This is a genomic window from Phyllobacterium calauticae, assembly GCF_019991125.1.
Classification (GTDB): Bacteria; Pseudomonadota; Alphaproteobacteria; order Rhizobiales; family Rhizobiaceae; genus Phyllobacterium; species Phyllobacterium calauticae.
This window is the reverse complement of record NZ_JAGENB010000001.1, coordinates 218471-331446: the sequence shown is the minus strand read 5'-3', so window position 1 is coordinate 331446 and position 112976 is coordinate 218471. Positions and strand designations below refer to the sequence as shown.

Genomic DNA, 112976 nt, shown 5'->3' with positions numbered 1-112976 from the left:
GAAGCCTGATCTTGTCGCCATCGATGGTCCCGCCGGAACGGACAAGGATTTCACCGATCTGCATGCCTGGTGCGAAGTCTATCTGCCGGGGGCGGGCTGGATCGGCCTCGACCCCACCTCCGGGCTTCTGACCGGCGAAAGCCACGTACCGCTTGCCGCCACCCCGCATTACCGCAATGCCGCACCGATTTCCGGCATGGCGGAATTCGCCAATGTGGAATTCGGTTTCGATATGCGCGTGACGCGCGTATCCGAGCACCCCCGCATCACAAAACCGTTTTCCGACGAATCCTGGAATGCGCTCGATGCGCTCGGCGAAAAGGTGGACGCGATCCTGAACGAACGCGATGTGCGCCTGACCATGGGCGGCGAGCCCACATTCGTGTCCATCGATGATTTCGAATCGGGCGAATGGAACACCGATGCGGTCGGGCCGACCAAGCGCGAAAAGGCCGACAAGCTGATCCGGCGGCTGCGCGAGCGTTTTGCGCCGGGTGGTTTTCTGCACTACGGGCAGGGCAAGTGGTATCCGGGCGAGAGCCTGCCGCGCTGGACGTTCTCGCTTTACTGGCGCAAGGACGGCAAGCCGATCTGGGTCAATCCCGACCTGATCGCGCCGGAGAACGGCAAGGCTGACGTCAAGCCGGAAGATGCCGGAAAACTCCTCGTCGCGTTGGCGCAGGAGCTTGGCGTTGAAGAAGAGATGGTGGCACCCGCCTACGAAGATCCGGCGGAATGGATCATCAAGGAGGGCAATCTTCCCGACAATGTCGATCCGTCCAACTCCAGGCTCAAGGATCCGGAAGAGCGCAGCCGCATCGCCCGGGTTTTCGAGCGGGGCCTGACCGAGCCGAGCGGTTTTGTCCTGCCGGTGCAGCGCTGGAACAGCCAGGCCTCCGGCCCGCGCTGGCGTAGCGAAAAATGGAAGACGCGGCGCGGCAAGCTGTTCCTGGTGCCGGGGGATTCACCCGTCGGATACCGCCTGCCGCTCGGCGCCCTGCCGCATGTTCCGGCCTCGGAATATCCCTATATCGTGCCGGTCGATCCGTCGGTGGATCGCGGGGCGCTGCCGGACCCGGCACCGCAGGCGCGTGAGAACATCCTGGCGGTTGCCTCTTTCACCGCGGACGAAGGCAACCAGCAGGAGCGGGTCGAGCAGGAACTGGGGGAAATCGGCGGGGCCGTGCGCACCGCCATATCGGTCGAGCCGCGGGACGGGCGCCTCAGCGTGTTCATGCCGCCGGTGGAGGCGCTCGAGGACTATCTGGAACTGGTTGCGGCGGCGGAAGCTGCGGCACACAAGCTTGGGCTGCCGGTTCACATCGAAGGTTACAGCCCGCCGCAGGATCATCGCATCAACGTTATCCGCGTTGCACCCGATCCCGGTGTGATCGAGGTGAATATCCATCCGGCGGCCAATTGGCGCGACTGCGTGGCAACGACAACGGCAATCTACGAAGAAGCCCGCCAGACGCGGCTCGGTGCCGACAAGTTCATGATCGATGGCCGCCATACCGGTACCGGCGGCGGCAACCATGTGGTGGTCGGTGGCGAAACACCCGCCAACAGCCCGTTCCTGCGCCGTCCTGATCTGTTGAAAAGCCTTGTCCTGCACTGGCAGCGGCATCCGTCGCTGTCCTACCTGTTCTCCGGCCTGTTCATCGGGCCGACCAGCCAGGCACCGCGCATCGACGAGGCGCGGCATGACAGTCTCTACGAGCTGGAGATTGCCCTCTCGCAGGTGCCCCGGCCGGGCGAGGGCACGCCGCCTTTGCCCTGGCTGGTCGACCGGCTGTTCCGCAATCTGCTGGTGGATGTCACCGGCAACACGCATCGCTCGGAAATCTGCATCGACAAGCTGTTCTCGCCCGATGGTCCGACCGGCAGGCTCGGGCTGGTCGAGTTCCGCGGTTTCGAGATGCCGCCCAATGCGCGCATGAGCCTTGCCCAGCAATTGCTGATCCGCGCGCTGATTGCCCGGTTCTGGAACAATCCGATTCAGGGCAGTTTCGTCCGCTGGGGCACGGCGCTGCATGACCGTTTCATGCTGCCGGCCTATGTCTGGCAGGATTTCCTCGATGTTCTCGCCGATTTGCGCGAGAACGGCTTTGATTTCCGCCCGGAATGGTTCGAGGCCCAGCTGGAATTCCGCTTCCCCTTCTGCGGAGAAATCGAGAATGAGGGTGTGAAACTGGAAATCCGGCAGGCGCTGGAGCCATGGCATGTGATGGGTGAGCAGGGTGCCATCGGCGGCACGGTGCGCTTCGTCGATTCCTCGGTGGAACGGCTGCAGGTCAAGGTCGACGGCTTCAATCCGGCCCGCTACAGCGTGGCCTGCAACGGGCGCGAGGTGCCGCTGAAGATGACCGACAGACAGGGCACGGCGGTTGCCGGCGTGCGCTACAAGGCGTGGCAGCCGCGCTCCGGCCTGCATCCGATGATCCCGGTCAACACGCCGCTGGTTTTTGACATTTACGACCAGTGGTCGCAACGGGCGATCGGCGGTTGCGTCTATCATGTCGCACACCCCGGCGGGCGCAGCTATGATACGTTCCCGGTCAATTCGAACGAGGCCGAGGCGCGCCGGCTGGCGCGTTTCGAGCCGCGCGGCCATACGGCCGGCGGATATGAATTGCGCAGGGAACAGCCATCGGGGGAATTTCCGATGACCCTTGATCTGAGAAGGCCGAGGCATTGAGATTGTGGGATTGATGCAAAGAGAGATTTCGCCCCCCTCTGGGCTACCGGGCTCCGGGGCGAGACCCGTGGCTCGCCCCGGAGCACGGCAGGGCAGAGGGGGGTATTGAAACCAATGTCCCAGGTAAGCAAATCACGGCCACTCCCCGGTCTCCTCGCGGGCTACAAGCCCCTGCAGGGCGTGGCGGACGAGATGATCGATCCCAACGGGGCTGTGCGTCCCGGCTGGGAAAAGCTGCTGCGTTCGCTTGACACCCTCGGCCCGGACAAGCTCGCAACCCGCTTTGCTCGTGCCAACCAGTATCTGCACGATGCGGGGGTCTTCTACCGGGTCTATGACGAGACGGGTACGCAGGAGCGCGAATGGCCGCTCGCCCATGTTCCACTTCTGATCAACGAGGATGACTGGCGCTCCATCACGTCAGGGCTGACCCAGCGCGCCGATCTCCTGGAGGATATCGTTGCCGATATCTATGGCGACAACCGGCTGGTGCGCGATGGCCTGCTGCCGCCGGATCTGATTGCCTCGAACCCCGAGTTCCTGCATCCCGTCGCCGGTATCAAGCCGGCCAGCGGGCATTTCCTGCATTTCTGCGCTTTCGAGCTGGGGCGCGCACCCAATGGCCAGTGGTGGGTGCTGGGCGACCGCACGCAGGCGCCTTCGGGTGCCGGGTTTGCCCTGGAAAACCGCGTTGCCACCACCCGCGCCCTTTCGGATATTTCCGGCGCGATGAACGTTCACCGTCTTGCCGGTTTCTTCAAGGATTTCCGCGATTCCCTGCAGAGCCTGATCCACGATCCCGCAGGGCGCGCGGCCATTCTCACGCCCGGCCCGAACAATGAAACCTATTTCGAACACGCCTATATCGCCCGCTATCTCGGCATCATGCTGCTGGAAGGCGACGACCTGACCGTGAGCAAGGGCCGGGTCATGGTGCGCACCGTGTCCGGTCTCAAGCCCATCGATGTTCTGTGGCGGCGCATGGATGCCGCCTATATGGACCCGCTGGAGCTGAAGTCGGATTCGTGGATCGGCACCCCCGGCATGGTCGGCGCGCTGCGCCAGCGTTCCGTCTCGCTGGTCAATGCGCTGGGATCGGGCATTCTCGAAACCCGGGCGCTGCTGGCCTTCCTTCCTGCGATCTCGAAGGCCCTGCACGACCGTGATCTCGCCTTGCCGAGCATCGCCACCTGGTGGTGCGGCCAGGAGAAGGAACGCCAGCACGTCATGAACCGGCTCGACCAGATGATGGTCGGCCCGGCGCTGTCGACCCGGTTGCCGTTCGAAGACGTGCAGGCCACGGTTCTGGGGTCCGCCCTTGACGATGCGGCGCGCCAGGCCCTGTTGCACAAGCTCAAAACCGACGGCCGTGGACTGGTCGGTCAGGAAGCCGTCAAACTGTCGACGACGCCGGTCTATGTGGACGGCAGGCTGGAGCCGAGGCCCTTTGTCCTGCGCGTCTTTGCGGCGCGTCACGGCGATGGCTGGAGTTTCATGCCGGGCGGTTTTGCCCGCGTCGGGTTCACGCTCGACACGGCGGCGATTGCCATGCAGCGCGGCGGGCAGGCAGCGGATGTGTGGATCACCAGTTCGGCGCCCGTGCGCAAGGATACGCTGCTGCCGCGCGAGGACGATGCGTTCCGCCGCAATGTGCCGGGCACGCTGCCGAGCCGTGCGGCGGAAAACCTGATGTGGATGGGGCGCTATATCGAACGTGCCGAAGCCACGGCGCGTATCCTGCGGGCGTGCCATGCCCGCTATGCCGAGACGGCCAATGCGGAATTGCCGCTTCTGACGGAAATGCGCGATCAGCTCAAGCCCCTCGGCATTGATCTCGATGAAGCCATACCCAAGGGCCTCCTGCGTTCCATCGACGGCGCAATGCTCAGTGCCGGACGTATCCGCGACCGTTTTTCGCCCGATGGCTGGCTGGCGCTGCGCGATCTGTCGAAGACCGTGCACCGGTTCCAGGGGGTGGTGTCGCAGGGCGATGACGGCACCCGCGCCATGACAATCATCCTGCGCAAGCTGGCCGGGTTCTCCGGTCTGGTGCACGAGAACATGTATCGTTTCACCGGCTGGCGTTTTCTTGAAATCGGCCGCCGGCTGGAGCGCGGCATCCAGATGGCGCGCATCCTGGCAAACCTGTCGCGGCATGAAGCGCCGGAAGGTGGGCTGGAAATGCTGCTGGAAATCGGCGACAGCGTCATGACGCACCGGCGGCAGTACAGCGTCTATTCCGGCCGCCTGAGCGTGCTCGATCTTCTGGCGCTCGATCCGCTCAATCCGCGCTCGATCATTTTCCAGCTGGACGCGCTCAAAACCGAGTTCAATCTTTTGCCGCAGCGCGAGGCGGGTGCGCATATGTCCGCCTTTTCCAAGGATGTGCTGCGCCTGCATACGCAGCTTGCCATCATGGAATCCAGCGAACTGACAGCCGACAAGCTGCATGAACTCGCCCATGAAATCGGCGCGCTGTCCGACACCATCTCCGATACGTATTTTGCCTGAGGGGGTGAGGAATGCTCTATAACATCCGCCTCCACCTGCATTATGACTATGAGCGTTCCGCGGCGGGCGGGCGCCACCACATCCGGGTGATGCCGCAAACTCTGCCGGGTATCCAGCGCGTGGTCGCCTCGAGTCTCTCCTTTGATCCTGCAGCGGCGGAACGCTCCGATTTTACCGATTTCTTCGCCAATACGGTGACCTCCATCGTCTACCGCAATCCGCACGAGACGCTCGATGTAACGATGACAGCCCGCATCAACGTGGCGCGGCCGCAGACCATGCTCGATGTTTCGCCCGATCTTGCCGGCCTGATCCGGGAAATACGCGGCGTCTGGTCGGTGGCATCCGATGCACCGCACCACTTTCTGACATCCAGCGCCCACGCGGCCATCGACCCTGACATATCGGCCTACGCCGCGACAAGCCTCGGCAGGACGCGCACGGTCATGGAGGCGGCGGGCGATCTGTGCAACCGCATCCATGCGGATTTCGCCTATGATTCCGACGCCACCAATGTGCGCACCACGGCGCGGGAGGCGTTCGACCTGCGGGCCGGTGTCTGCCAGGATTTCAGCCACATCATGATTGCCGGCCTGCGCGGCATCGGCATTCCGGCGGGCTATGTCAGCGGTTTCCTGCGCACCATCCCGCCACCCGGCAAGGAGCGGCTGGAAGGTGCCGACGCCATGCATGCCTGGGTGCGTGTCTGGTGCGGGCGCGAGGCGGGCTGGCAGGAATTCGATCCCACCAATGCGATGATGGCCGGCAATGACCATATCACCGTCGGTTACGGTCGGGATTATGCCGATGTCTCGCCCATCGTCGGCGTGCTGAAAACCAGCGGTTCGCAGGAAGCAAAGCAATCGGTGGATGTGATCCCGCTGGAGTAAAGGGATAGACAGCGCTTTTGTCCTTCGCGTTGCCATTATTGGAATAGTTTTTCTTGGTTTCCGCCAGCGGCGAGAATATGGTCTGCTTCAAGTGCCATTTGCGCCGGTGAATGGGATGAAATTTCGAAGTGCGATCCATGCTCCCCATTCCACCGCTGATGCTGACCACAGGTCCGGTTCCCGCCTATCCGCAAGTGCTTGCCGCGCTCGGAAAGCCTGTTCTTTATGACTATCATCCCGCCTTCCAGGCCTTCTATGCCGAAGTGATCGAAAAGCTGCGGCTGGCGCTGCGGCAGGACACGGCGCCCGTCATCATGCAGGGCGAGGCCATTCTCGGCATCGAAGCGGCTGCTGCCGCGCTGATTGCCCGTGACGATGTGGTTCTGAACCTTGTCTCCGGTGTCTATGGCAAGGGGTTTGCCGGCTGGGCCGCGCGCTATGGCAGGGAAGTCATCGAGCTTGCCGTGCCCTATGACGACATCATCGACCCGCAGGCGGTGCGTGCGGCGCTGCGCCAGCGCCCGGATATCAAAATTGTCTCGCTCTGCCATCACGACACCCCGTCCGGCACGCTCAATCCGCTGCGGGACATCGGCGCTGTCGTTGCCGAGCACGGGGCCTATCTCATTGTCGATGCCGTGTCGTCCTTTGGCGGGTTGGATGCCCATCCGCTTGAGGCGCATGCCGACATTTTCATCACCTCGCCATCGAAATGCCTGGGCAGCACGCCGGGCCTCAGCCTCGTCGGCGTGAGCGAGCGGGCCTGGGCCAAGATCGAGGCCAACCCGGATGCGCCGCGCGGCTCGTTCCTCAGCCTTCTCGGCTGGAAAGGCGCCTCGGAGCCCGGCAAGCCCTTTCCGGTGACGCCGTCCATTGCGGAAATCTATGCGCTGGATGCGGCGCTGGATCTCTATGCCGCGGAGGGTGCCGAAAACGTCTGGGCCCGCCATGCGGAAACGGCTGAAATCACCCGCAACGGCCTGCTTGAGCTTGGCCTGAAGCTGTGGCCGAAAAAGCTGGAATTCTGCGCGCCGACGGCGACCGCTTTCAAGCTGCCCGATGGTTTCAGCGACACGGCCTTGCGCGACCGGTTGCGCGATGAGCACGGCATCCTCCTGTCCCTCGGCCGCGCCGACACATCGGGCAAGCTGCTGCGCATCGGCCATATGGGCGCATCCGCCAAACCCGATTTCGCCCGCGCCACCATCAGGGCTCTCAGCCAGATTCTGTCCCGCCCACTCGGCCAAACCTATGCATAAGAGGATCGCAAGCATGTCCCGTATCCTGTTGAACCGACGCTCTTTTCTCCATCTGACCGCCAGCGCCGCCGCGCTCACCGCCATGCCGGGTCTTGGCTGGGCGCAGGGGGAAACGCCTGTCAAAGGCGGGCGTCTGATCGTCGCCGGGGACAGCGAACCGGCCAATCTCAATCCCGCCATCGTCGCCTCCAACGGCGTGTTCTTTGTCGCCAGCAAGATTGTCGAGCCGCTGGCCGAACAGTCCTATGACGGCAAGGACGGCTTGTCGCCGCGCCTGGCCACCGCCTGGGAGGGCTCGGCCGATGGCCTGACTGCAACCTTCAAACTGCGCGAAGGCGTGACCTGGCACGACGGCAAGCCGTTCACCTCGGCTGACGTTGCCTTCTCCGCGCTGGAAGTGTGGAAGAAGCTGCAGAACCTCGGCCGCGTGGTCTTCAAGAACCTCGAGAGTGTCGAAACACCGGATGACCACACGGCCATCTTCAAATTCTCCCAGCCGACGCCGTTCCAGCTCATCCGCAATGCGCTGCCGGTGGTCACCTCAGTCGTGCCGAAACATCTCTATGAAGGCACGGATATCGCCAAGAATCCGGCCAACCAAGCATTGGTCGGCACCGGCCCGTTCAAATTCGGCGAACACAAGCCGGGCGAATATTATCTGCTGAAGCGCAACGAGGCCTACTGGCAGAAGGACCAGCCGCTGCTGGATGAGATTGTCTACCAGATCCTGCCGGACCGTTCATCCGCCGGCAATGCGCTGGAGGCCGAACAGATCCAGCTGGCTGCTTTCTCCGCCGTGCCGCTTGCCGATCTCGCCCGCATCTCCAAGGTGCCGGGCCTGAAGGTTTACGCCAATGGCTATGAAGGGTTGACCTATCAGCTCATTGTCGAAATCAACCATCGCCGCAAGGAACTGGCCGATCCGAAGGTTCGTCAGGCGCTTGCCCATGCCATCGACCGGGATTTTGTCGTCAAGACGATCTTCCTCGGCTATGCAAAGCCGTCCACGGGGCCGGTTCCTGCCTATGACAAGGCGTTTTATGAGCCAGATGTGGCCGCCCATGCTTTCGATCCGGCCAAGGCCGAAGCGCTGCTCGACGCGGCGGGCTACAAGCGCGGCGCCGACGGCAACCGCTTCACGCTCAAGCTCCTGCCCGCACCATTCTTCAATGAAACCAAGCAGTTCGGCGACTATCTGCGCCAGGCGCTGGCCAAGGTGGGCATCGATGCGCAGGTGGTCAGCAACGATACACCCGCCCATCTGAAGGCGGTCTATACGGACCACGATTTCGATATCACCGTGGCAACGCCGGTCTACCGTTCCGATCCGGCGATCTCCACCACCATCCTGTTCGAAAGCGGGCTGCCCGCCGGTGTGCCGTTCTCCAACCAGTACGGCTATGCCAATGCGGATGTGGACAAGCTGATCAAGGATGCCGCTTCCACCGTGGATAGCGAAAAGCGCGCCGGTCTCTACAAGAAGTTGCAGAAGGTGGTGGCTGAGGATTTGCCGCTGATCAATGTGGCGGAATTCTCCTTCATCACCGTTGCCCGCGATACCGTGCAGAATGTGTCCGACAATCCGCGCTGGGCGGTGTCGAACTGGTCCAACGTCTGGCTGAAAGGGTAGGGGTTGAGGGTATGGTTTTATCGTGACACCGCATCTTCCCTCCTGAACACAAACCCGTTTGTCTTCCGGCATTATTGGCTCTAGTGTCCCCCTCCATTCGCATGACCTGTCGGAGCCCTTCTTGCCGCCACTCGCATCCTTTTTCCTGAAACGCCTTTTGGGTGCGATTCCGGTTCTGGCCGTTGTGCTCATCGGCAGTTTTCTGCTGCTGGAGGCGGCATCCGGTGACGCGGTGGATTCCTATGTCGCGCGTTCCGGCGGCATGGATGCCGACCAGCTGGCGCAATTGCGCCAGGCATGGGGTCTTGATCAGGGCCCATTCCATCGTTTCATCGCCTATGTCTCGGCGCTTGGCCATGGCGATCTCGGCTGGTCGACGGCGTTTCAACGTCCGGTGCTTTCGGTGATCGTCGAACGCCTGCCGGTGACGCTGCTGCTGATGGGCATTGCCACCGCACTCGCCTTCTTCCTTGGTTCGCTGCTCGGCGTCATCGCCGGCGCAAAGCCCGGCTCCCTGCGCGACCGTTTCCTGTCGATCGGTTCGCTGGCGCTCTATGCCGTTCCCGGCTTCTGGCTGGGGCTGGTGCTGATCGTGGTCTTCGCCGTCGATCTGCGCTGGCTGCCGGTCGGTGGCATCGAGACTATCGCGTCCGGCAAGAGCGGATGGGCGCGCATGGCGGATATCGCCGCGCATCTGGTCCTGCCGGTCGCCTCGCTTGCCATGGTTTACCTCGCGCTGTATCTGCGCCTGATGCGCGACCGCATGAGCGAGGTCTGGCGCGATCCCTTCGTCACCGGCCTGAAGGCGCGCGGCCTCAGCCGTGGCCGTATCGTCTGGCGGCACGTGGCGCGCAATGCGGTCCTGCCTGTCATTACCATGCTCGGCCTGCAGGCGGCGGTCATGCTGGGCGGCAGCGTCGTGGTGGAAAGCGTTTTCGCCATTCCGGGATTCGGACGGCTGGCGGCGGAGGCTGTCTCGCGGCGCGACACGCCGCTGCTGCTGGGTGTCATCCTGTGCAGCGCCATAACGGTGATTATCGCCAATCTGCTGGTCGATCTCGCCTATGGCAGGCTCGATCCGCGCGTGAGGATCGGCCGATGACGATCTGGCGGCGTCTCAACCTTGAAGGCCGTGCCGGACTGGTGCTGCTGCTTGCGCTGGTTCTCATGGCCTTGCTCGCCCCGTGGATCGTAGCGGGCGATCCGCTCGCCATCGTCGGTGAACCCTTGGCTCGGCCTTTTGCATCGCAGGCGCATTGGCTGGGCACAGACCGTCTTGGCCGCGATGTGCTGTCGGAGCTTCTCTACGGCACGCGCACGACGCTGCTGGTGGCGTTCTTCTCGGCTGCGGCATCGCTTGTCGTCGGCAGTCTGGTCGGCACGCTGGCGGGCTTTCTCGGCGGTATTGCCGATGCGGTACTGATGCGGATCACCGAGGCATTCCAGACGGTTCCAGGCTTTTTGCTGGCGTTGGCAACAATCAGCGTGACCGGGCCGAGCGTCCCGACCCTCATTCTGGCCATCAGTCTCGGCACATGGACGCAGGCCGCGCGGGTGACACGGGCAGAGGTTTTGTCGCTGCGCGAGCGCGATTTCGTGGCCGCCGCCCGCACATTGGGTATGCGGCCGCTGGAGATTGCCTTCCGGGAAATATTGCCGAATGCCTTTGGTCCGGCCGCCTCGCTCGCCGCCATTTCCGTGGCCGCGGCCATCCTCATCGAAGCTGCCCTGTCGTTTCTCGGCTTCGGCGATCCGAACCGGATCACCTGGGGCAGCATGATTGCCGAAGGGCGCACGGTGCTGCGCGCGGCGCCTTATCTTTCCATCGTGCCGGGTCTGGCGCTGGTGGTAACGGTTCTCAGCGTGCATCTGATCGGGCGCGGCCTGTCGCGCAGTGAAAGGTTCCTCCAGCCATGAGCGAACCATTGCTGCGCGTGGAAAATGTCGGCGTGACCTACGGCAAGACCGTTGCGCTGGCGGATGTCTCGCTCGACCTCGATCGGGGCGGGCGGCTGGCTTTGATCGGCGAAAGCGGCTCCGGAAAATCCACTCTCGCCATGGCCGTTGCGGGGCTTCTGCCAAAACAGGCGCGCCAGACGGGTTCGATTGTCTTTCCCGGCCCGTCGGGCCGCCCGCGTCTCGGCCGGGATATCGGTGTGGTGTTCCAGGACCCGGGCGGCAGTCTCGATCCGGTCATGAGGGTCGGCGACCAGATTGCCGAGGTCATCCGGGCGCATGAGGACACCAGCTGGATCGCCGCGCGGGTGCGTGCCGCCGACCTGATGGACCGGGTGCGTATCCCGAAAGCCCTGTCGCGCCTCAACAGCTATCCGCATGAATTCTCCGGCGGGCAGCGCCAGCGCATCGCCCTCGCATTGGCGCTGGCGGCCAATCCGTCGCTTGTCATCGCCGATGAGTTGACCAGCGCGCTCGACACGGTGGTGCAGCGCCATATCGTCAACCTGCTGGACGAGCTGGTGCGCGAGGACGGGCTGACGCTATTGTTCGTCACCCATGATATCGCGCTGGCGTCCGAACGCGCCGACCAGATCGCTGTTCTCTACAGGGGACAACTGGTCGAACAGGGCACCGCAGCCGATGTTCTCGGCCAACCCGCGCATCCCTATACCAAGGCGCTGATCGGCGCGCACCTGTCACTGGACACGCCGCGGCAAAGGCGGCTTGTTGAAATCAACCCTGACAGCCTGAACCTGCCATGAGTGAAACCGACAATTCCATTGTTCTCGAACTGAAGGATGTTGCCAAGCGCTTTGGCGAGCGCAATGCATCGGGCCTGAAGAATATCGGATTTACCTTGCAGCGCGGTGAAACGCTGGCGCTGGTCGGGGCATCGGGTTCGGGCAAGACGACGCTCGCCCGCCTCGTCATGCGGCTGGGCAATCCGGATGCCGGATCAATCCACCTGTGCGGCCACGATATCACGGCCCTGCGGGGCGAAGCCTTGCGGCTGCTGCGCCCGAGATTCCAGATGGTGTTCCAGGATCCGCTGGCGGCATTCAATCCGCGGGCCACGGTCCGGCGTATCCTGGAAGACCCGCTGCGCCTGCACGATCTGGCGCCGAGGGACAACTATGGCCAGCTTATCGCCGCCGCGCTCGAACGGGTGGGGCTGAGCCCTGATCTGATGCAGCGCAGCCCGCTGGAACTATCCGGCGGCCAGCGCCAGCGCATTGCCATTGCCCGGGCGATTGCCACCCGGCCCGACCTGATCGTGCTGGACGAGCCGGTATCGGCACTGGATGTTTCCGTGCGGGCGCAGATCCTCAATCTCCTGCTCGATCTGCAGGAGGAAACCGGTGTGTCCTATCTCTTCATTTCTCACGATCTTGCCGTGGTTCGGGCCGTGGCCGACCGCATGATCGTGCTGGATGAGGGGCGGATTGTCGAAAGCGGCGAGACCGAACGGGTTCTCGCCGCCCCGCAGGCCGAAGCAACGCGGGTTCTGATCGATGCCGTGCCCAGACTGCGGGTTCCCGCCGGTTGAGAACCTGGCGATCCCCGCTCCGGGAATAAAAATCCGCTCTCATGCTTTTCAAGCAATCGATTGGTAAAATTTGTTTCAAAGGTCGTCAGTCAATACAACCTGTGGTAGAAGATTCGCGTGGTATCGCCCAATAGTTCAATTTTTAAGGATGTCCTTCGCACGAAATTAGCCCGCAAACGCTAGTGTCGCGTGAAGTGGAATTGAGGTTGATAATTGTACGCTGAATATTTCCCTGTCTTTGCCGATCTCGTCCATCGTCTTGGGTTGGTTGCCCTGATCAGCATGGCCTATGGCTCCATTATCCGCGCTTTCAATCTGCCCTGGACGCGCGGCCTGATGGTTGGGCTTCTGTTCGGCGGTGCCGCCATCATTTCCATGCTCGACCCCGTCATCGTCGACGAGGGCATCATTGTCGACGCGCGTTCCATCCTGCTGGCGCTCAGCGCACCGTTCGGCGGCGTTGTGGCGGTGCTGGTGTCGACAGCTCTAACGATCCTGTCCCGCGTCCTGATCGGAGGGGTTGGTGTGCAGGCCGGTGTCGTCGGCATTGTCATCATCGGCCTGATCAGCCTGATCTTCACGCTGGTCTACCGGCCCCAGACCTATTCCTGGAAACATTTCCTCATTCTCGGCCTCACGGTTCCGCTCTACACGCTGAGCATCTTCATCCTGCCGTTCGAGCAGGCGCTGCCGATTTTCCAGCGCATTGCCTTGCCGATACTGACCTTGAGCGTTGCCGGAATTTTTCTCATCTCCATGTTCCTGCATCGCGAACGCCTGCGTGTCGACCGGGTAAAAACGCTGGAGGTGGACGCCCATACGGATCCGTTGACCAACCTTGCCAACCGGCGCCTGTTTGACCGGGTCGCGCGGCGCACCTTCCGCAAGGCGGCATCGACCGGCGGCGACGTCTTTTCGCTTGTCATGATCGACATCGATTCATTCAAGAGCATCAACGATCGTTGGGGCCACTCCAATGGCGATCTGGTGCTGGTGGAAATTTCCACCATCATTCGCTCGCTGGTGCGCAAATCCGATCTGGTCGCCCGCTATGGTGGGGAGGAGATAGCGATCCTGATGCCGTCCGCAGCCGCCGGCGAAGCCATGGCGATGGCCGAAGCGATCCGGCGGCGCGTCAACGAGACCTTTTTCGATCTCGGGCGCACGCGGGCCCATGTCACCGTCAGCGCCGGTGTCGCCACTTTTACAGCGCAGCATCAGTCAATGACGGAACTGATCGAGGAGGCGGACGTGGCGCTCTACCGGGCCAAGCGTCTCGGCCGAAACCGCATCGAGCTGGCGGCCATGGCTGCCTAGGGTCCGGATCCTACGCTGCCCTCAGTAGGCTGTCGATGGCGCGGCAGCGTTGCAGCGCCCAATGCATGTCGTCGAGTGCCCCGTCGACGGCGCTCTCATGGACCTGTTGCAGCCCGATGCGCAGCTGATAACATGCGAGTACGGTTTTGTCCTGGACGAGATCCGGCCGGTGAACCTCGAAGTAGCGGGCCTGCTGCTCCATGCAGTCCAGCCACGGCCGCCAGAACAGGATATTGGCGATATCGTAGAGCGGGTCACCGTACATGGCTTCCGACCAGTCGATAACACCTGTGATCCTGCGGCCATCGGTCAATACATTGTTCGAACCGAAATCCGCATGCACAAGCGCCCGCACATCGGGGCAGTGCCTGGCCAGTTCGGCACAGCGTCCGGCCATATCCGCGACCTGGTTATCGCCGGTCACGCTACCCCAGTCACAGGCTGACACGGCGGACAGGAATTCCTGCCAGCTTGCATTGCGTCCGTTTCCCGACGCATCGAACGGGCCGTAGTCGTGCGCTGAGCCAATGTCTGAGACAGCAATGGCCTGGAGGACATTGGCGACCGGTGCAAGAACTGGCGGCAGATCCTGCGGCGGCAAACCCTGCAGGGTGACACCTTCTACCATGTGCGAGATACAAAACCCGTTGCCGTCATCGAGAACGCCGTGAGCGGCAACGGCCGGAATGGGCAGCGCGGGCGCGGAAAAATGCCGGCTCGCATAGGCGTCCTTGGCAAATCCAGCAGCGGACCGGTTGATGCGCAGGACAAAGCGCTCGTTGCCCAGATTGTAACGGAAGGCACGCGAATCCTCGCCTTCCGTGATTGGAACGAGCCGGACGGTCTCGCCCGTCAGTTGCCGGAGCTTGCCTGCGGCGGCGGCCAGTGAAATGTCAGGTTTTTGCATGGCGGGGAAGGCGGTCAGGCGCCGCCGGCTTTTCCCCGTTCATGCACGATCCGCGCCATGGCCTGCGCTTCGGGGCCTTCCCTCTGCAGGCCCTCGGCAACGCCGGTCCTGTCGGCTTCAGCCCGGTTCTGGCTGACTTTCCATTTGCCTTCGATGCGCGCGATCGGGATTTCAACGCCGATAATGCCTTTCACCTGTCCGGCAATGAATGGCTCGGGCGCATCTTCCACCGCCCATGGCTGGGCGCGGCCGCCTTCCTGCGTGCGGGTGAGGCTGCCGATCTGCCGGCGCAGCCATTCCGGATCGTCCTGTATCTGCGGTGTACCCCAGGCCTGGACAACCACGTAGTTCCAGGTTGGTACAACCTTGCCGTGTTCGCGCTTGGCCGCATACCAGGACGGCGTGATATAGGTGTTGGGGCCCTGGAAAATGACCAGCGCCTCGGCACCCGCCTGCAACGCCGCCACCTGCTCGTTGGCCCTGGCCAGATGCGCGCGAAGGGTTCCGTTCGGCCCCGCATCCGCATCGAGCTCGAAGGGAATGAGGTTCGCCATCAACCCGTGTTCGCCGCTCGTCACCAGCATGGCCAGCGGATGCTTGCGGATCAATGCGTGCATCACGTCAAGGCGATCTTCACGAAACGCGGGTGGTCTGTACATGGATTGCTCCGGTCGATCTGGGGTGGTCATGGCTTCATGCCATGCATGGAACTTGGACTGGAATAATAGTGGATTGGTACGGCGGCGCAAGGCGCATGCAAGACCGTGCCGGCCCGCACGGATGAATCTGGATTTTCCCGCTTGCTATTTCCCGACGCGTCGTAAGATGATGAAGCGAGAAACAAGGAATGTCCCGAGGGCTGATGATGGACGAAGAACCCGAACTGGTTGTGTCGCGTTTGTCGAAGGAGTTCACGCGCGATGGAATCACCGTCAGCGTTGAGATTTACCGCCTTGCCGAGCAGAACGAATGGACGCTCGAAGTGGTGACCGAAGACAAGGATTCGATTGTCTGGGACGATCCGTTCGAAACGGACCAGGCTGCATTTGACGAATTTCTGCGTGCGGTCGAGGAGGAGGGGCTGGCCGGCCTGATCGATCCCGACGGCGGCGATACGCTGCACTGACATGCGCGTGACATGTCCACAGATCGGACATCGAATGGGAAAGCTGTTGAAAACACTGGTCGGAGTGAGAGGATTCGAACCTCCGACCCCGTCGTCCCGAACGACGTGCGCTACCAGGCTGCGCTACACTCCGTGACCAGCGATGCGGGGTATATACCGCCGAGTTTTTATGCCTGCAAGTCGTTTCATAAGCACTTCTTCAATTATACCCGTGCAAACATAAACCTTGTTCCGGAAATGGTTGAACCGGCCTTGTGATCGCTGCTGAAAGTCTTGTATCGGTAAAATACGGATGATGCGATGTATCGCAAAGTCTGCCGGAAGAGAGCGAATTGTATATCGGACGAGATATCGACTGAAACAATGGGGTTGCATGCAATGACATCGGGAATGAAGCGGATTATCAGCTTTGTGATGAGTGGCGGTGTTGGTTCGAGGCTCTGGCCTTTGTCGCGCGAAGACTTTCCCAAGCAGTTTCATAATCTTTCCGGTCAAGGTTCTATGCTGCTGCGCACCGTCAAGCGCATGGGCGCGCGCGGCGGCGAAATGCCTGTTCCGGTCTATCTGCTTGCCTCCGAACGGCATGCCGACCGCATCAGCCAGGATCTTTCCGGCGTCGATCTGGCGGGCGGGCGGGCGATTCTCGAACCCATGGGGCGCAACACCGCGGCCGCCGTCGTGCTGGCAACCGAGATCACGTTGCGCGAACATGGCGATGATCTGGTGCTGGTCGTGCCCTCCGACCATGAAATCACCACGGATCGCGATTTCTGGAACACCGTTGAAGCGGGCACCGATGCGGCCATGGCCGGCCGGATCGTCGTCTTCGGCATCCAGCCGGACCGGCCGGAGACGGGCTACGGCTATATCGAGGTCGGACCGCAGAACGAAAACACGCGCGACGTCATCCGTTTCGTGGAAAAGCCGAACGAGGAAACCGCGATCCAGTATCTCGAATCGAAGAACTTCCTCTGGAATTCCGGTATCTTTCTGTTCCGCGCCAGCACCATGCGCGATGCCTTCCGTGCCCATGCACCGCAGATCTGGGATGGTGCCGTCACGGCGCTCGACGAGGCGACAAGCAATGTCTCCGGCACCTACCTGCCGCACGATCTCTATGCGGAGGTGCCATCCATTTCCGTCGACTATGCCATCATGGAACATGCGCAGGACATTGCGCTGGTCCCGGCGCGCTTCCGCTGGAACGATCTCGGATCGTGGCAATCCCTGCTCGAAGTCAGCTCGAGCGACGGCAGCGGCAATGTGATTGTCGGCGATGTCGTCGCCATCGATTGCGAGAACAGTTATCTGCGCAGCAATGGCCGCCTTTTGTCCGCCATTGGCCTGCGCGATCTTGCCGTCGTGTCGACCTCGGACGCGACATTCGTGGCTCCCGTTACCGAAAGCCAGAATGTCCGCAAGATCGTCGAACAGCTGGAAAAGACGGGACGGCTTGAAACCAAGTTTACCCCGGCGCAGGACCGGCTGCCGCAGGTCGGCGCCTATGAAAAGCGTGTACGCCATTGGCTGTTCGAGGAAACGCTGCCGCTCTGGTCGACGGTCGGCGTCGACCGGCGCTATGGCGGTTTCCATGAAGCGCTGACCTTCGACGCCACCCCCATCATCAAGACCAAGCGGATGCGCACCACGGCGCGGCAGATCTATGCCTTCGCGGTGGCGCACGAAATGGGCTGGGATGGCCCGGCCCATGATCTGATCGACCACGGTATCCGCTTCATCACGGCCAATGGCCGGACGAAGCGCGGCGGCTGGGTGAAGACGTTCAACCCCGACGGTACGGTGCTTGACGGGGCAGAAGACGCCTATGACCAGTCCTTCGTGCTGCTGGCACTGGCGCATGCCCATCGGGCGGGCCATCCGCAGGCGCTTGGTCTTGCCACGGAAACCTTTGCCTTCATCGATGAGTATCTCGCCGATTCCAAATTGCGCGGTTTTCTAGAAATGCCGGGTGATACCGGTTTGCGCCGGTCCAACCCGCATATGCACCTGCTGGAATCATTCCTTGCCTGGTACGATGTGACGGGCAACCGCGATTATCTGCAGCGTGCCGCGCGGATTGTCGATCTGTTCCGGCATCACCTCTTCGATGCGGAGACATGGACGCTCGGCGAATATTTTACCGATGACTGGGAGCGGGCACCGGGCGAAAAAGGCGAATGGACGGAACCGGGGCACCATTTCGAATGGGCCTACCTCCTGTCCAATTTTGCCAAGGCATCGGGCCAGAAAGACATCATCCGCCACGCGCGCAAGCTCTATGCCTCGGCCATTGCCAACGGGCTGAACCGCACCACGGAACTCGCCTATGGCGCTGTATCCCGGCACGGCCTGCCGCTCGACACCAATTCACGCAGCTGGCCGCAGACCGAGGCAGTGAAGGCCGCTATTGCGCTGGACGGCAATGGCGGGCCGGACCTCAAGCCGGAAGTCGAGGCACGCGTGGGCCGTCTGTTCCGCTGGCATATCGAGCAGGCGCCGAAGGGCCTGTGGATCGACCTGATCGATGAAAAGGGCAGGGCGCGGGCCGAAGACGTGCCGGCCTCGATCTTCTATCATCTCGTCTGCGCCCTGACACAGTATGTGGATTACATCGGCAAGGCCTAGTCAGTTCTGACAGGCCAGGCGCACATCGCCGTTTCGGCAATTCCGGTCAATTCCTCGATGGTCGCGCCATCGCGCGCCTGCACCGACATGCCTTGAATGATGGTGCCATAAAAACGGGCGAGCTGGCGCGTATTGGTGGTCTCCGGCAGTTCGCCCGTGCCGATGCCCTTGCGGATATAGTTCTCAATCATATCCAGACTGCCGCTGCGCATGGCGGCCAGACTATCGGCGACCCCTTTCACTTCCGATGCACAGGAGAGGACCGCCGTCGAGATCATGCAACCGCCCGGACCTGCGGTGAACGATTCCGCCGCCCCGTGCAACAGCCGGCTGATTCCCGCATGGACGGTCTTTTCCCCGGCAAGCGCTGCGGGGAAATAGGCGCCGAAACTGCTGCGGTAGAGGTCGAGGACTTCCGCATAGAGCGCTTCCTTCGAACCGAAGGCCGTGTAGAGGCTGGGCGGGGTAATGCCCATCGCCGCCGTCAGGTCGTTGATCGACGTGCCCTCGTAGCCATGCTCCCAGAAAAGTTGCAGTGCTTTCTCCCGCGCCGCCTCCCGGTCAAAGCTGCGTGGACGGCCGCGCTTGCGGGCGGGTTCTTCAACGGTGCTGACAGATGGCTCATTTATTTTCATAGTGACCACTAATAAATTTGTTGACGCGAAGCAGGCTTGTGTTAATCCTTATTATATAGCGACCACTATTAAAAAGGAACAGGCCGATGAACATACCAGTTGCTACCGCCCTGACAACACTTGCCTTGACCGCTCCGGCACTGGCTACACAGGCCAGTTTCAAGGACCGGCTCGACGCCGTGATTGATCGCGCCATCGCCGATCAGACCATCGTGGGTACCGTCATCCTGGTCGCCGAGGATGGCGAGATCGTCTATCGGCGTGCTGCCGGATTTGCCGATCGCGAGGCCAGGGTTTCGATCAGGGAGAATGCCATCTTCCGCTTTGCGTCGATGACCAAGCCGATTGTCGCGGTTACTGCCCTGCGGCTGGTGGAAGAGGGGAAGCTGAAGCTCGATGATCCCGTCACGCAATATCTGCCGGATTTCCAGCCAAAACTGGCCGACGGCCGCGAACCTGTCATCACCATCCGGCAGCTGATGGACCACACGTCAGGCCTGAGCTATGGCTTCCTTCAGCCCGCCAATGGCCCCTATCGCAAGGCCAACATATCCGACGGTCTTGACCAGCCGGGGCTCTCCATCGAAGAAAATCTGCGCCGCATCGCCACGGTTCCCCTGTCGTTTGAACCCGGAACCGCCTGGGAATATTCGGTTGGCATCGACGTGTTGGGTGCAGTGCTCGCCAAGGCCACGGGCAAGACACTACCCGAGCTGGTGAGCGAAAATGTCACCGGAAAGCTGGGTCTCAAGGATACGGCATTCAGCGTGAGTGACCGGACAAGACTGGCGGTAGCCTATGGCGATGCCCAGCCGCCGGCGCGGATGGACGGACCGCATGTCGTGCCGTTTTTCGACGGCGTCGTCAGCTTTGCGCCGGACCGCATCTTCGATCCCGCTTCCTACGCGTCCGGCGGTGCGGGCATGGCCGGAACCGCCGATGATTACATCAGCTTCCTCGAAACCCTGCGCAAGGGCGGCTCGCCCCTGCTGAAGGCCGACAGCGTCAAGCTGCTGTCTGACAACCAGATTGGCGATATTGTCGTGACGGCCACGCCGCCGGGTTGGGGTTTCAGTCTCGGGTTTTCCGTTCTGAAAGATCCTGCGGCGGCGGGCTCGCCGCAATCGGCAGGCACGTGGCAATGGGGCGGGGTCTACGGCCAGTCGTGGTTTGTCGACCCTAAGCAAAAGCTCACCGTTGTCGTAATGACCAACACGGCCTATGCCGGCATGATCGGGGCATTTCCCGATGGTGTGCGCGACGCCATCTACGGCAAATGATGGACATGGCGGGACAGGCAAATGTCCCGCCATGATCAATTCTAGTAGGGGCTCTCGACCTTGCCCGTTTCCACATAGACCGACTTGATCTGGCTGTAGTGGTAAAGCGCAGCCAGACCGTTTTCACGGCCGACACCGGACTGCTTGAAGCCGCCGAACGGCATTTCAACCGGGGCGAGGTTGTAGGTGTTGATCCAGCATGTGCCGGCCTTGAGCTGGCTGATGACCCGGTGCGCACGGGACAGATCCTTGGTGAAGACACCCGCTGACAGGCCGAACTCCGTATCGTTGGCGCGGGCGACAACCTCGTCCTCGTCGTTGAAATCGAGAACAGCCATGACGGGGCCGAAAATTTCCTCCTGCGCGATGGTCATGCCATCGGTCACACCGGTGAAAATCGTCGGCTCGACATAGCAGCCGCCTTCAAAGCCCTGCATCTTCGGCACGCCGCCGCCAAAGGCGAGCGTCGCCCCCTCGGCCTTGCCCTTTTCGATATAGGCAACAACCTTGTCGCGCTGCGCCGCGTTGATCAGCGGTCCCAGATGGATCTCCGGATCGAGCGGATCGCCGAGGCGGATTGCCTTGGTGCGCGTCACCAGCCGGTCGAGGAACCTGTCCTTGATGCCCTTCTGGACAAAAACGCGGGTGCCGTTCGAGCAGACCTGCCCGGTGGAATAGAAATTGCCGAGCAGCGCACCGCCAACGGCGTTCTCCACATCCGCATCGTCGAAAATGATCAGCGGCGACTTGCCGCCGAGTTCCATTGTGGCATGTTTCATGTGCGAACCGGCCTGCGCCAGCACCTTCTTGCCGGTGGGCACCGAGCCTGTCAGCGAAACCTTGGCCACGAGCGGATGATCGACGAGCTGTGAACCGACATCGCCAAACCCCTGCACCACATTGAACAGGCCATCGGGCAGGCCGGCTTCCTTGTAGATCTCTGCCAGTGCAAGGGCGGACAACGGGGTGTTTTCCGAAGGCTTGAAGATCATGGCATTGCCTGCGGCGAGCGCCGGGGCCGACTTCCAGCCCGCACCCTGGATCGGATAGTTCCATGCGCCGATGCCGACGCAGACGCCCAGCGCCTCGCGGCGCGTATAGGCATAGGAGCCGCCAAGCTCGATCATCTCGCCGTTGAACCCGGCGATGATGCCGCCATAGAATTCCAGCGCATCGGCCGCCGATGCCGGATCGGCAACCAGCGTTTCCTGAATGGCCTTGCCGGTATCGAGCGTTTCCAACTCGGCGATCTCGGCATTGCGGGCACGCAGAAGGTCCGCCGCCCGGCGCAGGATGCGGCCGCGTTCCACCGGCTTGAGCGCCGCCCAGGCGGGCTGCGCAGCCGCCGCTGCCTGCACGGCCTGTTCGATCAGGGCCGGCGTTGCGCCAAACAGTTTTGCGATGATTTCGCCGGTCGCCGGATAGATCACATCGAGCGGCTTGCCGGCCTTGTCCTCGACGAAGCGGCCATTGATGAAATGCGATGCCTTCGGCTGCGCGCGCATGGTGTTCTCCTGGAGTTGTAATTTCAGCATAGGCTTTGTGCGTGGTTCGACAAGCTCACCGGTTGCGCAAAGTAAAATCCGATACCATCACCGGTCGCTCACTTCCCAGCGCGGATTGATCCACGGCTCCTGATTGGACCTCGGCAGGGGATCGCGGCCAAGAATATGGTCGGACGCCTTTTCGCCGGTCATGATCGAGGGACCATTCAGATTGCCGTTGGTGACGCGCGGAAAAATCGAGGAATCGGCGACACGCAGGCCCCCGACACCGATCACCCGGCATTGCGGATCGACCACGGCCATGGGATCGCTTGCCGCGCCCATCTTGCAGGTGCCGCAGGGATGGAACGCGCTTTCCGCATGTTCGCGCAGGAAGTCGTCGATGGCCTCATCGGATTGCACATGCGCGCCCGGCGAAATCTCGCGGCCGCGATAGGGATCAAGCGCTGCCTGGCCGAAAATCTCGCGGGTCAGCCGCACCGCATGGCGGAAGTCCGCCCAGTCATCCGGATGCGACATGTAGTTGAAGACGATCTTCGGCTTTTCGAATGGGTCGGACGAGCGCAGGCTCACGCTGCCGCGCGACTTCGAGCGCATCGGACCCACATGCGCCTGGAATCCGTGGCCCTTGGCTGCCGCCTTGCCGTCATAGCGGATGGCAGCTGGCAGGAAATGGTACTGGATATCAGGGTAGTCGACACCGGGTTTTGAGCGCACGAACGCGGCGGATTCAAAATGGTTGGTGGCGCCGTCGCCGGTCTTGAAGAACAGCCATTGCGCACCGATCATCGCCTTGGAGAACAGTCCGAGCTTGGAATTGAGCGTGATCGGCTTCAGGCTCTCCTGCTGGATATAGACTTCCATGTGGTCCTGCAGGTTCTGGCCGACACCGGCGCGATCGGCCACCACGGCAATGCCATGCTCTTTCAGGTGCTGTGCCGGGCCGACGCCCGATAGCATCAGGAGTTTTGGCGAATTGATCGATGATGCCGCAACGATCACCTCACGCCGCGCGCGCACGATTTCCGTCTTGCCGCGCCGGGTGATTTCCACCCCCGTCGCCCTTTGATTCTCGATGACCACACGCCGCGCGAAGCCGTTGACGAGACTCACATTCCGCCGCTTCAGCGCCGGGCGCAGATAGGCATTGGCCGTCGACCAGCGGCGGCCATTGTGAATGGTCTGCTCCATGGCACCGAAGCCTTCCTGCTTGGCGCCGTTATAATCTTCGGTGACTTCGAAACCCGCCTGCTTGCCTGCATCGACGAAGGCATGGAACAGGGGATTGTCGCGCCGTCCGCGTTGCACATGCAGCGGGCCGTTGGTGCCGCGCCATCCGGCCTCGCCGCCATGGGAATGTTCCATGCGCTTGAAATAGGGCAGCACATCCGCATAGGACCAGCCAGCCGCGCCGCTCTCCGCCCAATGGTCGAAATCATGGGCGTGGCCGCGCACATAGACCATGCCGTTGATGGAGGAGGAGCCGCCGATCACCTTGCCGCGCGGGGTCACCAGCGTGCGCCCGCCCAGGTGCGGTTCCGGCTCGGATGAGAACCCCCAGTCATAGGTGCTCATGTTCATCGGGAAGGAGAGGGCGGCGGGCATCTGGATGAATGGCCCCATATCCGTGCCGCCGAATTCGATGACGATGACCGAATGCCTGCCGTCCTCCGACAGGCGGTAGGCCATGGCGGAACCGGCCGAACCCGAACCGATGATGACGAAATCTGCTTCCATAGATGGCCCCATTATTCGCCGCGCGGAAAGCGCGCGTTTTCTTCCAGAACATTCAGATTCATGTGATTGCGCATGTAGCGCTCCGAGGCCTTCTGCAGCGGCTGGTAATCCCAGGGATAATAGGAGCCGTTGCGCAGCGCCTCATAGACCACCCAGCGCCGCGCCTGGCTCTCACGCACGGCGGCGTCATAGGCCGCCATGTCCCAGCGCGCCCTGGCGGCAGCCGTGAACTGGGCAAGCAGCGCGGCATGGGCAGGATCACCGGCAAGATTGGTCAACTCCTGCGGATCCGATTCAAGATCAAACAGTTGCGGCGGATCGATCTCGCAATGCACGAACTTGTACTGGCCGTCGCGCATGCAGACGAGCGGGGCATTGGAACCTTCCGCCGCATATTCCATCAGCACCGGGCCCTGCCGCTTGCCGCCAGCGATGACGCTGGTCAGATCTTCGCCATCGGTCCATGGTTTGACAGCTGCAATGTCGATACCGGCAAACGCCGCAAGGGTCGGGTTGATATCGAGCGTCGACACCGGCTGGGTGACCAACTGCGGCGCGATGCCCTTGCCTGCAATCATCAGCGGCACGCGGGCCGAGCCCTCGAAAAAGTTCATCTTGAACCACAGGCCACGCTCGCCCAGCATATCGCCATGGTCCGACGTGAAGACAATGATCGTGTTGTCGAGCATCCGCGTTGCCCGCAGCACCTCCAGAATTTCGCCGACCTTGTCATCGACATAGGAAATATTGGCGAGATAACCCTGACGCGCCCTGCGGACGTTTTCGGGGGTAATATCAAATTGCGTGTAGTCGCAGGCCCGCATCAGGCGCTGCGCATGCGGGTCCTGTGCTTCAAACGGGATGGCGGCAACGGCAGGTTCAAGTGCAGGTGAATTGTCGTAGAGATCCCAGTATTTGCGGCGGGCTACATAGGGATCATGCGGATGGGTAAAGGAGACGGTGAGGCACCACGGGCGGCCCGCCGCATCGTCTGACGTGCGCGACAGCTGATAGAGCTTTTGTGTGGCATGAAACGCCACCTCGTCGTCATACTCCATCTGGTTGCTGGTTTCGGCGACGCCAGCGCCGGTGACGGAACCAAGATTATGATACCACCAGTCGATGCGCTCGCCCGGCTTGCGGTAATCGGGCGTCCAGCCGAAATCGGCGGGATAGATATCCGTGGTCAGGCGTTCTTCAAGACCGTGCAACTGGTCAGGTCCGACAAAGTGCATCTTGCCGGAAAGCCCAGTGTAATAGCCTGCGCGGCGCAGATGATGCGCATAGGTCGGAATATCCGAGGCGAATTCGGCGGCATTGTCATAGACGCGGGTGCGGGAGGGCAATTGTCCCGACATGAACGAAGCACGAGCCGGGGCGCAGAGCGGCGATGCGGTATAGGTATTGGCAAAACGGGCTGAACGATCCGCCAGAGCGCGCAGATGCGGGGCATGGATGAAATCGGCCGGGCCGTCCGGAAACAGGGTTCCGTTCAGCTGATCGACCATCAGGATGAGGATATTCGGCCTTGTCATAGGGATGCTCCGGCGGCGGCTAATTTCGTCGTCACGTAATCTTCCACGAGCACGATTGCGGAGGCTGCCTCAGGCGCGCCATTGCGCAGCGCATGGCGGATATAAAGCCCATCGATCATCGCGCCGGTACCCTCGGCGATCTGCAGGGCGGTGGCGCGGTCGGTCATGCTGCTCAGCGCAAAGACGAGGTTGGAATGCATGCGGCGGGCGTAGACACGCAACAGGCGGCGGGTCTCGATCGACTGCTGGGCGTGCACGTAAAAGGTCAGCCATGCGGCCACGGTCTGCGGTGCAAATTGCGAGGCGGAGAAGTTGACGGCGATGATGGCTGCAATGCGTTCCGCCGGCGTGTGGGCTGTCGCCAGTGCTGCCAGAAGATCCTGCCCGAGTTCTTTCAGCAGATGGCGCATGGTGGCGAGGATCAGCTGTTCCTTGCCGCCGAAATAATGGTGCGCCAGCGCTGGCGAAACACCCGCTTCGTGGGCGATCTCCGCGACAGTCACGTCAAGCGAACCGCGTTGGCCGATGGTGCGGATGGCCGCATCAATCAACTCCCGCTTGCGCAGTGGTTCCATTCCGACTTTGGGCATGCTGAAAAACCTCGTTCGGAGAAATTATTATTCTTGATTGACTGGCCAATCAATAAAAATTGCGACGTTTTGGAGCGGTATTTGACGGGAGGGGCTTTGGATTGGCGCACCCGCACCGCTTTCTCCGTCATCGTCAGTCCTCGGGTTTAACCCGAGGACTGACGATGACGGAAAGGAAGATGCTTTGTGAAAATAATCGTAAAACTGTTATACGTGGTTCACCCACCAGCAAGCAATAAACGACTCTCCAGACAACCCTTTTCAGCACGATAATTGCCAAACCACAGGCTCCGGTATTGCACTGCAACAAAGCCCTTTACCTTGAAACGATGCGGGTTCATGGTTACCTCAACAAGAATGACATTTTGGAGGAATGACATGACAGCCTGTATCGTTGGATGGTCGCATCTGCCTTTCGGAAAACTGGAAGGCGAGAGCGTGGAAAGCCTGATCGTCAAGGCGGCCGTCGCTGCGCTCGATCATGCAGGCATCGGCCCGCAGGATGTCGACGAGATTGTCCTCGGCCACTTCAATGCCGGGTTCTCGCCGCAGGATTTTACCGCCAGCCTCGTCCTGCAGGCCAGCGATGCCTTCCGCTTCAAGCCCGCCACCCGGGTGGAAAATGCCTGCGCCACCGGTTCGGCGGCCGTGCACCAGGGCATCAAGACCATTCGCGCCGGCGCTGCCCGTGTTGTACTGGTGGTGGGTGTCGAGAAGATGACATCGACGCCGGGACCCGAAATCGGCAAGAACCTTCTCAAAGCCTCCTACCTGCCGGAAGAGGGCGATATCCCCGCCGGTTTTGCCGGGGTGTTCGGCCAGATCGCGGCGGCCTATTTCCAGAAATATGGCGACCAGTCCGATGCGCTGGCGACAATCGCCGCGAAGAACCACAAGAACGGTGTGGGCAATCCCTATGCGCAGATGCGCAAGGATCTGGGCTATGAATTCTGCCGGCATGAAAGCGAGAAGAACCCCTTCGTTGCCGGTCCGTTGAAGCGGACCGACTGCTCGCTGGTGTCGGACGGCGCAGCGGCACTGGTTCTCACCGACACGCAGACCGCGCTGAAGATGAAGCGCGCCGTGGCCTTCCGTGGCGCTGCCCATGTGCAGGATTTCCTGCCGATCTCCAAGCGCGACATCCTGCTGTTCGAAGGCTGCGCCGAAGGTTGGAAGCGCGCCCTCGATCAGGCCGGTGTCACCATCGACGATCTGTCTTTTGTCGAAACCCATGATTGCTTCACCATCGCCGAACTCATCGAATATGAGGCGATGGGTCTGGCCAAGCCGGGCGAGGGTGCCAAGGTTGCCCTGGAAGGCCAGACGGCCATGGGCGGGCGCCTGCCGGTCAATCCATCCGGCGGTCTCAAGGCCAAGGGTCATCCGATCGGCGCCAGCGGCGTCTCCATGCATGTGCTCTCGTCCATGCAACTGACGGGCGAAGCCGGCGGCATTCAGGTGCCGGATGCCAAGCTTGCCGGCATTTTCAACATGGGCGGCGCTGCCGTCGCCAACTATGTGTCGATCCTCGAACGCATCAAATAAACCGTCCAATAGCGTTCTTTTCGAATCCGGGGCTTCAAGTCCCGGATTCGCCGTGTCAAAAGCATCCGGCAAATCCATGAATTGAATCATCTTTTCCGGCAGAGGAAAAAGACATGTCGAACGGATGGAAGGAATCGGCATCCGCCTGGATTGCCGAACAGGCGGAAGATGGTGACTACGGCCGCGTTTATGTTCTCGACAAGCCGATGCTGGAACGCGTCAGTGGCCGCGGCTTTAAAAACGCGCTCGATGTCGGCTGCGGCGAAGGCCGCTTCTGCCGCATCCTCAAGGGCCTTGGAATCAAGCCGGTCGGTATTGACCCGACCGAGGAATTGCTGGCGCAGGCGCAGGCCCGGGACCCCGAAGGAGACTATCGTTTCGGGTATGCGGAGGCGCTGGAATTTCCGGATGCTTCCTTCGATCTGGTCGTAAGCTACCTCTCGCTCATCGATATTCCCTATCTGCGCAAGGCCATCACTGAGATGGTCAGGGTGCTGGCGCCGGGTGGGACCCTGCTGATTGCCAATCTCAACAGTTTCAATACGGCGGGACAACCGGGGGGCTGGCAGCCCGATATCAACGGCGATCCGCGTTTCTACGTGGATCATTATCTTGAGGAGCGTGTAGACTGGGTGGAGTGGCGCGGCATCCGCATCCAGAACTGGCATCGGCCGCTGAGCACCTACATGTCGCTTCTCCTTGGCCATGGTCTCACCCTGCGCCATTTTGCCGAACCGGCACCCTATGGCGGCGATCCCGACAAGGCCGATCGCTATCGCCGCGTGCCCTATTTCCTTGTCATGGAGTGGCAGAAGGGCGGCTGAGCGCAATTGTGCGGTTTTCGCCATTGGAAAGGCAAACGGGGCATCCTATAAGACCATCAATTCCGGCGGACGCCGGTCGATTTCCCGAGCAAAGTAGGGCGTTATGAGCAATCCGGTTCTGGTTGAAGTTTTTCGCGGCGAAACAGTGGAGAGCCGCCATCGCGGCGCGGTTGTTGTCACAGACGGCGACGGCAGGATTGTCTATTCGGCCGGCGATATCGAACGGCCGACCTTTCCCCGTTCGGCGATCAAGGCAATCCAGGCGCTGCCGCTGGTGGAAAGCGGCGCTGCCGATGCCTATGGCTTCGGCAATGAGGAACTGGCCATGGCCTGCGCGTCGCATTCGGGCGAACCGTTGCATGTGAGCAAGGCCGCCGATATGCTCGGCCGTGCGGGTCTCGACGTCTCGGCGCTGGAATGCGGTGCGCATTGGTCATCCGATCAGTCCGTGCTGATCGCCCAGGCGCGAAGCATGCAGGAGCCGACGGCGCTGCACAACAACTGCTCCGGCAAGCATTCGGGCTTCCTGTGCACCTGCGTGCATCTCGGCATCGAGACCGCAGGCTATTCGACCCTGGGATCGCCGACGCAGACCATGGTATGCGAAGCCATGGAGAGCGTGACCGGCGCGGTTCATTCGCTGGATCATTGCGGCACGGACGGTTGCTCGATCCCGACCTATGCCATCCCATTGAAAAGCCTTGCCCATGGCTTTGCCCGCATGGCGACCGGCACCGGCCTGCCGCCGGTACGGGCCAAGGCAGCAAAGCGTCTGCTCGATGCCACCATGGCGGCCCCATATTATGTTGCAGGCACCAACCGCGCCTGCACGCGGCTGATGGAAATGGCGCCGGGGCGCATCTTCGTCAAGACCGGTGCGGAAGGCGTTTTTGTGGCGGCTTTGCCGGAGTTCGGTCTCGGCATCGCGCTTAAATGCGATGATGGCGCGACCCGCGCCTCCGAAGCGATGATCGGCGCGGTTCTCGCGCGGATTTTCCGTGGCGATGCGGAGCTGGAATCGAAGCTCGACCGGTTTGCCGACCGCGAAATGCGCAACTGGAACGGCATCACCTACGGTGTTGTCAGCCCGGCCGATATCCTGACCGAAGCCGACATCAACTGAGAATATTGCGCGCGACGATCAGCTTGTCATAACCGCTGGCATTCTGCCGGGCGAGATCCTTGGTCACCGCATCCATCCAGCGATGGCCGAGAATGCCGCCCCGGGCCGCCTTCTCGATGATATTGTCGGTGATGACAGCGGAGCCGACACCGTCGACGACGCTGACATAAATGCCGGTGCCCGCCTGCCGGATCACGTTGCCCGTGGCGGTGAGGTTGCGCATATAGGGACCCCAGCCCAGCTTGATGCCGTAGAGGGCCGCAGTCTCGATGACGTTGCCCGTCACGGCAATATCCGCTTCGACGCTGATGCCGATGCCGAATCCCGGCGCATCGGCGGGATAGGGCCCGATGGCGGTGAGGTTGCGCACCACATTGCCGCTGCAGGTGCCCATGCGACCGCCGCCATCGAAATTGACCATGGAAATACCGCTGGCCGCGCCATCGACGATGTTGTTGGCGATCACCGCGCCTTCGAAGGCGAATTCGGAATAAAGCGCCATCTCGCCGCTGCCGGTGCAATTGTTGCCGATGATCTGCACATTGTTCCCGGCATTGGCGCGGACGGCGGAGAAGGCGCACCCCACCAGCACATTGTTGGAAACAAGCACGTTGCCAGCACGGAACACATTGATGCCATTGCCGTTCTGGCCGGTGCCGCCGCCATCGGCGCGGATATTCTCGACGCGGTTGCCGCTGACGATGGTCCCGTCCGGCCCCTGCGCATCGCGAAAGACCAGGATGCCGCCATTGCCGCAATCGCCGACATGGTTGGCAGTGATGTCGAGCCCGGTGGATTGCGATGCAAAAATACCCGCATCGCGGGCGCCGCTGATACGGTTGTTGCGGATACTGCCGCCGCATTGAGAAAGCGCGATGGCGTTTTTGCCCGATGCCGCGAAATCGCAATCTTCGATGACGATCCGGGTGACATCGGCAGCATCGACCAGCGCCTTGGCACCGCCGGCAAGCGGCTGGTTCGCGCCGTCGATGACAAGCCCGCTGAGGCGGATCTGCGCGCCGCTGCTGGCCCTCAGAAAGGAACCGCCGCCGCCATAAACGAGGCGGGTTGCGCCGGGAATGCCGGCGAGATTGGTCCGTGCGGGCAAATCCACGCCGGAAACAATATAGGTTCCGGGTTGCAGGAAAATCTGGTCGCCGGTCGCGCTCGCCTTCTGCAGGAGGGCATTGAGCGCCTTGCCCTGATCGTCAGGCGATCCCGGGTTCAGCGCTGCGGATGCCGCCGCAAAAGTCCGGGCGGGCAGGAGTGCCCCGGCACCAAGCCCGGCCATTCCACCGAGAACAAGACGTCTGTCGATCACGGGCTTTACCTCAGGTTCAGCGTTTGGACAGGCCGAGGATTGTGTGTCTTTTGGCCAATCGATTGATGGCACTTGCAGCTTGGTCAGGCAAGGCATACCTTCACCGGATGAGCAGAGCTTTCACCAAGGAAGACGACAGCAATTCATCGATTGATCTGGGCGAGCGCCCCGTCAGTCCGCACCGGAATCTGGTGACCGAAAACGGTCTTGCCATGATCGATGGTGAAATCGCTGCCTCGCGTGAGGATCTCGCCAAAGGCAACGCCGAGGCTGACCGCGATCTGATTGCGCGGGCGTCGCGCGACCTGCGCTACTGGACGGCGCGGCGGGAGACGGCGGAGGTTTCACATCCCGATCCAACAAGCACCATTGTGCGCTTCGGCATGACGGTGACCATTGCCGACGAGCATGATACCCGCCACAGCTGGGCCATTGTCGGCGAAGATGAGGCCGATGCCAGCCACGGCAAGATTTCGCACGTCTCGCCCATGGCGCAACTGATGTTCGGCAAATCGCTCGGCGATATTTTCGAACTCAACGGCCGCGAATGGGAAATCATCGCGATCGGACTGCCGCAGGTTGAATCAGAATAGCCAGAGAAAGCCTTAAACCATTCGCTTACAAGGGTTTTTTGGCTAGTTGCCCCAATTGGGCTGGAAAAGGCAGGCTCAGCTTTGCGGGTGCATCATAAACCATTTCTATCTGCCCCAGAAGCAATAGCAGACGGTATTAGGGTCAATCCCTTGTCCGTTTCTAAAACCTCAAGTTCGTCGCCAATTTTAAGATTGTAGCGATCAAGAATTTCATCTGGAATAATGAAACCAACTCCGTCTCCGATCTCGATCAAAGTGACCACATACATGATCTGCGCCCCAGTGTTGCGAATAAATTACAACACCTGCAGTCAAGTGAAACGAGGTCGCTGATCTCATCACTTCGTCTTACAGCCAGCCCTTCTTGCGGAAGATCAGCAGCGGGATGACGGCCGAGGCAATCATCATGCCGATGGCCATGGGATAGCCCCACATCGTCTTGAGTTCCGGCATGAACTCGAAATTCATGCCGTAGATCGAGGCCACCAGCGTCGGCGGCATGAAAGCGACGGCCGCCACCGAGAAGATCTTGATGATGGCATTCTGTTCGATGGAGATGAGGCCAACCACCGTATCGAGCAGGAAGGTGATCTTGTTGGAGAGGAAGTCGACATAGGTGCTCAACGACTGGGTGTCGCGCTCCAGCGACTTGATCCACGCCTTCGTCTCTTTCTTGTAGCTGTTCTGCTCGGTAATGGCGGCGAGGTAGACCAGCAGGCGGCTCACCCCGGCAATGCTTTCCCGCACCTTCGACAGAAACGCACCCTGGCCGCCGATCCGCGTGAGGCTGTCGCGGAAATTCTTCGTCGTCATCGGCTTGTCATTGTCGGAACGGCGGAAGATCGTGTGGGAATTCTGGTCGATGTCCGAGGCGACGCCTTCGAGAATATCGGCAATGCGATCCGTCACGGCTTCGATGATCCCAAGCAGAATGGTCACGCCGCTGCATTTGTCGTTGATCAGCCCGTTGCCGGGCTTCGACGCCCGGCTGACATAGAGGCTGAAGGCGCGCGGCTCGGCATAGCGCACCGTAACCAGGAACGAACCCGTCAGGATGAACGAGATCGGGCTGATGGCGTGATGCTTGTCCTGCGTGAAATAGAGGATCGGCGCCGTCAGGTACTGTCCGCCATTTTCCGTGTAGAAGCGGCTGGACTCCTCGATCTCCACCATGTCTTCGCGGGTAGGGATGGCGGTCTTGGTCCAGGTCTCGGTCTGCACATCCTCGTCATGGGTGGGATTGAGCAGGTCGATCCAGACCGTATTGTCAGGCAGGGCATCGCCGGCCTTGGCCGGGCGTGCGGCCAGATGATCTGCTTCAAGCGTATAAACAACGATCATTTCACAATGAACCCAGCAAGGTATCAATCAGCTTTTCCGCCGCTTCGCCGATCACGGTCCCCGGCGGGAAGATAGCGGTCGCGCCGGCCTTGAGCACGGCATCGAAATCCTGGGGCGGGATGACGCCGCCGACAATGATCAGGATATCGTCGTGCTCGCGCCGCTTCAGCGCCTCTTTCAGTTCGGGAACGAGGGTGAGATGCCCGGCTGCCAGGGAGGACACGCCGACAATGTCGACATTGCTCTCAATGGCAAGCTCCGCCACTTCATCCGGTGTCTGGAACATGGCGCCGACGATCACGTCGAAGCCGAGATCGCCGAATGCCGTTGCAATCACCTTCTGGCCGCGGTCGTGGCCGTCCTGGCCCATCTTGGCGACGAGGATGCGCGGCTTTTCGCCCGTGCGCTTTTCATAGGCGGCGGCCTTGGCCTGCACCCGGTCGATCACCGCGCTCTTGCCGACTTCCTTGCGGTAGACGCCGGAAATGGTGCGGATATCGGCGACATGGCGGCCATAGGCTTTTTCCAGTGCCAGCGATATTTCGCCGACCGTTGCCCGGGCCCGTGCGGCCTTGATGGCGAAATCGAGGAGGTTTCCCGTCCCGGATTTGGCGGCGCTGGTCAAGGCGGTCAAGGCGCTGTCCACGGCGGTCACATCGCGCGTGCCCTTGAGCTGCTGCAGCTTCGACAGCTGGCGGGCCCGCACCTCGGCATTGTCGATCTTGAGCACATCGATTTTGACGTCATCGACCGGCCGGTAGGAATTGACCCCGATCACCGGCTGCTGGCCGCTGTCGATGCGTGCCTGGGTTCGTGCCGCTGCCGCCTCGATGCGCAGTTTGGGAATGCCCTGTTCGATGGCTTTCGCCATGCCGCCGAGCGTCTCGATTTCCTCGATATGGGCGAGCGCCCGCGTCGCCAGATCGTGGGTCAGGCGCTCCACATAGGCCGAGCCGCCCCATGGATCGATGATGCGCGTTGTGCCGGATTCCTTTTGCAGGATCAGCTGGGTGTTGCGGGCGATGCGGGCCGAATGGTCGGTCGGCAGCGCCAGCGCCTCGTCAAAGGAGTTGGTGTGCAGCGACTGAGTGTGTCCCTGGGTGGACGCCATCGCCTCGATCATGGTGCGCATGATGTTGTTGTAGGGGTCCTGCGCGGTCAGCGACCAGCCGGAGGTCTGCGAATGGGTGCGCAGGGAGAGCGAGCGTTCGTCTTTCGGGTTGAAGTTCTTCTTCAGCAGCACCGCCCAGAGCAGGCGCGCGGCGCGCATCTTGGCGACTTCCATGAAGAAATTCATGCCGATGGCCCAGAAGAACGACAGACGCGGCGCGAAGGTGTCGATGTCGAGCCCGGCGGCGACACCGGCCCGGACATATTCGATGCCGTCGGCAATGGTGTAGGCAAGCTCGAGATCGGCGGTCGCTCCCGCTTCCTGCATGTGATAGCCGGAAATCGAGATCGAGTTGAATTTCGGCATATTCTGCGAGGTATAGGAGAAAATGTCCGAAATGATCCGCATCGAAGGCTGCGGCGGGTAGATGTAGGTGTTGCGCACCATGAACTCTTTCAGAATGTCGTTCTGAATGGTTCCGGCGAGCAGTTTCTGGTCGACGCCCTGTTCTTCGGCGGCAACGATATAAAGCGCCAGAATCGGCAGGACCGCGCCGTTCATGGTCATCGACACGGTCATTTCGCCGAGGGGAATACCGTCGAACAATTGCTGCATGTCGAGAATGGAATCGATGGCCACGCCCGCCATGCCGACGTCACCGGCCACGCGCGGATGATCGCTGTCATAGCCGCGGTGCGTGGCAAGATCGAAGGCGACGGAAAGGCCCTTTTGGCCGGCCGCCAGATTGCGCCGGTAAAACGCGTTGGATTCTTCGGCGGTCGAAAATCCCGCATACTGCCGGATCGTCCAGGGCTGCTGGACATACATTGTGGGGTAGGGCCCGCGGATGAACGGGGCCGATCCCGGAAACGTGTCGAGGTGGGACAGGCCCTTCAGCGCCGCATCGCCATAGGCACGCTTGACGCGGATACCTTCCGGGGTTTTCCACACCGCTGCTTCGGGCTTGCGGGCAGACGCTTTGGGCTCTTGCCAGTCGATCTGGGTAAAGTCAGGAACTCTCATTCTGCGGAAGCCTGCAATGTTTCATCGATGCGCGGGAAGGTCAGCGGCTCGCAGTGAACCACACCATCCGTCGGCAGCGGCATATGGGGGGCATCAAGCACGGTCACTGGCCGCTCCTCCTTCACAGGGAAAAGTGTCGTTCCGATGATTGCACGCGTGCCGGACCGGTATTCTTCGTTGCGCGCCGCCCGCGCCGCGATGACGCGCTGCTGGAAGCGGTCTTCGACCAGGCTTTGCAGGATGCCGCCTTCCTTTTCCAGCATCTGGAATTCCTTCCATGCAGCCTCGCACAGGGCGTCGGTCAATGCCTCGATCGCACCCGAACCGGCTCCCGGATCGGCGACGAAGGCAAGGTTGCTCTCGTCGGCAAGCACCAGCTGGGTGTTGCGGGCAAGCCGCCGGGCAAACGGGTCGGGCAGGCCGTGGGTGATGGTGTGCGGCAGGACGGCGAGGCTGTCGGCACCGCCCACTGCCGCCGCAAAAGCCGCAATCGTGGTGCGCAGCGTATTGGTCTCGCAGTCCTTTTTCGTCATCATCCGCATGGAGGTTTCCGCATGGATGGTTGCGGCAGACGGGGGAATGCCGCAGGCCTCCTGCAGACGAGCCCAGAGGCGGCGCAACGCCCGCAGCTTGGCGATGGACAGGAACTGATCCTGATCGACGGCGATGGAAAAACCGATATGCGGGGCGGCGTAGACAATCGGCTGGCGCGCTTCCTCGAACAGGCGGAAATGGCCCGATGCGATGGACAGCATGGCGCCCAGCTCCTGCGCCTCCGTTGCACCGGCATTGTGGTAGACGCGGCCATCGGCTTCCAGCACGATCCCCGGCAGGTCGGTGGAGAAGAAGCCGGCCAGCGACTGCGGCAGGGACGCCTTGAGCGCCGCCAGCGTCATGCGCAGGCGGCCGGTTCCGGCCAGCGTTGCCGCTGGATCGATCCCCAGGGAGAAGCTCAGTGTCTTCGGGTTGATGTTGCGCGGGCGCATGTAATCGACGAACCAGTCGGCACAGGCACGGCTTTTCGGATGCACGTCCATGCGCAGGTGGATCATCTCCAGATGCACGCCGCGCAGCACCTGATCGACCGCCTCGCGCGTTGACGGCAAACCGTAGCCAAACGCATTGGGCGCGCCTTCGAAAACCAGCGAAATACCGGTCGCGCCGTTTTCCAGATCTTCCAGAAGCTGCCTGTTGGCGCGAACCGGGTCCGGATCGTCGATGCGCTGGACGATATGCCATGGCTGCGCCGGATTGCGGCGCGGGGTCAGTTTGGCATTCTTGCGGCGTTCATACAGCGGCTCGATGGGAATATTGTCGTCGGTCCGCGAGACGAGGGCCTCATGGAAATCCGCACCCTTCAGGGCCTTTTGCGCCAGTTTGACCCAGCCCTCGCGGTTTGCCGCGGCAAACGCCGTGTCCTTTAGGATAGACGCGTCCATGCTCACTCCCGGTCGAATCAAACCGGCTTTCCGCCGAATGAGATCATTTCGGCCGGAAACCGGCGTTACTGTTGGTTTTCGGCACGCAAAAACGCAATTTGCGTCAGGCCCGATATTTCCTGCCAACTTTAGGGGGTGTTATGCTGCTTCGCAATAAAACAAAACATGTGGCCCTGAGATATTGGGCCCGGAAAACCCGATTCAGCTGGTCAAGATGGTCCAGCTGTCGGCACCGTCGACGTGACGGACCGGTAAATCCCTGCTTTCCGCAGGATCGACGAGGCCGGCAGCAGCCTCGATCCGGTTATTGATGTGACCGGCCGGGACCGCCGTCATTGCTGGTCCGGTAGCGGGGAATGAAGACCCGGTGGCCGTCTGACCGTGCCATTCCGGAACGCCCATTCCAACCCGGACGATTCCCGCGGTAGTCCCAGTGGCGCCTGCCATAATCGCGGCGGTAATAGTTCCGCCCGTAGTAGTTGCGCCCGTAATAGCTGCGTCCATAGCGCGGACCGCCAAAATAGACCGAATCATAGTAGCCGCCATAGCCGCCATAATAACCGCCATAGCCGCTATATCCCTGGTAATAGGTGCCTTCGACGCACCCGGACAGCGCCAGGCCCGAAAAGCCGATCACGGCTGCGACGATAAGAGACTTGATAGACATCGGATGTACTCCCGAACATCGTACTTGTTTACTCAAACAAGTTCAGCCGTGAATGGTTCCTTAAATTCTTCTTCTGTTCCAGTAGATTTTATACGGCCAAGCCGGATGAACAGTCACAATTCAGCTGTTCCGGTAATCTATTGTGTTGTCTACAGAAAGTCGGCGTAAGGCCACTGCGTGAAAATCAACGCGCCGCGCGCAGGAAAACATATTCGATCCCGTCAATCTCATCCATTTCCTCGCCGACCTTGGCAAAGCCCAGGCGCTGTACGATGCGAAGGGAGGGCGGGTTGTCCGGCGATACGGAGGCGGCAAAATGCTGGACGCCATGGACATCGCGCGCCCACTCCATGACGGCTTTGGCCGCTTCGGAAGCGTAGCCGTGGCCCCTGTCATTTCTGAAGACGAGATAGCCGAATTCGACGGCATTGCGCGCATGGGACTGCAGATAATCGGGATCGGGCCGGGTGTGAAACCGGATGTGCCCGATCATGCGCCGTTCCGCGGTCAATATGATCGCACGCACGGACCACGGCAGATAATCCGGGTCTTCGTCCAGACGCATCTTGCCAGCTTCAAGAGCACCGGGGTCCTCAAGCAATTCGTGCGGTATGGATGTTCCGGTCATGCGGCTGGCGTGGGCGAGATCACCAGCCAGGCAGGCGGTGACCGCATCGGCGGGCATGAGCCGAAGGGTGAGGCGGGGGGTGACGATGTCGTCGATGGCGGGTGCGGTGCGGTCTGTGATCATGCGCAGCAACCTATCCGCCCGATTGAAGCTCATCAAGCGGGCTGCGGCCGGTCAGGATCGGATGGCCGATCCCTTGTCGAGTACGGCGCACAGCTGCACGAACTCGGTCGCCTCGATGGGCGTATCGCCGTTGATGTAAATTCTCGACACGTCCCGAAGCTGGGGAATGGCCATGCACGCCTGATCGACACTTGGATATTTGTGCTCTGTCGAAGCCAGATTGTTGTCGAGGGTGAGTACGATTGTTTCTGCGTCGCGATTGACATCAGATGGATCGATCACGGTCTGCTCCTGGTGCTCATTGACTTGCGAGCACCGATTTTACGGCAAACGGCAGCAATGCCAAGCGGCGAAAAACCGGCGCTGTGGATAACCTGTTAATCGCGCGCGCGGTCAGGGGATACCGGTACCCCATGGCAGGCAGGCTGGCTATCGCCCTATTTCTTCCCCGGAAGGGGGCCAAAATCCGGAAAATTCAGGGCTACGCGATGAGCGCTTCCGGCTTCTTGATCTCGATCTCGACAAAGGCAATCGCATGCGGGGAACCGTTCATGACATCGTGCTTGATGCCGGACGGCCGCTGATAGGACTGGCCGGCGGCCAGCGGCACGTCTGTGATATCGGTTCCGTTGTGAATGCGCAGGGTTCCATCCACCAGCATGACGACGAAATAGGGCCATCCATGCTCATGCCAGCCCGTGACGGCGCCCGGCTGAAAATCCCAGCGGGTTATGCGCACGGCATCATCGTCTTGCTGAACGGTCGGTATTGCGGGCAGATCGCACTGGAAGGCCAATTGTCATATTCCCGATTGATGGTGCAGTTTTCGTTGCCGATCCAATCCTGCCCGCGGCGGGAATGCAAGTGGCTTGACCTGTTGTCACAGTCCGGGGCTGCAGGTTTCCGCCGTGCGGTCCTGCTGCCGTTGCTCGCGCAGTGCCGCTGCCGCATTCAGTCCGGCGAACAGGCACAGGGCGGCGCACATCAGCGCGACGGCCAGACTGAACGGCTTTCGCAGCGTTCTGGCATGCAGCGCAAGGCCGGTGCCATACACCAGCAGGGCCGGCACGGCATAGAAAAGCACCTGAAGCGGACCGTCGCAATCCACGCCGTCGATGCCCTGCGCCTTGTATTCGTTGACGGGTAGTCCGCCCGCCAGAAGCGCCAGCGGCAATGCTGCAGCCAGTATGAAATATCCCAGCCATTTCAGACGGATGCTTGCCATGAACACGATGATCTCAGGGAGCGCGAAGGGGATCCTGCAGGGAATGGGGCGGTATCTGGCCGGGCCCGGCTTGTTTCTTTGAGAACAGCGCAAGGGCTCCCAGAAGGGCAAACATAAGAACAAGCACGCCGATCACAAGGCATTTGTGTCTCATCAGGCATCTCCATTGTGACGTCGATGTGACTGTGGAACAGTTTTTTGGCAGCAATCGGGTCGCAGGTCAAATTCGGTCCGCCGGCGCGTGCCGAATGGGCGATGCAGACAAGAAAAAACCCGGCAGGACGGCCTTGCCGGGTTTTGGTTCAGATGGAAATCAGCGGCAGACGCGGACCTTTCTGACGATGATTCGGCCATGCACACGGTGCCGTTCCGTCCGGACGAAACAGTGGCGATTCCACCGGCGATAGTGACGCCGGTAGCCCGGCCGGTAATCGACGTTCTGGACAACGCTGCCCGTCGTGCCGGAAGGGCTGGTGGTCTGGACCAGCGGTACGGAGAGCGGGGCCGCTTCGGACGGCGCGTTGAACGCCATCAGGGATGTAACGGCAATCGCTGTGGCAAGTATCAGGCTTTTCATGTTGAACCTCTGAGCTGTTGACACGACAACAATACATTGGCTTTGCGCCCGGTTCCCACATGACAAAAATTTTAGGTTCGGCGGCGCCGGGAAGACACTGTTGCAATCCTAGGGCGAATCGCTGGCTTGCCACCCGGGCAGAGTGCTCTGTTCGTCCTCGGTCAGATCCATCGCAAAGATGCCAATGGTCCTGTTTCCCTTGGCAAAGGCCAGGACTGACAGGAGACTTGTCACCAGGGCCGGGTCTTCGGCTTTCGGATAGATGTGCAATGCAAGGGTGGCCATATCGACCCACGCCCGTTCATAGGCGTCCATCAGCCATTCCGGGATCGGGGGATTGCGGTCATTGTTCAGGCGGGCGGCTTCGATGGTGGCGACAAGGGCAAAGGCGTTCCAATCCCTGAGCTTGAGCTGCCAGGCGATCCGCACGATTTCCGGGACGGCGGCATAGGCAGCCGTGTCCACATCCCCGTGATGGTGCAGGTTTTCCCACAGTTCGTCCCAGGCGAGGGTGAAATCCCCCTGTTCGAGTGCCTGAAGCGCATCGGACGGGTTGTAGAGATCACGATAGCCGCTGCGAAGCGTGTACCAGCGCTCATCGGTCCAGGCCAACAAACTCATGACTGTCCCCTGCATGTTTTCACCGGGTCAATCAATCGCGTTGTTCCGGCGAAAGCAAGAACGTCTGCTAATCCTGATAAATATAGGATGCGCACATATCGCTGTTGCTGGCCGGCGCCTTGTCGCCGGTGAACACGGCAACCTCCGTCAGTCCTTCGCCAGCGCCCCAGGTGGCGACATAGGAAACATCGCCGGAGCCGCACAGCCTGTTGCCGTTTTCGAGTTCGGGATCCGCAGGGGTTTCGACCTTGTAGACCGATGCGTTGACACTCTTTCCGTCGACAATGAAGTGGTCGCCGAGCAACGACGAAAAAGCCAGCGCCTCGCCATTGGCAAAGGTAATGCTGAAATCGTCCATTTCTATATCGCCGGTGATGCTTTGGGCCGTGTTGCTGTAGGCTGTATAGGTGTCACCATCGGCCCATGATTGGCCGCCTTGGGCGGCGAGAATGAAAAAGCTGGCGGGCAGGAGATAAAGTAAGCGGTATTGCATGCGGGCCCTCCGGTCAAACCTGTCGGGATGGATCGCGATACTGCCGCACCCCTTCTGGACGATTTTGCAACGATCATCTTGGCATTGATCTCATGGGGCTTTTCCCGGCATCGCGCAAGCGCGAACGGCTGTCATCAAGCGCTTTAAAATTCCCTTTCGCGTCTTCCTGCACCGGGCCGGATTTGCTACGACCCCATGCCCGTATCGCACGGGAGAAACAGCCAGGCGCAAGGAAATGCCCGACATGAATGCAAACGTGGACACCAGCGACGCGACGCGCCCCGTTCAGGGGCAGCTCGAAGCCTACAATGCGCGCGATATCGATGCATTCATGCGGTTCTGGGCCGATGACTGCCAATACTACGCATTTCCCGATCAGTTGCTGGCCAATGGTGCGGCGGAAATCCGCGCGCGGCATATCGTGCGCTTCCAGGAACCCGATCTGCAGGGCAAGCTGCTGAAACGCATGGCGGTCGGAACGATGGTGATTGACCAGGAAACGGTCACGCGCACCTTTCCCGAGGGGCCGGGCGAGGTGGATGTCCTTGCCATCTATGAAATCAATAATGGCAAGATCGCCAAGGCGTGGTTCAAAATGGGCGAACCGAGGCTGTTTGTCTGATCCGTCCCGGCCGTTTCAACGCCTCACAGGTGGATTGTTTGCTACCCAAGATTGTGGCAAGCATTGGCACGCACGGGCCTCGACAGGCCGACACCCGAAGGCACAACGAAAACCGCCATTTGCCGGGTTATCGCTTCGGCAAACGGCTGAAATCGTCAAAACTGCCCGGTCACACGCAACCGGCCGGGCAGCGGATGTCAGCGGCGGATGGCTCGCCCGACACCGACCAGAATGCAGGCACCGATGAATCCGGCGATGAGATAGCCGATCCAGCCGGTCAGAACGATGCCGAACACCGATAGAATGGCATTGGCAAGAACCGCGCCGACGATACCCAGAATGATATTCATGACGATGCCTGTGTCGCTCTTCATGAACATCTCGGCCAGCCAGCCGGCCAGTCCGCCGATAATGATGGCTGCAATCCAGCCCACGCCTGCAGTTCCCATATCAATACCCTCCGTTGTGAACATTCTCGATCATTCAAACGGCGGATCGCGCCGTTTGTTCCGCGCTGCAAAATCTATTTCCACTGTTTGCCCGGCCGCCAGTCGTCCTCGTCGTCCTGTTCACGCAGCCAGCGCCTGATCTCGCGGCAGCTGCGCGGGCGACCATCGCTGATCCGGCCGTCGGTGCAGGGGTCGTAGCGCTCCCGCCGTTCCCGGTAGCGGTCACGGCGCTCGAGCATGCGCAGGAGTTCACGGCAGCTGCGCGGTTTGCCGTCGCTGTAGCGGCCATCGGTGCATGGGTCCGTGTCGTACTGGACGAAAAGGGCCGGCGGCTGGGCCGCCATGGCGGGAGCAAGGCTCATCACGAGAGTGGCCGAGAGCAGGGCATGGCAGAAACGTCGCATGGTGGTTCTCCGGAACCGATGCGATGGGAGTGGCGAGAAGCATCGGTCCGCAACAGCAATCGGCGTGTACCATTGCCACAGCATTGCAAAATTATGGGCCGAGGTAACTTATTTGCCCGTTTTGCGGCGGACGCGCCCGGCACGCTGCTGCCCGAAGATGCGGTCAGGGCACCAGATAGTGCTGACCCCATTCGTTCCTGGGGATTTTTTCACCGATGCGGTATTTGAAAGCGACGATTTCCATATTGTCGTCATTCGTCGCGCATTTGAATGCCAGGTGATACCATTCGCCCCGGCTGCGAAAGGCCGCGCCGCGCGATTTGATCGCGTGCTGGTCGACTTTCGGATCGGCAAAGGCGTAGGCCAGCACCTTGTCGGGATTGTAGCCGTTCTGGTCCTTGCGGATGCGCTCCATCGCCTCCACATCGCAGCGCTGTTCGAGCCGGGTCTGCGGATCGAGTTTCTCGAGGCCGGTTTCCATTCTCGTGTCCATGGCAGCTGCGGATTGCAGGGACACGGCAAGAATGGCGAACAGCAGCGTTGGCTTTTTCATGGATGGGATCAGCCTTCTCTATCTGCCGGCGGGCCGTGCCCTTGGCAGCGATGTTGAGGAATCAGGCGGTGGCCTGCTTGTCGAATCGCGGGGAGAGGAAATTTGCCCAAAGCGGCAGGAATGTCAAAAACTTATGCCCGCCGCGCCGTTACGATCCATGTGCCTGTGCCGATGAAGACGCCGTCCGGTGTCGCATAGGCGGCAAGTTCGCGCCGGATGGCCTCCCAGGCGGCCTCTGCCCCATCGGGAAACTGCCTGATATGCTCGCCGACAAAGCCGATCTTGAGGATGCTCAGCGCTTCGTCGATGTCGCCGCCGCCGGTCGTCAGATCAAGCGGCGCGACACCGATGTCCGAAAAACCGGCCGCTGTCAGGACAGAGCGAATACGCTCCGGCCTTGCCAGCGAAAATGCGCCCGGCCCCTGGCCCGGCAGATCGGGGGCGGGAAGGTGCCGGCTTGCAGCCCGGATCGGCATTTCGAACCATTCCACCTCACGCCGGTCGCGCCAGCAGGCGAAGGCAAGCCGCCCGCCCGGTTTCAGCGCCTTGGCCAGATTGGCAAAAGCCGCGACGGGATCGTCAAAGAACATCACGCCGAAGCGCGAGAACAAGCCGTCGAACCGGGCCGGGCCGAAGTCGTGGGTTTGCGCATTGGCCTCGATGAAACGCACATTGCCGAGGCGTTCGGCGGCCGCCTCGGCGCGGCCCGTGGCCAGCATCGACGGGGAGAGGTCGGCGCCCGTGACGCTGCCATCCGGCCCGGCGGCACGGGCCAGCGCCAGCGATGTGCGGCCGCAGCCGCAGCCCACATCCAGGAAGGCTTCGCCCTGCCGCGGTGCGAGCGCCTTGATCGCCGCATCGCCGATCGGGCCGAGCATCCGTTCCAGTGCATCCTGCAGGACGATCCAGTTGTGCGACCGGCTGTCGTCCCAAACACCCGGCGTCCCTGTCTCCGGTTTGCTCGCATGGGGATCTGACATGGGAATCCTTGCTGTTGGCGGGCGCGTCACTGCTCCGCGATCATTCTTCCGCGCCGAGATCGAGATCGGCAAGTTCCTTTTCGCCGGCGCTGCGGGCTTCCTGCTCGGTTCTGTAGGGGCCGATCTGCGGGCCGGCGTCACCATCGATCACCAGAACATAATACCAGCTTGTATCATTCTTCTGGCTGACGGCGACATGGCAGGTCTGTTCGTTGCTCATGGGGATTCTCCGGCCTTCGGCGCACGATCTTTCGCACGCCATTGGCGCAGTCGAAGCCGGGGAGTGTCTGGTTGCATGGCACAATTATGGGAGTGAAGTCATGAGCCGTCAAGGCGAGGGGGCGGAGCCTGCAGGTTTCGGGTGGCGCGGTGCGGGCGCGAAAGCCATTGATGGCCGCGCTGGTGTGGTCGTCATGCCGGCTTTGTTGAGATCCAAGAGGCGATGATATGCATAGTTTGAATGGAAAAACCGCCATTGTCACCGGTGCCAGCTCCGGCATCGGCTACGAAACGGCCAAGCTGTTGGCGCGGGAAGGCGCCCGTGTGGTCGTTGCCGCACGGCGCGGGAATGAACTGGACAAACTGGTGGCGGAGATTGCCGGCGAGGGCGGTGAGGCCGTGGCGCTCGCGGGCAGTGTCGGCGATGCCGCCTATGCCAGGGTGCTGGTGGAGCTGGCCGAAGAAAAATTCGGCGGATTGGACATCGCCTTCAACAATGCCGCGACCAATGGCGAAATGGGCCCGACGCCGGATGTTTCACTTGGCGGCTGGCAGGAGACCATCGACATCAATCTGACATCGGCTTTCCTGGCGGCAAAATATCAGTTGCCCGCCATGCAGAGGCGGGGCGGCGGGTCGCTGATCTTCACATCGACCTTTGTCGGATATACCGCCGGCATGCCCGGCACGGCCGCCTATGCGGCCAGCAAGGCGGGGCTTATCGGGTTGGTGCAGACGCTGGCGGTGGAATTCGGGCCGCAGGGTATTCGCGTCAATGCACTGCTGCCGGGCGGTACCGATACGGCTATGGCGGAAGCCTGGATCGACACGCCGGAAAAGCGTGCCTTTGTCGAAGGGATGCATGCGCTCAAGCGGCTGGCAAAACCAGCGGAAATAGCCCGTTCCGTGCTCTATCTTGCCTCGGATGCCTCCAGCTTCACCACGGGCACGGCCATGCTGGTCGATGGTGGCGTATCGATCAACCGGACATAGTGCCGGGCGTCGTTTGAGGTGACGGCGCGCACCTGGCTCACGGACATTTCTGGGTACATTTACCTATTCCATTGACACCCTGTTCCGTTCAATAAATGTAAGCATGCTGATGGTGAGTATGCGATCTGTCGAACTGGTCCCCCAAAGACGAAAGTGCCCAGGCCGCATATGGAACGACTGTTGGCAGAGGCTCGGTGCTCTCCATGGTAGTGACATGCAATGGCCGGTGTCGAGCCTCACAATCTCTCTGTTTTGTCTTCCATCATCTGGCCACTGCCGGTTCGGGCAGTGGCCGGCAGGCACGTTTTCTCCAGCCGCCGCACCACATTTACAGGTCGTTAAGCATGCAGGCTTATTCTTGAAGCCTTGGAGGGCGTATATTCCATGTTGGATGTGAAGGCTGATCCGATGATAAGCGACAATGACAACGACAGCATCTGGACCGATTTCGTCTGCCGCACCTGTGCTCTGGCAATCTTCATGGTTGGCGTTGCGATACCGGTTGCGTTCAAGCTGTTTATCTAACCCGACAGGTTTCATTGCCGATTTGTAATTTGACCCGCGCCGCGCCGGGGATCACCATGGCGGCGCTGGTTTGTCGTGGGGCCAGCATGGGGCTCGACGGCTGCCAGTCCTTCGAAATTAGCTGTTGTCGAGCCTCCTCCCATCTCTTGGGTCTATAGAGGCAGTATTGCCTGCACCGGCGCTGTTAACGTTACTCACAATAGAGCTATTCTAAAAATAACCGGAAAAGCGCATAACCAGCATCTCTCATACAATGTCATGAGACAATGTGAGGATAGTATGGTTGTGCGTGCCAGGATTACTTACGTCGATCCGCAAAACCACAGGAACAAGATATGTGTCCGGGCGCAGGGGTGCAGTGAAATGGCCCACGCCCATTTTCAGGCCGCCATGCGGCGATTGCGCCGGCGCATGCGGATGAAGATGCTTGTTGTCAACAGGTAGCCACTTCATCGAGTGCCGCCCGCAGGCGCGCCGTGGCAGGTTCCGCCTCACCGGATGTCAGCGCCGAAAAACCCAGGAGCAGACCCTGGCGCGGCATTGCTGAGATATGCATGGGCGAAACCGGCATCACCTTGACCCCTCGAGCGGCACAGGCCGCCGCAACTACTCGATCTGCCTGCCACGTTCCGGTGCTGCGGCCGACAAGATGAATGCCCTGGTGCGGGACCGCGACCGTCAGGTGATCGGCAACCTGCTCCTGCAGCAGTGCAACCAGCAGGTCGCGCGATTTGCGGTAGCTCTCCCGCAGCCGCCGCAGATGGCTGGAAAAATAGCCCTCCGCCAGGAAATCCGCCAGAACGCTCTGCTGGAACGGGGGCGGGAAGCGGTCCAAGAATGGACGTATGGCTGCAAACGCCGGCACGAGATCATGCGGCACAACGGCGTAGCCGACACGGAAACTCGGAAGAAGCGCCTTGCTGAACGTGCCGAGGTAGATGACGCGTTCGTTTTCATCCAGCCCCTGGAGCGAAGCCAGCGGCCTGCCATCATAGCGGAACTCGCTGTCGTAATCGTCCTCGATGATCCAGCTGTGATTGTCGCGCGCCCAATTGAGCAGCGCAAGGCGGCGCGACAGCGACATGGCTGCGCCTGCCGGATATTGATGTGACGGCGTCACATAGACTGCACGCACCTGGCCGGATAGCGGAGGCAGCAGCGCCGTCTGCAAGCCATTGTCATCGACTTCAACGCCGACAAGCTCGGCGCCGTGCAGCGCGAATGCGTGGCGGGCACCGGGATAACAGGGGTCTTCCATCAAAATCCGGTCACCCGGCGTGACCAAGGTCCGGGCCACCAGATCGATGGCCTGTTGTGTGCCTGAGGTGATGAAGATCTGGCTGGCGTCGCAACGGACGCTGCGCGAAGCGGTGAGGTAGGCCACGATGGCTTCGCGCAGCTCCTCCTGGCCCTGCACATGGCGGTAATGGTCGCGGCTGAAATTCAGATGACGGGCCGAAAGCCTGCGCAGCAGCGCGCTCGTCCGTTCGTCGTGCACCACGCGGCCGGTGACGAACGGCACCTGCGTGCTGGTATCGAAGCTGCCGGCACTGGCGAGGGCGCGGCGGGCGGCTGCGGAAATGGTGCGCTCCGCCGGTTTCTCCGTCTGGGGTGTTTTCGGCGGCTGCTGCCGGGCAGGAATGCTGGCCGCAACGAATGTGCCCGCACCGTGCACACCGCGCGCATACCCCTCGGTGATGAGGATATCATAGGCCTCCGCAACCACGCCGCGCGAAAGCCCCCATTCCATGCCGGCAAGGCGCGTCGACGGCAGGCGCGACGCGGGATGGATCTGGCCGGTCAGAATTGCCTTGCGCAGCGACAGGTAGAGTTGGCGCGCCACGGGCGAGGCGACGTCCCTGTCAATGAACGGCTGGAACGAATGCACGGGACTTTCACGCCGGCGCATTTTGCGTGGAACGGCCATTTCCTCTCCCAAGTGGTCCACGCGGGCGGCGTGAAGTGGACCTGTATTTTATACAGGATTGCAGATTTTATGAAGCCACTTATTCCTCCTCGTGCGAGTCAAGACCATGCGCTTCACCACTGCGATTTTTCTGTTCCTCGGCACCTTGCTGACCTCCGCCGGTTATGGCGCCACCTTCCTGCTCAACGATTATTTCCACACGCTCGGCGGCAATGAAGTCGATACGGGCCTGGCGCTGGCGGCGGCCATGGCCGGTACCTTCGTCGGCGTGCCGCTTGTCGGCTGGTTTTCCGGCCGGGCCGGTGCGGCAAATCTGGCGGCCTGCGGCGCCTTGAGCGTCGCGGCGGGTTTTGTTCTCCTTGCGATGCTGACGTCCATCACGCCGCTGATCGCGGTTGGCGGGTTTCTCATCGGCCTGGGCTGGGGCACTTTCTATCTCGCGGCGCCCATGGCGGTCATTGAAAGAACGGATGATGCGGATCGCGCACTCTGGTTCACCCGGTTCGGCGCGTTCCAGATGGCCGGCATCGGCGGCAGTCCGATTCTGGCGGATTTTGCCATTCGCACGCTGCATTTTGCGACAGTCACGACGTTCCTGATTGTCGGCGGCATTGCCCTTGCTGCCGCGGTCCTGCTTGCGGCCTTCCAGCGGGTGGCTGTGGCATTGCACCCGGCCAGCGGTTCACGCCGGTGGCTGCGCGATTTTCCTGCCATCAGCCGCACGGCGGCGATCTATCCCATTGTCATGGTTGCCCTTGGCGCCTGCGTCTTCTCCGGCATCCTGACATTCCAGACCGCGCTGGTCGCCGGTACCGCGGCACGGGCAACCACGTTCTTTGCCATTTATGCGGTTACGGTTGTCCTGTCGCGCTGGCTGCTGGCACCACTCGTCAACCGGGCACCCAAGGAAATCAGTGCGCAAGTCCTCCTGTTCATCATGGTTCTTGGCATCATTGCCATGTTTGCCGTTCCGGCGGGTGCCATGTTTCACGTGCTGGCCGCGCTGCTGCTCGGGATCGGCTATGGGCTCGTCTACTCGATCATCCAGACGCAGGCGGTCAACGACTCGCCCGCCGACCATCGCCCTGCCGCACTGACATGGTTCGTCCTGTCCTATTTTGTCGGGGTATTCGGCTTTCCGTCGGTCGGCGGCTGGATGCTGGTTCATGCGGGCAAGAACGGGCTTTTGCTGTTGATCCTGGCGTGTGGCCTGGCAGAGCTGGCGCTTGCCATGTGGACGGGCCAGATTGCCTACCGGCTCAACCAGGCTTCCATGCCCCGTGCTGCGGCGCGGCCGGTGGCAAAGCAGGCGGTCAGGAGGTAACCGCCGGTCGGTGCCTCCCAGTCCAGCATCTCCCCGGCGGCGAAAACGCCCGGCAGCGCCTTGAGCATGTATCCCTCATCGATGGCGTCCAGACGAATGCCGCCCGCCGAGGAAATGGCTTCGGCGATGGGGCGCGGGCGCAAGACCGCCAGCGGCGTGGCCTTGATCTGCCGCGCCAGCTTTTCCGGATCGGCGAGAGCCGCGGGAGGTGCGAATGCGCGCAGCAGGGCGATCTTCACGCCGTCGATGCCGGCGCCCTTGCGCAGGCGATTGGCGAAACTGGCCTTGCTGTCCTGCCGTGCCAGGTCCCTTGCCAGCCTTTCCACGCTCCGGCCCGGCGCAAGGTCGAGCATAAGGGCGGCCCTGCCTTCGCTTTGAAGCCGGTCGCGCAGACTGGCCGCATGGGTATAGACCAGACTGCCTTCGATCCCGTTCCGGGTGATGACGAACTCGCCGGGAAATGTACCGGCATCCGACGTCGCCGTGACGGATTTTACCGGCTGGCCGGCAAACCGCTGCGTGAACCCATCGTCCCATGCGACGTCAAAACCGCAATTGGCCGGGCGAAACGCGGTGATCTCAACACCTTTCCCGCTCAGCCAGGCCGTCCATCCGCCATCGGAACCGAGGCGGGGCCAGCTTGCACCGCCGAGTGCCAGCAGGGCGGCATCGCAATCGATGGTTTTTGGGCCTTCGGGCGTGTCGAAGGCGAAGCCGTTCTCGGCAAAGCCCGTCCAGCGATGCCGGGTCAGAATACGGACGCCGCGCGCCTCGAGCCGCCGCAGCCAGGCCCGCAGCAGCGGCGAGGCTTTCATCGCCGTCGGGAATACCCGGCCGGATGATCCGGTGAATGTTTCCGTGCCAAGATCTGCCGCCCAGCGCTGCACATCGGCCGGTGTGAACCCGTCCAGTGCCGGGCGCAACCGCGCCGATGCGGCGCCGTAACGGGTGACGAAGCGGTCATAATCTTCCGAATGGGTGATGTTGAGGCCGGATTTTCCCGCCAGCAGGAATTTGCGGCTGACGGTCGGCATGGCGTCGTAGACGGTCACGGCGTGCCCGGTGCCGGACAGCATTTCCGCCGCCATGAGCCCGGCGGGGCCGCCGCCGATAATCGCTATTTTCTTACCCTGCATATGTCTGTCCGACGCCCGAAACACTGCGCCCACTCATGGCGCGGACGCGCCGCAAGTGCAAGGCCATCCGGCCGGGGAAACTGGCCGCGGCGCGCCATTGTAGTAAAACAGTTGCAAGACACGTTAACACTTTCACGCATATGGGCTTTACGGCTTCTATAAAAAATCGCTACAAGGGTGCGTCGTGCGCTATGCGCGACACTCGATACATCTGCCCTACGGAGGTTCATTATGGCCACAGGCACAGTTAAATGGTTTAATTCTACAAAGGGCTTCGGCTTCATTCAGCCTGAAGATGGCGGTGCAGATGTATTCGTACACATCTCTGCAGTTGAACGCGCAGGTCTGCGTGATCTCAACGACGGCCAGAAAATCAATTACGAACTGGTGCGCGACAAGAAGTCGGGCAAAATGTCAGCGGATCAGCTGAGCGCCGCTTAAAGCGTCGCCAGCGGGACCGCCGTCATGGCGGTCCGCGATGACAGACCGGAATGAGACAGGTCGGACGAAAGTCCGGCCTGTTTTCGTTTGCATGGCTGGAAAAGCGCTGCCAAACCAAGAAAAACAACCGCACTCTGGCGCTTTTGGCCGTGTTGAGGCATCCTGTCAGGCGAGACTATGATCGTAGCAGGGGAGGACGCGAATGCGCTGCTTTACGGTACTTGGGCCCTCGCAGACCGGAAAATCCACGCTCGTGGAAAAACTCGGCGCGCTGGAGGGCGCGCCAAAGAAGTCGGTCTCGCCCTATGGGCTTAATCTGACGGAATTCACTTTCGGAAACGAGGCATGGTGCGCGCTGGACACGCCGGGCGGCAATGAAGCCCTGGCCCACGCGCAGGATGCTTTGATTGCCAGCGATGCCTGTATCCTTTGCGTCTCGCCCGTGCCGGAAGAGGCGGTGCTCGCCGCCCCCTACCTCAGGGCCATAGAAGCGTCGGGAACGCCCTGCATCGTCTTCGTCAACCGCATCGATGAACCGCGAGGGCGGATACGCGATGTCATTGCCTCGCTGCAGGGCTATTGCAGCCATTCCCTTGTCCTGCGGCAGATTCCGATCCGCGAAGGCGACAAGATCGTCGGCACCTGTGACCTGATCTCGGAACGGGCCTGGCGTTATCGCGAAGGCCAGACATCCGCCCTGATCGCCATACCGGAAAGCGAGCTTGAACGGGAACACGAGGCGCGCGCCGAGCTGCTCGAACATCTCTCAGAATTCGACGACTGGCTGCTGGAAGAGCTGATCGAAGACCGCGAGCCGCCCAGTGACGCCGTCTTTGCCATCTCGTCGCGCGTGTTGCGGGAGAACAAGATCATTCCGGTCCTGCTTGGCGCGGCCAGCCACAGCAACGGCATGCTGCGCCTGATGAAAGCCCTGCGCCATGAAGCGCCGCCGGTCGATGCCCTGCGCAAGCGCCTTGCCGCGGCCAACAGCACGCCGGAAAACGCACTGGCAGCCGTCAGTTTTCATGCCTATCACCGCCAGAACATCGGCAAGACCGTGCTGGTGCGCGCACTGAAGGAGGGTCTCAAGCAGGGGGCGCTTCTGGGCGGCGGGCGTCTTGGCCCTGTGCAGGACCCTGGAACCGGGCGCCCCACGGCGTCGGGAACCGCAGCGCCGGGCGATGTGTTCAGCACCGTCAAGTCGGATCATCTGCCGGTGCCGTCCCTGCTGACAGTGGATGCGGCCATAGCGGCGCCGGAATGGACGACACCGCCCACACCCATGCTGGAGCGTATTCTCGTTCCCGAAAGCGAGCGGGACGAAACAAAGCTCTCCGAAACTTTGGCGAAACTGGTGGAAACGGACCGCGGGCTCAAGGTGGCGCAGGAAGAGGGCACCGGTGCCCAGCTTGTCAGCGTGCAGGGGCCGGTGCATCTGCGCGACCTGTGCAAAACCCTGGCGGAGGTCTTCCACGTCAATGTCACCGACCGCATGCCAAGTCCGGTCTACCGGGAGACGATCTCCAAACCCGCCGATGTTCACTACCGCCATCGCAAGCAGACCGGTGGTGCCGGCCAGTTTGCCGACGTGAAACTGAGCGTGCATCCCAACGGGCGCGGCGAGGGCTTTTCCTTTGGCGAAACGGTCAAGGGCGGGGCGGTGCCGCGCAACTACATCCCCGCGGTGGAAGCGGGCTCGCGCGAAGCGATGGAGCGGGGACCCTTGGGTCTTCCCGTCATCGATGTCGGCGTGATGCTGACCGATGGCCAGCACCATTCGGTCGACAGTTCGGAATTTGCCTTCCGCGCGGCGGCAAAAATGGGTGTCCGGCAGGCGTTGTCGGAAGCCTCGGCCGTGCTCATGCAGCCGGTCTTCCGCATCGAAATTCACATACCATCGGTCTACTCAGGCAATCTCGTGCCCATTGTATCCGCCTTCAAGGGACAGGTTCTGGGTTTTGACCGGGACGACAACACCAAGGGCTGGGACGTTTTCCGGGCGATGATCCCCGGCAGTTCGCTGGATGAACTGGGGCGGGCCTTGCGCTCCGCCACGCAGGGCATCGGCAGCTTTTCCAAGGCCTTCGATCATTTCGAGGAGCTTTACGGCAAGGAGGCCGACGCCATCGTCACGGCGCAGGCCGCGCACGCCCATTGAACCGGCACCGGGCCGCCTCGGCGAGACGGCCCGGTATCGCATCAGTCTTGATGGCCGCTGGCGGAAGCGAAGAACGCTTCCGGGCTTTCCACCTCGACGAGGCGCCGTTTCTCGATCAGCCAGAACCGGTTGCCGACGGCCCGGACGAAGCTGCGGTCGTGCGAGACCAGCAGGCAGCTGGCCTCATGCGCCATCAGTTCGGATTCCAGCGCTTCCTGCCCGTCAATATCCAGATGGTTGGTCGGTTCATCCAGCAGAAAGAAGTTCGGATTGGCCAGCCGCAGCACCAGCATGCCCAGCCGTGCCTTCTGCCCGCCCGACAGCACGCTGTTGGGCTTGTTCTGGATATCGATGCCAAGTCCGGCCCCGGCCAGAAGGGTGCGCGTGCGCTGGTCGCCGATATCGAACCGCCGGCTGATCGTGTCGAATGGCGTGTCGCGGTCCGGCAGGTCGGCCAGCGCCTGGTCGCCATAGCCAAGCACCAGCGAGGGTGTCGCCTTGACGGTGTCCGGCGAGCTCAGTGGATCGGTGATGGCGCGCCGGATCATGCCGACGAGGCGTGACTTGCCCGTGCCGTTGGCACCAAGAAGCACGATCCGGTCGCCCTGGCATATCCATTTCCTGCCGGTTTTGAACAGCAGCGTACCATCCGGCGTCTCGACGGAGGCATCGTCGAGCGTCACCAGCACCTTGGCGTGCGTGCCGCTGTTGGCAAGCCGGATCGCCCCGGCTGACCGTTCCTGATGGGCGGGCCGCGCGGCATCCTCCAGCTTTTCCGCCCGCTGCTTCAGCTGTTTCGTCTTCACCACCAGTAGGTCGCTGCCGGAATTGATGCCGATATTGTTGAGCTTGGCCGCCTGCTGGCGCAGTTGCTGTGCCACCTTCATGTCCCGCTCGTAGCGCCGCGCTTCCGCCGCGTCGATCTCATCCAGCGCCACCCGGGCCCGCGTGTAGGGCAGGGCGAAGGCGTGCGAATTCTCCGGCCGCAGGAACAGGGTCCTGTTGGTCGTCGCATCGAGAAAGGCCCGGTCGTGGCTGCAGATCACCACCGGTACATCGCGGGGAAGATTGTTCAGCCAGTCTTCCAGCTGCGCGATCTTGGCAAGGTCGAGATGGTTGGTCGGCTCGTCCAGCAGCAACACATCGGGGTCGGTCACCCAGACGCGGGCAATCAGCGCAAGCCGCTGCCAGCCGCCGCTGAGCTGGCCGACGGTGCGCTCGCGCAAGACATCCGGCACGTCGAGCGAGGCGAGCACGACATCGACGCGCCAGCTTTCGGTCTCCTGCTGTTCGGCGGACAAGGCCTGCAGGACCATGTCGTAGAAGGTGGTGCCGAGAAAAGCGTCCGGTACGGCCTGCTCGACATAGCCGATACGCAGGCCGCGCGTGCGGGTGATGTCGCCGGTGGTGGAATCGAGCGTTCCCGCGAGGCAGCGCAGCAGGGTGGACTTGCCGCGGCCGTTGGCGGCAACGACGCCGAGCCGGTCACCCGCGCCCACGACAAAACTCAGGTTGGTGAAAAGCGGGGCCCCAAGGGTGACGCCGAGGTTTCTTACATTGATCAGTGCCATTTTATTCTCTGGTCTGCCGGGCCATGTGCTGCGACGCAGTTCTCTTCTGCTGTCGTCGGGCGCACGATACGGTGAGGTAACCGTATTGGCTCGGTGGGTTGTGAAGAGACGCAAGGCCGCTCAAAAAGCGAGCAGACGCTGCGTAACCACGAAGGGCAGACCTGGAATGGGTATGGAAGATGTTTCCGGTCAGCCCTGCAAACGTATCTGCAGGGCGTTGACGGGGCCACGCTGGCGATGATGCCGGAAGAACGTATTCATGCGCAGCCCTCCTTTCCTGAATTGAGCTGTGTGCTCAATAACACCAGTCGCAACAAATGTCTATTGCCTTGGCATAAAACATTAGCGCGTGGCGATGCGCGACGACGAGGGCAGGTGTTCGACCACCACGAGACGCGAGACTTCACCGCGCTGGAACGCTTTGAGGAAGCGGCGATAATCCTTGAAAACCACACATCCGTTCGAATCGCCGCGCGGTCCCAGCATGTAGGTATGGGCGAGCAGGCCGTTGCGGCCGAAGGCATTGCGGCCATCGACCGGTGTCAGGCGGATCGCCGCGACGCCGTGGAAGAGCTGTTCGCGCATGGTCAGATTATAGGTATGCGGCGGCGTCGGCCCGCGGTTCGACTCGCGCGTATAGCGGGGATTGTCCAGCATGTGTCCCATGCCAGAATGCGCTTCAAGCCGTTCGCCATTGGGCAGGTAAACCGTGCGCGCCGAGATGTCATAGACAGCGACACCGTTGCGCGAGCCGCCGAATAGCGATCCGAACAGGCTTTTCGATCTGGGCATGGCTTCGATGGCTGCATCATCCGGGCGGATTGAAGCCATCTTCACGTCAGGCCGCTGTTTTGCCGGAGCGGTGGGGGCTGCAGGAGTGGTCCCGGCAGCCAGTTTCGGCCGCTTCGAGGGCAAGGGAACGTCAACCGTGTCCTGCGTATCATCGGATGAGGCCGCGTCGTCCGGTGCCACGCTGGCGGTCTTTCTGTCCGGCGCATCTTCCGGCACGGGCACGGCGACTTCAAGGTCCGGCGCGAGCGGCCCCATCATCGGGTTGCTCTCGGTTGCAGAGGGTGCGTAGCTGGCGAGGATCGGTATTTCCGGTTCGTGGCGGCGCTTGTCCACGAGATCAGGCTGGGCGTTGAACGGATTGTCCGATGCCGTGGCCAGGGCCGCGCCTGCGGCGGCGATCTCCAGCTTTTCCCGGTCGGGGGCGTTGGCGGGCAGCGGTATGGAACCAACCGGCCTGCTGTCGAGCGCCGGCGCGGATCTGCCATTTGCTGCCAGCGCCAGGGCGCTGTTCACCATTGCGGCGCGGATTGCGTTCTGCACCTCGGCGTCGACCGGTCCGGATGGCGTGTTGAGAAGCGCGGTGACGTCGGATTCGGACAATGGCGATGTCTCAAGCATCACCAGTGCGGATGCGGGCTCGGCGAAGGCATCGTCATGGCTGACCACGACGCGGTCCGCTGTATTGGCGTTTTTGGCTTCCGTCAGTGTGCCGTGGGGAATGCGGTGCCGCAATTCGGGATTGAGTGCTGCGCGTGCGGCGCTGCTTGGCCTGCGGACCTTCTGATTGTTCGGGTCGACAAGCGCGATGCTGTCGAGCGCATGGGAGCCATGGTGCAGCACCGCCGGGCTTGCACCCAGGGAAGCCACCATTTTCTGTGTCGTGCTCACGGTTGCCAGAACCCACACGGTGGCGGCAATGCCGACGCCGATGGCCAGCGTGCTGACAAGCGCACCGCGCGGTTTGCCCACGCGAAAGGCCGAAGGGTTAAAGGAACCAGCCTGCCTGAATGTATCGGTCGCGAACGCCATCGTACTCTTTTTCCAAACGCTTACTCAAACCTGCGACTGCCCCGAAGGGGTCCGCCACGGCCAATACCAACCATCAGGCACGGAACACGCGTGTCTGGCGTCAATTGCCGACTGCCTGGGAGCATGAAGAATCTTGGTTACTAATTTCTTTATGTATCGGGGTCTTGTTGATCACGAATTGCCACAGTGCCGAAAAGAACATTGTTGATAATGCGCGTTTGCAACCATATCCGCGCGCTGCCCGCACCGATCGCGTCTTGCGCAAATAATGGCGGAGCCTATTAATGAAACCCTCGGGTTTCATCTTTCCTCAAAAGTTAATTTCGAGAGGACATATCCATGGAAAACGGTTCAAAAAAGGCCATATTGTGGCTACTTGCGATTCCCTACATCGGACTTCTCTGGGTTCCCTTCTATAATTCCCGCGAACCGGAACTGCTCGGCTTCCCCTTTTTCTACTGGTATCAGCTGGCTTTTGTGCCGTTGACGGCTTTCGTGACGTGGATCGTCTACCGGAGTGTGCGCTATGACGACTAATCTTGATCCGGTTGCCGTTTCGGTTTTTGTCTTCTTTTTCGCCCTTGTCACGGTGCTCGGGTTCATTGCTTCCCGCTGGCGGGCGCCCAAGACCATGGCGCACATCGATGAATGGGGCCTGGGCGGCCGCAATTTCGGCACATGGATCACCTGGTTTCTCGTCGGCGGCGATTTCTACACCGCCTATACGGTGATCGCGGTTCCGGCGCTGGTCTATGCGGTCGGCGCCTATGGCTTCTTTGCGCTGCCCTACACGATCATCGTCTATCCCTTCGTCTTCATGGTCATGCCGCTCCTGTGGAAACGGGCCAAGGACAATGGCTACGTGACTGCCGGCGACGTGGTATTCGGACAGTACGGCTCGCGCGGGCTGGAGCTGGCGGTGGCGCTCACCGGCGTCATCGCAACCATGCCCTATATCGCGCTGCAGCTGGTCGGCATGGCTGCCGTGCTGCAGGCTCTGGGCTTGACCGGCGAGCTGCCGCTGGCGGTCGCCTTCGTCATCCTGGCGCTTTACACCTATTCGGCGGGTCTGCGCGCGCCCGCGCTGATCGCCTTCGTCAAGGACATCATGATCTATATCGCTGTTATCGCCGCGGTGGCGCTGATCCCGTCGAAACTCGGCGGCTATGCCAATGTATTCGCCTCGGCGGATGCCGCCTTCAAGGCCAAGGGCTCGGGCAATCTGCTGCTCGGCGGCAACCAGTATGTGGCCTATGCGACGCTGGCGCTCGGTTCGGCGCTGGCAGCCTTCATGTATCCGCATACGCTGACCGGCATCTTCGCGTCGAACAGTGGCAACACCATCCGCAAGAATGCGGTGATGCTGCCGGCCTATACGCTGCTCCTCGGTCTGCTTGCCCTGCTGGGCTACATGGGCCACGCCGCCCATCTCAACGTCTCCAGCCCGAACCAGGTGGTTCCCGCGCTGTTCCAGACCCTGTTCCCCAGCTGGTTCGCCGGTTTTGCCTTCGCCGCCATTGCCATCGGCGCGCTGGTTCCCGCTGCGGTCATGAGCATCGGCGCCTCCAACCTCTTCACCCGCAATTTCTGGAAGGCCTATGTCAATCCTCAGGTGACGGATGCGGGGGAGGCGAAGGTCGCCAAGGTGACATCGCTGATCATCAAGATCGGCGCGCTGCTGGTCATTGCCTTCCTGCCGACGCAGTTTGCATTGGACCTGCAGCTGCTCGGCGGCATCTGGATCCTGCAGACACTTCCGGCGCTGGTGTTCGGGCTCTACTCGAACTGGTTCCGTGCACCGGGCCTGCTGGCCGGATGGCTCGTCGGCTTCTGCGGCGGCACCTATCTGGTGTGGATCAACGGCCTGAAACCGCTGCAGGCCATCAGCCTCGGCGGCGCTCCGTTCACGGTCTATATCGGGCTGCTGGCGCTGGCTGCCAATGTTGTCGTGGCGGTGCTGGTCAATCTCGTCACGGTCCCGGCGCGAAAGCCTGCGTGAGGTAAAGAGCGGAATATGCGGTGCGTGGTTCGACAAGCTCGCCATGAGGGAAGCTTGTGGGCTGCAATCAAATCACCTCCCTCATGGTGAGCCTGTCGAACCACGAGGGAATTGCCAAACGAAAACGCGCGCCAGGAGGCGCGCGTTTGGCATGCTGGTCGTGAGCGGCCGCGCAGTGCGTCTCAGACGAACTGGCTGAGGCCCGGGATCGAATTGACGACTTCGTCCACCACGTCGCTGCCGGCCTTTTCACGGGCAAAGGCAATGGTTTCCTTGGAAATGCCGGAGATTTCGCTCATGCCGAGGCCAGCGCCCATCAGCTTGGAGCCGAGGCCCATGACGCCGGGCATCAGGCCGGACAGGAAGCCGCCGCCGGAATTGGCATCGGCAATGGCCGCATCCGCGCCGGGGATGCTGCTGATCAGGTCGGTTGCCTTGGCCGGGCCTTCCTTCTGCAGGAAAGCGAGGATGAGGCCAACGGCCTTCTTTGCCGTTTCCGGATCGGTGCCGACATTGGCGGTAATGCGCGCGATAAGTTCGTCCATGAGCCTAATCTCCCGTCTGTCATGAATTACGTTTACGTAATATGCGGATATCATCCGTCTTGCAAGCCACTGCGTCAATCTGGATCAGCCGGCATGACGTTTTTCAGGCGCCGGCGCTCCCGTTGTGGCACGGGAAGATGACACAAAAACGTCAGCAATTTCAGCGCCGCCTTGCAATCTTATGCATGAGTCCCGGCTGCAAGGCATTGTCCCCCGGGCATCCGGCCTTTATATCGGATGGCAGAAACACCACAGTGAAGAGGATCACCCCCCATGGCCGCTGACGACAGTATCTTCCTTGGTGCGAGCCGCAAACCGGATGACAGCTATCAGCAGGCCGAAGCGCTGCTGCTGAAATATGGCAACCGCCATGGCCTGATCACCGGCGCGACAGGGACGGGCAAGACCGTCTCGCTGCAGGTTCTGGCGGAAGGTTTTTCGCGTGCGGGCGTTCCGGTCTTCTGTGCCGACATCAAGGGCGATCTGTCGGGTATCGGCGCGAAGGGCGAGGAAAAGGATTTTCTCGTCAAGCGGGCGGCGGAGGTCAGGCTCGATCCCTATGCGCTCGAGGCGTCGCCGGTTATTTTCTGGGATATTTTCGGCGAACAGGGCCATCCGATCCGCGCCACCATTTCCGAAATGGGGCCGCTGCTGCTCTCGCGCCTGATGAACCTCACCGAAGCGCAGGAAGGCGTGATGAACATCGCCTTCAAGATCGCCGACGAGGAGGGGCTGCTGCTGCTCGACATGAAGGACCTGCAGGCTCTGCTGGTCAATATCGCCGAGCGTGCCGAGGAAATTTCCGCGCGCTACGGCAATGTCACCAAGCCTTCCGTCGGCGCCATCCAGCGTTCCCTCCTGGTGCTTGAGCAGCAGGGCGGCACGAAATTCTTTGGCGAACCGGCCCTGCGCATCGCCGATATCATGCGCACGAGCACCAATGGCCGCGGCGTGGTCAGTGTGCTGGCCGCCGACAAGCTGATGATGAATCCGCGGCTTTATTCCACTTTCCTGCTCTGGCTCCTGTCGGAGCTGTTCGAGGAACTGCCTGAAATCGGCGATCCGGAAAAGCCGCGCCTCGTCTTCTTCTTCGATGAAGCGCATCTTCTGTTCAATGAGGCCCCGAAAGCCCTGCTCAACCGGGTGGAGCAGGTGGTGCGCCTCATCCGCTCCAAAGGGGTCGGGGTCTACTTCATCTCGCAGAACCCGCTGGATGTGCCGGAAACCGTGCTGGCCCAGCTCGGCAACCGCGTCCAGCATGCGCTGCGCGCCTATACGCCGCGCGAGCAGAATGCGGTGAAGACGGCGGCCGATACCTTCCGCCCCAATCCGGATTTCAACACCTTCGCGGCGATCACCAACCTGTCCACCGGCGAGGCGCTGGTGTCGACCCTGGCGGAAAAAGGCGTGCCGTCCGTCGTGCAGCGCACGCTGATCCGCCCGCCCGCGGGACGCATCGGCCCGTTGACCGTTGACGAGCGGCAGAAGCTGATCAATGCCAGCCCGGTTGCTGGCCAATATGACCAGATGATCGATCGCGAATCCGCCTATGAGGTCCTGCAGAAAAAGGCGGCGCAGGGACAGGCGGAAGCTGCAGCCACGAAGGAACAGGAAGCCGACAGCACCAGCGGCTGGCGCCTGCCGGATATTCTGGGCGGCGGCAGCAGCGCGCCGGGCCCGCGCGGCGGCCAGCCCCGTGCCCGCCAGACGGTGGCGGAAGCGGCGATGAAATCGGTGGTCCGTTCGGTGGGCAGCTCGCTCGGCCGCGCGCTGGTGCGCGGCATCCTGGGAAGCCTGAGCAAGCGCTAGGCTACGACAGCGGACAAGGCGGGCGCCGATGAACAGCACAGGCCAATCTTTCGCTCTGCCACGCCTCCTGTTGCGATTGATCGCCGCCATTCTCACCGCCGAGCTGGCCTCGGCGGGAACCGCCCTTGCCGGGGACAGCGAAGCGGTGATCGGCGGGGTGCCGGTCCATGTGTGGGAACCGGACCAGCGGACGATTGCCCGCCAGCCGGTCATTTTCTTCTCGCACGGGTTCCACGGCTGTTCGACCCAATCGAAATTCCTGATGCGGGCCTTTGCCAAGGCGGGCTACATGGTCTTCGCGCCCAATCATCACGATGCGACCTGCAACAACGGTGATCAGAACATCTGGGACAAGCCGCAGGTTTCCCTGCGCAAACCCCTGCGCTGGACGGAGGCCACGTTCAGGAACCGCGCCGATGATTTCAGCAAGGTGATTGCCGCCCTGAAGCGCGACCGGCAGTGGAACAGCCGGATCAACTGGAACGAGATGGGGCTCGCGGGGCATTCCCTCGGCGGCTATACCGTGCTGGGCATGAGCGGCGCCTGGCCCGGCTGGCGCATCGACGGCGTCAAGGCAACGCTCGCCCTGTCACCCTATGTCGGTCCCTATCTGCACCGGGATTCGCTGCGGCATCTCGAAGCCCCGGTCATGTACCAGGGCGGCACGCGCGATATTTTTGTGACCCCGAAAGTAAGGCGGCCGGGCGGCGGTTACGACCTGTCGAAGGGCCCGAAATATTATGTGGAATTCCTGGGCGCGGGTCATCTGACGTGGACCGATCTCGGCCTGTTCACCCGCACGCGCATCAGCGAAGCCAGTGTCGCTTTCATGGATCGCTATGTCAGAGGCAAGACCGGCGATGCGCCGCTCAGCAGTCTTGCCGGGCGGTTCGGCGTGTCGGATTTTCGCTATGAACCCCGGTGATTCGGCGATTGGAATGCGGGTTTCGCGGTCTCACGAATTGTTTATCGCCCGGTGAACGGTGCATGCATCCTTCAGGCAGCCTTTCTGTTGCGGGAGGGCAACAGTCCGCCAGCCGCCTTGTTTGCGCCATATTGCCAACGGTCCGTTGCCACATTTTATGTGCGTTTAGAGCTGGTAAACCCGATCCATGCTATCTCACACTCCATCTCCCACCGCTAAATTGGTTCAATGATGCAAAACATGATTTCCCGCCGCGGTTTCCTGACTGCATTGACCGCAACAGCGGCCGTCGGCCTCGCCGGATGCGCCGCAATCCCGGATATGCCGGTTATCAAGGTTGACGACAATGGCCAGCCGCTCGCACCGCAGGCGGATGTCGATCCGGCCTTTGGCTCCTACGAAGCCATGTATGCGGCGCGCGAGGATGACGGCTACCAGCTGCCCGCCATTCCGATCAAGAGGATGAACAAGCGCTACCTGCGTCAGGTCGTGCAGGACCCGACCGGCGAACAGCCCGGCACCATCGTTGTCGATACCCAGAACAAGTTCCTCTATCTGGTGCGCGAAGGCGGTCAGGCGATCCGTTACGGCGTCGGCATCGGCCGCGAAGGCTTTGCCTGGTCCGGCCGCGCGGTCATCCAGTGGAAGCGCCACTGGCCAACCTGGACTCCGCCGGATGAGATGGTTGCCCGCCAGCCGGAGCTGGTGCAGTACAGCGCCCGCAATGGCGGCATGCAGCCCGGCCTGACCAATCCGCTCGGCGCCCGCGCCCTCTACATCTTCCAGAATGGCCAGGACACACTCTATCGCCTGCACGGCTCGCCGGAATGGTGGTCCATCGGCAAGGCGGTTTCGTCGGGCTGCGTGCGCCTGATCAACCAGGACATTATCGATCTCTATGATCGCGTGCCGAACAAGACGCCGATCCTGGTGATGTAATCTGTCGCCTTTATCCACATGGAAGGCCGGTGACCTGGGGTTGCCGGCCTTTTTCTTTGAGCCAAAAGAAAAGCAGACCCGGCAAGGGGCCCGCCAAGAAGCCGTATCCTGAGGGGAGTGGGGGGAAATGATACGGTGCGTTTTCTCACAACATTTGAAGTCCGGAACTGACAAACGGCTCAATGCTGCCGTGTCATAGTGGACCGGCGATATTCCGATGCGCAATTCATCAAAAGTATGAGAAGCCTTGGTTTGACGCGGAAAAGTGCTGGTTATGGCGGTCCGTTTGTCGCAATTTGCCTTCCGCAGCGTCTGAACCATTGACCTTGCGGTCGAATAACCCTTCGATAGGGCGACCTATTCTCAGCGACGGAATCACTCTCATGGCAGTCAATACAGCAGCGCAATCAACCACCTGGACCTATGTCGACGGTGACTGGCACGAGGGCAACGTGCCTCTGATCGGGCCGCGCAGCCACGCCATGTGGCTGGGCTCGACGGTTTTTGACGGCGGACGCTGGTTCGAGGGCGTTTCGCCCGATCTTGACCGCCATTGCGCCCGGGTGAATGCCTCCGCCGCCGCGCTTGGTCTCCAGCCGACCATGAGCGCGGAAGACATTGCCGGTCTTGCCCGCGACGGGCTGAAAAAATTCGATGGCCGGATCGCCGTCTATATCCGGCCGATGTACTGGGCCGAGCATGGCGGCTATATGGGTGTGCCCGCCGATCCCGCTTCAACCCGCTTCTGTCTCAGCCTGTACGAATCGCCGATGCAGGAACCCACGGGTTTTTCCGTCACCGTTTCGCCCTTCCGCCGTCCGAGTTTCGAGACGATGCCGACCAATGCCAAGGCCGGTTGCCTCTACCCCAACAATGGCCGCGCCATTCTCGAGGCCAAATCCCGCGGTTTCGACAATGCGCTGGTGCTCGATATGCTGGGCAATGTCGCTGAGACCGGCAGCTCGAACATTTTCATGGTCAAGGACGGGCACATTTTCACGCCCGCGCCCAATGGCACGTTCCTGTCCGGCATCACCCGCGCCCGCACGATCGACGTGCTGGCCGATTACGGTTTCCGCACGACGCAGGCGACCTTGACGGTGCAGGATTTCCTCAACGCCGACGAGATTTTCTCCACGGGGAACCATTCGAAGGTCGTGCCCGTTACCCGTATTGAAGGCCGCGACCTTCAGCCGGGGCCGATCACCAAGAAGGCGAGGGAGCTCTATTGGGAGTTCGCCCACTCCACGCCGAAAATTTAACGCTGAAACCGGATCAAACCGAAATATTGATCCGTTCCGCATTGCCCCCGGGGAAATACGGACCTATGTAACAAGCGCAGGTTTTGTCAGGATTGGCCATCACCCCGCAACGGGGAACACCCGGTGCCAATCCCGATCACAGATTGAATCGAAGAGGAGACTTCCATGGCTTTCGAACTGCCCGCACTGCCGTATGATTACGACGCACTCGCCCCCTTCATGTCGCGCGAGACGTTGGAATATCATCATGACAAGCACCACAAGGCTTATGTTGACAACGGCAACAAACTGGCTGCCGAAGCCGGTCTTGAAAATCTCTCGCTTGAAGAGATCGTCAAGCAGTCCTATGGCAAGAATGCCGGCCTTTTCAACAATGCCGGCCAGCATTACAACCACCTGCATTTCTGGCATTGGCTGAAGAAGAACGGCGGCGGCAAGAAGCTTCCGGGCGCTCTGGAAAAGGCCATTGACTCGGATCTCGGCGGCTACGACAAGTTCCGCACCGATTTCATCGCTGCCGGCACCACACAGTTCGGCTCCGGCTGGGCATGGCTCTCCGTCAAGAACGGCAAGCTTGAAATCTCCAAGACACCAAACGGCGAAAACCCGCTGGTTCATGGTGCAACGCCGATCCTCGGCGTCGACGTATGGGAACACTCCTATTACATCGACTACCGCAATGCCCGTCCAAAATACCTCGAAGCTTTCGTCGACAGTCTCATCAACTGGGATTACGTCCTCGAACTCTACGAAAAAGCCAAATAAGCTTTTTCCCGAGCGATATCGATGGAAAGGCCCCGTCTCGGATGGGGCCTTTTTCTATTGTCCGCCCGGGCCGCCCGGAGCCAGCGTCCCACTGGCACCACCACAGAATACGAATAATCGGACTGTCGTCAAGCCTTATTGCAAATGATTTTCATTTGCATTCTATGGCAGTGGCGCTGCCAGACACCGCGGAGCGATGTCAGGCAGGGCGAGGGCAGGGAAATCTAGTGCCCGACAACCACCGTGTCGTCAGGCCCGAGCAGGCGCCCGTCATCGGATCGCAGTTCCAGCCGCCGCACCGGTTTACCCGTTTCGCGGTCGACCAGTTGGACTTTCGCCTGATAGCTGTCGGAGTAGTATTCTTCACCCCATTGCCGCAGCGCCACAAGCAGCGGGAAGAGATCGCGGCCTTTTTCGGTCAGCACATATTCATTGTAGGCGCTGCCATCGGCGCAGGGCGCGATGGTGAAAATGTCATGGGCAACGAGATTGCGCAGCCGCGTCGACAAAATATTCTTGGCCAGGCCAAGACTTCTCTGAAATTCCCCAAAACGCCGCGATCCCTCAAACGCGTCGCGTATTATCAGCAGTGACCACCAGTCGCCGATCGCATCCAGTGGCCTTGCCACCGGGCACGGATCATCCTTGTGGCTCGTTCGCTTGACCATTGTAGTCCCCCTTTTTTTGGTCGCAGAGCAGTGCTCATCTTATTTCTCCCTCTGCGAAGGGTAGTTGCAATATAAAACCGATGGAGCTAAGACGCAACAGGTTTTAATTTGCAACCACATGCGCAGGAGGATGCGATGAAGCTTGAGCAGGACGATAATCTGGTCATTGGCGGTGGACAAGCGGTCTATACGGATGAAATTGCTGAAAAAACGCCTTTCAGCGGGCCGCAGGCCATAGAATTCTCCCGACCCCTGGCACTTCTGTTTGCCATTGCCTGCGGACTGGCCGTGGCGAACGTCTATTTTGCGCCGCCGCTGCTCGATGCCATTGCCGACAGTTTTGGCATGAGCCATGCCACCATCGGCATGATCGTCTCGATTTCGCAGGTCGGTTACGGGCTTGGCCTGCTGCTGATCGTGCCGCTGGGCGATCTGATCGACCGCCGCCGGCTGATCGCCGGCCAATCGGTTCTCTCCGCACTGGCCCTGCTGGCGGTGTGCTTTGCCCCGACCTCGCTCGCGCTGCTGGTGGCGATGGCCGCCATCGGCCTGCTCGCCGTTGTCACGCAGGCGCTCGTCGCCTATGCCGCCAGTCTGGCAAAGCCGCATGAGCGGGGGCAGGTGGTCGGGATCGTCACCAGCGGCATCGTCATCGGTATTCTGCTCGCCCGCACCATTGCCGGTGGCATGGCCGATCTGGCGGGCTGGCGCTCGGTCTATGCCGTCTCGGCGGTGCTGACGCTGATCATTGCAGCGCTGCTGTTTCACTTCCTGCCACGCAACGAAGTGCGGCGGACAAAAATCGCCTATCCGAAGCTGATCAGGTCTGTCTTCCTGTTGTTTGCCGAAGAGCCGGTGCTGCGCATCCGTGCCGTCATTGCCATGTTCATCTTCGCCGACATCACCATGCTTTTGACACCGCTGGTGCTGCCGCTGAGCGCTCCGCCGTTTTCGCTGTCGCACACGCAAATCGGGCTGTTCGGTCTTGCCGGCGCTGCCGGAGCGCTGGCGGCCTCACGGGCAGGGCGCTGGGCCGACCGGGGGCATGCACAGCGCACCACGGGCATTGCCCTGACCATCATGCTCCTGTCGTGGATACCGGTCGCCTTCATGCAGACGTCACTGTGGTTCCTGATCATCGGCATTGTGACCATCGATTTCGCCCTGCAGGCGGTGCATGTCTCCAACCAGAGCCTGATCTACCGCGTGCGTCCGGAAGCGCAGAGCCGCCTGACGGCGGGCTATATGATCTTCTATTCGATCGGCAGTGCGGCAGGTTCGCTCGGCTCCACGCTGGTCTATGCCTCCGCCGGCTGGCCAGGGGTCAGCCTTGCGGGGGCGGGCATCAGTGCGCTTGCCCTGATGTTCTGGGCTGCAACCCGTCATCGCACGCCGGCCGGAGCGATGGCAGAGGCGGGACAACATGAAACCCTTGACGATGGGCATGCATGGCCCCGGCGATGACATCAAAATCCTCCGGGCTGATGGCTAGCACCCCGAAGCGGAACTGGTAGCCCCAGTTCTGCCTGCCCCTGGTGAAGCTGAGACTGTCGAGCAGCGGGCGGATGTCCGCTTCCGTGGCATCGAACCAGCCAATATTGCGACGCCACGGCACAAATCCTCCACCCATGTCGTGGCGGTAGGCGTCTTCCGCCTGCACCATGCCGATGGCGGTGAAAGCCTGCAGGCGGTCCTTGCCGCCGAATATCTCGGTCGGCGAATAATAGACCACCCCGTCGCCGGGCTTGATGCGCTTCAGCGGGCCTTCCTTGCCGTGGCACACCTGCATGAAGCCGTCCTGCAGGCCGCGGCGGACATGGTCCGCCGAAGCAACTGCGATCCAGTGGCCGCTCATTGCGCCGTTCCCTGTGCCGGGGTAGCGGCAAACATCCGCAGCCGGTGACCATCCGGATCGAGGGCAACAAAAGTATAGCCGAAATCCATGTGCACCGGCGCCTGAACGATCGGCAACCCGCGTGCCGCCCAGTCCCTGTGGGTTGCCTCGACTTCGCTGTCCGTATCCACGCTGAACACGAGTTCGCTGCCGGAGCCAATGCTGGTAATGGCCGGTTCAACCTTGTCATGCGCCCAGACGCCGAGCAGCAGGCCGGAGTCGAGGGCAAACATGGCGAAATTGATCGTTTCTTCAAGCGGTTCGCGCTTGAGCAGATCCGCATAAAAGGCGCGGCTGACAGGGGCATTGGCAACGTAGAGAATGATGAGATTGGGGTTGGCCACGGCATTTCTCCTTCAAGTTGTGACGGGAACACCATAAAACGGCATGCTGCCAGTTTCTGGCAGTAGTGATCAGCGCGGCTGGGCGATGCCCTGCGCGTCGCGCCACTCCTGCAAAAGGACCTGCCGGCGCTTGGGATAACGTATGTCCGTTGCTTCGAGCCGCGACAGCCGGTCGGTGCGGAAATGCCGGAAATCCTGGCGCAGTTCACACCAGGCAACGATGACGCGCATTTTGTCGAAGAAACCCAGCGCAAAGGGCCAGATCAGGCGGCTGGATTGACTGCCATTGCCGTCGCGATAGGTGATATCGAGCTTGCGCTCGTTGCGGATCGCTTTGCGCACGTCGGCAAGGTCGACGCCATCGGTTGCCGATCCATCCCCAGGCCCCACCAGCAGGGCAGAGGTGTCGACGCTCTCACGCAGGTCGTCCGGCAGCACCGCCGCGATCTTGTTGAGGGCATCGCGCGCCGCCGTGGAAAGCCGGTTGTCCGGCTGTTTGGCCACCCAGCGCGAGCCGAGCACCAGCGCTTCGATCTCCTCTTCGGTGAACATCAGGGGCGGCAGCATGAAGCCGGGGCGCAGCACATAGCCGAGGCCGGGCTCGCCCTCGATATGGGCGCCCTGCGCCTGCAGGGTGGCGATATCGCGATAGAGCGTGCGGATGCTGATGCCGGTTTCCTCCGCCAGCACCTTGCCGCTGACCGGACGCCGATAGCGGCGCATGGTCTGGATCAGGTCGAGAAGGCGCTGGGATCGGGACACGGTTACTCACCTGCGGGGATGCGTTTTCACATCATGCCATATTTTGGCAGTGGTTGCGAATTCAGAGTCTTGGCCGGTCGTTGATGACGTTTTGCAATCTGGACAGTTGCTTTGAAAGCCAGCAGGTATTTTCGCATGCAAGGCCGGTGATATGGATGACGTTCTGAAATTCTTTTTGCGGAGAACGGTCGAAAATTGCCGCGTGATGCGCAATGTCATTGCGAAAGCGCCGCATGCCATCCAGACGGGCACGGATACTTTCGCGGCTTTCTCGCGGATCCGCATGCGGGAATGCGGCCCTGACCCCCTGCGCCCATAACTGCTTGTCGTAGGCGGCGGTCATGAGGGAGACCCAAAAGCCGAGTGACAAGCCGGCGATAATGTGGTCCTGACTGAGCATTGCGGCATGCTTCTTTTGCTCCCTTCGCTTGGTATCGATCAGTTCATCCTTCATTCGCGCCGGAAGAAGATTGATGAACCGGGGATTCTCGTACCAGCGGTTGTGAAATCGTCCGACGACCGGCTTTTGAATTGCATTACGCGCCGCGACTTCCGCGAATTGCATCGGTAGATACAAGGATTCGCAAAGACGCGCGTTCCAGATGTAGAGGCAGAGTGCCAGATGCCGGTCGCCTCCAGCGGCTGGCAGGTAGCGAGCGAGGCGGGCCGGAGACAGTGTGCTTTCGATGTCGGAGTGGACGGCCGGCACGCACGAAAACGGATATTGCATTCCTTTCCACCGTATCTTAAATTTCGAGCATGAGCTGCGGATGTGATCACTGCGCCAAGCGCAAATCTGCTGCAGACAAAAGTGAGGGCGGGCCGGAAGGCGCCGCCTTCGTCTTTTCAATCCCTTCAGATCTGCATATTGCGCGTTTGGAAGCTATACGATTTTGGTCGTAGTCGCGTTAAGCCTTGTTGGCTTCCAGATAGGGCGCATAGAGGCTGCCGTCGCTGGCTGAACGCCGGAATTCCAGCACCCGCTGGCAAAAGGCGTCGAGCTCCGGATCATCGGTCAGCACGTTCAGGATGAAACCGGTTTCGTCCCGTGCCGCGCTGCCGCCGTGATGGCCGGTGCGCTCGATCCAGAAGCTGGGGAAATTCTGGCGCGGCCGGCATGAATTGGATGAACTGACGGCATATTGGTTGAGCCAGGCATAGCCCTGGATCAGCGGCTGGATCGCATGGGCCTCGATCCGGTCGCGCGATACATTGTCCGTGTAGCAGGAATGGAAGACCAGCTCGACCTTGCCGGCGTGTTCCTGCCAGAGTTCGGGAAAGGCCCAGTCGAGGCAAATGAGAAAACCGCAGCGCACGCCCTTGATATCGAGAGCCAACGGCGTGTCGCCCGGCGCAAAGGCGCGCAGATCGTTGATCGAGCAGCGCCGCTTGTCATAGCGCCCGGCAATCGCTCCCCTATCGTCAAACACGAACAGCGCATTGGTGGGCCGGGTGTGCGCGTGATCCCAATGCACCGAACCGGTGACGATCCAGATCGCGTGGACGCGGGCCGCCTCGATAATCCTGTCCATGGCGGCGTTGAGCGTTGCCCATTCGAAATCATCCCAGGATGGCCATGTCGCGGCGCCATAGCCGGAGAGGGCGCATTCGGGAAAATGCACGACATCAGCACCGGCAGACGCGGTGCGGGCGATGAGATAGAGCATGTGGGCCAGATTGGCGTTGATGTCATGCGAAACCGGAAACTGGCAGGTGGCCACCGTCAGCCGGGCGGGCTTGCCGCGCGCGGAAGGCGGGACATCCCAGACGTGGTCGGCGCGTTTTTTCTTCACGGGCTTTTCCTTCGACTCACCAGCACCATGGAGTTTACCCGATTGCCGCTTATGCAAGAACCGGTGCGCTGCGCTGGTAGCGGACATTTTCGGTGGCAAGACACTTAAGTCAACAATTAAGTATTGGTTGCGTGATCGTCAATCGCATGATACTTAAGCAATCACTTAATGAATTGACCGGCAAGGGAGGACATCATGACCGGAGGTTCCGTCAACCATGCAACCATCATTGTCGAGCGCACCTATGATGCCTCGCCGGAGCGCGTATTTGCTGCCTGGTCCAGTGTCGAGGCGCTCCTGCGCTGGAACGCCATGGGCGATGGCTGGTACGCGGCCTATGATCACTTCGATTTTCGTATCGGCGGCGGTGACATCTTCCGTTTCGGCAAGACCGGCGGCGAAACCTATATCAGCACCAGTTCCTACCAGGATATCGTGCCGAATGAGCGGATCATTTCCGCCGGCACGATGAGACGCGAAACGACGCCCATTTCCAGCAGCATCGTGACCGTTGACCTCACGCCGTCGGGCAAAGGCTGCCGCCTCGTCCTCACCGAACAGGTGGCCTTTCTCGATGATGAAGACAAACCGGAATACCGCCGGGCCGGCTGGAGCGCCATGCTCGACAATCTCGGCGAGGCATTGAAAAGCCAAGCCGCACCGGCCTGATCAGGGCGCTGAAACGATCCATTCGGCAAAGGCGGTCATGGCTGGTGTCGGCGTGCGCGATTGCAGCCGCGTCAGCCAGTAGCTTCCCAGCGAGATCGAGGTCTGGAACGGCTGTTCGATGGCGCCTGCGGTCAGATGGCGTGAAAACATCATCGGCGGCGCAAGAGCAACGCCGATCCCCTGCAGGGCGGCTTCCATCATGGCCAGGGACGAGTCGAACACGATGGCTTTGTTCAATTGCGGCGAGGCGGGAACGTTGGCCGCCGCGAACCAGTTGTTCCACTCATCCATGCGATAGCTTCTAAGCAGCGTGTGACTGGCAAGATCGGCAGGCTCCAGCAGCGTCTCGGCCAGCTGCGGCACGCACAGCGGCGAGAGCGGTGCCTCGAACAGGCGGGTCGCATCCGTACCGTGCCAGGCGCCGTTGCCGAACCGGATGGCAAAATCCAGCCCTTCCGCCGCCATGTCGACACGATTGTTGTTGGTCGACAGCCGAACCTCGATAAAGGGAAACTGCCGCTGGAAATCCGGCAGTCTCGGCAGGAGCCAGCCGACGGCGAATGTGCCGACCGCGCCCAGAAACAGCAGCTCGCGGACCTGTCCGCCCTCGATCCGGTCAAGCGTGTCGGCCATCCGGTCAAAGGAACCGGTGACCACGGGCAAAAGCGCTTCGCCTTCCGCCGTTATCTTCAGGCCGCGCGGCAGGCGCAGGAACAGCGGCACGCCCAGGCGCATTTCCAGGCTCTTCACCTGCTGGCTCACCGCAGCCTGCGTCACGCACAATTCGATGGCCGCGCGGGTGAAGCTCAGGTGCCGTGCGGAAGCTTCGAAGGCTCTGAGGCCGTTGAGGGGGAGAAATGGCCGAACCATGGATACCCTAGTGGAACGAATTTGACATTCGCATCCCATCTAACATCACGCGCAACATGCGAATGTCAAATTCAAAGTTCCACTAGAATCATAAACTTGCTAGTGGCCCTTTGATTCTGACATTTGCCTGAGTTGCTTGTATCAAAGGGTTGCAAATGTCAGAATCGGGCCACTAGTTTTTCTTATGTCTGCCCCGAGATATCATGTTTTGACAGGGCATCCCAGCCGGTTAGATAGATGCGGCTCAGCAGGTCTGCGGTGTATTGCGGAAGCCAGTCTTATGTCAGGCGATCTCCATGTCCGGCACCTGCGGGGTTTTCAACCGGCGCGCAATCCGCGCCGGTCGCGGACCCGTCCACAATGCCGAACCAGCAAAGGAAGTCGAAGAAATGCCAGCGAAAGCCACCAGAGTTCTGCTCTCCATCCTGTTTGCCGCCTGTGCGCCGGCCGCCATGGGGCATGCGGCCGACAAACCGGCGACGGCAGTCAGGGCCGTCGTGGATGCGGCAATCAGGCCGGTCATGGAAAAATACAATATTCCCGGAATGGCCGTCGCCGTGACGATCAAGGGAAAGCCCTATCTGTTTGACTACGGCGTTTCCTCCCGGGAAACCGGCAAGCCGGTCACGGCCGATACGCTCTTCGAGATCGGATCGATCAGCAAGACCTTCGTGGTCACGCTTGCGGCCTATGCGCAGGCAAACGGTCAGCTTTCCCTGTCGGACAAGACCAGCAAGTATCTGCCGTCCATGCGGGATACGGCCTTCGGCAATGTCAGCCTGATGCACCTTGGCACCCATACGCCGGGCGGCTTCCCGGTGCAGGTTCCCGACGAGGTGAAGAACGACGACCAGCTGATGACCTATCTGCAGAACTGGAAGCCGGCCTACGCCGCCGGAACATACCGGACCTATGCCAATCCGAGCATCGGCATGCTGGGGTACATCGCGGCAAAGGCGATGAACCGGAATTTTGCCGCGCTGATGGAAGGGCAGCTGTTTCCGGCCCTTGGCTTGAAAAGCACCTATATCAACGTGCCAGACACCAAAATGGCGGACTATGCCCAGGGTTATACCAGGAAGGATGTCCCGGCCCGGGTGAGCAAGGCAGTCCTTTCCTCGGAAGCCTATGGTGTGAAAACCACAAGCACGGACCTGATCCGCTTCCTGGAAGCAAACATGAAAATGGCCAGGCTGGAAGGCAAGCTGCAGCGGGCGATCGCCGATACGCATACCGGCTATTTCAAGGTCGGCGCAATGACGCAGGACCTGATCTGGGAACAATATGCCTATCCGGTCGATCTGAAGACGCTGCTGCGCGGCAACTCTCCCGACATGCTCAAGCCGACGCCGGTGACCGCGCTGACGCCGCCGCAGCCTGCCCGCGACGATGTGCTCATCAACAAGACAGGTTCCACCAACGGCTTCGGCGGCTATGTCGCCTTCGTGCCGAAAAAGCAGTTCGGTATCGTCATTCTGGCCAACAAATACTATCCCAATGAGGACCGCATCCGCATGGCCTATCAGATACTGACACGGCTGGATGCCAACAACGGCGCGAGCGAATAAGGGATGCCCCGGCGGGCCGTGCGAAGGTGTTTTCACATATTCGCACGGCCGGTTTTTATATGTGATCGCCCGCGTCCCCCATGCCATTGCTGCGCCATATTGATTATTCATCTCTGGTTCATGGGATTAGACTTAAGTCTATTCCCAAGGGACTTAACATGTCGAAATGCACGTTCACTCAGGGCGCATTTCACTGGAGGCACTATGAAAAAGTTGATGTCAGCTCTTTTTGCCGTCGTGATGTCGATCGGAGCCCTCGGAGCAGCCGGACCGGTGTCCGCCGCCCCGATGACTGTCGAAAAGCCCATCACCGCAACAGGGCCAGCGGCTGCAGACAGCAATGTGCAGCGCGTTCAGTATTACCGCGACTATTACGATCGCCGCTACGACCGCCGCTATTATCATCGCTATGACCGCCGCTGGGATCGCCCGCACTGGCGTCACCGCTATGATCGCCGTTGGGACCGTCGTTGGGACCGTCGCTACTATCATCGCTATGACCGCCGCTGGGATCGCCCGTACTGGCATCACCGCCATGATCGCAGATGGCGCCGTATCTGACGGACAAACAGCAAAACCCCGGCCGAAAGCCGGGGTTTTTCGTATGCGAACCAATCTCTGTCATACGAAAATGTGATCGTATGGGGCGGGTGCAATCCGGGATGTTTACTGTAGGGTTCGGACCCGAGAATGCCCCTGAAAACCCTTGAAGCCACATGTTTTTGAAGCCACGAGAGTTGGAGACATCCATGAAGAGACTGATTGCATTCGCTGCGGCGCCTTTGCTGGCCATGACAGTGTTTTCGGCTGCCGCAGGCGCTGATCCGATTGCGGACCGGCAGGCGATTATGAAGGACCAGGGCAAGACCATCGGCAGTATCGCCCCGATTGCCAAAGGCGAAAAGCCGTTTGATGCGGCTGCGGTGCTGGCGGCTCTCAGCAAGCTGAACGAGGATGCGCAGAAGATCGATCCGGCAGCGCTGTTTCCGGCCGGCAGCGACACCGGCGGCGAGACCACCGCTTCGCCGAAAATCTGGGAAGACAATGCGGGCTTCGTCGCTGCTGTAAACAAGTACAAGGCTGATGCCGCAGCGGCGGCTGCCGCCAAACCGCAGGACCTTGACAGCTTCAAGCTTGCCTTCGCGCAGGTCTCGCAGAATTGCGGCGCCTGCCATCAGACATTCCGCATCAAGAAGAACTGATCGGACGGGCGGGGGAGACACAATGATCCGCAAGCTGCTGCTGCTCGTCATTGTGGCTGCCCTGGCCGGGGGCGCCGGATTCTGGTTGCTGTCGGCGCCGTCGCGGGTTGATCCGGCACGGCTTGCCGCCGCGGCTCCCGGTGATGCCAAGCGCGGCGAACGGGTATTCTGGGCAGGGGGCTGCGCCTCCTGCCATGCCGCGCCGGGCGCCAGAGGCGATGCGCGCCTGGTGCTGGCGGGCGGCCATGAGCTGGTCACGCCGTTCGGTACCTTCGTTACCCCCAACATTTCTCCCTCCGGCAAGGGCATCGGCGCCTGGTCATTCGAAGACCTGGCCAATGCCATGCTCGCCGGGGTATCGCCGGATGGAAGGCACTATTATCCCGCCTTTCCCTACACCTCCTATGCGCGCATGCAGGTGCAGGATATCGCCGATCTCCATGCCTACCTGAAAACGCTGCCGCCGTCGGACAATGTGGCGGCGGATCACCGGCTGCGTTTCCCCTTCACCGTTCGCCGGGGATTGGGGCTGTGGAAGCGGCTCTATCTGGCATCCGATCCGGTTCTCACGATCGCCGATGCCACGGATGCGATCAAGCGCGGCCAGTATCTGGTGGAAGGCCCCGGCCATTGCGGCGAATGCCACACACCGCGCAACGCCATTGGCGGGCTGGACAAGAGCCGCTGGCTGGCCGGCGCAAAGGCACCCGAGGGCAAGGGTGTCGTTCCCAACATCACCGGCGGCGAGGGCGGTATCGACCGCTGGTCGGAAAAGGATATCGCCTATGCCCTGGAAAGCGGGTTTACGCCCGACTTCGACTCGCTCGGCGGGTCCATGACCGATGTCGTGCTGAACACGGCGCATCTGGAGCCGGCCGACCGGGCGGCGATTGCGGCTTACCTGAAAGCCATTCCTGCTCATCCCCGGGGTTTCCCCAAGCCCTGAACGCACGCCGCCGGGATTGCCTTTCGGCCAAACGATTTCACTTCATCCGGCTTGGCAGGGCATGATTTTCCCGATCCCGCCCATTGTTCAATATTTATGACGTCGATCCGGTTCCGCGTTTACCCCATCCTTGCGTGTGAGGTGTCTGCCCGTGGCAGCCCGCAGGAGATGGAAAGGATGGCATCGATGGTTACACGCAGACAGACTCTTTCGCTGATCGGGGCGGCGGCCCTGACTGCGCTCGTGCCGTTGACCGTCCGGGCGGCCGCTACGGTGCCGCTGAAAACACTGCGCATCGGCTGGCAGAAGAACGGTGTCCTCGCCCTGGCCAAAGGGACGGGCGCGCTGGAGAAACGCTTTGCGGCGCGCGGCATCGCCGTGAGCTGGGCCGAATTCTCCTCCGGTCCGCCGCTGCTCGAGGCGCTGGGTGCCGGTGCGGTCGATTTCGGTCCGACCGGCGATGTGCCGCCGCTCTTTGCGCAGGCCGCGGGCGGCAATCTGGTCTATGCCGGCACCTACAAGGGCTCGCCGGACGGATCGGCCATTCTGGTGCGCAAGGATTCGCCGATCAACAGTCTTGCCGATCTCAAGGGCAAGCGCGTTGCCTTCAAGCGCGGCTCGAGCGCACACAATTTTACGGTCAAGGCGCTGCGCACGGCGGGCCTGTCGGTGAACGACGTCACGGCATCGGACCTGTCGCCGCCGGATGCGGCGGCGGCCTTTTCCTCCGGCCAGATCGATGCGTGGTCGATCTGGGACCCCTATCTGGCGGTTGCCGAAAAACGCCCCGAAACCCGTATTCTGGCAACGGGCCGGGGAATCGTCGACAGCTGGTCGTATTTCCTCAGCAATGGCGATTTCGCCGCTGCCCATGGCGATATCCTGAACGATGTGCTGGACGAACTCGCGCGGGTTGGCCGGGCGGCGCAGGACAATCTGGACGAGACCGTCGCCGCCCTGTCGAAAATCACCGGCGTGCCTGAGGATATCCAGAGGATCACGCTGACACGCGACGGTGTCCGGCTGGGCGACGTGACGCCCGTCACACCCGAGGCCGTTGCCTATCAGCAGGCCCTGGCGGATGAGTTCTATGAGCTGAAGATCATTCCCAAAAAACTCAATGTCAGCGATATCGTCTGGAAGGGCAGGCCCGCCTGAGCTGCCCATTCGGGGGGAATCAGGACTTGCTATCCTCGTTGCGCAGATTGGCATTGACGCGATTGAGAAAGGCCACGAACTGCGCCGTCTCGCCGGCGGAAAAACCCGTCATGGCCAGAATGTTGCCCTCGTTCAGCGCCGCATAAGCCTGCGGCAGGCGCTCGAAGGCGAGCGCGGTGAGCTCGATGATCTGGCTCCGCCGATGGGCCGGATCGGGCTTGCGCTGAATGAAGCCGTCCCGTTCCATCCGGGCCAGCGCCTGGGCCATGGACGGCTGTTCCACCTGCAGCAGCCGGGCCAGATCGGCCTGCGTCGATGCTTCGCCATTCTTCACCGCCACCAGAATCGGGAGATAGGCCGCGCCGAGACCAAGCGGCCGCAGCCGCTCCTCGCCTCTGCGCATCAGTTCTCGCGCTGCCTGCTTGATGAGGAAAGATGGGGTTTGTCTCGGGTCCGGGCCGGGCATGGCGATTCTCCTTGCATAGGACCCTATGATATAATAATAGGACCCTATGCAATCTACCAGTGAGATGATGAAGATGTCAAAGAATTCAGGGATCGCCATTGTCGGCGGTGGCCCAGGCGGGCTGTTGCTCGCGCGTATGTTGTATCTGAAGGGCGTCGCCTTCACCGTTTATGAGCGGGATGAATCGCCCGTGCATCGCGGGCAGGGCGGCATGCTCGACCTGCATCCCGGAACCGGGCAGTACGCCATGAAGCGGGCCGGGCTGTTTGCCGAGTTTCAGCATTTTGCGCGCTACGAAGACCAGGGCACGCGGCTTTATGACAAGCACGGCCTGCTTGTGTACAAGGACGATGCCTCCGACGGGGACCGCCCGGAGATTGACCGCAGCCAATTGAGAGACCTGCTTTTGCGGTCCATTCCGGCAGATAGTGTTCGCTGGGGCTGCCGTTTGACGGAAGCCCTGGGATGCGATGACGGCACGTTCGAACTGCATTTCGGCAACGGTTCCGTCGCCCGGCATGACTTCGTTGTCGGAGCTGACGGCGTTGGGTCAAGGGTGCGTGCGCTGGTGTCGGACGAAAAGCCCCGGCATATCGGACTGACCCTCTATGAACTTGCGATCGACGGTGCCGACGCGCGCCATCCCGATATCGCGGCGCTGGTCGGACGCGGCACGATGATTGCCAAGGGCGACGGCAAATCGATCTTCGCGCAGCGCAACGCCAATGCGCATATCCGCGTCTATGCGGCGCTGCGGGGCAAGGAGAAGCCGGGGTTCGAGGCGACGAAGGAAAGCCTTGCCGCGCAGTTCGCCGGCTGGGACGGCAGTCTGCTGCAGCTCATAGAATCGGCAAAAGACACGGTGCGGCCCTGGCCGATTTGCGCGCTGCCCGTCGGGCACTGCTGGCAGAGCCGCGCTGGTGTGACGCTGATCGGCGATGCGGCGCATGTCATGCCACCGGCGGGCGAGGGCGGCAATCTGGCGCTGCGCGATGCCGCCGATCTCGCCGATGCCTTGACCGGGGACGAGGACCGGAACACGGCTGTGCGGGCTTACGAAGCCACGATGTGGGAACGGGCCGCGACGGCTGCCAGCAATGCAATGCAGGCGATGGACGACGGTTTTGCCGAGGACAGTCTGGAAGCAACGATGAAGCGGATCAGCGGCACGGCCTGAACTCAGCGCCTGTTGCACCCGATCAGCACGGAGTTCCCGTCGACATATTTGCTGCGCATGGTGTAGAGCCAGCCGCGGCATTCTTCCATCGTACGGAAGCAGCGAAAGTCGGAAACCGGCACATTGTCGCTGCCCATGGAAATGATCGGATTGTCGGTCGTGCCGGAATAGCGGCCGACGATCACACCTGATCCGCGCGGCGGGTTGTTGCAGCGCTGCCCGGCAAATTCGCTGACATTCTTGCGAACCGCTGCCTGCACCCCGGTTGTATCCAGAACCGAAAGCAGGGGCTGGGCGGCGAACGCCACGCCGAGCATCAGGACAAGAACGCTTCGTTTCATCATAAACCTCCGCAGTGAACCAAGTCTGACATTGCTTCCCCACAAACGCTTTGTGCCTTTATAGCCGAAACCGCAGCACGTGTAACCGTGACCCGGTGCATGGGCGAACACATCTGCGCGACCCAACCGCCCGCTGGTGTCAACGGGCGGCGGGGATGATGTGGCTGTGATCAGGCGGCGGTCTTGTTCACGAGCTTGAGGGCATAGGCATAGACATAGGCGACTTCCTCCAAATGGGAGAAGCGGCCGGAGGCGCCCGCATGCCCCGCATCCATGTTGACGCGGAACAGCACGGGATGATCGTCGGTCTTGAGCTCGCGCAATTTGGCCACCCATTTGGCCGGTTCCCAGTAGGTGACGCGCGGATCGGTCAGCCCGGCAACCGCCAGAACAGGCGGATAGGCCTGCGCCCGGATATTGTCGTAGGGCGAATAGGACGCCATATAGGCATAGTCCGTCGGCGAGGTGATCGGATTGCCCCATTCGGTCCATTCGGGCGGGGTGAGCGGCAAGGTATCGTCCAGCATCGTGTTGATGACGTCGACAAAGGGCACTTCGGCGATGATGCCGCCAAACGCCTCCGGCGCCATGTTGGCAACGGCGCCCATCAGCAGGCCGCCGGCAGAGCCGCCATGGGCAATAGTGCCTTGCGGGTTGGTAAAGCCTTCCGCCACGAGATGGCGGGCGACCGCGATGAAATCGCTGAACGTGTTCTTCTTGTGCAGGCGTTTGCCGTTCTCATACCAAGCATAGCCCTTGTCCTTGCCGCCGCGAATATGGGCGAGGGCGTAGATGAAGCCGCGATCGACGAGCGACAGGCGCGTGGTGCTGAAACTTGCCGACATGGTCGAGCCGTAGGAGCCATAGCCGTAGAGCAGGCAGGGTGCGGAACCATCCAGTTTCGTATCGCGATGATAGACGATGGAAACCGGCACGGTTTCGCCGTCCGCCGCCGGAGCCAGCAGCCGCCGCGTGACATAGTCGTCCGGGTTGTGGCCGGAGGGGACTTCCTGGGTTTTCAGCAGCGTGCGCTCGCGCGTGCGCATATTGTAGTCGTAGAGCTGCGATGGCGTGGTCATGGAGGAGTAGGAGAAGCGGATGACCTCGCTGTCATATTCGGGGCTTCCCTGCAGGCCGAGGGAAAACGCCTCTTCGTCAAAGGCGATGGCGTGTTCCTCGCCCGTGTGGCGGTTGTGGATCATGATGCGCGGCAGGCCGTTTTCCCGCTCCAGCCAGACCAGATAGTCCCTGTAGGCGCCGTGGCCGAGCAGCAGGCGTCCCGGCTTGTGCGCCACCACCTCGGTCCAGTTGGCCGGTTCCGGCGCGGTGACCGGCGTGCTCATGATCTTGAAATCCTTGGCACCGTCGATGTTGGTGAGGATGTAGAAGACATCGCCGCCTTCGGTCATGCTGTATTCCACGCCGGACTGGCGCGCGGCGACAAGTCGGGGTTCGGACGCGGCATCCCTGGCATCGAGCAGCCAGACTTCCGACGTTTCGTGATCGTGACAATCGATGAAGATGAAATCATCGAGCGCGCTGCCGCTGACGCCCATGAAAAAGCCGGGATCCATTTCCTCATGGATCAGGCGGTCCGCGCTCTCAGGCTGGCCGAGTACGTGGTAGAACAGGCGCGACGGGCGATGGTTGGCATCCACCTTGGTGTAGTAAAAGCCGGTTGACTGGGCATTCCACACGCCGTCGCCCGATGTTTCGGTGACCACATCGGTTGCGTCGGCCAGCGTCGTCAGATCGCGCACTCGCAATGTGTAGAACTCGGATCCCTTGTCATCGAAACCCCAGATCATCTTGGCGTGATCCGGCGAATGATCGGCGGAAGCCAGGCTGAAATAGGCCTTGCCTTCGCCTTCCAGATCGCCGTCCAGCAGCATCGTCTCGGCGCCGCCGTCGCGCGGTATGCGGAAGAAGCGCGGATGCTGGCCGCCGGTCTTGTAGGACGTGCCATAGGCAAATGGGCCGTCCTTGGAGGGGACCGAGGAATCGTCTTCCTTGATCCGCCCCTTCATTTCGTCGAACAGGGTGCTTTGCAGCGCCTTCGTGTCGTCCATCAGCGCGGTTTGATAGGCGTTTTCCGCTTCCAGGTGGCTGCGGATGGCCGGATCGAGCACGGACGGATCCTTGAACACGTCCTGCCAGTTGTCGGCGCGCATCCAGGCATAGTTGTCGACACGGGTTATGCCGTGGCGCGTGTCCGATACCGGGTGTTTGGCTGATTGCGGGGCGGGAAGAGAGGTGAAACGTGATGTTTTGGTCATGAAATACTCTCAGTACAGTGGATGGAACAGGCTGATGACTTTGCAACGGAACAATGTCGCACTTTGCCGGAGAACACGATGACAATCACATCTGCGAAGGATTCGTCAATCCTGCCTGTCCGCAACAGCGCCTTGCTCCGGGCGTGCCGATAGACGAGATCCGCCGGTTCATCTGCGAATACTGTGGCGCGCCGCCTGCAACACTATTGCCGCGCTCCCGCGCCCGTCGCCAATCCGGTGACGAAAGTCGCGTCTTCTGCTGGTTTTACACCCGTTCGGCCTCTGATCCGGGCTCCCGAGCAGGATTTTTCGCGCATATTTCCACGTAATTTGTCTTTTTGATCAAAAACAGAATTACTTAATATTGTCTCATGTTGCACTAAAGTAGGTCTGGCACTGCACTGAGCGGCCTCCGTTGTTATAGAATGCTTGTGAAATGCGGATTGGTTCCTCATTTTTGCCATTTTTGGTCTTAGTGGTGTTGTGCGGATGTTCACGTGTGAACATTTATGTTATCATATGTGCAGCGGGATTTTAGCTTTCCTGGCCCAATCAGCACCAGGTTCGCAGTAAATTCAATATCAAGGAAAAATTACAAATATTTCTTTTTTAGGTGAAGTATTGATTTGACAATTAGAGCTCCATCCTGAATACAGTGTCGTCATCAGTGTCAGGGTTTCTGATATTTGCAGATTTATACTGCTTGCTTTCCCGTGTAATACCAACTTTTCAAATTAGATGAAGGATTTGGACTTTGATGACAACATTCGACAATTCAAATACAGCTGCTGGAGACGTTCTCCTGGAACTGACCGCTGAATTGGTTGCTGCTTACGTAAGCAACAATTCAGTGCCATCTGGCGATCTTCCCGCGCTTATCGCTGATGTCCACGCTGCTCTTGGTCGGGTCGGCAGTGGTGCAGAAGCAGTGGTCGCGATTCAGGAAAAGCCAAAACCTGCAATCAACCCGAAGAAATCCGTTGCGGATGACTACATTGTCTGCCTCGAAGACGGCAAGAAGTTCAAGTCTTTGAAGCGTCACCTGATGACCCATTACGGTCTGACGCCTGAGCAGTACCGCGAAAAGTGGGATCTGGATGCTTCCTATCCGATGGTTGCACCCAATTACGCTGCTGCGCGCTCGCGTCTGGCCAAGAACATGGGCCTCGGCCGCAAGCGCAAGAAGGCTGCTTGACAGCAAGCGGTTCAGACTATTTGCAAGACGGCGCCTTCGGGCGCCGTTTTGTTGTCCGGGCTCCATTTTTCCGGGCATAGGCGCCGGCACGGATTTCAGCCCCTCATGGATTTCAATAAAGTATCCAGGGCTTGCTTGAGACCGATATGACGATTGAGGTCGTAGCTCCAGTGCCCCTTGCCGCCCTTGATCCTCTCCCTTTCAATCAAACGCTTTAGCCGCCTGCAATAGGTCTGCTTTTCGGCCGCACCAAGCGCGATCACCGCGTCAAGGTCTTCGCCGCAGAGGATTTGCAGCGCCAGGCGTTGCCGCGCCATGCTGCGCTGCGCGTCCCTCGCAGCCAGGAATGCCGCCCTCTGCCTCGTCCATTCGCTCTGAGCCATGTTTCCGTCCTCGATGGTGGATGGACACACTTTGCCTTGGTTTAAGGAGTGTAGGACAAAAGTCCTAGATTGCGTGGGCGGTTTCAGAAAAGAATCCATGAAAACAATGACATGATGTTCGGGCGCGGGAAAACTTATCCACGGTCTTGCTGGGAATAATATAAGAAGATATTCCTATATACGAAGTGGAGCGAGCATGTCCGAGAATTTCCCCCATCTGATCCGCTCTGCCGCCGAGGCGCGGGCGATGATTGAGATCCTCCGTCAAGCCCGTCCGAAACCGAAGCCGGCGGAGCCCGTTGCCCGGGATGGGGGCGAACCGCCGGACGGCCGTCTTTTTCATGTCTGCGACGGCGTCATCGACATTCTCGCCAGCTTCTTCAATGTCAGCGGCCGCGAACTGCGCGCGCATTCCCGTTGCGAGCGGTCGGTGGCCCGCGTCCGGCAGATCGGCATGTATGTGGCGCATGTCACGCTGTCGCTGACCATGACGGAGGTTGGGCGTGCCTTCGGGCGCGACCGCAGCACGGTCAACCATGCCTGTCATCTGATCGAGGATATGCGCGACGAGCCGGAGTTCGACCGGGTTGTGCAGACTCTTGAAAACATTCTGCGGGCGGCGTTCCTGCGCAGCGGCATGGTGCGCCAATGAGCGTCCGGGGCAAAAGCGCTACCGGCGTGCGCCGGGTGCTGTGCTTTCTGGCCAAGGCTGCCGCAGAACCTGCCACTGCGGACAATGGCAAGATGACGCTGGAAAGTGCAGGGGGCGGCGCGATTTCCATCGGGACGGCGGTGCTTGACCATGTCCTGCGTGAAGGGCTGGCGCGCTCCGCTGACGGTACGCTCATCATCACCGATGCGGGCAGGGCGTTCCTGCGCCGGCTGGATGGCGGGGCCGATGCCTTCGCCGCCCAGCATCGCCTTGAAACGCTGGCGGCACCGGGCAACCGGCCCGGCGCGGCACGGGTACGGCGCAACGAAGCGGAATCGCCGCTCGGCCTGTTGCGCCGGCGCAGGGATTCATCCGGCGCCCCGCTGATCAGCGAGGCCGCCTTCAAGGCCGGGGAGCAATTGCGCAACGACTATACGCTCGGCAGTTTCATGCCGCCGCTTGGCGCCAACTGGAGTGCCGTGGGAAGCGGTGCCAGCTGCCGATCCGGCAATGGTGTCCTGGAAATGACCGATGCCGCACTGGCGGCACGGCAGCGGGTGGAGCGGGCGCTGGATGCGGTCGGGCCGGAACTGTCCGGCGTGCTGGTGGATGTCTGCTGCTTTCTCAAGGGCCTTGAGGTTGTCGAGCGGGAACGGCAGTGGCCCGTCCGTTCCGCCAAGCTCATCCTCAAGACGGCGCTGGCGGCATTGGACAGACATTACTGCCCGCCATCGCCCGCCCGGCGCAATCCGCGCATCATTCACTGGGGAGCGGGGGATTATCGCCCTACGCTTGCGCGGTAGCAGCGCCGTTGTGCGTGTCCTCAGTGCTGCGTGGCGCTGGCTGATCCGAGGGCGGCCTGCGCCTCGTTGCGGATGCGGGCGACCATCGAGCGCAGGCCGTTGGAGCGCTGCGGCGTCAGGTTTTCGTTCAGGCCCAGCTTCTTCAGGATGGCTTCCGGATCGATAGCAAGGATTTCCGACGCCTTCCTGCCGGAATAGAGCACCATCATGATGGCGACGAGGCCGCGCACGATATGCGCATCGGAATCGCCGAGGAAATCGATGGCCGGATCGGCGCCGTCGCTCGGCGTGCTCTTCAGCCAGACCTGGCTGACGCAGCCATTGACCTTGTGCGCCGCATCGCGGGCGGCATCCGGATAGGGCTTCAATTCGCGGCCGAGATCGATGACGTAGCGATAGCGGTCTTCCCAATCGTCCAGGAAGTCGAAATCCGCGATGATGTCGTCAATTGTCTGTGCCATAGGTCCAGTCTCGCATGTGATGTGGCACATATAGTGATGCGAAAGCCGGACGTCATCGTTTTTCCTGTCGCGCAGGCTACTTCTTTGCGATTGTGCCCGTTGTCTTGCCGTCGACGGCATTGGCCTGTTCGCGCTGGCGGACGGCCGCTTCCAGAATTTCGCGCATCGCCATCTCGCGCAGCTTGGCCTTGATCAGATCGCTCTTGTCCATAGCAGTGGCGGCATCGGCGGGGTCCCCATGGGCGGCGGCAACGGCCGCATCGGCGCCGTTGGTCTTGGCGCCCAGCTGCGTATCGAGATACTGATAACCGACCTTGGCCACTTCGCTGGCGCGAACGCCCGCATTGTTCAGGGCCGCCTTGCCGGTTTCGCAGGCATTGGGATTGCGCGTGCAGAACTGGCTGAGATCGCTGATCGTCTCGCGTGCGGCAAAGAAAGCCTCGAGCGGGCCGGGCTGGGCCGTCCCTTGCGGATTGTCCTTTGAGTCCACTGGAATGAACAGCGAAATCAAAAACATCCAGAAGCAGAACTTGATCGCAAACCTGATCAGGAAGAACATTTCAGATATCCTCTGCCAACACCGGAACCGCTTCCCAGGAGCAGCCCATGCCGAGACATTGCCACAGACAAGGCAAAAACCGGTTGAGACGCGGTTTTGCATTTGAGCGATCATAGAAACCAAGGATTAAGAAATCTTGGAGCCCGAAATGCCGGTTTTGCGATTCGACCGGCAAATCGCCGGCAACCCGAAACCCTTCATTTACCATGCATTGAAAAGCCCCCTCACATTCGGCTGAAACCGGTTGTGCGGGACATCTGCGTCCCCGGTTTTATCCTTTCCTTAAAGCCTCGTCTGCAAAAGTTAACGGCGACATTGAAATGACCGTGACGCATCCGGCCCCGGCCGGACCGTCCGGATAGCAGGAAAAAACTGGTGCCGATTCATTCCGTCACACTGCCCAGAATTGCTGATGCCTACCGGCGCCATTGCAAACGCTGGGTAAGCACATCTGTTGCCGGCGCAGCCGAACGCGACAGGGACGCCCGCATGGCCGGTGCCTTCCTCGCCATGCCGTTCCTGCTCGCCGTTGCGCTGGCCGCCAGCCACTCCCTGTTCAGTGAAGCCGGTGGCATGCTCAGCCTCGGTGTCGGTGTTTTTGCCCTGCCGATGATTTTCTGCGGAACGCTCTCGCTGGTTCGCAACAGTACCCGGCTGGGTCTGGCTGCGCTGGCATCCTACGGCGCTGCCATCGCGCTGATCGCCGTCATGGCGCCATCCGCCAATCTCCTGCTCTGGATCATGGGCGCGGCGATCCCGCTCGAAGCCTGGTTCGTCATGCGCTCGCAAAAGGCGCTTGTCCTCTCCGGCGGCATTGCCGCGGCGGTGCTTGCCGTTCTCCTCGGCGTGTCCGTGTGGATGGGCGGCAACGTCACCCTGACGGCATTCTCCCTGCTGGCCGCGCTCGCTTACGGGGCAACGCTGCTGGTCCGTTCCGCCGGTGCGCTGGTGGCGCGCGGTCTGGAAGCGCGCCGCGACGACCGTGTCGCCGATCTGGAGAGCGCCGTTGACGGCGTGGTGATCGGGCTTGGCCGCGACGGCATGATCACCGCATTGTCCTGCAAGGCGCAGGAGCATTTCGGCGTGGCCCGCAGCCTGCTGATCGGCACGGCGCTGGTCGACCGCGTGCACGTCTCGGACCGCGTGCATTTCCTGGCGTTCCTGTCGGATTTGCGCAGCGGGACGGCCGCCACGGCGGCGGAGATAAAGCTGCGCTGCGTTGCAACTGGCGATGCGGCGAAACCGGCGCATACCGTGCGCTTTGCCACCTATCGCCTTTCCGGCGTGCCGCAGAGCCGGGACAATGGCTGCGTCGTCGTGGCAACGGATATTTCCGGCGCAGTCGCCGACCGCTTTGCGCTCGATGCCGCGCGCACCCAGGTCGAGACGGCTGAGGTGACCAAGGGCCGGTTCCTTGCTTCGGTCAGCCATGAGCTGCGCACCCCGCTCAATTCCATCATCGGTTTCTCCGATGTGCTGCTGCAGGAAATCTGCGGCAAGCTGCCCGATGCGCGCCAGCGCGAATATGTCGAGCTGGTGCACCAGTCCGGCACGCATCTGCTTTCCGTGGTCAATGCCATTCTCGACGTATCCAAGATCGAGGCCGGAACCTACCCGATCATGGCCGAGCCCTTCGCCTTCAAGGATGCGGTGACCATGGTGCATGACATGATGGCGCATCAAGCCTCGCAGAAGAACGTGACGCTGTGCGACCGCGTCAGCCGCACCATCGGCACTGTTGTTGCCGACCAGCGCGCCGTCCAGCAGGTGCTGATCAACCTGGTGTCCAATGCCGTCAAGTTCACTGAGAGCGGCGGCGTGGTCACCATCGACGCCGGGCTGCATGGCGACATGCTGGCCTTCTCCGTCAGCGATACCGGCATCGGCATTGCCGAGGCGGATCTGCTGACGCTCGGCCAGCCGTTCCGCCAGGTGCAGAACGATTACACGCGCAGGCACGAAGGCACCGGCCTTGGCCTTGCCACCGTCAAGGGCCTGATCGGCCTGCATGGCGGCCAGATGGACATCCGCAGCCGTCCCAGTGAGGGCACGGTGGTGAATGTTCTCATTCCACTCGCCGGTCCGCGGATCGAGCCGGTTCCGGCGGAACCGGTCAATATCGTCGAATTCCGGGCCGACGGCGACAGTGAGGGAGGTTCGCATGCGCAAGCCCGCAAATCGGCCTGACAGCAGGAAGCGCCGCGCGCCGAAGCGCGGCCATATGGCCCGTATCGCCATCGGGGCAGGCGGGCTGATTGCCCGCAACCCGACGATCACCGGCGGCGCGACGGCCTTTCTGGTGACCCTCGGCTTCATCTCCGCCAATGCGCTGTGGTACCAGCCGCAGGTGCATGACGGCGTGTTCTTCCGCACCCGGCCGGAACTGGTGTTCAAGCCGATCAAGCACGATGGCGGCGTATTCGGCACGCCGCAGAAGCAGAGCGCCGTCGATGCGCCGGTGCGCAAGGTCAATTCGGTTCCCGTGCCGCAGGGCAATCCTGATCCGGTCGCTGCGGCCATCAACAATGCAGCCGGCAATGGCGGCACGCCCGTGCTGGCACCCGGCGGCGATCCGGAAGTGGCGAAGATGCAGCAGAAACTGCTGTCGCTCGGCTTCTACAACGGCGCGGTCGACGGCCTCGCCGGCAAGGGCACCCGCGCCGCCATCGAGGCCTACCGCAAGGCCTCGGCCGACATGGGCATCGAGACGGCCCAGCCCGCCGTCGGCAGCGCCAGCGACACCACCGCCAGCATTGCGATCCCGGCCGCCAAGCCCGGCCACGACGCCGAAAAAGCCACCGTCCAGACCGTATCGGCCACCCCGGCCGACAAGCTGACGGCGGGCACTGCCCAGCAGCCCGCAGGCAACAGCCTTGCCCCGGCGGAGATCGTCCGCATCCAGGCGGGCCTGCGCGCCTTCGGCAATGACAAGGTGGAGATCGACGGCAAGGTCGGTGCCAGCACCAAGACCGCCATCCGGGAATTCCAGAACCTGTTCAAGCTGCCGGTCACCGGCGAGCCCGATGCGAAACTGCTGGCCAAGATGCAGGAAATCGGCCTGATCAACTGATGAGGCTGGGCATGGGCGGTCACGACATATGCGTCTGACATCGGAATTCTGGGTTTCCGCACTGGTGCGCCGCATCAACGGCAGCGGTGCCTTTGCCGCGCTTGCCAGCAGGGGCGCGGCGGAAGCCGGGGCGATCTTCATCAAGTTCCGCAACGCCGACGGCAGTTATGACCTGTTCGGCCCGGCGCCGCAGATGGTTTATGACGAGACCAAGCCGGACGAGCGGCAGTTCACCCTGCTGCAATCGGCGGTGGCTGAAGCCGAGGCGGATGCGGCGCTGGACAAGCAGAAACGCTGGGACCGGGATTTGTGGATCGTCGAGATCGAGGATTATCGCGGCGAGCGCGGCGCGCTGTTTCCGCTCGCCCGCGACTGACCACGGACGGAGGGTTGTTACGACACCCGGCGCTTGGCCGGGCCGGGCGCCGTGCCGCCGCGTTCGAAATCCGCCGCCATTTCCCGCAGTTTCTGCCGCAGCTTCTGCGAGTTTTCTTCGGTCTTCCAGCGCTGGATCGTCGCCTGCGCCTTGTCCTGGTCGATCTGGCGGTAGGATTGCACGAACAGGCGCAGCGAATGCAGATCCTTGTGCACGAGGCCGAACAGGCCGGTCAGCACCAGATGCGCCGCTTCCGCCGAAAGTCCAAGCGCGGCGAGCGCGATGGTCAGTTCGGCGTTGAGCCCGTGGCCGATGATGCGTTCGGCGGTTTCACCGTCGAGATCGAGCGCCGTGGTGAACGCGGCGCGGAATGTATGGGTTTCGTCGAGCAGGGCGGCATCGATCAGCCGGTCGGCCAGGGCCTGATCGGTGGAATGGCCGGCATCGGATGCGCGCATCAAAGCGCGCAGCGCCTCGCGGGTTTCGCGCAGGCGCGGCGATTCGGGTTCGGCACGGTCCAAGGCTTCATTCTCCTCATGGGCGGGCAATCCGCTCTGCAGCGCCAGGGCGCGGTCGATGGCCGGGTCGTGAAAATGGCGCAGGGCCTGCAGCAGCGCGGCGTCCTCCACCGTGCGCCGCGCGATGACGCGGGCATGGCCGATACCCCTGTGCTGGATCAGGCCGATGAGATCGCCCGGCTTGAGCACCGGCGAGCGCAGGAGCAGCGGCGCGGAAATATCCACATCATCCTCGGCGAGCGCCAGGATCAGGCGTTTGGGCGCATGCGGCATTTCAGACAGGGCGGCGGCGGCATGGCGGCGCACGCGCGGCGAGGCGAGGGCGAGCAGCGGAACGGCGAGATCCTCCAACTGCTGGGCATCGCTCTTTGCCGGTCTTGCGACGCAGCAGAAGGCGGTGATCGATGCGGTCAGGAGATCGTCAGCCTTGCTGCCGCCATTGCGGTCTTCAAGTGCCCGAAACTCAGGATACTTCACGAACACACTCCACTCGATTACGCACGACGCCAAACAATGGCTAAAATGAGCCATGAAGCGTTAGCAATCCGTTAACCCTGCGGGTGTCTAATGAAATTATGCGCGAAATGATCGCGCGCGAGCGGACCGGGACCGGTCCGCACCCCGGAAACGGGGAGCAAAGCAGCCAGGTTGTCCGGCGCTTTGGCCGGATGCCAAGACCAGCATGAGCGTTTGCGTATCAAGGAGATCAACGAGCCGAACGGATGGATGAAATGGGGTTTGTCATTGCCTTTCCAGGCAGCGCCTCGCGGCGCCGCACCACCACCGAGACGAAGCGGCCGGCAACCGCGCAGATCATGATTTTTCCCGGCGTGCGCTACGAGCGCCCGGCGCTGCCCGCCCGCCCGCGTGACAAGGACAAGCCGGGCCACCGGTTTTTCGATCCGACACCGCAGCCGGGTTAGGGCTGGCAGGGCAACAACAGCCACTGCGGGCATGGCGGATGCCGCTGGATCGGCATATCCGCTGCAACAGGCGCCTGTGCATCCCTTCGGCGCATTCAACCCTGATGGTTCATCCTTTCATTGTGTTTAATATCTGACACTATTTGTGGCTGTGTCTGGAATGCTACCCAGTGCAACCGAAATCTGCAGATTATTGCTTTTCTGCCACAGGCTCTGGAAAATATGAAATTTTTTTCAGCTTGCCCTTGCGCTTCGCTGCGTCTTCTGAATCTATAGTTCGCGATTGCATATTATTTCGATTCGTCGTTTTGACGGTACTTTTATTTTTTGACTGACATTTATATTGGGAGTCATATTTCATGCCTTTTCACGCCACAGCTGCGGCCATTCCCGCACGTCCAAACCGCATCTCCAGCTTCCGCAACCATCTCCTGTGCAGCGTCTGCACGGCCATGCTTCTGGCTGGGTCCGGGGGGATGGCGCGGGCTGACCCTGAAGCGGCGACGCCTGCGGCTGATACCGCCGCACCGACATCGCAGCCCGCTGCCGCAAAATCCGATTCAACCACGTCGGCGGCAACTGCAACCGCCGAACCGGCCGCGCTATCCCTGGCACCGGTCCCGACAAAAGAAACCGATACGCCCAAAGCCGCGCGGATTACGGTTAAAAGCGGTGAGACCAGAAAAGCTAGCCCCGGTGACATGAACGAAAGCTTCACCGTCGAAAATAGCGGTGAGTTGAATACCTGGGTTGATGGTTTTGGTTTGGTGAAAGATGTCCTCGTTCAAGGTGACAAAGCGTGGGATTCAGTAACGGGCTTGGGCGGCGTCGGCGGCGTTGCGTTTATCTCCGATGCGAATAGCCATCTCGAAAGCGGCACGGTCGACCTGGGCGGCAAGCTGGCAGTCGGCAATCAGGCAACGGCCGACACGGTCACTGTCCGCAATGGCGGCAAGCTGGATGTCTTTAATGGTGCGCTGGTAAAAGACGTCACCGTTGAGGGCGTCAAAGCATGGGATTCAGTGACGGGCTTGGGAGGTATCGGCGGCGTTGCGTTTATCTCCGATGCGAAGAGCCATCTCGAAAGCGGCACGGTCGATCTGGGTGGCAGGCTCGTAGTCGGCAATCAGGCAACGGCCGGCACCATTACTGCCCGCAATGGCGGCAAGCTGGATGTCTTTAATGGTGCGCTGGTGAAAGACGTCACCGTTGAGGGCGTCAAGGCGTGGCGCACCAGTGATACCAAGGATGAGGCAGGCATTTATCCATTTGTAGGCGGCGGCGGTATCGCGTTTATCTCCGGTGAGGGGAGCAGGCTCGAAAGCGGCAGGGTCGACCTGGGCGGCGGGCTGGTAGTCGGCGATCAGGCAACGGCTGGCACCGTCACCGTCCGCAACGGCGGCAGGCTGGATGTCCTTAATGGTGCCCTGGTGAAAGACCTCACCGTTGAGGGCGTCAAAGCGTGGGATGCAGTAACGGGCTTGGGCGGCATCGGCGGTGTTGCGCATATCTTAGACGAAGGAAGCAAGCTCGAAAGAGGCACGGTCGACTTGGGCGGCTATTTGCAAGTCAAAGACAAGGCAGCGGCTGGCATCGTCACGGTCCGCAATGGCGGCAGGCTGGATGTCACGACCGGAGGCAAGGCCGATGATGTCACCGTAAAAGATTACGGCACCGCCTATACCAGCGGCGAGATCGTCAAAGCCGCCGTCAATTCGAATGGCGTGCTCACTGTTCAGGCTGGCGGCAAGGCCGGTCATGTCACCCTGCGTGAAAACACCGGAAATGGCGGACTTGTTGTCTCTGCCGGGGGCACGGTGACTGACATCACGTCCGCTGGCGGCATTGCTGCAATCTCAGGGGAAGTCACAGGCAAAAGTACGTTCTATGGTGGCGGATTCGCTGTCAACGCGGGCGGAAAGATGGCTGATGTCAGCATGAATGGCGGTACTGCCTTTGTCTTTGATCAAGGTCAAATCACCGGCAAGAGCGCCGTCGACAATGGTGGGCTTGTTGGTGTTCTCACTGGCGGCAAGGCCGGTGACATCATACTGAATGGTGGTCTATCAGCCGCCAATGACAGTTATGCGGTGGTATGGGGAACCGCAGGCGATATCACGATCAACCAAAGAGGTCAGCTCGGCGGTTTAGGCACTGTTGGAAATGTGATGGTGCATGCGGGTGGCGAGATCCTTCTTGGCATTAAGGATGGAGACCGCATGTTTTCTCCACTGAAGGCAACCGGCAATGTGACGTTTGACAAGGGCAGCTTTTTCTCCGTGACGATCGCCAATGACGGCACCAAGGCCGATAAGCTGGACGTGCAAGGAAAAGCAGAGCTTCTTGGTGGTTCCGTCAGGGTGCGCGCGCAAGATATCGACAAAGAAACAGGCAAGTATGGAATACTCAGCAAGGAGCAGCTCGAGAAACTGCTCCTGAAAAGCTTTGTTGTTTTGGAAGCCAAGAACGGTGTGGTGGGGAAGTTCGAGAAGGTCGAGCAACAAGCCAATTATAATTACATCACGCCCTCGCTTACCTACGATAACACGACAGTCAAGCTTGGTTTTGACCTGACCGAAGCCGCCAAGAACAACGAGGCAGCGGAAAAGCTTGCCGCCGAGAAGCAAAAGCAGGACGAGGCTGATGCGAGGGCCACCCAGAAAACGATACAGGACCTTGGCGGCCAGCTGAAGCAGAAGCAGGCAGAGGTTGACCGGGTGAAGGACGAGATGCAGAAGCTCGAGGAACAGGTGAAGGCGCAGAAAGACGCTGACGATAAGCAGAAGGTTACCGACCGGGAGAAGGTTGCAACCGAGGCGAAGGCCGCTGAGGAAAAGATACAGAAGCTTAACGCCGAGTTGAAGCAAAAGCAGGACGACGCCGACCGCGAGAAGACCGAGAAGCAGGCCACCCAGAAAACGATACAGGACCTTGGCGGCCAGCTGAAGCAGAAGGGGGCAGAGGTTGACCAGGTCAAGGCCGAGATGCAGAAGCTCGAGGAACAGGTGAAGGCGCAGAAAGACGCTGACGAGAAACAGAAGGTTGCCGACCGGGCGAAGCTGGCAGCCGAGGCAAAGGCCGCTGAGGAAAAGATGCAGAAACTCGACGGCCAGCTGAAGCAGAAGCAGGCAGAGGCCGACAGCCTGAAGGCTGAGAAGCAGAAGCTCGAGGAACAGGCGAAGCTGGTAGCCGATGCCAAGGCCGCAGAGGAAAAAGCCAAGCAAGAGGCAGCGGCACTGGCTGAAGCGGACCGCCTGAAAATTGTGGCTCTGGAAGAACGGGTCAAGAACCTTGTTCTGGTCGATGCGGTCACGCCAAATCAGAAGAGCACCGGCCATGCGGTGATGCAGCTTGGTCTCGGCAACCGCCTGTTGCAGACCGTGCTGTTCTCGCAAAAGGGTCAAGTGCTCGCCTATGACAGCCTGTCGGGCGAGGCGCATGCCACCTTGCGCGGCACGTTGTTGCAGGATGCCGGGCTGGTCAGCGGAGCGGCGTCTGAGCGGGTGCGCGCGGCCTTTGACGGTGTCGCCGCCAAAGCCGCACCGGTTGCAACGCCGCTCGCCTATGGTCCCGATGACAAGGCGAAGGGCAAGCGGAGTGCCGGTGAGGCTTTTGATACAACAACCCCCGCACCGGTCGCCGCAACCACCGCTTTGTGGGGACAGGCCTATGGCGGTTGGAGCCATGGTGCCAGCGATGGCAATGCGGCAGCCTATAACAGAAACACCGGCGGCATCGTCACCGGCGTCGACGCCCTGATTGCCGGGACATGGCGGCTCGGCGTGCTGGCCGGTTATGGCTCGACATCGCTGCATGGGGCGGGTTCGTCCGTCTCCGCCGACAGCTATCAGGTTGGTGTCTATGGCGGCACCAGGATCGATGCGTTGACTCTTAGCCTTGGCACGGTGCTGGCACATCATGAGATCGATACGCGCCGCACGGTCGCCTTCGGTTCATTGGCCGAGACGGACATCGCCGGCTACAGCGCCAACACGGTGCAAATCTTCGGCGAGGCCGCCTACCGCATCGAGACGCCCTATGCGGCGCTCGAACCCTTTGCCGCGGCAGCCTATACCCATCTGAAGACAGCAGGCTTCACCGAGACCGGCGGCATCGCCGCCCTGTCGGCGCCATCATCCACCACGGACCTGACGACGACGACACTCGGGCTCAGGGCATCGCGTGCCTTCACCCTCGGCCATGCCGCAAGCCTGACGGCGCGCGGCATGGTGGGCTGGCGGCACGCTTACGGCGATGTCACGCCGCAGGCGCAGCTGGCCTTTGCCAGCGGCGGCGAAAGCTTCGATGTCAGCGGCCTGCCCATTGCCGCCGATGCGGCGCTGGTGGAAGCCGGCCTCGCCTTCGATATCGGCAAGGCCACCACGCTCGGCCTCACCTATACCGGCCAGTTCTCCTCCGGCGTCAACGACAATGCGGTCAAAGCCGATCTGACGGTCAGGTTTTGAGCCGCGGTTTGAACAAGAGCGGCAGGCTGCGCGGGCGGCCTGCCGCTGTTCATTGGCCGGACAGAGGCCGTTACTGCTGCAGGCCGGGATAGGCCCACAGGCCCGACACACGCATCAGGTCGCGGTAAATCACCAGTCGCTCATCCGCCGAAACCTTGGCCGCTTCGTCCAGCGACGGTGCATCCAGCGCCACGACAGGCACGACATTGGCGCCGATGCCATACTGCTTCAACGCATCTTCCAGCAGCGTCCGCGCGCGGCGCATATGGCTGGAACTGGTCACCAGAATGACGCTGTCCGCCGTGTGCCGCTTCAGGAGGTTGGCGACATTCAGCACATTGCCGACCGTGTCCTTGGATTTGTCCTCGATCAGAATCCGGTCGCGGTCGACGCCCTTTTCCACCAGCCACTTGGTCATGAGATCGCCCTCGGTGACACCCGCCTGCGGCTGGCCGCCGGTGACCATGACGCGTGCCGCCGGGTTGGCCTGCGCCGCCTTCAGCGTCACATCAAGCCGATCGGTGAGCGGCTTTTCCATCGTGCCGTCCTTGGCCAGCGCATAGCCGAGCGCCACGATCATCACCTTGCCGGTCAATACGGGCACATCGGCATTGGGCTTGTCCGCGATGATCTGCTCGGCACGCACGAAACGCTGGCGATAGGCTTCGGCCCTGTCGCGGTCGAGCCCGGCCAGCGCCTGATGCGCCAGCGCCGCCCCCGTCTCGTCATTGCCGATGCGGGCCAGCGCCTCGATCCAAGCCTGCGCCTCGAACGAGGTCTGGTCCTTGGCCAGGATGTCCTGATAGGTCGCGCGCGCCTCGCTCACCTTCTTCTGCAGGATCTGCGAGGAGGCGACGGCAAAGCGGAAATTCAGCTGCTCGGGTGCCAGCTTCGACGCCTCGGCGAAGGATTGCTCCACCACGTCGTAGCGGCCATGCAGGGTGATGCCCTTGAAAATCTCGGCTTCCGCCTTTTTGACGTCGCCGCCCGACCAGTAATACTGCATGCCGGTGTCGACGAGGGTTTTTATGCGCTCGGCATTCTGCGGATCGAAGGCGCGGGCGGGCAGTGCCACGGTGAGGGCGAGAAGGGCGGCGGTTGCGGCAAGGACGAGACGTTTCATGGGCGCTTTCTCCAGCGGGCTGTTGGGACGGGCGCAGGTTAACCGCGGCGCACGGTTTTGCAATCGCCCGTGATCACCGCTTTTTGACGCCACACCGGTTTTGTCCGAGGGCTCGCACGTCTATATGACAGGGGTACGATCATCCCCGCCGGAGTTCTCCCATGTATATCGTTTCGCTGAATTATGTCGCGCCACTCGACGCGCTCGATGCGGCCGCAGCCGAGCACATCGCTTTTCTCGACCGCCATTATGCGACGGGAACCTTTCTCGCATCGGGCCGCAAGGTGCCGCGCACCGGCGGGGTGATTCTGGCGAGGAGCGAGAGCGAGGAGGCACTGCGCGCCATTCTGGCTGAAGACCCGTTCTGGGTGAAGAAACTCGCGACCTACGATATCCAGCAGTTCGCGGCGACAAAGGCGCAGAGGGGACTGGAAGGCCTGCTCGACTGATTGTCAGAGCAGCGGCGCGCAGTTGGCGCTTTTCAGAAAGGCGTCGACCTGGGCTTTCCAGGACTGGTCGGGCACAAAGCCGCGCACGACGACAAAGCCTTCGTTCATGTCCGCCTCGATCAGCACGGAATTGGCGGCCGATACCGGCTTGGTCTTGTTGAGTTCGATCATCTGCAGGGGCCGGGCGATGACAAGATCGAGCTGGTCGGCAATGGCGGTGCGGTCATTGATCGAATAGATGTTCTCGCCCTGCCGGTCATAGACGGAAATCGACCAGTAGGGCGCGGTGCCGACGCCGGTGATGCGGGCGGGAAGGTCGGTGATGTCGAAGCGGCATGCGACCGCTTCGAACAGCGGATCGAGCGCCAGCGGCACGGTCTGCGCCGTCGCCTGCCGCAGCACGGGATGGAAGGCCCAGTCTTCGCCATAATCCGAGATGCGCGACCAGGCATTGCGGTCGGAATAGAGCGGTACAAGCAGCACCACGGCCACATGCACGATGCCGGCGCCGACAAGGCCGAAGAGCAGGGCGCGGATCAGTCTACCCATCGCAGCGCACCTTTTTCACCGCCGGGAAGGTCATGTCGACCAGACCGGAATTGCCGCCGACCGGTGTATCGTAGAGCGTCATCACCAGCACCATGCGGCCGGAGCCGGCCGTTGCCAGCCAGTTGCCGGCCTGAGCCTTGGGCGAGACGGCAACGATGAATGCGCCGTTGTCGCCGCGGAAAATCTGGCGCGAGTGCAGGGCCGGCGACCGGTCCGCGCCGGGATCGAGCGGAATCAGCGCCAGATCCGCCGCATAAAGCGTCCAGAAGCGCGAATTGGGACTGTTGCCGGCCATGCGGTAGGTGCATTGGCGATTGAGCGTCTGCCCCTGGTCGTCGCGGTAGGCGTAGAAGGCCAGGCCCTCGGCGCTACCCAGCGGAAACGCACCCTCGCGCGCGGCGCGCGCCTTGGCATAGGGGTCGGACTGCGGCGTGCCCGCATCGGGATAACCGGTCCATTGCCCGATGGTCAGCGTGCCAAAACCGTCGAAGCGGTTGACCGCATACCATGCGCTCAGCGTGCCGCCGCCGACGGCAATGACAAGAGCGATGAGGGCAAGAAACACATTTCGAAGCATGAACGATGACTACACGCGAAATGTGCGGTGAGGCAAGGTGGTGCCGATAATTACGCCCATGCCCGCTCGCAATTTGCATGCCTAGAAGGTGAGCTTCACGACAATCGTGTCTTTGTATTCGCCCGCAGCGGGTGCGACGGCGATGGGTGTGGTCAATCGACCTTCGACCTTGTATGCGTTGACCGCATTGACCGTGTTGCCATTCCCGTGAAGGGTGCTCCAGGGCGAAGACACGTCCGACGCGGTCTTGTTAAACAGCTGATAGGCTAAGAAGTTACCGTTTTTTTCATTTTTCATGCGCCGCGTGCTGCCATCGTAGTTTTCACCATTGCCGAGCTCAAGTGTATAGGGCGTTTGATAGGTGCAGCGCACGTCGATTTGGCTTGTCGCGCTGATTGTGCCGTTCGAAGCTGATGCAGCGTCAAAGGAGCCTCTTGTGCCGAAATCAATCGTATCGAACTTTTCCGCCTTTTCGCCCTTGTTCTCGAGCCGGCAGGTTGTCAGGACCTCGGCTTGTAACTGGAATGGCGTTGTAACGCGCCTCGAGTCGGCCTTAATCTTAGATAGGTCATGACAGTCGGGCTCCCCCGTATTATCATTGTAAGTAACACTGACCAGGTTATACGTCGACGTATATATCCCTGCCCGTACTCCACTTTGGTTCGCACGGGGCAAGTAGGTAGCCGTCAAATGCATGCTGCCCTCGAGGATGCGTGATCCTTTCTTTAATTTCACTGCTCCTACGTTATCTTGATCGGAGTCGGGCGACTTGAATTTCCCCTCCCATGCGAGGCTGGAATCCTTCTCGGGTTGTCCTTGGTAAAACACATTGCGGTCGTTGTTGTTGCCTTCGATATAGGCGCAAATCACGCCCCCCGTATCAAGCACGTCCTGAGGGCATTCATAGGCGATTTTGGCTGTGGTGGAGGGGGAAGTCGAGGCGTTTGATATCAAATCTGCTATTTTTACGGTTCCAAGCGATTCCATACTTTTCACCACACAGACCTGTGCGGACGCTGGTGATATCGACACCAGGACAGTCAGGACCGACAGGGCGAGAAACCATCGACGCCGAATTATCATGCCCAAGGCTCTCGCCAGAATTGCAGGCTCGCGGCGGGCAGGGCTTGGACTGGGCATTGAACTTCCTCTTTCTAGCGGCATGGGATCGGCCCGATTTCCGGCTGTGCACCGGGTTTGGCCGCATATTCGAACGTGGCATGACAGGTGCCGGCGTTTTCAGGCAGGGTGACGGTGATGCTGTTGCGCCCGGAAAGTCCGGTCAGGTAGGTGCGGCCGTCATAGCCGGCAACGGTGGACTGGCTGGACCCGTCAAGCTGCACCGCCGCGCCGAGCGGCACGGCCTTGCCATCCGGCCCCGTCAGGTTGACGATGGCCGCATCGACTTTGCTGACACCGAAATCGACCACGGCGCCGGAACGGTCGGCGGGGATGACAATCGCCTCGGTCTGGTCCGGCTGCAGATCGAAGGACAGGTTGGCGGGGTCGATGGAAATGCGGTTTCGCCGATAGGAATCCAGCGAGGGAACGAGGGCACGTCCGCGGGAATTCGTCCTGGCGACACGGCGGCTGTTGACCGAGACATCGACATTCGGACCTCCCGCCTTGACCACGGCGAAGGCATCGTCGACACGATTGGCCAGGAACACGCCGCCGCCGGCGGCAACGACGGAACCCTCGATGGTGCCTGTCACGCGGCCCTGATCGCCCGATTGCTCGACGGAGCCCGCAAGCTGCGCCAGCCGGGTGCGGTAATTGGCGCTGACCGAGCGGGCGCTGTTGCCGTCACCGCCCTCATGGTCCCGTATGGTCCAGCCGACAGCGCCTTCCTCGAGCCCGGAGGAACGCGACAGGCTGGTATCGACGCCGATGTGATCGCCATTGCGCGAGAGACTGGCGGAGGCTGTCATATCCTTGCCGATGGGCATCGAGAGACCGGCATAGACACCGAAATCCCCACCGCGGCCGAGATCGCCATAACCGGTGACATAGAGCGAGACCTTGTCGAAGACCGTGCGCGACCAGGACGCATTGAGAAGGCTGGAATCGCTGTCACGCCCGGCGCCGTGAATGCGGGAGAAGCCGAGGCTGAGCGAGGAGGGATCGAAACCGAGCGGAAAGGAGACGCCGACACGGTCGACCTGGCGGCTGCGGGCGGAAACCGGTGTTTCGTAATCGTTGCGCCGGTCAGCCACCAGGCCGACATCATTGTAATCGCCGATCATGCGGTCGCCGCCGACATAGAAGGAATAGCCGTTGCGGGAGACCTGATAATAGGCGGAAATCTTCTCGCCGAGCGCGCCTTCATAACGGCTTGCCGCAACCGAGGCATTGATGGACCCGTAGGGGCCGAGGCTTGCGGCAAAACCTGCACCGGTATTGACCAGATTGCGGATGCCTTCCGCATGCCCTTCGAGGGTCAGCCAGTTGGTGAGACCATAACGGATGCTGCCGGAGGCGGCGATATCGCTGGCATAGTTGAAGGAGTCATAACCGTAGCCGAGGCGCGGCAAGCCGACTTCGGCGGAATAATCCACATAACCCTTGCGCAGCATGCCGGGTGCAAAGAAATAGGAACGCTGGATCACGGATTCGCGGCCGAGCGCGTCCTTCATGACAATGCGCGCATCGCCGCCGCCGCCGAGGAAAGGCAGGCCGCTGAAGTCGAACGGCCCCGACGGCACGTCGCCGGAATAGACCTTCATGTTGTTGAGATAGAGATCGAGCGTCGAGGGCACCGAGGCGCTGCCGGTGAGACTGGGGACGGGCGTGGTGACCAGATCCGGGCGGATGCCAAAATTGCGCCTGATCTGCAGGCCGCCCAGCCGGTAGGACGACGTCCATGACAGCGCGCCGGAAACGGTATCGCCGATCTGGTAGGTCAGCATGCGCTTCGGATCGACATAGCGCCAGGCACTGTCCAGCCGGGCAATGTCATAGTGTCCCGCATCGAAGGGGTTCATCCGGCCGAGACCGCTGGTCGAGAGCGTGCCGAAGGGCGTCAGCAGCCGCGACTCGGCGCTGCCGCTCAGACTGCCGTCAAAACTGTCGCCATGCCAGTTGGAGCCCGATGTGGCGTAGAGGGTGTAATTCGTGACCAGCCCGAGATCCGAACGGACCGCGGAAAAATCGATGGGCTCGCTCTCGCCGCCGAGATCGACCGTCGTCGGTTCACGCGCCTGATCCGGCGCGGTGAAGGCGATCATCTGATCGACATCGTTATATTCCCATGCCACGCCGGGCAGGCTGTCGAGCGGAATGAAACCATCCTTGTCCGCGACGCCGCGCTCCGGCCTGAAACCGGCCTTGCGCAGTTCATCCGGTGTCGCCGCCAGTTTGCCGTCGGGCAGATGGCGGAAGCGGGCGAGCACGCGCGACCCATTGTCATTGACCTTGACGCCAAGCAGAAGCTCTTGCCCGGACACGGGCAATTCCGGCGTGATCGGCGGTGCCTCCTGCGCCGGAACGGGGGATAGGGTTCCGGCCAGACACAGTCCGATGCAGGCAAGACGCAGGTTACGGCTTGACCACGACTGTCTGGTTGACCGCATAGTCATCTCCCTTGGCCGTAACATTGACGCTGGCACCAGGCTGGATGCGCTCGGCACCCGTGCTGACGACCCAGCGGCGGGTCGAGCCGGGCAGGACATAGCCATTCAGCCCTTCGCCGAAGGAAACCGTACCGGCCTTGGAGACGACCGCGAGACCGGCGAGCTTGGCATGGCGGTTGCCAATGTTGGTGGCCTCGGCAATCAGGGTCTTGCCGGAGCGGCTGATATTCCATTGCAGATCGGCACCGGCGGACCTTTCGGTGAAGAAAACCGGGATGGAATAGCGCAGCAGCATGTCCACCGACGCGCCCGGACGGCGAAGGTTGACCTCGGGCAACTGGTCGATCAGCAACCGGTAGGTTTCCTCGCCCGCTTTCAGCGGCGGGGCGATACGGGCAATGCGGATCGTATAAGTGGTGCCCGGTTGCAGCGTGGCGGCGGGCGGGCTGGCGACGACATCGCGGCTTGGCATGAGTTTGTCTTCGCCGTTGACCTGGGTCCAGGAAAACACCCGAACCTGGACATTGACGGGACGGTCGCCCTCATTGCGCAGGTTGACGGTGGATGTCTGGCCCGGAGCCGTCAGATCGACGGAGATGGGCGAGACCTGCAGCGGCGCTGCGAGGGCGGTCTCGTTGAAAGCAAGCAATGAAGCGAAAGAACCTATGGCGAAGAACAGCTTCGCGGAGCGGGGAAAGATCATAAAAAATCCAGTCTAAATATTTGAAAAATCAAAATAAATGTATGCAAAATAGGATTGTTTAAAAGCAGGTGTTCGCAGTTTTTAATCACGTGAATCGACAGATATTCCGCTATTGGGATGGAACATGAAAACAGACCAACATCCCGCTTCGCCGAACTGTCGCCGTGATCCAATCAGTAATTAACTGTCACAGTCACAGTGTCGGAATAATCACCCGGCGGGGCTGAAGCTGCGTCTGACTTCAGAACGCGACCATAAATCGGAATCGACTGCACTCTGCCGTCTGCCGCCTTTTTGACAGCTTTACCAATACCGGACAGTTGTTTCACGTACACACTCTGAAGACGCGTCGGGTCAAATTTTGTACCGGTGACAGGAGTTTCCACATACGATCCAAAAATCTCTTCGTGCTTCGAATCCTGATATAGTTCATAGATAATGAAAGAGTCGTTGCCAGCATTTTTCATCCTGCGAATACTAGTATCGATTTTATTGCTTCCGAAGTTGAGGGCGATCGCGTATTGGGTTCCCAAGTTGCATCGGACCTGAATGGAACCCTCAATCTTGATATCTGCGTTCACTCTATCATGGGTTCCAAAATGGAGTTCGCCGACATTGACACTACATCCGGTATCAACTTCCATCGTGACTTTAAGATTGCTTGGCGGGGCAGAGGCGGACCAACAGGAAACGCTTGATGCAACGAGTGTGGACATGGCAAGAATAGGGATAACAATCTTCATTGCTGCTCCTAAAATATGTTTCAAAGTAGCTGATTGAGAGCGTGCATTCCTTGCACGCTACTCGCCGCATGAAAGCAGTAAAATATCCGGGATAATCAGAAAGTGACTGTTACTGTTACTTGGTCGGAGTACGCGCCAGCAACGCCCGTTGCCGTCTTAAGCGCGCGGCCGTAGACCGTATAAGGCTGTGCGGTGCCGTCTGCGATTTTAGAGGCAACGGTATCTTTTTTTTCAGTATTTCCCCAAACGTTCTTGCGGTCCACGTCCGAATACAATTGATAGCCGACGTAGCCATCAGCGCTAGAGCTCTTCATCCGGCGGGTGGCAACATCACCCTGAGTGGAGGGATTGGTACCGGCGTCCAGCCCAATACTGTAAGTGGTGCCTTTGGTGCACAGGACCTTGATGGTGCCATCGGCATCGGCATCTTTATTCAGAATAGCCGGCGTTTTGAAATCAAGAGTGGCGTTGCCGTCGGGATTGACCTTGCATTCCGGACTGATCGTTATCTTGACGGTTAACGTGTCGATTGCCGTCCCAGACCAGCCGGAAACGGTGGAGGCAAGGAGGGCGGACGCAGCAATAACGGGGATGAAAACTTTCATCATTTCTCCTAAAGGTATGGTTCAAAATCAATGTTTAAAAATGAATGTCGATACAACGCTACTCGCGTAATAGTATATTTATCTTCTTAACGATAACCAGAAGACACAGGATTTCAACCCGTGAATTTCCATTTATGTATAGTACTTTAGCCCAATATATTGCGCATTTTATACATTAGAAATTGTACATAATACTGCAATACAACCTTGAGTGTATTTCTGCACCGACGCAAAGTCACTGTTGGAAGTACAACCCAGCACGGAATCTCCGCCGCGCGCGGGGGCAGGGCGAATCAGTATTCTGCGCGGTTGTTCGTGCGTGGTTCGCCCTTCGGCAGGCTCAGGAAGCTCACCATGTGGTGCGTGGTTCGACAAGCTCACCATGAGGACGGTGGTTTGGTGCCAGATTAATCACAACCGTTGCAAAAACTAACTCCCTGCAATCCCCCGCGTTCCTCATGGTGAGCTTGTCGAACCACGCACGGCATCGCGGCAAACGGCGCTAGCGGGCGGAGATTTTCGTCGGCACATCGGGCAGTTTCAGTGCCGGCGCTTCCTTCAGCGCCTGGCCGATTTCACGCAGCGAGGTGACGGTGGCATTGGAGAGCACGCGCGGGCGCTCGGCTGCCTTCAGCGCTTCCTCATCCGCCGTGGCCGGCTTGGCGGCCGCCACCTTGTCCTGCTTCGGCATCGCCGGATCGATGCCGGGAATGGGCTTCAGGTCGATGTTCTGGTGGGCGTAGTTCATGAAACGCTGCCAGGTCATCGCCGGCAGGATGCCGCCGGTCAGCTCCTTGGTCGGGGTAAAGTTGTCGTTACCGAACCAGACGGCGGCGGTGTAATTGCCGGTGAAGCCGACGAACCACGCATCGCGGTAACTCTGGGTCGTGCCTGTCTTGCCCGCCACGCGCGTCATCGGCAGGGCGGCGCGCCGTCCCGTGCCCCATTCCGGCACCTGGCTGAGCATGATGTTCATGTTGAACGCCGCCTTTTCCGTCAGCGCCCGGTGCGGCTTGTTCCCATCGGTCTTCCAGTCCCACAGGAGCTTGCCGTTCTGGTCGCTCACCTGGGTGAAGGCATGGCGCACGCCGGCAAGACCGCCGGTGGCAAAGGTGTTGTAGCCCGTCGCCTGATCCATGACCGTCATGCCCGAGGTGCCGAGCACCATGGTCTTGTGCGCGCTGATCACCGATTCCACGCCCATGGCTTTCGCCAGCGCCACGATGGGCGCCGTCGTCAGATAATCCTTGGCAAGGCGCACCGGCACCGTGTTGATGGATTTGACGAGGGCCGTCGTCAGGTCGATCTGGCCGAGATATTGCCGCGAATAGTTCTGCGGCGACCAGTTGCCCCAGGACACGGCGCCGCCCGAAATCATGGTTTTTGGCGTCATGCCCTTTTCCATGGCGGCGGCATAGACATAGGGCTTGAACGAGGAACCGGCCTGGCGCAGCGCCGCCGTGGCGCGGTTGAACTGGCTTTCGCCATAGTCGCGCCCGCCGACGATGGCGCGCACCGCGCCGTTGGTTTCCAGGACGACGATGGCCGCCTGCGTCACATGGTATTCCTTGCCGAACTGGCGCAGGTGATATTCCGCCGATTCCTCCGCCGCCTTCTGGATGCCGGTATCGAGCGTGGTGCGCACGACGAGGGTGTGCGACGGCAGTTTCTGGCCGACGCGGCGGATCTCGTCAAAAGCCCAGTCGAGGAAATAATCCGGGCTCTCCGAGCGGGCACGATCGACGACTGTCGCCGGATTGCGCCGGGCACCCACCACCTGGCCTTCGGTCATCAGCCCGCCCTGCACGAGATTGCTCAAGACCACATTGGCGCGGGCGCGGGCGGCAGGCAGGTTGACATGCGGCGCATATTTGGCCGGGGCCTTGAACAGGCCGGCAAGCATGGCCGCTTCGGCGAGGTTCACATCCTTGACGCTCTTGCCGAAATAGAATTCGGAGGCCGCGGCGATGCCGAACGTGCCGCCGCCCATATAGGCGCGGTCGAGATAGGTCTGCAGGATTTCCTTTTTCGACAGGTTGGATTCCAGCCACAACGCCAGGAACGCCTCCTTGATCTTGCGGTCGAGGCTGCGCTCATTGGTCAGGAACAGGTTTTTTGCCAGCTGCTGGGTGATGGTGGAGCCGCCCTGGACCACGGAATTGGCACGCAGGTTTTCCGTCATGGCGCGGGAAAGACCAAGGAAATCAATGCCGAAATGGTCGAAGAAGCGGCGGTCCTCGGTGGCCAGAACCGCCTTGATCACATGATCGGGCAATTCGTCGATGGGCACGGCGCTGCGGTGCAGGATACCGCGCTGGCCGATCTCGTTGCCGTAACGGTCGAGGAAGGTGACGGCGAAATCGTCGCGCGTGCGCCAGTTCTTTTCCGTGTCATGGAAGGCGGGAATGGCGAGCGTCAGCATGACCACGGAGCCGGCGGTGCCCCAGGTAAAGCCTTCGCTGAGGAGTTCGACGACGCCGCGCCGCCAGCCCGATACATGGAAGCGGCGGAAGAAGATGGTGGTGTCTTCCCAGAATTCGGCGAGGCGGAAACGCAGCTCGTACAGCGACGAATCGATCCAGGCATCAAGTCCAAGCAGAGGCGAGACCTTGAATCGCTTGCGTTTCTTCTTGGCCAGAGTATTTTTGGCCCGAGGCTCGTTCATCATGCCAATCTCTTGTCTGCCTGTCGTCAGCCACATCGCGCGCGAAGATATGATGTAGCCGATTACGCTTAACAGCTTCTTATGATGGCCGTTATAAAACCGCGGCGGTCCGTTTCGTCCCTTTCTATCTCAAGGAAAAATTTAACTCTTTTTCTGATCGGGCGACAAGGGGCGCAGCCGTCAACACCGAGATTTGATGGAGCCCGGGGCGGCAAAAATTCCACTTGCAATTGTGTTCCGGTGATGGATTGCTGTGGTTTTTGGCGGGAGCGAAAGAGCATGTCCATCGAACACTGGCTGGCATTTGTTGCGGCATCGGCAATCCTTCTGGCCATTCCCGGCCCGACCATCCTGCTGGTCATTTCCTATGCGCTTGGCCATGGCCGGCGTTTTGCCGCTGCAACCGTTGCGGGTGTGGCGCTGGGCGATTTCACCGCCATGACCGCATCGATGCTGGGGCTTGGCGCCTTGCTTGCCGCCTCCGCCGCGATCTTCACCGTGCTCAAGTGGATCGGCGCGGCCTATCTGATCCATCTCGGCATCAAGCTGTGGCGCGCCCCGGTGGCGGACACCGCCGACGCAGGCGAAGCGCAGGAGAGCAAGGACAGTGCGCTGCGCATCTTCCTGCACACCTATGTGGTGACGGCGCTGAACCCCAAGAGCATCATCTTTTTCGTGGCGTTCCTGCCGCAGTTCCTCGACACGGCACGGCCGGTCTTCACCCAGATGCTGATCTTCGAGACGACGTTCCTGGTGCTGGCAACGCTCAATGCCGGGACCTATGCGCTGATGGCCTCCATGGCCCGCCAGACCATCCGCAAGCCGAGGGTGCAGCGCGCGGTCAACCGCACCGGCGGTTCGCTGATGATCGGGGCAGGGCTGCTGGCGCTCGGCTGGAGGAAGGCATCCGCCTGACGACGGGGGCATTGAAAGAAAATAATCATATTTAGGAAAATAGTCCTTGACTGCGTGACGGAACTTGTGTAGGGTCTGGTTATCGTCAGAAATGTGCCCGGATCATTCCGGTGGCGGGCGATCTGATCTTCCGGGAATTGGCCATGACAATGATAGAGCGCGGCGAGAGCGCGCTGTGCCGCCGGCACGCCTATGATCTTTGCCGGCACTACGGGATTCCCGCCGATGCAATGGCGCCGGTGTTCGGCATCGGCCGGACGGAGTTCGAGCAGCGCGTCCTCGATGACGGGCTGACGCTTGCATATCTGGAATGCCAGAACACGGAAATTACCCTCATTCGCGATCTCATGGCGCTTTTGCGTGGGGAGTTGGAGCAACTGCAACTGGGAGACGAGACGGCGACGGCGAAGACACGGCTGGATGCCCTAGCGCAGCTTGCCCGCACCATGGATCGCCTCAGCGACATGCAGGACAAACGCGTTGAACAGCAGCGGTCCGTGCTCATGCTGAGCCCGGAAGAGTTGCGCGAAGCGCTGGTGCGCATCGACGGAAGAATCCATGAACTTGCCCTCTGCCGCGCCGACGAACTGGTGCAGCGACAATCTCAGCCCGGTGCAGATGCAGTCCCTGATCAACGAATGGGTGTTCCAGGGGCGGGCGAACCAGCAACCGCCGCATAGGGATTGGCGGACATGGCTGATCCTTGGCGGGCGCGGTTCCGGCAAGACCCGCGCCGGGGCCGAGTGGGTGAACAGCATCGTGCAGGGCTTTCCGCCCTTCCGGCCGCGAAAATCCCTCAGCATCGCGCTGGTGGGCGAAACGCTTGCCGATGTGCGCGAGGTCATGGTCGACGGCCCGTCCGGGATCATGGCGGTATCGCGGGCCGAGCGGCCGCGTTTCGAGGTGACGCGCCGGCGGCTCGTCTGGGCCAATGGCGCGACGGCGGCAATGTTCTCCTCGGAGGATCCCGACAGCCTGCGCGGGCCGCAATTCGATGCCGCCTGGGGCGACGAACTGGGCTGTCCGGCGGTCGACAAGGGCGCCAATCAACCCAATGTCTTTCCCGATGCCAAATCCTCTGAGGGGGCGTTTCCGTATTTTTCCGATCACGGCCGCTGTGACCTCGCGCAAAACCGCTTTCTGCGTGCCCATCTAGACCATTGGCGCAGCCATGGCGGCGCCATGCTGAATACGGGCCGCGTCTATGTCTGGGCCTGGGATACGAGGCCGTTTCCGGAGTTTCCCCTCAACCGCAAGCTCTGGTCCGACGGCAACAACTGGACCTCGGGGCATTGGCTGAACGGCAGGCTTTCCGGGGTTGCGCTCGATGAGCTGATTGGCGCTGTTCTCGCCGATTTCGGCGTTGCCGGGGTGGATGCGAGCGCGGCGGATGGTTTTGTCAGCGGTTTGATCGTCGAAGAGCCCGCACATGCCCGGTCGGTCCTTGAGCCGCTGCTGGAGGTTTTCGGCATCAACGCCTTCGAAGACGGTGCGACGCTGGTGTTTCAAAGCGCGGCGCGAATGCCCGTACAAACCGCACTGATCGATGAATACGTCGAGCCCGATGACAGGGGGCCGGTGCAGCGAAAGCTGCATGAAATCATGGAGCAGCCCGCCCGGGTCGAAATCGCCTATCGCGATCCGATGCTCGACTATCAGGTGGCGATGGCATCCGCCGGCAGGCCGGACGGCAAGGGAACGGAAAATCTCGCCGTTGCGGCCATGCTTGAGGCGGGTCAGGTCAACGGCCTGGCGGAGGACTGGCTGCAGGCACGCCGTGCCGCCCGGCGGACCATATCATTCGAATTGCCGTGGAAGCATGCCGCATTGAAGGTGGGCAGCCGTATCCGGCTGGATGGCTCCATGCCAGTCAAGGATTATCTCGTCACCTCCATTGAAGACGGGGCAACCCGCCGTGTCGAGGCAAAAGGCCTGCCCCGGCACGTGCGGCATGCGGACAGGGCGGGATTGCCCGCTTCAACGGGGGTGGCAACGACGGTGTTCGGCCGTCCGCGTTTTCATCTGTGCGATCTGCCGATGTGGCCGGGTGCTGAAAATCCGCTTGATCAATTGCGGGTTGCCGCCTTTGCCAGGCCGTGGGCGGGTGCATCCGTTCACGCCTCGCCGGAAGACACCGGTTTTGAGGCGCGGGCCGCGCTGCCGGAGCGGGCGGTGATGGGCAGGCTGGCGGAAACGCTGCCGGGCGGTGTCAGCGGCCGGCTGCTCGGCAATGCCGGTCTTGAGGTCGATCTTGACTTTGGCGAGCTGCGTTCAACCACGCTGCCGCAGCTCTTCAACGGGGCGAATTCGGCCCTTCTGGCATCCCCCGACGGTCAATGGGAAATCCTGCAATTCCTGCATGCCGAGGAGGTTGCTGCCGACCGATGGCGTTTGTCCGGCCTGCTGCGCGGGCAATGCGGAACCGAGCGGGAGGCGCTGCAGCCGCGGGAAAGGCATACGCCGTTCATCCTTCTGGACGGTGCGGTGATGCCGGCGGGATTGAAAGCCCGGGAAACAGGCTTGGCCTTGCACTGGCGCATTGGTGCGGCGGGGCAGGATTTTTCCGACCGCTATTTCAGCACGGTCACAATGACCGGAGGCATCCGGGCGCTCGAGCCGCTCGAACCTGTCCACCTCAGCGGCAGGACAGATGAGCAGGGCAACCTGCATGTTGCCTGGATACGGCGCGGGCGCATCGATGCGGACAGCTGGCTGGCTGCGGAAATTCCGCTGGGTGAGGAGCGCGAGGCCTATCGGATCGAAATACGCAACAGCGGCAAATTGATCCGGTCGGCCGAGGTTGCGCGACCGGAATGGCTTTATCCGGCGCCGCTGCGCCTGGCGGATTTCGGCAGTCTTGCAAGCGCAGTCGATTTCAGCGTTGCCATGATTTCCAGTGCAGCCGGTGCGGGAAGATTTGCCCGTACGATTTTCAACATGCAGACAAAAGCCCTTTAAAATCAAACTGTTTCAAAAGGAATTGATTATGACCAATGAAAAACAATGGTACCTGTCAAAGACCATCTGGGCAGCAATCGCAACGATCGTCCTGTCATGTTCAAGCTTCTTCAATGTGTCGCTGGATCATGACCTCGAGGCCCGGCTTGCCGATACCATCATGCAGTTTCTGACGGCGCTCAGCGGCATCGCCGCGCTTTTTGGCCGGTTGAGTGCGACGGCGCTCATTTCACGTAAAGAAATATAGTGTTAAAAGACGTGACCTGTGGCAAACCTGTTATCAAGGGCTCACGCCACGTCCAACTGTTCATGCATCGTTCAGACTGCGATTGATAATAATAGCGCCATGATGAAACACACACTTTTCTCCTTGCCCCTAGCGGCCCTGATTTCAGCATCCGGCGTGCTTCATGCCGGGGCTGTTCCGATTGCACCCGATGCATCGCAGAACGGTGCGTTGCTTCAGCTGGCTGCTGCCGACTGCTCGCAGGTCGGCCAGCAGGTGGCCCAGTCCCAGGGAGGCACCCTGGCGCGCGCCACCTCGCAGACGCAGAACGGCCGCGAAGTTTGCGTGGTCGTGGTGCTCATTCCCGGCAAGGACGGTGAACGTCCGCGCCGCGTCGAGGTTGCGGTTCCAGCGAACTGAGCCGGATGCCGTTTGATCTGTTGTTCAGCCTGTCCGGCGGGGAAAGTTGTGCATGAGAATACTCATCGTTGAAGATGACCGTGATCTGAATCGCCAGCTGGTCGAGGCAACGACCGAAGCCGGCTATGTGGTGGATCACGCTTTCGACGGCGAAGAGGGGCATTTTCTCGGCGATACGGAACCCTACGACGCGGTGATCCTCGATATCGGCCTGCCGCAGATGGACGGGTTGACGGTGCTGGAGAAGTGGCGGCGCGACGGGCGCATCATGCCCGTGCTGTTGCTGACGGCACGCGACCGCTGGAGCGACAAGGTGGCCGGTATCGATGCCGGGGCCGATGACTACGTCGCCAAGCCGTTCCACATCGAGGAAGTGCTGGCACGTTTGCGCGCGCTGATTCGCCGTGCGGCGGGTCATGCCTCGTCGGAAATCACCTGCGGCCCGCTGCGCCTTGACACCAAGACGTCGAAGGCGGCGGTCAACGGCACAACGTTGAAGCTGACCTCGCACGAATTCCGCCTGTTGTCCTACCTCATGCACCACATGGACGAGGTCGTTTCGCGCACCGAACTGGTGGAGCACCTCTACGATCAGGATTTCGACCGCGATTCGAACACGATTGAAGTGTTTGTCGGGCGGCTGCGCAAGAAAATGGGTATCGATCTGATCGAAACCATTCGCGGCATGGGCTATCGCATCAAATCCCAGGACACCAAGGCCTGACGGGCAGGAGCAGGGCAAACGCGTGATCATACGGCTGACCCGCTATCTCCCCAATGTCCGGTCACTCTCCCTGCGCGTCATCCTCTTCTCGACGCTGTGGACCATCGTATCCTTCGTTGCCATCGCCACCATCATTTCGGCGCTCTATGGCGAAGCGCGCCAGCACAGCTTCCAGCAGCTGCTTTCGGCGCATCTGTTCAGCGTCATTGCCTCCGTCAGCGTGAATGACGGCACGCTGGTCGGACGGCCGGACCCCGGCGAAGTGCGCTATTCCAGCCCGTTTTCCGGCTGGTACTGGTCCGTCGACCCGGTCGCGGACAATCTCAAGGGTTCGCTGCGGTCGATCTCGCTCGGCGGAAAGAGCATCGATTCCCCGTCAACCCTGATGGTTCCCTTCGATACGTCGTTCCAGCGTTCCTATACGGAACCCGGCCTGAAGGGCGAACAGCTCTCCATCGTCGAAACGGAAGTGGTGCTGGATGCGGAAAACCGTGTCGCCCGGTTTCGTGTGATGGGCAATCTGAGCGAGCTGGAAGGCGAAATCGCCGATTTCCGCAACACGCTCTATTTCTACCTCGGCGTTTTCGGCATTGCCGGAACGCTGATCAATGCGGCGGTCATCCTGTTCGGCTTGCGCCCGCTTGACCGCGTGCGCCGTTCGCTCGCCGATATCCGCGAGGGCAAGGTTTCGCGGCTTGACGAGGATCTGCCCATCGAGATTGCGCCGCTGGCGCGTGAAATGAATGCGCTGATCGAAAACAACCGCCGCATCATGGAGCGCTCGCGCACGCAGGTGGGCAATCTCGCCCATTCCCTGAAAACGCCCCTGTCGGTTCTGGCCAATGAAAGCCGGACGATTGGCGGTGTAAAGGGCAAGATCGTTGCCGAACAAAGCGCGGCCATGCAGGTGCAGATTCAGCACTATCTGCAGCGGGCCCGCGTGGCGGCGCAGCGCGACAGCGTGGTCTTTCGCGCGTCCGTCACCCCGATCCTGACGCGTCTCGTGCGTGTCACCGCCAAGCTCAATCCGGGCATGGATATGCGCTTCGACAACAGGATGCCCGATGCCGTGTTTGCGGGCGAGCAGGAAGACCTTGAGGAAATCGTCGGCAACCTTCTGGAAAATGCCGGGAAATGGGGACGCAGCGCCATCCGGCTTACAGTGTCAGCTGCCAATCGGGAAACCATGGACAATGCTTTCGATATCAGCGTCGAGGATGACGGTCCGGGTCTCGCGCCCGGCCAGATCAAGGATGCACTGACGCGCGGAAAACGCCTGGATGAGAGCAAGCCGGGAACCGGCCTCGGGCTGTCCATCGTCCATGACACCGTGCGCGAATATGGCGGAACGCTGCGCCTGGAACGCAGCGAGGACCTTGGCGGCTTGCGCGCGCGGATCACGCTTCCGGTGGCCGGCGACTGAATGGCGCTTGCAACCGCACGCCCAATCGGGTCATAAGTAATTGCCAGCTATTGCCTTTGTTGCGAGGCCCCGTAAAAACGGACCCATGATGAAATCCCAGATTGCTCTTTCGCTTGTTGCCGTTCTTCTTCTCTCCGCGTGTTCGACCACGTCCGGTGCCAAGGGCGGAGGCACCTTTGCCCGCCTGACCGGCAAATCGTCCCAGCCGGCGACCTCGGGCGTGCTTGCGCCGCTCGGCAATGGCCTGCTCGGCAGCCGCCTGGCGGCTTCGCTCGATCCGGCTGACCGCAAGAGCGCGCTTCAGGCCGAATATCAGGCTTTGGAATATTCGCCGGCCGGCAAGGCTGTCGACTGGAAGAACAGTTCGGGCAGCCGCAGCGGCGAAGTGGTGGCGGCGCAGCCCTATCAGGTCGGTTCGCAGAACTGCCGCCAGTATACCCACACCATCCGCATCGACGGAACGCCGCAGACGTCCCGCGGGACGGCCTGCCGCAACGAAGACGGCAGCTGGACGCCGCTGATCTGACGCTTCCATAGCCCGATCATTTGCCCGCTTTGCGGCGAATTGCCCTAGCCATGAAATCCATTTGGATTTTACGGCGCTTGCAGACTATGTCTCAACGCATGGTTTTCTGGATTTCTGCCGCACTGTTGACCGTTATTGCAACGCTCGTGGTGCTATTGCCGCTGACACGCCGCGTCAAAACAAGCGTGTCGGACAACACATATGATGTCGAGGTTTACCGTGACCAGTTGCGGGAGCTGGAGGCTGACGAGAAGCGCGGCATCATCGATGCGGTCAGCAGCGAACAGGCGCGCGCTGAAATCAGCCGGCGTCTGCTGAAGTCGGCGGCAGCCGCCGAAGTCGACAAAACGGTCTATCGCCCGCAGAAGAGCGCCACCCGCGAATGGCTGACGCTGGTGACCGTACTGGCCATCCCGCTGCTTTCCTGGAGCATTTATGCCAAGACCGGCTCGCCGGATCTGCCGGCGCAGCCGCTGGCCGAGCGCCTGTCCCGTCCGGCGGATCAGGCGACACCCGCCGAACTGATTGCCCGTGCCGAAGCGCATCTCACCCTCAATCCCGATGACGGGCAGGGATGGGAAGTGCTGGCGCCGATCTACCTGCGCACGGGACGCCCCGCCGATGCGGTGACCGCATACCGCAATGCCATCCGCCTGAACGGCGACAGCGGTCCGCGCCAAATGGGTCTGGGCGAAGCGTTGAGCGCCGTAGCAGGCGGCACGATGACGCCCGAGGCGGAAGCCAGTTTCAACCGGGCGCTCACGCTCAATCCCGGCGATATGCGCCCGCAGTTCTTCATCATCAACGGCTGGATGCAGCAGGGCAAGCTGGTTGAATCGCGCGACCTGATCCGCAAGCTGCTGGTCGATGCACCCAGCGACGTGCCGTGGCGCGACGAGGCGCAGGCGGCGTTGACACGGCTCGACAAGGAGATCGCCGGCGATGCGCCCGATGTCAGCGACATCGACAGGGCGACAGGTCCCGATGCGTCGCAGGTCGAGGCGGCGGCCGGGATGAATGTGCAGGATCGCGCCGCCATGATCGAGGGCATGGTCTCCAGCCTTGCCGAAAAACTCAAGCAATCACCCGACGATGTCGAGGGCTGGGAAAAGCTGGTCCGGTCCTATGTGGTTCTCAACCGCCCCAACGATGCGCTGGAAGCGCTGGCGAATGCTCGCAAAGTGTTGAGCGCCGACAAGGTTGCGCGTCTCGACGCAGTCGCCGATGATCTGGGCCTGGTGGAACAGCCCGGCGACACGCCGCGGGAGAAGAAATAATGACGCGCAAGCAGAAACGGCTTTCGGTGATCGGCGGCGCCCTGGTGGTGCTGGCCTGCGCGGCCGGCCTGGTGCTGTTTGCGCTGCAGCAGCGGATCGCGTTTTTCCGCATGCCGTCGGATATCGCCGCTGCGGACCTGCAGTCGGAATCGCGGTTCCGGCTGGGCGGCCTGGTTGAAAAGGGCAGTGTGGTGCGCGGCACGGGCACAC

Annotated in this window: 110 protein-coding genes and 1 tRNA gene (2 of these 111 running past the window's edge); 57 read left to right on the top strand and 54 right to left on the bottom strand. The window is 61.2% G+C overall.

The features are described from left to right. From J1W56_RS01815 to J1W56_RS01770, 10 genes are all read left to right on the top strand, one after another. Positions 1 to 2698, top strand: partial view of a transglutaminase family protein gene (locus tag J1W56_RS01815; protein WP_223611468.1) — the 3' portion only. It extends 623 nt beyond the left edge of the window; the window shows 2698 of its 3321 coding nt (coding positions 624-3321); its start codon lies off the left edge, out of view; it ends in the stop codon at positions 2696 to 2698. Positions 2699 to 2812: 114 nt separating this feature from the next. Then, entirely contained in the window at positions 2813 to 5209 is a 2397-nt protein-coding gene (locus tag J1W56_RS01810) for a circularly permuted type 2 ATP-grasp protein (protein WP_223611467.1), read from the top strand. Positions 5210 to 5220: 11 nt separating this feature from the next. Continuing rightward, on the top strand, positions 5221 to 6099 hold the full coding sequence (locus J1W56_RS01805; RefSeq protein ID WP_223611466.1) for a transglutaminase family protein: 879 nt from the start codon (positions 5221 to 5223) through the stop codon (positions 6097 to 6099). A gap of 137 nt (positions 6100 to 6236) precedes the next feature. Beyond that, a complete protein-coding gene (gene ppaT, locus J1W56_RS01800) occupies positions 6237 to 7358 on the top strand; it encodes a pyridoxamine--pyruvate transaminase (protein WP_223611465.1) in 1122 nt (373 codons plus the stop codon). Positions 7359 to 7371: 13 nt separating this feature from the next. Continuing rightward, positions 7372 to 8988: an ABC transporter substrate-binding protein gene (locus J1W56_RS01795; protein WP_223611464.1), complete on the top strand. Its 1617-nt coding sequence runs from the start codon at positions 7372 to 7374 to the stop codon at positions 8986 to 8988. A gap of 121 nt (positions 8989 to 9109) precedes the next feature. Next, complete coding sequence (locus tag J1W56_RS01790) at positions 9110 to 10090, top strand: ABC transporter permease (protein WP_223611463.1); 981 nt, start codon at positions 9110 to 9112, stop codon at positions 10088 to 10090. After that, complete coding sequence (locus J1W56_RS01785) at positions 10087 to 10905, top strand: ABC transporter permease (RefSeq protein WP_223611462.1); 819 nt, start codon at positions 10087 to 10089, stop codon at positions 10903 to 10905. Before J1W56_RS01790 ends, J1W56_RS01785 begins: the two co-directional genes overlap by 4 nt. After that, positions 10902 to 11708, top strand: coding sequence for an ABC transporter ATP-binding protein (locus J1W56_RS01780; RefSeq protein WP_223611461.1), 807 nt, complete (start codon positions 10902 to 10904; stop codon positions 11706 to 11708). Before J1W56_RS01785 ends, J1W56_RS01780 begins: the two co-directional genes overlap by 4 nt. Then, positions 11705 to 12493, top strand: coding sequence for an ABC transporter ATP-binding protein (locus J1W56_RS01775; RefSeq protein ID WP_223611460.1), 789 nt, complete (start codon positions 11705 to 11707; stop codon positions 12491 to 12493). The genes J1W56_RS01780 and J1W56_RS01775 overlap by 4 nt, the downstream gene beginning before the upstream one ends. Positions 12494 to 12706: 213 nt before the next feature. Further along, positions 12707 to 13810 carry a GGDEF domain-containing protein gene (locus J1W56_RS01770; protein WP_223611459.1) on the top strand — a complete coding sequence of 368 codons (1104 nt, stop codon included), beginning with the start codon at positions 12707 to 12709 and terminating at the stop codon, positions 13808 to 13810. 10 nt (positions 13811 to 13820) lie between these two features. Here J1W56_RS01770 and J1W56_RS01765 read toward each other — a convergent pair whose 3' ends face one another. Continuing rightward, on the bottom strand, positions 13821 to 14717 hold the full coding sequence (locus J1W56_RS01765) for an aminoglycoside phosphotransferase family protein (protein WP_223611458.1): 897 nt from the start codon (positions 14715 to 14717) through the stop codon (positions 13821 to 13823). 14 nt (positions 14718 to 14731) lie between these two features. Continuing rightward, entirely contained in the window at positions 14732 to 15376 is a 645-nt protein-coding gene (locus J1W56_RS01760; RefSeq protein WP_223611457.1) for an FMN-binding negative transcriptional regulator, read from the bottom strand. A 188-nt stretch (positions 15377 to 15564) separates the two neighbouring features. Between J1W56_RS01760 and J1W56_RS01755 the strand changes: the two genes are divergently transcribed. After that, positions 15565 to 15843 carry a hypothetical protein gene (locus J1W56_RS01755; RefSeq protein ID WP_374042706.1) on the top strand — a complete coding sequence of 93 codons (279 nt, stop codon included), beginning with the start codon at positions 15565 to 15567 and terminating at the stop codon, positions 15841 to 15843. 56 nt (positions 15844 to 15899) lie between these two features. Here J1W56_RS01755 and J1W56_RS01750 read toward each other — a convergent pair. Beyond that, positions 15900 to 15976, bottom strand: a tRNA-Pro gene (locus J1W56_RS01750). A gap of 257 nt (positions 15977 to 16233) precedes the next feature. Here J1W56_RS01750 and J1W56_RS01745 point away from each other — a divergent pair. Next, the gene (locus tag J1W56_RS01745) at positions 16234 to 18468 is read left to right on the top strand and encodes an AGE family epimerase/isomerase (RefSeq protein ID WP_223611456.1); all 2235 of its coding nucleotides are present in this window, start codon (positions 16234 to 16236) and stop codon (positions 18466 to 18468) included. Here the strand turns inward: J1W56_RS01745 and J1W56_RS01740 are convergent. Then, positions 18465 to 19103 (bottom strand): TetR/AcrR family transcriptional regulator, encoded by a 639-nt coding sequence (locus J1W56_RS01740; protein ID WP_223611455.1) that lies wholly within the window; start codon positions 19101 to 19103, stop codon positions 18465 to 18467. The two genes, J1W56_RS01745 and J1W56_RS01740, sit on opposite strands and share 4 nt — an antisense overlap. Positions 19104 to 19189: 86 nt before the next feature. Here J1W56_RS01740 and J1W56_RS01735 point away from each other — a divergent pair, with 86 nt between their 5' ends. Then, entirely contained in the window at positions 19190 to 20383 is a 1194-nt protein-coding gene (locus J1W56_RS01735) for a serine hydrolase domain-containing protein (protein ID WP_223611454.1), read from the top strand. A 41-nt stretch (positions 20384 to 20424) separates the two neighbouring features. Here the strand turns inward: J1W56_RS01735 and betB are convergent, their stop codons facing one another. The 4 genes from betB to betI form a co-directional block, all read right to left on the bottom strand. Beyond that, a complete protein-coding gene (gene betB / locus J1W56_RS01730) occupies positions 20425 to 21888 on the bottom strand; it encodes a betaine-aldehyde dehydrogenase (RefSeq protein ID WP_223611453.1) in 1464 nt (487 codons plus the stop codon). 87 nt (positions 21889 to 21975) lie between these two features. Next, entirely contained in the window at positions 21976 to 23625 is a 1650-nt protein-coding gene (gene betA / locus J1W56_RS01725) for a choline dehydrogenase (RefSeq protein ID WP_223611452.1), read from the bottom strand. Between the two features lie 11 nt (positions 23626 to 23636). After that, positions 23637 to 25160: a choline-sulfatase gene (gene betC / locus J1W56_RS01720; RefSeq protein WP_223611451.1), complete on the bottom strand. Its 1524-nt coding sequence runs from the start codon at positions 25158 to 25160 to the stop codon at positions 23637 to 23639. After that, entirely contained in the window at positions 25157 to 25750 is a 594-nt protein-coding gene (betI, locus tag J1W56_RS01715; protein ID WP_223611450.1) for a transcriptional regulator BetI, read from the bottom strand. Before betI ends, betC begins: the two co-directional genes overlap by 4 nt. Before the next feature lie 378 nt (positions 25751 to 26128). Here betI and J1W56_RS01710 point away from each other — a divergent pair, with 378 nt between their 5' ends. The 3 genes from J1W56_RS01710 (at position 26129) to J1W56_RS01700 (ending at position 29242) form a co-directional block, all read left to right on the top strand. Further along, positions 26129 to 27295: an acetyl-CoA acetyltransferase gene (locus J1W56_RS01710; protein ID WP_223611449.1), complete on the top strand. Its 1167-nt coding sequence runs from the start codon at positions 26129 to 26131 to the stop codon at positions 27293 to 27295. 113 nt (positions 27296 to 27408) lie between these two features. Beyond that, positions 27409 to 28119, top strand: a complete 711-nt coding sequence (locus J1W56_RS01705; RefSeq protein WP_223611448.1) for a class I SAM-dependent methyltransferase — start codon at positions 27409 to 27411, stop codon at positions 28117 to 28119. A gap of 103 nt (positions 28120 to 28222) precedes the next feature. Beyond that, positions 28223 to 29242, top strand: a complete 1020-nt coding sequence (locus tag J1W56_RS01700; RefSeq protein ID WP_223611447.1) for an asparaginase — start codon at positions 28223 to 28225, stop codon at positions 29240 to 29242. Here the strand turns inward: J1W56_RS01700 and J1W56_RS01695 are convergent. After that, positions 29235 to 30563 (bottom strand): TIGR03808 family TAT-translocated repetitive protein, encoded by a 1329-nt coding sequence (locus J1W56_RS01695; RefSeq protein WP_223611446.1) that lies wholly within the window; start codon positions 30561 to 30563, stop codon positions 29235 to 29237. The genes J1W56_RS01700 and J1W56_RS01695 overlap by 8 nt on opposite strands. A gap of 107 nt (positions 30564 to 30670) precedes the next feature. Here J1W56_RS01695 and J1W56_RS01690 point away from each other — a divergent pair, with 107 nt between their 5' ends. Then, entirely contained in the window at positions 30671 to 31156 is a 486-nt protein-coding gene (locus tag J1W56_RS01690) for a GreA/GreB family elongation factor (protein WP_223611445.1), read from the top strand. Positions 31157 to 31248: 92 nt separating this feature from the next. Here the strand turns inward: J1W56_RS01690 and J1W56_RS01685 are convergent, their stop codons facing one another. From J1W56_RS01685 to J1W56_RS01630, 12 genes are all read right to left on the bottom strand, one after another. Continuing rightward, positions 31249 to 31425, bottom strand: a complete 177-nt coding sequence (locus J1W56_RS01685; protein ID WP_223611444.1) for an AbrB/MazE/SpoVT family DNA-binding domain-containing protein — start codon at positions 31423 to 31425, stop codon at positions 31249 to 31251. A 79-nt stretch (positions 31426 to 31504) separates the two neighbouring features. Then, entirely contained in the window at positions 31505 to 32497 is a 993-nt protein-coding gene (corA, locus tag J1W56_RS01680) for a magnesium/cobalt transporter CorA (RefSeq protein ID WP_223611443.1), read from the bottom strand. Between the two features lies 1 nt (position 32498). After that, positions 32499 to 34631 (bottom strand): methylmalonyl-CoA mutase, encoded by a 2133-nt coding sequence (gene scpA / locus J1W56_RS01675; protein ID WP_223611442.1) that lies wholly within the window; start codon positions 34629 to 34631, stop codon positions 32499 to 32501. Beyond that, complete coding sequence (locus J1W56_RS01670) at positions 34628 to 36070, bottom strand: methylmalonyl-CoA mutase subunit beta (RefSeq protein ID WP_223611441.1); 1443 nt, start codon at positions 36068 to 36070, stop codon at positions 34628 to 34630. The genes scpA and J1W56_RS01670 overlap by 4 nt, the downstream gene beginning before the upstream one ends. 304 nt (positions 36071 to 36374) lie before the next feature. After that, positions 36375 to 36737, bottom strand: coding sequence for a hypothetical protein (locus J1W56_RS01665; protein ID WP_223611440.1), 363 nt, complete (start codon positions 36735 to 36737; stop codon positions 36375 to 36377). Between the two features lie 184 nt (positions 36738 to 36921). Next, positions 36922 to 37488, bottom strand: a complete 567-nt coding sequence (locus J1W56_RS01660; protein ID WP_223611439.1) for a GNAT family N-acetyltransferase — start codon at positions 37486 to 37488, stop codon at positions 36922 to 36924. Positions 37489 to 37539: 51 nt separating this feature from the next. After that, positions 37540 to 37770 (bottom strand): hypothetical protein, encoded by a 231-nt coding sequence (locus J1W56_RS01655; protein ID WP_204276690.1) that lies wholly within the window; start codon positions 37768 to 37770, stop codon positions 37540 to 37542. Between the two features lie 199 nt (positions 37771 to 37969). After that, the gene (locus J1W56_RS01650) at positions 37970 to 38284 is read right to left on the bottom strand and encodes a cupin domain-containing protein (RefSeq protein ID WP_223611438.1); all 315 of its coding nucleotides are present in this window, start codon (positions 38282 to 38284) and stop codon (positions 37970 to 37972) included. 84 nt (positions 38285 to 38368) lie between these two features. Continuing rightward, positions 38369 to 38713 carry a hypothetical protein gene (locus tag J1W56_RS01645; protein ID WP_223611437.1) on the bottom strand — a complete coding sequence of 115 codons (345 nt, stop codon included), beginning with the start codon at positions 38711 to 38713 and terminating at the stop codon, positions 38369 to 38371. A gap of 313 nt (positions 38714 to 39026) precedes the next feature. Next, positions 39027 to 39290 (bottom strand): hypothetical protein, encoded by a 264-nt coding sequence (locus J1W56_RS01640; protein ID WP_223611436.1) that lies wholly within the window; start codon positions 39288 to 39290, stop codon positions 39027 to 39029. Positions 39291 to 39398: 108 nt separating this feature from the next. After that, the gene (locus J1W56_RS01635; RefSeq protein WP_223611435.1) at positions 39399 to 39911 is read right to left on the bottom strand and encodes a hypothetical protein; all 513 of its coding nucleotides are present in this window, start codon (positions 39909 to 39911) and stop codon (positions 39399 to 39401) included. A 67-nt stretch (positions 39912 to 39978) separates the two neighbouring features. Next, positions 39979 to 40404 (bottom strand): hypothetical protein, encoded by a 426-nt coding sequence (locus J1W56_RS01630; protein WP_223611434.1) that lies wholly within the window; start codon positions 40402 to 40404, stop codon positions 39979 to 39981. A 244-nt stretch (positions 40405 to 40648) separates the two neighbouring features. Between J1W56_RS01630 and J1W56_RS01625 the strand changes: the two genes are divergently transcribed. Further along, positions 40649 to 41026 (top strand): nuclear transport factor 2 family protein, encoded by a 378-nt coding sequence (locus tag J1W56_RS01625; protein WP_223611433.1) that lies wholly within the window; start codon positions 40649 to 40651, stop codon positions 41024 to 41026. Between the two features lie 197 nt (positions 41027 to 41223). On the opposite strand, the gene J1W56_RS01620 is transcribed toward J1W56_RS01625, so the two are convergent. The 5 genes from J1W56_RS01620 to J1W56_RS01600 all read right to left on the bottom strand — a co-directional run bounded on the left by J1W56_RS01620 (position 41224) and on the right by J1W56_RS01600 (position 43632). Next, complete coding sequence (locus J1W56_RS01620; RefSeq protein WP_223611432.1) at positions 41224 to 41475, bottom strand: GlsB/YeaQ/YmgE family stress response membrane protein; 252 nt, start codon at positions 41473 to 41475, stop codon at positions 41224 to 41226. A 74-nt stretch (positions 41476 to 41549) separates the two neighbouring features. Continuing rightward, positions 41550 to 41879 carry a hypothetical protein gene (locus tag J1W56_RS01615; RefSeq protein ID WP_223611431.1) on the bottom strand — a complete coding sequence of 110 codons (330 nt, stop codon included), beginning with the start codon at positions 41877 to 41879 and terminating at the stop codon, positions 41550 to 41552. A 163-nt stretch (positions 41880 to 42042) separates the two neighbouring features. After that, on the bottom strand, positions 42043 to 42432 hold the full coding sequence (locus J1W56_RS01610; RefSeq protein WP_223611430.1) for a DUF930 domain-containing protein: 390 nt from the start codon (positions 42430 to 42432) through the stop codon (positions 42043 to 42045). A gap of 131 nt (positions 42433 to 42563) precedes the next feature. After that, on the bottom strand, positions 42564 to 43412 hold the full coding sequence (locus tag J1W56_RS01605; RefSeq protein ID WP_223611429.1) for a class I SAM-dependent methyltransferase: 849 nt from the start codon (positions 43410 to 43412) through the stop codon (positions 42564 to 42566). A gap of 40 nt (positions 43413 to 43452) precedes the next feature. Then, on the bottom strand, positions 43453 to 43632 hold the full coding sequence (locus J1W56_RS01600) for a hypothetical protein (protein WP_223611428.1): 180 nt from the start codon (positions 43630 to 43632) through the stop codon (positions 43453 to 43455). Positions 43633 to 43859: 227 nt separating this feature from the next. Here J1W56_RS01600 and J1W56_RS01595 point away from each other — a divergent pair, with 227 nt between their 5' ends. Both J1W56_RS01595 and J1W56_RS01590 read left to right on the top strand, forming a co-directional pair. Further along, positions 43860 to 44624 (top strand): SDR family oxidoreductase, encoded by a 765-nt coding sequence (locus J1W56_RS01595; RefSeq protein ID WP_223611427.1) that lies wholly within the window; start codon positions 43860 to 43862, stop codon positions 44622 to 44624. Positions 44625 to 45008: 384 nt separating this feature from the next. Next, on the top strand, positions 45009 to 45149 hold the full coding sequence (locus J1W56_RS01590) for a hypothetical protein (protein WP_223611426.1): 141 nt from the start codon (positions 45009 to 45011) through the stop codon (positions 45147 to 45149). A 433-nt stretch (positions 45150 to 45582) separates the two neighbouring features. On the opposite strand, the gene pdxR is transcribed toward J1W56_RS01590, so the two are convergent. Further along, a complete protein-coding gene (gene pdxR, locus J1W56_RS01585; RefSeq protein WP_223611425.1) occupies positions 45583 to 47076 on the bottom strand; it encodes a MocR-like pyridoxine biosynthesis transcription factor PdxR in 1494 nt (497 codons plus the stop codon). A gap of 106 nt (positions 47077 to 47182) precedes the next feature. Here pdxR and J1W56_RS01580 point away from each other — a divergent pair, with 106 nt between their 5' ends. Then, positions 47183 to 48400: an MFS transporter gene (locus J1W56_RS01580; RefSeq protein ID WP_223611424.1), complete on the top strand. Its 1218-nt coding sequence runs from the start codon at positions 47183 to 47185 to the stop codon at positions 48398 to 48400. Here the strand turns inward: J1W56_RS01580 and J1W56_RS01575 are convergent. Further along, a complete protein-coding gene (locus J1W56_RS01575) occupies positions 48328 to 49536 on the bottom strand; it encodes a TIGR03862 family flavoprotein (protein ID WP_223611423.1) in 1209 nt (402 codons plus the stop codon). The genes J1W56_RS01580 and J1W56_RS01575 overlap by 73 nt on opposite strands. Positions 49537 to 49767: 231 nt before the next feature. Here J1W56_RS01575 and J1W56_RS01570 point away from each other — a divergent pair, with 231 nt between their 5' ends. After that, the gene (locus J1W56_RS01570; protein ID WP_162700345.1) at positions 49768 to 49977 is read left to right on the top strand and encodes a cold-shock protein; all 210 of its coding nucleotides are present in this window, start codon (positions 49768 to 49770) and stop codon (positions 49975 to 49977) included. 202 nt (positions 49978 to 50179) lie between these two features. Further along, positions 50180 to 52135 carry an elongation factor G gene (locus tag J1W56_RS01565; protein ID WP_223611422.1) on the top strand — a complete coding sequence of 652 codons (1956 nt, stop codon included), beginning with the start codon at positions 50180 to 50182 and terminating at the stop codon, positions 52133 to 52135. 41 nt (positions 52136 to 52176) lie between these two features. Here J1W56_RS01565 and J1W56_RS01560 read toward each other — a convergent pair whose 3' ends face one another. Then, entirely contained in the window at positions 52177 to 53706 is a 1530-nt protein-coding gene (locus tag J1W56_RS01560; protein ID WP_223611421.1) for an ABC-F family ATP-binding cassette domain-containing protein, read from the bottom strand. 342 nt (positions 53707 to 54048) lie between these two features. Continuing rightward, a complete protein-coding gene (locus J1W56_RS01555) occupies positions 54049 to 55527 on the bottom strand; it encodes a DUF2778 domain-containing protein (RefSeq protein ID WP_223611420.1) in 1479 nt (492 codons plus the stop codon). 339 nt (positions 55528 to 55866) lie between these two features. Here J1W56_RS01555 and J1W56_RS01550 point away from each other — a divergent pair, with 339 nt between their 5' ends. Continuing rightward, the gene (locus tag J1W56_RS01550; RefSeq protein WP_223611419.1) at positions 55867 to 56064 is read left to right on the top strand and encodes a DUF3311 domain-containing protein; all 198 of its coding nucleotides are present in this window, start codon (positions 55867 to 55869) and stop codon (positions 56062 to 56064) included. Beyond that, the gene (gene mctP / locus J1W56_RS01545; RefSeq protein ID WP_223611418.1) at positions 56054 to 57526 is read left to right on the top strand and encodes a monocarboxylate uptake permease MctP; all 1473 of its coding nucleotides are present in this window, start codon (positions 56054 to 56056) and stop codon (positions 57524 to 57526) included. Before J1W56_RS01550 ends, mctP begins: the two co-directional genes overlap by 11 nt. Positions 57527 to 57708: 182 nt before the next feature. On the opposite strand, the gene J1W56_RS01540 is transcribed toward mctP, so the two are convergent. After that, positions 57709 to 58071, bottom strand: coding sequence for a hypothetical protein (locus tag J1W56_RS01540; protein ID WP_105737238.1), 363 nt, complete (start codon positions 58069 to 58071; stop codon positions 57709 to 57711). Positions 58072 to 58344: 273 nt separating this feature from the next. Between J1W56_RS01540 and J1W56_RS01535 the strand changes: the two genes are divergently transcribed. The 5 genes from J1W56_RS01535 to J1W56_RS01515 all read left to right on the top strand — a co-directional run bounded on the left by J1W56_RS01535 (position 58345) and on the right by J1W56_RS01515 (position 63771). Continuing rightward, positions 58345 to 59880 carry a helicase HerA-like C-terminal domain-containing protein gene (locus J1W56_RS01535; protein WP_223611417.1) on the top strand — a complete coding sequence of 512 codons (1536 nt, stop codon included), beginning with the start codon at positions 58345 to 58347 and terminating at the stop codon, positions 59878 to 59880. A 28-nt stretch (positions 59881 to 59908) separates the two neighbouring features. After that, positions 59909 to 60805: an alpha/beta hydrolase family protein gene (locus tag J1W56_RS01530; RefSeq protein WP_223611416.1), complete on the top strand. Its 897-nt coding sequence runs from the start codon at positions 59909 to 59911 to the stop codon at positions 60803 to 60805. 231 nt (positions 60806 to 61036) lie between these two features. Then, positions 61037 to 61744, top strand: a complete 708-nt coding sequence (locus tag J1W56_RS01525) for a L,D-transpeptidase family protein (RefSeq protein ID WP_223611415.1) — start codon at positions 61037 to 61039, stop codon at positions 61742 to 61744. Between the two features lie 383 nt (positions 61745 to 62127). Continuing rightward, positions 62128 to 63006 (top strand): branched-chain amino acid aminotransferase, encoded by an 879-nt coding sequence (locus J1W56_RS01520; protein ID WP_223611414.1) that lies wholly within the window; start codon positions 62128 to 62130, stop codon positions 63004 to 63006. A 165-nt stretch (positions 63007 to 63171) separates the two neighbouring features. Continuing rightward, positions 63172 to 63771 (top strand): superoxide dismutase, encoded by a 600-nt coding sequence (locus J1W56_RS01515; protein WP_105737248.1) that lies wholly within the window; start codon positions 63172 to 63174, stop codon positions 63769 to 63771. A gap of 224 nt (positions 63772 to 63995) precedes the next feature. Here J1W56_RS01515 and J1W56_RS01510 read toward each other — a convergent pair whose 3' ends face one another. Then, on the bottom strand, positions 63996 to 64439 hold the full coding sequence (locus J1W56_RS01510; protein ID WP_105737250.1) for a winged helix-turn-helix transcriptional regulator: 444 nt from the start codon (positions 64437 to 64439) through the stop codon (positions 63996 to 63998). Between the two features lie 135 nt (positions 64440 to 64574). Here J1W56_RS01510 and J1W56_RS01505 point away from each other — a divergent pair, with 135 nt between their 5' ends. After that, on the top strand, positions 64575 to 65903 hold the full coding sequence (locus J1W56_RS01505; protein WP_223611413.1) for an MFS transporter: 1329 nt from the start codon (positions 64575 to 64577) through the stop codon (positions 65901 to 65903). On the opposite strand, the gene J1W56_RS01500 is transcribed toward J1W56_RS01505, so the two are convergent. The 5 genes from J1W56_RS01500 to J1W56_RS01480 form a co-directional block, all read right to left on the bottom strand. Next, positions 65785 to 66294, bottom strand: a complete 510-nt coding sequence (locus tag J1W56_RS01500; protein ID WP_223611412.1) for an EVE domain-containing protein — start codon at positions 66292 to 66294, stop codon at positions 65785 to 65787. The two genes, J1W56_RS01505 and J1W56_RS01500, sit on opposite strands and share 119 nt — an antisense overlap. Continuing rightward, the gene (locus J1W56_RS01495) at positions 66291 to 66677 is read right to left on the bottom strand and encodes a VOC family protein (protein WP_223611411.1); all 387 of its coding nucleotides are present in this window, start codon (positions 66675 to 66677) and stop codon (positions 66291 to 66293) included. The genes J1W56_RS01500 and J1W56_RS01495 overlap by 4 nt, the downstream gene beginning before the upstream one ends. Before the next feature lie 69 nt (positions 66678 to 66746). Beyond that, positions 66747 to 67439: a helix-turn-helix transcriptional regulator gene (locus J1W56_RS01490; protein WP_223611410.1), complete on the bottom strand. Its 693-nt coding sequence runs from the start codon at positions 67437 to 67439 to the stop codon at positions 66747 to 66749. A 61-nt stretch (positions 67440 to 67500) separates the two neighbouring features. Continuing rightward, positions 67501 to 68169, bottom strand: coding sequence for a hypothetical protein (locus J1W56_RS01485; protein WP_223611409.1), 669 nt, complete (start codon positions 68167 to 68169; stop codon positions 67501 to 67503). 178 nt (positions 68170 to 68347) lie between these two features. Further along, the gene (locus tag J1W56_RS01480; RefSeq protein WP_223611408.1) at positions 68348 to 69232 is read right to left on the bottom strand and encodes a carbon-nitrogen hydrolase family protein; all 885 of its coding nucleotides are present in this window, start codon (positions 69230 to 69232) and stop codon (positions 68348 to 68350) included. Positions 69233 to 69427: 195 nt separating this feature from the next. Between J1W56_RS01480 and J1W56_RS01475 the strand changes: the two genes are divergently transcribed. Next, positions 69428 to 69901 (top strand): SRPBCC family protein, encoded by a 474-nt coding sequence (locus J1W56_RS01475; protein ID WP_223611407.1) that lies wholly within the window; start codon positions 69428 to 69430, stop codon positions 69899 to 69901. On the opposite strand, the gene J1W56_RS01470 is transcribed toward J1W56_RS01475, so the two are convergent. Then, complete coding sequence (locus tag J1W56_RS01470) at positions 69902 to 70771, bottom strand: LysR family transcriptional regulator (protein ID WP_223611406.1); 870 nt, start codon at positions 70769 to 70771, stop codon at positions 69902 to 69904. A gap of 389 nt (positions 70772 to 71160) precedes the next feature. On the opposite strand from J1W56_RS01470, the gene ampC reads away from it, so the two are divergent. The 5 genes from ampC to J1W56_RS01445 all read left to right on the top strand — a co-directional run bounded on the left by ampC (position 71161) and on the right by J1W56_RS01445 (position 75645). Further along, the gene (ampC, locus tag J1W56_RS01465; protein WP_223612374.1) at positions 71161 to 72339 is read left to right on the top strand and encodes a class C beta-lactamase; all 1179 of its coding nucleotides are present in this window, start codon (positions 71161 to 71163) and stop codon (positions 72337 to 72339) included. A 216-nt stretch (positions 72340 to 72555) separates the two neighbouring features. Then, complete coding sequence (locus J1W56_RS01460) at positions 72556 to 72900, top strand: hypothetical protein (RefSeq protein WP_223611405.1); 345 nt, start codon at positions 72556 to 72558, stop codon at positions 72898 to 72900. A gap of 188 nt (positions 72901 to 73088) precedes the next feature. After that, complete coding sequence (locus J1W56_RS01455; RefSeq protein WP_223611404.1) at positions 73089 to 73541, top strand: c-type cytochrome; 453 nt, start codon at positions 73089 to 73091, stop codon at positions 73539 to 73541. A gap of 22 nt (positions 73542 to 73563) precedes the next feature. Further along, entirely contained in the window at positions 73564 to 74487 is a 924-nt protein-coding gene (locus J1W56_RS01450) for a cytochrome c (RefSeq protein ID WP_223611403.1), read from the top strand. A 186-nt stretch (positions 74488 to 74673) separates the two neighbouring features. Continuing rightward, positions 74674 to 75645 (top strand): aliphatic sulfonate ABC transporter substrate-binding protein, encoded by a 972-nt coding sequence (locus J1W56_RS01445; protein WP_223611402.1) that lies wholly within the window; start codon positions 74674 to 74676, stop codon positions 75643 to 75645. Positions 75646 to 75664: 19 nt separating this feature from the next. On the opposite strand, the gene J1W56_RS01440 is transcribed toward J1W56_RS01445, so the two are convergent. Continuing rightward, the gene (locus tag J1W56_RS01440) at positions 75665 to 76111 is read right to left on the bottom strand and encodes a MarR family winged helix-turn-helix transcriptional regulator (RefSeq protein WP_308526397.1); all 447 of its coding nucleotides are present in this window, start codon (positions 76109 to 76111) and stop codon (positions 75665 to 75667) included. A gap of 73 nt (positions 76112 to 76184) precedes the next feature. Between J1W56_RS01440 and J1W56_RS01435 the strand changes: the two genes are divergently transcribed. Further along, positions 76185 to 77288, top strand: a complete 1104-nt coding sequence (locus J1W56_RS01435) for an FAD-dependent oxidoreductase (protein ID WP_223611401.1) — start codon at positions 76185 to 76187, stop codon at positions 77286 to 77288. Between the two features lie 2 nt (positions 77289 to 77290). Here the strand turns inward: J1W56_RS01435 and J1W56_RS01430 are convergent, their stop codons facing one another. Both J1W56_RS01430 and J1W56_RS01425 read right to left on the bottom strand, forming a co-directional pair. Beyond that, on the bottom strand, positions 77291 to 77629 hold the full coding sequence (locus tag J1W56_RS01430; protein WP_223611400.1) for a metallophosphoesterase: 339 nt from the start codon (positions 77627 to 77629) through the stop codon (positions 77291 to 77293). A 170-nt stretch (positions 77630 to 77799) separates the two neighbouring features. Beyond that, positions 77800 to 79905, bottom strand: a complete 2106-nt coding sequence (locus tag J1W56_RS01425) for a S9 family peptidase (RefSeq protein WP_223611399.1) — start codon at positions 79903 to 79905, stop codon at positions 77800 to 77802. A gap of 757 nt (positions 79906 to 80662) precedes the next feature. Here J1W56_RS01425 and J1W56_RS01420 point away from each other — a divergent pair. Further along, positions 80663 to 81100 carry a MucR family transcriptional regulator gene (locus tag J1W56_RS01420; RefSeq protein ID WP_091880604.1) on the top strand — a complete coding sequence of 146 codons (438 nt, stop codon included), beginning with the start codon at positions 80663 to 80665 and terminating at the stop codon, positions 81098 to 81100. 95 nt (positions 81101 to 81195) lie between these two features. Here the strand turns inward: J1W56_RS01420 and J1W56_RS01415 are convergent, their stop codons facing one another. After that, positions 81196 to 81483 carry a cytoplasmic protein gene (locus J1W56_RS01415; protein WP_223611398.1) on the bottom strand — a complete coding sequence of 96 codons (288 nt, stop codon included), beginning with the start codon at positions 81481 to 81483 and terminating at the stop codon, positions 81196 to 81198. Between the two features lie 196 nt (positions 81484 to 81679). On the opposite strand from J1W56_RS01415, the gene J1W56_RS01410 reads away from it, so the two are divergent. Continuing rightward, on the top strand, positions 81680 to 82135 hold the full coding sequence (locus J1W56_RS01410) for a helix-turn-helix domain-containing protein (protein WP_223611397.1): 456 nt from the start codon (positions 81680 to 81682) through the stop codon (positions 82133 to 82135). Further along, positions 82132 to 82938, top strand: a complete 807-nt coding sequence (locus tag J1W56_RS01405; RefSeq protein WP_223611396.1) for a DUF6456 domain-containing protein — start codon at positions 82132 to 82134, stop codon at positions 82936 to 82938. The genes J1W56_RS01410 and J1W56_RS01405 overlap by 4 nt, the downstream gene beginning before the upstream one ends. 20 nt (positions 82939 to 82958) lie before the next feature. Here the strand turns inward: J1W56_RS01405 and J1W56_RS01400 are convergent, their stop codons facing one another. Together J1W56_RS01400 and J1W56_RS01395 are read right to left on the bottom strand one after the other, a co-directional pair. Then, positions 82959 to 83399, bottom strand: a complete 441-nt coding sequence (locus tag J1W56_RS01400) for a SufE family protein (protein ID WP_223611395.1) — start codon at positions 83397 to 83399, stop codon at positions 82959 to 82961. 76 nt (positions 83400 to 83475) lie between these two features. Then, on the bottom strand, positions 83476 to 83958 hold the full coding sequence (locus J1W56_RS01395) for a DUF5330 domain-containing protein (RefSeq protein WP_223611394.1): 483 nt from the start codon (positions 83956 to 83958) through the stop codon (positions 83476 to 83478). Between the two features lie 375 nt (positions 83959 to 84333). Between J1W56_RS01395 and J1W56_RS26035 the strand changes: the two genes are divergently transcribed. Genes J1W56_RS26035 through J1W56_RS01380 form a run of 3 tightly spaced genes read left to right on the top strand, consistent with a single transcriptional unit; the run spans position 84334 to position 87404 of the window. Continuing rightward, positions 84334 to 86145: a sensor histidine kinase gene (locus J1W56_RS26035; RefSeq protein ID WP_223611393.1), complete on the top strand. Its 1812-nt coding sequence runs from the start codon at positions 84334 to 84336 to the stop codon at positions 86143 to 86145. After that, complete coding sequence (locus J1W56_RS01385; RefSeq protein ID WP_223611392.1) at positions 86120 to 87028, top strand: peptidoglycan-binding domain-containing protein; 909 nt, start codon at positions 86120 to 86122, stop codon at positions 87026 to 87028. The genes J1W56_RS26035 and J1W56_RS01385 overlap by 26 nt, the downstream gene beginning before the upstream one ends. A gap of 28 nt (positions 87029 to 87056) precedes the next feature. Beyond that, positions 87057 to 87404, top strand: coding sequence for a DUF1491 family protein (locus J1W56_RS01380; RefSeq protein ID WP_223611391.1), 348 nt, complete (start codon positions 87057 to 87059; stop codon positions 87402 to 87404). Between the two features lie 17 nt (positions 87405 to 87421). On the opposite strand, the gene J1W56_RS01375 is transcribed toward J1W56_RS01380, so the two are convergent. Next, positions 87422 to 88399, bottom strand: coding sequence for a DUF2336 domain-containing protein (locus J1W56_RS01375; protein WP_223611390.1), 978 nt, complete (start codon positions 88397 to 88399; stop codon positions 87422 to 87424). A 254-nt stretch (positions 88400 to 88653) separates the two neighbouring features. On the opposite strand from J1W56_RS01375, the gene J1W56_RS01370 reads away from it, so the two are divergent. Together J1W56_RS01370 and J1W56_RS01365 are read left to right on the top strand one after the other, a co-directional pair. Beyond that, positions 88654 to 88845 carry a hypothetical protein gene (locus tag J1W56_RS01370; protein WP_223611389.1) on the top strand — a complete coding sequence of 64 codons (192 nt, stop codon included), beginning with the start codon at positions 88654 to 88656 and terminating at the stop codon, positions 88843 to 88845. Between the two features lie 359 nt (positions 88846 to 89204). Beyond that, complete coding sequence (locus J1W56_RS01365; protein ID WP_223611388.1) at positions 89205 to 93311, top strand: autotransporter domain-containing protein; 4107 nt, start codon at positions 89205 to 89207, stop codon at positions 93309 to 93311. Between the two features lie 70 nt (positions 93312 to 93381). Here the strand turns inward: J1W56_RS01365 and J1W56_RS01360 are convergent, their stop codons facing one another. After that, the gene (locus tag J1W56_RS01360) at positions 93382 to 94434 is read right to left on the bottom strand and encodes a YdcF family protein (RefSeq protein ID WP_223611387.1); all 1053 of its coding nucleotides are present in this window, start codon (positions 94432 to 94434) and stop codon (positions 93382 to 93384) included. Between the two features lie 161 nt (positions 94435 to 94595). On the opposite strand from J1W56_RS01360, the gene J1W56_RS01355 reads away from it, so the two are divergent. Then, a complete protein-coding gene (locus J1W56_RS01355; RefSeq protein ID WP_223611386.1) occupies positions 94596 to 94883 on the top strand; it encodes a YciI family protein in 288 nt (95 codons plus the stop codon). A 3-nt stretch (positions 94884 to 94886) separates the two neighbouring features. Here J1W56_RS01355 and J1W56_RS01350 read toward each other — a convergent pair whose 3' ends face one another. From J1W56_RS01350 to J1W56_RS01315, 8 genes are all read right to left on the bottom strand, one after another. Next, entirely contained in the window at positions 94887 to 95432 is a 546-nt protein-coding gene (locus J1W56_RS01350) for a DUF1254 domain-containing protein (RefSeq protein ID WP_223611385.1), read from the bottom strand. After that, positions 95425 to 96009: a DUF1214 domain-containing protein gene (locus tag J1W56_RS01345; protein WP_223611384.1), complete on the bottom strand. Its 585-nt coding sequence runs from the start codon at positions 96007 to 96009 to the stop codon at positions 95425 to 95427. The genes J1W56_RS01350 and J1W56_RS01345 overlap by 8 nt, the downstream gene beginning before the upstream one ends. Before the next feature lie 81 nt (positions 96010 to 96090). After that, complete coding sequence (locus J1W56_RS01340; protein ID WP_223611383.1) at positions 96091 to 96996, bottom strand: Csu type fimbrial protein; 906 nt, start codon at positions 96994 to 96996, stop codon at positions 96091 to 96093. Positions 96997 to 97163: 167 nt separating this feature from the next. Continuing rightward, positions 97164 to 99581 carry a fimbria/pilus outer membrane usher protein gene (locus J1W56_RS01335; RefSeq protein WP_223611382.1) on the bottom strand — a complete coding sequence of 806 codons (2418 nt, stop codon included), beginning with the start codon at positions 99579 to 99581 and terminating at the stop codon, positions 97164 to 97166. Then, on the bottom strand, positions 99547 to 100284 hold the full coding sequence (locus J1W56_RS01330; RefSeq protein ID WP_223611381.1) for a fimbrial biogenesis chaperone: 738 nt from the start codon (positions 100282 to 100284) through the stop codon (positions 99547 to 99549). The genes J1W56_RS01335 and J1W56_RS01330 overlap by 35 nt, the downstream gene beginning before the upstream one ends. Positions 100285 to 100457: 173 nt before the next feature. After that, positions 100458 to 101027 carry a Csu type fimbrial protein gene (locus tag J1W56_RS01325; protein WP_223611380.1) on the bottom strand — a complete coding sequence of 190 codons (570 nt, stop codon included), beginning with the start codon at positions 101025 to 101027 and terminating at the stop codon, positions 100458 to 100460. 95 nt (positions 101028 to 101122) lie between these two features. Further along, the gene (locus tag J1W56_RS01320) at positions 101123 to 101632 is read right to left on the bottom strand and encodes a Csu type fimbrial protein (RefSeq protein WP_223611379.1); all 510 of its coding nucleotides are present in this window, start codon (positions 101630 to 101632) and stop codon (positions 101123 to 101125) included. Between the two features lie 502 nt (positions 101633 to 102134). Then, positions 102135 to 104300 (bottom strand): transglycosylase domain-containing protein, encoded by a 2166-nt coding sequence (locus J1W56_RS01315; RefSeq protein ID WP_404927731.1) that lies wholly within the window; start codon positions 104298 to 104300, stop codon positions 102135 to 102137. A 276-nt stretch (positions 104301 to 104576) separates the two neighbouring features. On the opposite strand from J1W56_RS01315, the gene J1W56_RS01310 reads away from it, so the two are divergent. The 10 genes from J1W56_RS01310 to ccmE form a co-directional block, all read left to right on the top strand. After that, entirely contained in the window at positions 104577 to 105212 is a 636-nt protein-coding gene (locus J1W56_RS01310) for a LysE family translocator (RefSeq protein WP_223611378.1), read from the top strand. Positions 105213 to 105355: 143 nt separating this feature from the next. After that, positions 105356 to 105892 carry a hypothetical protein gene (locus J1W56_RS01305; RefSeq protein WP_223611377.1) on the top strand — a complete coding sequence of 179 codons (537 nt, stop codon included), beginning with the start codon at positions 105356 to 105358 and terminating at the stop codon, positions 105890 to 105892. Continuing rightward, positions 105777 to 108170 (top strand): baseplate megatron protein TIM-barrel domain-containing protein, encoded by a 2394-nt coding sequence (locus tag J1W56_RS01300; protein ID WP_223612371.1) that lies wholly within the window; start codon positions 105777 to 105779, stop codon positions 108168 to 108170. The genes J1W56_RS01305 and J1W56_RS01300 overlap by 116 nt, the downstream gene beginning before the upstream one ends. A gap of 28 nt (positions 108171 to 108198) precedes the next feature. Continuing rightward, complete coding sequence (locus tag J1W56_RS01295) at positions 108199 to 108417, top strand: hypothetical protein (protein ID WP_223611376.1); 219 nt, start codon at positions 108199 to 108201, stop codon at positions 108415 to 108417. 99 nt (positions 108418 to 108516) lie between these two features. Further along, positions 108517 to 108816 carry a hypothetical protein gene (locus tag J1W56_RS01290; RefSeq protein WP_374042749.1) on the top strand — a complete coding sequence of 100 codons (300 nt, stop codon included), beginning with the start codon at positions 108517 to 108519 and terminating at the stop codon, positions 108814 to 108816. Between the two features lie 52 nt (positions 108817 to 108868). After that, positions 108869 to 109540, top strand: coding sequence for a response regulator transcription factor (locus J1W56_RS01285; protein ID WP_223611375.1), 672 nt, complete (start codon positions 108869 to 108871; stop codon positions 109538 to 109540). Positions 109541 to 109619: 79 nt separating this feature from the next. Further along, complete coding sequence (locus tag J1W56_RS01280; protein WP_223612369.1) at positions 109620 to 110963, top strand: ATP-binding protein; 1344 nt, start codon at positions 109620 to 109622, stop codon at positions 110961 to 110963. Positions 110964 to 111051: 88 nt separating this feature from the next. Further along, positions 111052 to 111489, top strand: a complete 438-nt coding sequence (locus J1W56_RS01275; protein WP_223611374.1) for a hypothetical protein — start codon at positions 111052 to 111054, stop codon at positions 111487 to 111489. A 98-nt stretch (positions 111490 to 111587) separates the two neighbouring features. Then, on the top strand, positions 111588 to 112766 hold the full coding sequence (gene ccmI / locus J1W56_RS01270) for a c-type cytochrome biogenesis protein CcmI (protein WP_404928005.1): 1179 nt from the start codon (positions 111588 to 111590) through the stop codon (positions 112764 to 112766). Further along, a protein-coding gene (gene ccmE, locus J1W56_RS01265; RefSeq protein WP_223611373.1) for a cytochrome c maturation protein CcmE crosses the window boundary here: on the top strand, positions 112766 to 112976 show its beginning. The gene runs 236 nt beyond the window's last position; only the first 211 of its 447 coding nucleotides appear in the window; its start codon is at positions 112766 to 112768; its stop codon lies off the right edge, out of view. The genes ccmI and ccmE overlap by 1 nt, the downstream gene beginning before the upstream one ends.

Excerpts from the sequence above, each read along its gene's own strand:
- J1W56_RS01705 (WP_223611448.1), top strand. The coding sequence starts at position 27,409 with ATGTCGAACGGATGGAAGGAATCGGCATCCGCCTGGATTGCCGAACAG.
- J1W56_RS01540 (WP_105737238.1), bottom strand. The coding sequence starts at position 58,071 with ATGGACGAACTTATCGCGCGCATTACCGCCAATGTCGGCACCGATCCG.
- corA (WP_223611443.1), bottom strand. The coding sequence starts at position 32,497 with ATGATCGTTGTTTATACGCTTGAAGCAGATCATCTGGCCGCACGCCCG.
- J1W56_RS01355 (WP_223611386.1), top strand. The coding sequence starts at position 94,596 with ATGTATATCGTTTCGCTGAATTATGTCGCGCCACTCGACGCGCTCGAT.
- J1W56_RS01310 (WP_223611378.1), top strand. The coding sequence starts at position 104,577 with ATGTCCATCGAACACTGGCTGGCATTTGTTGCGGCATCGGCAATCCTT.
- J1W56_RS01780 (WP_223611461.1), top strand. The coding sequence starts at position 10,902 with ATGAGCGAACCATTGCTGCGCGTGGAAAATGTCGGCGTGACCTACGGC.
- J1W56_RS01610 (WP_223611430.1), bottom strand. The coding sequence starts at position 42,432 with ATGAAAAAGCCAACGCTGCTGTTCGCCATTCTTGCCGTGTCCCTGCAA.
- J1W56_RS01295 (WP_223611376.1), top strand. The coding sequence starts at position 108,199 with ATGACCAATGAAAAACAATGGTACCTGTCAAAGACCATCTGGGCAGCA.
- J1W56_RS01395 (WP_223611394.1), bottom strand. The coding sequence starts at position 83,958 with ATGTTCTTCCTGATCAGGTTTGCGATCAAGTTCTGCTTCTGGATGTTT.
- J1W56_RS01700 (WP_223611447.1), top strand. The coding sequence starts at position 28,223 with ATGAGCAATCCGGTTCTGGTTGAAGTTTTTCGCGGCGAAACAGTGGAG.
- J1W56_RS01745 (WP_223611456.1), top strand. The coding sequence starts at position 16,234 with ATGAAGCGGATTATCAGCTTTGTGATGAGTGGCGGTGTTGGTTCGAGG.
- J1W56_RS01685 (WP_223611444.1), bottom strand. The coding sequence starts at position 31,425 with ATGTATGTGGTCACTTTGATCGAGATCGGAGACGGAGTTGGTTTCATT.
- J1W56_RS01505 (WP_223611413.1), top strand. The coding sequence starts at position 64,575 with ATGAAGCTTGAGCAGGACGATAATCTGGTCATTGGCGGTGGACAAGCG.
- ampC (WP_223612374.1), top strand. The coding sequence starts at position 71,161 with ATGCCAGCGAAAGCCACCAGAGTTCTGCTCTCCATCCTGTTTGCCGCC.
- J1W56_RS01475 (WP_223611407.1), top strand. The coding sequence starts at position 69,428 with ATGACCGGAGGTTCCGTCAACCATGCAACCATCATTGTCGAGCGCACC.
- J1W56_RS01500 (WP_223611412.1), bottom strand. The coding sequence starts at position 66,294 with ATGAGCGGCCACTGGATCGCAGTTGCTTCGGCGGACCATGTCCGCCGC.
- J1W56_RS01690 (WP_223611445.1), top strand. The coding sequence starts at position 30,671 with ATGAGCAGAGCTTTCACCAAGGAAGACGACAGCAATTCATCGATTGAT.
- J1W56_RS01785 (WP_223611462.1), top strand. The coding sequence starts at position 10,087 with ATGACGATCTGGCGGCGTCTCAACCTTGAAGGCCGTGCCGGACTGGTG.
- J1W56_RS01400 (WP_223611395.1), bottom strand. The coding sequence starts at position 83,399 with ATGGCACAGACAATTGACGACATCATCGCGGATTTCGACTTCCTGGAC.
- J1W56_RS01520 (WP_223611414.1), top strand. The coding sequence starts at position 62,128 with ATGGCAGTCAATACAGCAGCGCAATCAACCACCTGGACCTATGTCGAC.
- J1W56_RS01290 (WP_374042749.1), top strand. The coding sequence starts at position 108,517 with ATGATGAAACACACACTTTTCTCCTTGCCCCTAGCGGCCCTGATTTCA.
- J1W56_RS01755 (WP_374042706.1), top strand. The coding sequence starts at position 15,565 with ATGTCCCGAGGGCTGATGATGGACGAAGAACCCGAACTGGTTGTGTCG.
- J1W56_RS01485 (WP_223611409.1), bottom strand. The coding sequence starts at position 68,169 with ATGCAATATCCGTTTTCGTGCGTGCCGGCCGTCCACTCCGACATCGAA.
- J1W56_RS01460 (WP_223611405.1), top strand. The coding sequence starts at position 72,556 with ATGTCAGCTCTTTTTGCCGTCGTGATGTCGATCGGAGCCCTCGGAGCA.
- J1W56_RS01315 (WP_404927731.1), bottom strand. The coding sequence starts at position 104,300 with ATGATGAACGAGCCTCGGGCCAAAAATACTCTGGCCAAGAAGAAACGC.
- J1W56_RS01275 (WP_223611374.1), top strand. The coding sequence starts at position 111,052 with ATGAAATCCCAGATTGCTCTTTCGCTTGTTGCCGTTCTTCTTCTCTCC.
- mctP (WP_223611418.1), top strand. The coding sequence starts at position 56,054 with ATGACGACTAATCTTGATCCGGTTGCCGTTTCGGTTTTTGTCTTCTTT.
- J1W56_RS01765 (WP_223611458.1), bottom strand. The coding sequence starts at position 14,717 with ATGCAAAAACCTGACATTTCACTGGCCGCCGCCGCAGGCAAGCTCCGG.
- J1W56_RS01580 (WP_223611424.1), top strand. The coding sequence starts at position 47,183 with ATGCGCTTCACCACTGCGATTTTTCTGTTCCTCGGCACCTTGCTGACC.
- J1W56_RS01555 (WP_223611420.1), bottom strand. The coding sequence starts at position 55,527 with ATGGCGTTCGCGACCGATACATTCAGGCAGGCTGGTTCCTTTAACCCT.
- J1W56_RS01530 (WP_223611416.1), top strand. The coding sequence starts at position 59,909 with ATGAACAGCACAGGCCAATCTTTCGCTCTGCCACGCCTCCTGTTGCGA.
- J1W56_RS01445 (WP_223611402.1), top strand. The coding sequence starts at position 74,674 with ATGGTTACACGCAGACAGACTCTTTCGCTGATCGGGGCGGCGGCCCTG.
- J1W56_RS01560 (WP_223611421.1), bottom strand. The coding sequence starts at position 53,706 with ATGGCACTGATCAATGTAAGAAACCTCGGCGTCACCCTTGGGGCCCCG.
- ccmI (WP_404928005.1), top strand. The coding sequence starts at position 111,588 with ATGGTTTTCTGGATTTCTGCCGCACTGTTGACCGTTATTGCAACGCTC.
- J1W56_RS01620 (WP_223611432.1), bottom strand. The coding sequence starts at position 41,475 with ATGGGAACTGCAGGCGTGGGCTGGATTGCAGCCATCATTATCGGCGGA.
- ppaT (WP_223611465.1), top strand. The coding sequence starts at position 6,237 with ATGCTCCCCATTCCACCGCTGATGCTGACCACAGGTCCGGTTCCCGCC.
- J1W56_RS01670 (WP_223611441.1), bottom strand. The coding sequence starts at position 36,070 with ATGGACGCGTCTATCCTAAAGGACACGGCGTTTGCCGCGGCAAACCGC.
- J1W56_RS01775 (WP_223611460.1), top strand. The coding sequence starts at position 11,705 with ATGAGTGAAACCGACAATTCCATTGTTCTCGAACTGAAGGATGTTGCC.
- J1W56_RS01510 (WP_105737250.1), bottom strand. The coding sequence starts at position 64,439 with ATGGTCAAGCGAACGAGCCACAAGGATGATCCGTGCCCGGTGGCAAGG.
- J1W56_RS01550 (WP_223611419.1), top strand. The coding sequence starts at position 55,867 with ATGGAAAACGGTTCAAAAAAGGCCATATTGTGGCTACTTGCGATTCCC.
- J1W56_RS01405 (WP_223611396.1), top strand. The coding sequence starts at position 82,132 with ATGAGCGTCCGGGGCAAAAGCGCTACCGGCGTGCGCCGGGTGCTGTGC.
- J1W56_RS01435 (WP_223611401.1), top strand. The coding sequence starts at position 76,185 with ATGTCAAAGAATTCAGGGATCGCCATTGTCGGCGGTGGCCCAGGCGGG.
- pdxR (WP_223611425.1), bottom strand. The coding sequence starts at position 47,076 with ATGGCCGTTCCACGCAAAATGCGCCGGCGTGAAAGTCCCGTGCATTCG.
- J1W56_RS01665 (WP_223611440.1), bottom strand. The coding sequence starts at position 36,737 with ATGTCTATCAAGTCTCTTATCGTCGCAGCCGTGATCGGCTTTTCGGGC.
- J1W56_RS01365 (WP_223611388.1), top strand. The coding sequence starts at position 89,205 with ATGCCTTTTCACGCCACAGCTGCGGCCATTCCCGCACGTCCAAACCGC.
- J1W56_RS01335 (WP_223611382.1), bottom strand. The coding sequence starts at position 99,581 with ATGCGGTCAACCAGACAGTCGTGGTCAAGCCGTAACCTGCGTCTTGCC.
- J1W56_RS01305 (WP_223611377.1), top strand. The coding sequence starts at position 105,356 with ATGACAATGATAGAGCGCGGCGAGAGCGCGCTGTGCCGCCGGCACGCC.
- J1W56_RS01515 (WP_105737248.1), top strand. The coding sequence starts at position 63,172 with ATGGCTTTCGAACTGCCCGCACTGCCGTATGATTACGACGCACTCGCC.
- J1W56_RS01710 (WP_223611449.1), top strand. The coding sequence starts at position 26,129 with ATGACAGCCTGTATCGTTGGATGGTCGCATCTGCCTTTCGGAAAACTG.
- betA (WP_223611452.1), bottom strand. The coding sequence starts at position 23,625 with ATGGAAGCAGATTTCGTCATCATCGGTTCGGGTTCGGCCGGTTCCGCC.
- J1W56_RS01630 (WP_223611434.1), bottom strand. The coding sequence starts at position 40,404 with ATGCAATACCGCTTACTTTATCTCCTGCCCGCCAGCTTTTTCATTCTC.
- J1W56_RS01330 (WP_223611381.1), bottom strand. The coding sequence starts at position 100,284 with ATGATCTTTCCCCGCTCCGCGAAGCTGTTCTTCGCCATAGGTTCTTTC.
- J1W56_RS01410 (WP_223611397.1), top strand. The coding sequence starts at position 81,680 with ATGTCCGAGAATTTCCCCCATCTGATCCGCTCTGCCGCCGAGGCGCGG.
- J1W56_RS01425 (WP_223611399.1), bottom strand. The coding sequence starts at position 79,905 with ATGACCAAAACATCACGTTTCACCTCTCTTCCCGCCCCGCAATCAGCC.
- betC (WP_223611451.1), bottom strand. The coding sequence starts at position 25,160 with ATGACAAGGCCGAATATCCTCATCCTGATGGTCGATCAGCTGAACGGA.
- J1W56_RS01285 (WP_223611375.1), top strand. The coding sequence starts at position 108,869 with ATGAGAATACTCATCGTTGAAGATGACCGTGATCTGAATCGCCAGCTG.
- J1W56_RS01575 (WP_223611423.1), bottom strand. The coding sequence starts at position 49,536 with ATGCAGGGTAAGAAAATAGCGATTATCGGCGGCGGCCCCGCCGGGCTC.
- J1W56_RS01615 (WP_223611431.1), bottom strand. The coding sequence starts at position 41,879 with ATGCGACGTTTCTGCCATGCCCTGCTCTCGGCCACTCTCGTGATGAGC.
- J1W56_RS01380 (WP_223611391.1), top strand. The coding sequence starts at position 87,057 with ATGCGTCTGACATCGGAATTCTGGGTTTCCGCACTGGTGCGCCGCATC.
- J1W56_RS01660 (WP_223611439.1), bottom strand. The coding sequence starts at position 37,488 with ATGATCACAGACCGCACCGCACCCGCCATCGACGACATCGTCACCCCC.
- J1W56_RS01320 (WP_223611379.1), bottom strand. The coding sequence starts at position 101,632 with ATGAAAGTTTTCATCCCCGTTATTGCTGCGTCCGCCCTCCTTGCCTCC.
- J1W56_RS01570 (WP_162700345.1), top strand. The coding sequence starts at position 49,768 with ATGGCCACAGGCACAGTTAAATGGTTTAATTCTACAAAGGGCTTCGGC.
- J1W56_RS01810 (WP_223611467.1), top strand. The coding sequence starts at position 2,813 with ATGTCCCAGGTAAGCAAATCACGGCCACTCCCCGGTCTCCTCGCGGGC.
- J1W56_RS01430 (WP_223611400.1), bottom strand. The coding sequence starts at position 77,629 with ATGAAACGAAGCGTTCTTGTCCTGATGCTCGGCGTGGCGTTCGCCGCC.
- J1W56_RS01645 (WP_223611437.1), bottom strand. The coding sequence starts at position 38,713 with ATGGCAAGCATCCGTCTGAAATGGCTGGGATATTTCATACTGGCTGCA.
- J1W56_RS01795 (WP_223611464.1), top strand. The coding sequence starts at position 7,372 with ATGTCCCGTATCCTGTTGAACCGACGCTCTTTTCTCCATCTGACCGCC.
- J1W56_RS01600 (WP_223611428.1), bottom strand. The coding sequence starts at position 43,632 with ATGAGCAACGAACAGACCTGCCATGTCGCCGTCAGCCAGAAGAATGAT.
- J1W56_RS01360 (WP_223611387.1), bottom strand. The coding sequence starts at position 94,434 with ATGAAACGTCTCGTCCTTGCCGCAACCGCCGCCCTTCTCGCCCTCACC.
- betB (WP_223611453.1), bottom strand. The coding sequence starts at position 21,888 with ATGCGCGCGCAGCCGAAGGCATCGCATTTCATCAATGGCCGCTTCGTC.
- J1W56_RS01595 (WP_223611427.1), top strand. The coding sequence starts at position 43,860 with ATGCATAGTTTGAATGGAAAAACCGCCATTGTCACCGGTGCCAGCTCC.
- J1W56_RS01420 (WP_091880604.1), top strand. The coding sequence starts at position 80,663 with ATGACAACATTCGACAATTCAAATACAGCTGCTGGAGACGTTCTCCTG.
- J1W56_RS01385 (WP_223611392.1), top strand. The coding sequence starts at position 86,120 with ATGCGCAAGCCCGCAAATCGGCCTGACAGCAGGAAGCGCCGCGCGCCG.
- J1W56_RS01535 (WP_223611417.1), top strand. The coding sequence starts at position 58,345 with ATGGCCGCTGACGACAGTATCTTCCTTGGTGCGAGCCGCAAACCGGAT.
- J1W56_RS01805 (WP_223611466.1), top strand. The coding sequence starts at position 5,221 with ATGCTCTATAACATCCGCCTCCACCTGCATTATGACTATGAGCGTTCC.
- J1W56_RS01470 (WP_223611406.1), bottom strand. The coding sequence starts at position 70,771 with ATGGTTCGGCCATTTCTCCCCCTCAACGGCCTCAGAGCCTTCGAAGCT.
- J1W56_RS01590 (WP_223611426.1), top strand. The coding sequence starts at position 45,009 with ATGTTGGATGTGAAGGCTGATCCGATGATAAGCGACAATGACAACGAC.
- J1W56_RS01350 (WP_223611385.1), bottom strand. The coding sequence starts at position 95,432 with ATGGGTAGACTGATCCGCGCCCTGCTCTTCGGCCTTGTCGGCGCCGGC.
- J1W56_RS01450 (WP_223611403.1), top strand. The coding sequence starts at position 73,564 with ATGATCCGCAAGCTGCTGCTGCTCGTCATTGTGGCTGCCCTGGCCGGG.
- J1W56_RS01605 (WP_223611429.1), bottom strand. The coding sequence starts at position 43,412 with ATGTCAGATCCCCATGCGAGCAAACCGGAGACAGGGACGCCGGGTGTT.
- J1W56_RS01640 (WP_223611436.1), bottom strand. The coding sequence starts at position 39,290 with ATGAAAAGCCTGATACTTGCCACAGCGATTGCCGTTACATCCCTGATG.
- J1W56_RS01735 (WP_223611454.1), top strand. The coding sequence starts at position 19,190 with ATGAACATACCAGTTGCTACCGCCCTGACAACACTTGCCTTGACCGCT.
- J1W56_RS01455 (WP_223611404.1), top strand. The coding sequence starts at position 73,089 with ATGAAGAGACTGATTGCATTCGCTGCGGCGCCTTTGCTGGCCATGACA.
- J1W56_RS01625 (WP_223611433.1), top strand. The coding sequence starts at position 40,649 with ATGAATGCAAACGTGGACACCAGCGACGCGACGCGCCCCGTTCAGGGG.
- J1W56_RS01345 (WP_223611384.1), bottom strand. The coding sequence starts at position 96,009 with ATGCTTCGAAATGTGTTTCTTGCCCTCATCGCTCTTGTCATTGCCGTC.
- J1W56_RS01740 (WP_223611455.1), bottom strand. The coding sequence starts at position 19,103 with ATGAAAATAAATGAGCCATCTGTCAGCACCGTTGAAGAACCCGCCCGC.
- J1W56_RS01760 (WP_223611457.1), bottom strand. The coding sequence starts at position 15,376 with ATGTACAGACCACCCGCGTTTCGTGAAGATCGCCTTGACGTGATGCAC.
- J1W56_RS01325 (WP_223611380.1), bottom strand. The coding sequence starts at position 101,027 with ATGAAGATTGTTATCCCTATTCTTGCCATGTCCACACTCGTTGCATCA.
- J1W56_RS01525 (WP_223611415.1), top strand. The coding sequence starts at position 61,037 with ATGCAAAACATGATTTCCCGCCGCGGTTTCCTGACTGCATTGACCGCA.
- J1W56_RS01340 (WP_223611383.1), bottom strand. The coding sequence starts at position 96,996 with ATGGAATCGCTTGGAACCGTAAAAATAGCAGATTTGATATCAAACGCC.
- betI (WP_223611450.1), bottom strand. The coding sequence starts at position 25,750 with ATGCCCAAAGTCGGAATGGAACCACTGCGCAAGCGGGAGTTGATTGAT.
- J1W56_RS01440 (WP_308526397.1), bottom strand. The coding sequence starts at position 76,111 with ATGCCCGGCCCGGACCCGAGACAAACCCCATCTTTCCTCATCAAGCAG.
- J1W56_RS01565 (WP_223611422.1), top strand. The coding sequence starts at position 50,180 with ATGCGCTGCTTTACGGTACTTGGGCCCTCGCAGACCGGAAAATCCACG.
- J1W56_RS01635 (WP_223611435.1), bottom strand. The coding sequence starts at position 39,911 with ATGAGTTTGTTGGCCTGGACCGATGAGCGCTGGTACACGCTTCGCAGC.
- scpA (WP_223611442.1), bottom strand. The coding sequence starts at position 34,631 with ATGAGAGTTCCTGACTTTACCCAGATCGACTGGCAAGAGCCCAAAGCG.
- J1W56_RS01370 (WP_223611389.1), top strand. The coding sequence starts at position 88,654 with ATGGGGTTTGTCATTGCCTTTCCAGGCAGCGCCTCGCGGCGCCGCACC.
- J1W56_RS01415 (WP_223611398.1), bottom strand. The coding sequence starts at position 81,483 with ATGGCTCAGAGCGAATGGACGAGGCAGAGGGCGGCATTCCTGGCTGCG.